General features: G+C 73.0%; 77 protein-coding genes and 1 tRNA gene (1 of these 78 cut by a window edge). 50 read left to right on the forward strand and 28 right to left on the reverse strand.

What is annotated here, in order from left to right:
- On the forward strand, positions 1-853 hold the 3' portion of the coding sequence (locus tag ACFVVA_RS05875; protein WP_387686088.1) for a DHA2 family efflux MFS transporter permease subunit. The gene continues 596 nt to the left of window position 1, outside the view; 853 of the gene's 1,449 nt are visible here — the last part of the coding sequence; the start codon falls outside the window, past its left edge; its stop codon occupies positions 851-853.
- Between the two features lie 58 nt (positions 854-911).
- Here the strand turns inward: ACFVVA_RS05875 and ACFVVA_RS05880 are convergent, their stop codons facing one another.
- Positions 912-1,394: a hypothetical protein gene (locus tag ACFVVA_RS05880; protein WP_078589103.1), complete on the reverse strand. Its 483-nt coding sequence runs from the start codon at positions 1,392-1,394 to the stop codon at positions 912-914.
- Between the two features lie 439 nt (positions 1,395-1,833).
- On the opposite strand from ACFVVA_RS05880, the gene hemL reads away from it, so the two are divergent.
- The 7 genes from hemL to ACFVVA_RS05915 all read left to right on the forward strand — a co-directional run bounded on the left by hemL (position 1,834) and on the right by ACFVVA_RS05915 (position 8,921).
- Complete coding sequence (gene hemL / locus ACFVVA_RS05885; protein ID WP_387686092.1) at positions 1,834-3,162, forward strand: glutamate-1-semialdehyde 2,1-aminomutase; 1,329 nt, start codon at positions 1,834-1,836, stop codon at positions 3,160-3,162.
- 74 nt (positions 3,163-3,236) lie between these two features.
- Complete coding sequence (locus ACFVVA_RS05890; protein ID WP_387686367.1) at positions 3,237-3,887, forward strand: histidine phosphatase family protein; 651 nt, start codon at positions 3,237-3,239, stop codon at positions 3,885-3,887.
- Positions 3,888-4,051: 164 nt separating this feature from the next.
- Complete coding sequence (locus tag ACFVVA_RS05895; protein ID WP_359902808.1) at positions 4,052-4,669, forward strand: TlpA disulfide reductase family protein; 618 nt, start codon at positions 4,052-4,054, stop codon at positions 4,667-4,669.
- Positions 4,670-4,671: 2 nt separating this feature from the next.
- Positions 4,672-5,442, forward strand: coding sequence for a cytochrome c biogenesis CcdA family protein (locus ACFVVA_RS05900; protein WP_387686369.1), 771 nt, complete (start codon positions 4,672-4,674; stop codon positions 5,440-5,442).
- Positions 5,443-5,444: 2 nt separating this feature from the next.
- Entirely contained in the window at positions 5,445-7,265 is a 1,821-nt protein-coding gene (locus tag ACFVVA_RS05905; protein ID WP_387686095.1) for a cytochrome c biogenesis protein ResB, read from the forward strand.
- A gap of 3 nt (positions 7,266-7,268) precedes the next feature.
- A complete protein-coding gene (gene ccsB, locus ACFVVA_RS05910; protein ID WP_387686097.1) occupies positions 7,269-8,396 on the forward strand; it encodes a c-type cytochrome biogenesis protein CcsB in 1,128 nt (375 codons plus the stop codon).
- Positions 8,397-8,534: 138 nt separating this feature from the next.
- A complete protein-coding gene (locus ACFVVA_RS05915) occupies positions 8,535-8,921 on the forward strand; it encodes a hypothetical protein (protein ID WP_359902817.1) in 387 nt (128 codons plus the stop codon).
- Positions 8,922-8,981: 60 nt separating this feature from the next.
- Here the strand turns inward: ACFVVA_RS05915 and ACFVVA_RS05920 are convergent, their stop codons facing one another.
- Positions 8,982-10,115 carry a ScbA/BarX family gamma-butyrolactone biosynthesis protein gene (locus tag ACFVVA_RS05920; RefSeq protein WP_387686100.1) on the reverse strand — a complete coding sequence of 378 codons (1,134 nt, stop codon included), beginning with the start codon at positions 10,113-10,115 and terminating at the stop codon, positions 8,982-8,984.
- Positions 10,116-10,464: 349 nt separating this feature from the next.
- Between ACFVVA_RS05920 and ACFVVA_RS05925 the strand changes: the two genes are divergently transcribed.
- Positions 10,465-11,109: a ScbR family autoregulator-binding transcription factor gene (locus tag ACFVVA_RS05925; RefSeq protein WP_387686103.1), complete on the forward strand. Its 645-nt coding sequence runs from the start codon at positions 10,465-10,467 to the stop codon at positions 11,107-11,109.
- Positions 11,110-11,187: 78 nt separating this feature from the next.
- Here the strand turns inward: ACFVVA_RS05925 and ACFVVA_RS05930 are convergent, their stop codons facing one another.
- The 4 genes from ACFVVA_RS05930 to ACFVVA_RS05945 all read right to left on the reverse strand — a co-directional run bounded on the left by ACFVVA_RS05930 (position 11,188) and on the right by ACFVVA_RS05945 (position 14,810).
- Positions 11,188-11,799 (reverse strand): ScbR family autoregulator-binding transcription factor, encoded by a 612-nt coding sequence (locus ACFVVA_RS05930; RefSeq protein WP_387686105.1) that lies wholly within the window; start codon positions 11,797-11,799, stop codon positions 11,188-11,190.
- A gap of 220 nt (positions 11,800-12,019) precedes the next feature.
- Positions 12,020-12,229, reverse strand: a complete 210-nt coding sequence (locus ACFVVA_RS05935) for an acyl-CoA carboxylase epsilon subunit (protein ID WP_359902827.1) — start codon at positions 12,227-12,229, stop codon at positions 12,020-12,022.
- Positions 12,230-12,333: 104 nt separating this feature from the next.
- Positions 12,334-13,935, reverse strand: coding sequence for an acyl-CoA carboxylase subunit beta (locus ACFVVA_RS05940; RefSeq protein ID WP_359902830.1), 1,602 nt, complete (start codon positions 13,933-13,935; stop codon positions 12,334-12,336).
- Between the two features lie 452 nt (positions 13,936-14,387).
- A complete protein-coding gene (locus tag ACFVVA_RS05945) occupies positions 14,388-14,810 on the reverse strand; it encodes a PLD nuclease N-terminal domain-containing protein (RefSeq protein ID WP_387686108.1) in 423 nt (140 codons plus the stop codon).
- 92 nt (positions 14,811-14,902) lie between these two features.
- On the opposite strand from ACFVVA_RS05945, the gene ACFVVA_RS05950 reads away from it, so the two are divergent.
- Both ACFVVA_RS05950 and mqnP read left to right on the forward strand, forming a co-directional pair.
- Positions 14,903-16,360, forward strand: coding sequence for a menaquinone biosynthesis decarboxylase (locus ACFVVA_RS05950; RefSeq protein WP_387686110.1), 1,458 nt, complete (start codon positions 14,903-14,905; stop codon positions 16,358-16,360).
- A complete protein-coding gene (gene mqnP, locus ACFVVA_RS05955; RefSeq protein WP_387686112.1) occupies positions 16,357-17,253 on the forward strand; it encodes a menaquinone biosynthesis prenyltransferase MqnP in 897 nt (298 codons plus the stop codon). Before ACFVVA_RS05950 ends, mqnP begins: the two co-directional genes overlap by 4 nt.
- Positions 17,254-17,315: 62 nt before the next feature.
- Here mqnP and ACFVVA_RS05960 read toward each other — a convergent pair whose 3' ends face one another.
- The 3 genes from ACFVVA_RS05960 to ACFVVA_RS05970 all read right to left on the reverse strand — a co-directional run bounded on the left by ACFVVA_RS05960 (position 17,316) and on the right by ACFVVA_RS05970 (position 20,381).
- A complete protein-coding gene (locus tag ACFVVA_RS05960) occupies positions 17,316-18,110 on the reverse strand; it encodes a hypothetical protein (protein ID WP_387686114.1) in 795 nt (264 codons plus the stop codon).
- Between the two features lie 143 nt (positions 18,111-18,253).
- A complete protein-coding gene (locus tag ACFVVA_RS05965) occupies positions 18,254-19,009 on the reverse strand; it encodes an alpha/beta fold hydrolase (protein WP_387686117.1) in 756 nt (251 codons plus the stop codon).
- Between the two features lie 145 nt (positions 19,010-19,154).
- Positions 19,155-20,381 (reverse strand): FAD-dependent oxidoreductase, encoded by a 1,227-nt coding sequence (locus tag ACFVVA_RS05970; protein WP_387686120.1) that lies wholly within the window; start codon positions 20,379-20,381, stop codon positions 19,155-19,157.
- 101 nt (positions 20,382-20,482) lie between these two features.
- Here ACFVVA_RS05970 and ACFVVA_RS05975 point away from each other — a divergent pair, with 101 nt between their 5' ends.
- Positions 20,483-21,292 carry a TetR/AcrR family transcriptional regulator gene (locus tag ACFVVA_RS05975; protein WP_387686122.1) on the forward strand — a complete coding sequence of 270 codons (810 nt, stop codon included), beginning with the start codon at positions 20,483-20,485 and terminating at the stop codon, positions 21,290-21,292.
- A 55-nt stretch (positions 21,293-21,347) separates the two neighbouring features.
- Here the strand turns inward: ACFVVA_RS05975 and ACFVVA_RS05980 are convergent, their stop codons facing one another.
- From ACFVVA_RS05980 to ACFVVA_RS06000, 5 genes are all read right to left on the reverse strand, one after another.
- A complete protein-coding gene (locus ACFVVA_RS05980; protein WP_387686125.1) occupies positions 21,348-22,340 on the reverse strand; it encodes an ABC transporter permease subunit in 993 nt (330 codons plus the stop codon).
- A complete protein-coding gene (locus ACFVVA_RS05985) occupies positions 22,337-23,221 on the reverse strand; it encodes an ABC transporter ATP-binding protein (protein ID WP_387686127.1) in 885 nt (294 codons plus the stop codon). The genes ACFVVA_RS05980 and ACFVVA_RS05985 overlap by 4 nt, the downstream gene beginning before the upstream one ends.
- Positions 23,218-23,610: a GntR family transcriptional regulator gene (locus tag ACFVVA_RS05990; RefSeq protein WP_387686130.1), complete on the reverse strand. Its 393-nt coding sequence runs from the start codon at positions 23,608-23,610 to the stop codon at positions 23,218-23,220. The genes ACFVVA_RS05985 and ACFVVA_RS05990 overlap by 4 nt, the downstream gene beginning before the upstream one ends.
- Before the next feature lie 109 nt (positions 23,611-23,719).
- Positions 23,720-24,436: an MOSC domain-containing protein gene (locus ACFVVA_RS05995; protein WP_387686132.1), complete on the reverse strand. Its 717-nt coding sequence runs from the start codon at positions 24,434-24,436 to the stop codon at positions 23,720-23,722.
- 67 nt (positions 24,437-24,503) lie between these two features.
- The gene (locus ACFVVA_RS06000) at positions 24,504-25,247 is read right to left on the reverse strand and encodes a cyclase family protein (protein WP_359902864.1); all 744 of its coding nucleotides are present in this window, start codon (positions 25,245-25,247) and stop codon (positions 24,504-24,506) included.
- A 91-nt stretch (positions 25,248-25,338) separates the two neighbouring features.
- On the opposite strand from ACFVVA_RS06000, the gene ACFVVA_RS06005 reads away from it, so the two are divergent.
- The 6 genes from ACFVVA_RS06005 (at position 25,339) to ACFVVA_RS06030 (ending at position 31,248) form a co-directional block, all read left to right on the forward strand.
- The gene (locus ACFVVA_RS06005) at positions 25,339-26,013 is read left to right on the forward strand and encodes a UbiX family flavin prenyltransferase (RefSeq protein ID WP_359902867.1); all 675 of its coding nucleotides are present in this window, start codon (positions 25,339-25,341) and stop codon (positions 26,011-26,013) included.
- A gap of 119 nt (positions 26,014-26,132) precedes the next feature.
- Positions 26,133-26,591: an Lrp/AsnC family transcriptional regulator gene (locus ACFVVA_RS06010; protein ID WP_030055719.1), complete on the forward strand. Its 459-nt coding sequence runs from the start codon at positions 26,133-26,135 to the stop codon at positions 26,589-26,591.
- Positions 26,592-26,594: 3 nt separating this feature from the next.
- Entirely contained in the window at positions 26,595-27,557 is a 963-nt protein-coding gene (locus ACFVVA_RS06015; protein WP_387686135.1) for a threonine/serine dehydratase, read from the forward strand.
- A 52-nt stretch (positions 27,558-27,609) separates the two neighbouring features.
- Positions 27,610-28,773, forward strand: a complete 1,164-nt coding sequence (gene mqnE / locus ACFVVA_RS06020) for an aminofutalosine synthase MqnE (protein WP_359902873.1) — start codon at positions 27,610-27,612, stop codon at positions 28,771-28,773.
- A gap of 127 nt (positions 28,774-28,900) precedes the next feature.
- The gene (locus ACFVVA_RS06025; protein ID WP_387686138.1) at positions 28,901-30,178 is read left to right on the forward strand and encodes a L,D-transpeptidase family protein; all 1,278 of its coding nucleotides are present in this window, start codon (positions 28,901-28,903) and stop codon (positions 30,176-30,178) included.
- Between the two features lie 122 nt (positions 30,179-30,300).
- The gene (locus ACFVVA_RS06030) at positions 30,301-31,248 is read left to right on the forward strand and encodes a beta-ketoacyl-ACP synthase III (protein ID WP_380542063.1); all 948 of its coding nucleotides are present in this window, start codon (positions 30,301-30,303) and stop codon (positions 31,246-31,248) included.
- A 282-nt stretch (positions 31,249-31,530) separates the two neighbouring features.
- On the opposite strand, the gene ACFVVA_RS06035 is transcribed toward ACFVVA_RS06030, so the two are convergent.
- Positions 31,531-32,178 carry a TetR family transcriptional regulator gene (locus ACFVVA_RS06035; RefSeq protein WP_224284690.1) on the reverse strand — a complete coding sequence of 216 codons (648 nt, stop codon included), beginning with the start codon at positions 32,176-32,178 and terminating at the stop codon, positions 31,531-31,533.
- A gap of 448 nt (positions 32,179-32,626) precedes the next feature.
- On the opposite strand from ACFVVA_RS06035, the gene ACFVVA_RS06040 reads away from it, so the two are divergent.
- Complete coding sequence (locus ACFVVA_RS06040; RefSeq protein WP_387686142.1) at positions 32,627-35,014, forward strand: PQQ-binding-like beta-propeller repeat protein; 2,388 nt, start codon at positions 32,627-32,629, stop codon at positions 35,012-35,014.
- A 58-nt stretch (positions 35,015-35,072) separates the two neighbouring features.
- Here the strand turns inward: ACFVVA_RS06040 and galE are convergent, their stop codons facing one another.
- A complete protein-coding gene (galE, locus tag ACFVVA_RS06045) occupies positions 35,073-36,059 on the reverse strand; it encodes a UDP-glucose 4-epimerase GalE (protein ID WP_359902884.1) in 987 nt (328 codons plus the stop codon).
- Positions 36,060-36,255: 196 nt separating this feature from the next.
- Here galE and ACFVVA_RS06050 point away from each other — a divergent pair, with 196 nt between their 5' ends.
- On the forward strand, positions 36,256-37,380 hold the full coding sequence (locus ACFVVA_RS06050) for a S1C family serine protease (RefSeq protein ID WP_387686371.1): 1,125 nt from the start codon (positions 36,256-36,258) through the stop codon (positions 37,378-37,380).
- 135 nt (positions 37,381-37,515) lie between these two features.
- Here ACFVVA_RS06050 and ACFVVA_RS06055 read toward each other — a convergent pair whose 3' ends face one another.
- Positions 37,516-38,736, reverse strand: coding sequence for a sensor histidine kinase (locus ACFVVA_RS06055; RefSeq protein WP_387686145.1), 1,221 nt, complete (start codon positions 38,734-38,736; stop codon positions 37,516-37,518).
- A gap of 288 nt (positions 38,737-39,024) precedes the next feature.
- On the opposite strand from ACFVVA_RS06055, the gene ACFVVA_RS06060 reads away from it, so the two are divergent.
- The 11 genes from ACFVVA_RS06060 (at position 39,025) to htpX (ending at position 50,303) form a co-directional block, all read left to right on the forward strand.
- Positions 39,025-39,441 carry an NADH-quinone oxidoreductase subunit A gene (locus ACFVVA_RS06060; RefSeq protein WP_387686147.1) on the forward strand — a complete coding sequence of 139 codons (417 nt, stop codon included), beginning with the start codon at positions 39,025-39,027 and terminating at the stop codon, positions 39,439-39,441.
- Entirely contained in the window at positions 39,432-40,142 is a 711-nt protein-coding gene (locus ACFVVA_RS06065) for an NADH-quinone oxidoreductase subunit B (RefSeq protein WP_387686149.1), read from the forward strand. The genes ACFVVA_RS06060 and ACFVVA_RS06065 overlap by 10 nt, the downstream gene beginning before the upstream one ends.
- Positions 40,139-41,308 carry an NADH-quinone oxidoreductase subunit C gene (locus tag ACFVVA_RS06070; RefSeq protein WP_387686151.1) on the forward strand — a complete coding sequence of 390 codons (1,170 nt, stop codon included), beginning with the start codon at positions 40,139-40,141 and terminating at the stop codon, positions 41,306-41,308. The genes ACFVVA_RS06065 and ACFVVA_RS06070 overlap by 4 nt, the downstream gene beginning before the upstream one ends.
- Positions 41,305-42,264, forward strand: coding sequence for an NADH-quinone oxidoreductase subunit NuoH (gene nuoH, locus ACFVVA_RS06075; protein ID WP_387686153.1), 960 nt, complete (start codon positions 41,305-41,307; stop codon positions 42,262-42,264). The genes ACFVVA_RS06070 and nuoH overlap by 4 nt, the downstream gene beginning before the upstream one ends.
- Positions 42,261-42,830, forward strand: a complete 570-nt coding sequence (locus ACFVVA_RS06080; protein ID WP_359897583.1) for an NADH-quinone oxidoreductase subunit I — start codon at positions 42,261-42,263, stop codon at positions 42,828-42,830. The genes nuoH and ACFVVA_RS06080 overlap by 4 nt, the downstream gene beginning before the upstream one ends.
- Entirely contained in the window at positions 42,827-43,540 is a 714-nt protein-coding gene (locus ACFVVA_RS06085) for an NADH-quinone oxidoreductase subunit J (RefSeq protein WP_387686155.1), read from the forward strand. Before ACFVVA_RS06080 ends, ACFVVA_RS06085 begins: the two co-directional genes overlap by 4 nt.
- Positions 43,540-43,968, forward strand: a complete 429-nt coding sequence (gene nuoK / locus ACFVVA_RS06090) for an NADH-quinone oxidoreductase subunit NuoK (protein ID WP_387686157.1) — start codon at positions 43,540-43,542, stop codon at positions 43,966-43,968. Before ACFVVA_RS06085 ends, nuoK begins: the two co-directional genes overlap by 1 nt.
- Positions 43,965-46,019 (forward strand): NADH-quinone oxidoreductase subunit L, encoded by a 2,055-nt coding sequence (locus ACFVVA_RS06095; RefSeq protein WP_387686160.1) that lies wholly within the window; start codon positions 43,965-43,967, stop codon positions 46,017-46,019. Before nuoK ends, ACFVVA_RS06095 begins: the two co-directional genes overlap by 4 nt.
- A 53-nt stretch (positions 46,020-46,072) precedes the next feature.
- Positions 46,073-47,653 (forward strand): NuoM family protein, encoded by a 1,581-nt coding sequence (locus ACFVVA_RS06100; protein ID WP_387686162.1) that lies wholly within the window; start codon positions 46,073-46,075, stop codon positions 47,651-47,653.
- A 56-nt stretch (positions 47,654-47,709) separates the two neighbouring features.
- A complete protein-coding gene (locus tag ACFVVA_RS06105; protein ID WP_387686164.1) occupies positions 47,710-49,251 on the forward strand; it encodes an NADH-quinone oxidoreductase subunit N in 1,542 nt (513 codons plus the stop codon).
- 188 nt (positions 49,252-49,439) lie between these two features.
- Positions 49,440-50,303 (forward strand): zinc metalloprotease HtpX, encoded by an 864-nt coding sequence (gene htpX, locus ACFVVA_RS06110; protein ID WP_387686166.1) that lies wholly within the window; start codon positions 49,440-49,442, stop codon positions 50,301-50,303.
- A 17-nt stretch (positions 50,304-50,320) separates the two neighbouring features.
- Here htpX and ACFVVA_RS06115 read toward each other — a convergent pair whose 3' ends face one another.
- Positions 50,321-51,775 (reverse strand): PLP-dependent aminotransferase family protein, encoded by a 1,455-nt coding sequence (locus tag ACFVVA_RS06115; protein WP_387686168.1) that lies wholly within the window; start codon positions 51,773-51,775, stop codon positions 50,321-50,323.
- Between ACFVVA_RS06115 and ACFVVA_RS06120 the strand changes: the two genes are divergently transcribed.
- From ACFVVA_RS06120 to ACFVVA_RS06130, 3 genes are all read left to right on the forward strand, one after another.
- On the forward strand, positions 51,774-52,682 hold the full coding sequence (locus ACFVVA_RS06120; protein ID WP_387686170.1) for a DMT family transporter: 909 nt from the start codon (positions 51,774-51,776) through the stop codon (positions 52,680-52,682). The genes ACFVVA_RS06115 and ACFVVA_RS06120 overlap by 2 nt on opposite strands.
- A 132-nt stretch (positions 52,683-52,814) precedes the next feature.
- Positions 52,815-53,240 carry a BlaI/MecI/CopY family transcriptional regulator gene (locus tag ACFVVA_RS06125; protein ID WP_387686173.1) on the forward strand — a complete coding sequence of 142 codons (426 nt, stop codon included), beginning with the start codon at positions 52,815-52,817 and terminating at the stop codon, positions 53,238-53,240.
- 3 nt (positions 53,241-53,243) lie between these two features.
- A complete protein-coding gene (locus ACFVVA_RS06130) occupies positions 53,244-54,200 on the forward strand; it encodes a M48 family metalloprotease (protein WP_387686175.1) in 957 nt (318 codons plus the stop codon).
- 19 nt (positions 54,201-54,219) lie between these two features.
- Here ACFVVA_RS06130 and ACFVVA_RS06135 read toward each other — a convergent pair whose 3' ends face one another.
- Positions 54,220-54,933 carry an NAD(P)H-dependent oxidoreductase gene (locus ACFVVA_RS06135; RefSeq protein WP_387686177.1) on the reverse strand — a complete coding sequence of 238 codons (714 nt, stop codon included), beginning with the start codon at positions 54,931-54,933 and terminating at the stop codon, positions 54,220-54,222.
- Positions 54,934-55,007: 74 nt separating this feature from the next.
- On the opposite strand from ACFVVA_RS06135, the gene ACFVVA_RS06140 reads away from it, so the two are divergent.
- On the forward strand, positions 55,008-56,003 hold the full coding sequence (locus ACFVVA_RS06140) for a sigma-70 family RNA polymerase sigma factor (RefSeq protein WP_387686179.1): 996 nt from the start codon (positions 55,008-55,010) through the stop codon (positions 56,001-56,003).
- A gap of 85 nt (positions 56,004-56,088) precedes the next feature.
- Here ACFVVA_RS06140 and ACFVVA_RS06145 read toward each other — a convergent pair whose 3' ends face one another.
- Positions 56,089-57,093: an NADP-dependent oxidoreductase gene (locus tag ACFVVA_RS06145; protein ID WP_387686182.1), complete on the reverse strand. Its 1,005-nt coding sequence runs from the start codon at positions 57,091-57,093 to the stop codon at positions 56,089-56,091.
- A gap of 136 nt (positions 57,094-57,229) precedes the next feature.
- Here ACFVVA_RS06145 and ACFVVA_RS06150 point away from each other — a divergent pair, with 136 nt between their 5' ends.
- Positions 57,230-58,165, forward strand: coding sequence for a LysR family transcriptional regulator (locus ACFVVA_RS06150; RefSeq protein WP_387686184.1), 936 nt, complete (start codon positions 57,230-57,232; stop codon positions 58,163-58,165).
- Positions 58,166-58,212: 47 nt separating this feature from the next.
- On the opposite strand, the gene mug is transcribed toward ACFVVA_RS06150, so the two are convergent.
- From mug to ACFVVA_RS06170, 4 genes are all read right to left on the reverse strand, one after another.
- Positions 58,213-58,800 (reverse strand): G/U mismatch-specific DNA glycosylase, encoded by a 588-nt coding sequence (gene mug, locus ACFVVA_RS06155; RefSeq protein WP_387686373.1) that lies wholly within the window; start codon positions 58,798-58,800, stop codon positions 58,213-58,215.
- Positions 58,801-58,814: 14 nt separating this feature from the next.
- Complete coding sequence (locus ACFVVA_RS06160; RefSeq protein ID WP_387686186.1) at positions 58,815-59,987, reverse strand: phosphatase PAP2 family protein; 1,173 nt, start codon at positions 59,985-59,987, stop codon at positions 58,815-58,817.
- Positions 59,988-60,134: 147 nt separating this feature from the next.
- Positions 60,135-61,298 carry a M24 family metallopeptidase gene (locus ACFVVA_RS06165; RefSeq protein WP_387686188.1) on the reverse strand — a complete coding sequence of 388 codons (1,164 nt, stop codon included), beginning with the start codon at positions 61,296-61,298 and terminating at the stop codon, positions 60,135-60,137.
- Between the two features lie 377 nt (positions 61,299-61,675).
- On the reverse strand, positions 61,676-63,001 hold the full coding sequence (locus ACFVVA_RS06170) for an MFS transporter (RefSeq protein WP_387686190.1): 1,326 nt from the start codon (positions 62,999-63,001) through the stop codon (positions 61,676-61,678).
- 254 nt (positions 63,002-63,255) lie between these two features.
- Here ACFVVA_RS06170 and ACFVVA_RS06175 point away from each other — a divergent pair, with 254 nt between their 5' ends.
- Entirely contained in the window at positions 63,256-63,912 is a 657-nt protein-coding gene (locus tag ACFVVA_RS06175; RefSeq protein ID WP_359897566.1) for a helix-turn-helix domain-containing protein, read from the forward strand.
- A gap of 42 nt (positions 63,913-63,954) precedes the next feature.
- Positions 63,955-64,449 carry a hypothetical protein gene (locus tag ACFVVA_RS06180; protein ID WP_387686192.1) on the forward strand — a complete coding sequence of 165 codons (495 nt, stop codon included), beginning with the start codon at positions 63,955-63,957 and terminating at the stop codon, positions 64,447-64,449.
- A 71-nt stretch (positions 64,450-64,520) separates the two neighbouring features.
- On the opposite strand, the gene ACFVVA_RS06185 is transcribed toward ACFVVA_RS06180, so the two are convergent.
- Positions 64,521-65,120 carry a DUF2867 domain-containing protein gene (locus ACFVVA_RS06185; protein ID WP_387686194.1) on the reverse strand — a complete coding sequence of 200 codons (600 nt, stop codon included), beginning with the start codon at positions 65,118-65,120 and terminating at the stop codon, positions 64,521-64,523.
- 125 nt (positions 65,121-65,245) lie between these two features.
- Between ACFVVA_RS06185 and ACFVVA_RS06190 the strand changes: the two genes are divergently transcribed.
- Positions 65,246-65,806 (forward strand): TetR/AcrR family transcriptional regulator, encoded by a 561-nt coding sequence (locus tag ACFVVA_RS06190; RefSeq protein ID WP_387686196.1) that lies wholly within the window; start codon positions 65,246-65,248, stop codon positions 65,804-65,806.
- A 150-nt stretch (positions 65,807-65,956) separates the two neighbouring features.
- Here the strand turns inward: ACFVVA_RS06190 and ACFVVA_RS06195 are convergent, their stop codons facing one another.
- The gene (locus tag ACFVVA_RS06195) at positions 65,957-66,445 is read right to left on the reverse strand and encodes a YajQ family cyclic di-GMP-binding protein (protein WP_359897561.1); all 489 of its coding nucleotides are present in this window, start codon (positions 66,443-66,445) and stop codon (positions 65,957-65,959) included.
- 217 nt (positions 66,446-66,662) lie between these two features.
- On the opposite strand from ACFVVA_RS06195, the gene ACFVVA_RS06200 reads away from it, so the two are divergent.
- A tRNA-Tyr gene (locus ACFVVA_RS06200) sits at positions 66,663-66,743 on the forward strand.
- A 90-nt stretch (positions 66,744-66,833) separates the two neighbouring features.
- Here the strand turns inward: ACFVVA_RS06200 and ACFVVA_RS06205 are convergent.
- On the reverse strand, positions 66,834-67,151 hold the full coding sequence (locus ACFVVA_RS06205; RefSeq protein ID WP_387686198.1) for a hypothetical protein: 318 nt from the start codon (positions 67,149-67,151) through the stop codon (positions 66,834-66,836).
- 152 nt (positions 67,152-67,303) lie between these two features.
- On the opposite strand from ACFVVA_RS06205, the gene ACFVVA_RS06210 reads away from it, so the two are divergent.
- From ACFVVA_RS06210 to ACFVVA_RS06220, 3 genes are read left to right on the forward strand one after another with little or no spacing between them, the layout of a single operon-like run.
- Entirely contained in the window at positions 67,304-67,438 is a 135-nt protein-coding gene (locus tag ACFVVA_RS06210) for a hypothetical protein (protein WP_387686375.1), read from the forward strand.
- The gene (locus tag ACFVVA_RS06215) at positions 67,435-67,977 is read left to right on the forward strand and encodes a hypothetical protein (protein WP_387686200.1); all 543 of its coding nucleotides are present in this window, start codon (positions 67,435-67,437) and stop codon (positions 67,975-67,977) included. Before ACFVVA_RS06210 ends, ACFVVA_RS06215 begins: the two co-directional genes overlap by 4 nt.
- Positions 67,974-68,672, forward strand: a complete 699-nt coding sequence (locus tag ACFVVA_RS06220; protein ID WP_387686202.1) for an HAD family hydrolase — start codon at positions 67,974-67,976, stop codon at positions 68,670-68,672. Before ACFVVA_RS06215 ends, ACFVVA_RS06220 begins: the two co-directional genes overlap by 4 nt.
- A gap of 471 nt (positions 68,673-69,143) precedes the next feature.
- Here ACFVVA_RS06220 and ACFVVA_RS06225 read toward each other — a convergent pair whose 3' ends face one another.
- The gene (locus tag ACFVVA_RS06225; protein WP_387686204.1) at positions 69,144-70,334 is read right to left on the reverse strand and encodes an HNH endonuclease; all 1,191 of its coding nucleotides are present in this window, start codon (positions 70,332-70,334) and stop codon (positions 69,144-69,146) included.
- Positions 70,335-70,966: 632 nt separating this feature from the next.
- Between ACFVVA_RS06225 and ACFVVA_RS06230 the strand changes: the two genes are divergently transcribed.
- The 7 genes from ACFVVA_RS06230 to ACFVVA_RS06260 all read left to right on the forward strand — a co-directional run bounded on the left by ACFVVA_RS06230 (position 70,967) and on the right by ACFVVA_RS06260 (position 81,178).
- Positions 70,967-72,799: an APC family permease gene (locus ACFVVA_RS06230; RefSeq protein WP_387686206.1), complete on the forward strand. Its 1,833-nt coding sequence runs from the start codon at positions 70,967-70,969 to the stop codon at positions 72,797-72,799.
- Between the two features lie 472 nt (positions 72,800-73,271).
- Complete coding sequence (gene kdpF, locus ACFVVA_RS06235; RefSeq protein WP_097237446.1) at positions 73,272-73,361, forward strand: K(+)-transporting ATPase subunit F; 90 nt, start codon at positions 73,272-73,274, stop codon at positions 73,359-73,361.
- 1 nt (position 73,362) lies between these two features.
- Entirely contained in the window at positions 73,363-75,027 is a 1,665-nt protein-coding gene (kdpA, locus tag ACFVVA_RS06240; protein WP_387686209.1) for a potassium-transporting ATPase subunit KdpA, read from the forward strand.
- Complete coding sequence (kdpB, locus tag ACFVVA_RS06245) at positions 75,027-77,141, forward strand: potassium-transporting ATPase subunit KdpB (RefSeq protein ID WP_387686212.1); 2,115 nt, start codon at positions 75,027-75,029, stop codon at positions 77,139-77,141. The genes kdpA and kdpB overlap by 1 nt, the downstream gene beginning before the upstream one ends.
- A 21-nt stretch (positions 77,142-77,162) precedes the next feature.
- Positions 77,163-77,798 (forward strand): potassium-transporting ATPase subunit KdpC, encoded by a 636-nt coding sequence (kdpC, locus tag ACFVVA_RS06250; RefSeq protein WP_380538590.1) that lies wholly within the window; start codon positions 77,163-77,165, stop codon positions 77,796-77,798.
- A gap of 121 nt (positions 77,799-77,919) precedes the next feature.
- A complete protein-coding gene (locus tag ACFVVA_RS06255; RefSeq protein ID WP_387686215.1) occupies positions 77,920-80,511 on the forward strand; it encodes an ATP-binding protein in 2,592 nt (863 codons plus the stop codon).
- Entirely contained in the window at positions 80,504-81,178 is a 675-nt protein-coding gene (locus tag ACFVVA_RS06260) for a response regulator (RefSeq protein WP_387686218.1), read from the forward strand. Before ACFVVA_RS06255 ends, ACFVVA_RS06260 begins: the two co-directional genes overlap by 8 nt.
- The last annotated feature ends 302 nt before the right edge of the window (positions 81,179-81,480 follow it).

The raw sequence follows: 81,480 nt of genomic DNA on the forward strand, positions 1-81,480 counted from the left end.
GCTGGAGTCCGACCGCGGCCCCGGCCTGCGGGCCGGCGCCGACGTGCTCGGCGCCGTGCTGATCACCGCCGCCCTGATGCTCGGCATCTACACCATCGTCGGCACCGGCGAGCACGGCTGGACGTCGGCCCGCACCCTGGGCCTCGGCGCGCTCTCGCTCGCGCTGCTGGCCGGCTTCCTGCTCCGGCAGGCCCGGGCCGCCCAACCCCTGCTCCCGCTGCGGATGTTCCGCTCGCGCGACGTCTCCGGCGCCAACGCCGTACAGGTGCTGACCATCTCCGGGATGTTCGGCTTCCAGATCATGGTCGCGCTCTACCTGCAGCAGGTCCTCGGCTACGGCGCCGCCGCCACCGGCCTGGCGATGCTCCCGGCGGCGGCCGCCATCGGCGCGGTGTCGCTGCTGCTCTCGGCCCGGCTGAGCGCCCGGTTCGGCGAGCGCGCCGTGCTGCTCGCGGGGCTCGCCATGCTGCTCGCCGCGCTCGGACTGCTGGTCCGGCTGCCCGCCGACGCCGACTACGTCGTCCACCTGCTGCCGACCATGCTGCTGATCGCGGGCGGCGGCCTGGTGCTGTCCACGCTCGCGGTCCTCGGCATGTCGGGCGCCGGACCGCAGGACGCGGGCACCGCCTCCGGCCTGTTCAACACCACCCAGCAGGTCGGCGGCGCGCTCGGGGTCGCCGTCCTCGGCACCCTCGCGAGCGGCCGCACCGCTGCCCTGACCGCGGCCGGGCACCCTGCCGCGGACGCCCTGGCCGGCGGCTTCCGCCTCGCCTTCGCGGTCGCCGCCGGACTGCTCGCGGTGGCCCTGCTGCTCGCCGCCACCGTCCTGCGGCCGACCGGACGTCAGAACTGACGGCCCGCCAACCCGCTTTGCCCCGGCCCGCGTTCGAACAGCGCGCCGGGGCCGGGCGTCACGGCCAGACCAGGCAGTACAGCTGGTGCCCCGCCTCGTGCAGCCGGTTGGCGAAGTCCTGCCACTCGTGCAGCATGCTGTAGATCACGAACGCGTCCCGCGGCCCGCGCCGGTCCGGCACGGTGGACCAGATGAAGGCGGCGGCGCCGAGCTCCGTCTCGTCGGCCTTGCGCAACGGCTCGACGACGTTGTGGGGCAACTGGACGACGGCGTAGTCGGGGTGCAGCACGACCAGTTCCAGCGGCGGCACCTGGTGCAGCGGCACGCCCTGGATGCCGGTGAGCACCATGGCGCTCATCGTCTCTGGCTTGATCTTGGTGGAGAGGTGGCCGGTGGGGGAGCCGCTGGTCTCCATCAGGTCGCCGAGCCGTCCCAGCGAGCCGAGCTCGCCGGCGTCCAGGCCGAGTCCGCCCGGGCCGAGGGCGGTGGGGACTCTGGCGGCGGTCGCGCGGTCCGGGGCCCCGAAGTACTTGTAGGTCACCCCCACGCGTCCCTCACCCCGCCTCTCACCGCCGCGACGACCACGACCCGTACCCGCTCCCGTACCCCCGCGTGCGGTTTCGGCGGGCCTGCGGGAGCCCCCCGCAGCCTCGTCGTAGCCGTCCTGCGCCTCGGACACTCGGACCATCCTCACCGGAATTCGCCGGAATCGACAGACCCCCGCACATCCGGCGCCCACCGGACGTGCTCCTTACCCGTCATGCGCCGCCGTACCCAATCGCGGTACGCGGCAGTCCTCTCCACACCCCTGCACACAAACCGGAACGCCCGTGCACTCTGTGTACACAGTCTGACTGGTCCCCGGTCCGGCGCAGTCGGCGGCCCCTGCTGTACGGACAACCGTACAGACAACGGTGCCCGGATCATCGTTCCAGATGATCGGGTCGGACATGCAGAGCGTGAGGACACGATTTGAGACCATGTCTTTTGTGAGCTACCCCTACGAAGCCCCCCAGTCCCAGTCGCTGTTCGACCGCGCCTCCGTGGTGACGCCCGGCGGCGTCAACTCCCCGGTGCGCGCCTTCCGCGCGGTCGGCGGCACGCCGCGCTTCATGGTGTCCGGCACCGGCCCCTACCTGACCGACGCCGACGGCCGCGAGTACGTCGACCTGGTGTGCTCGTGGGGTCCGATGATCCTCGGCCACGCGCACCCCGCGGTGATCGACGCCGTTCAGCGGGCCGTCTCCAAGGGCACCTCCTTCGGCACCCCCGGCCAGGGCGAGGTCGAGCTGGCCGAGGAGATCGTCGGCCGGGTCGCCCCGGTCGAGCAGGTCCGCCTGGTCTCCTCCGGCACCGAGGCCACCATGTCCGCGATCCGGCTGGCCCGCGGCTTCACCGGCCGGGCGAAGGTGGTCAAGTTCGCCGGCTGCTACCACGGTCACGTGGACGCCCTGCTGGCCGCCGCCGGTTCCGGCGTGGCCACCTTCGGCCTGCCGGACACCCCGGGCGTCACCGGCGCCCAGGCCGGCGACACCATCGTGCTGCCGTACAACGACCTGGCCGCCGTCGAGCAGGCCTTCGCCGCCCACCCGGGCGAGATCGCCTGCGTGATCACCGAGGCCTCGCCCGGCAACATGGGCGTCGTCCCGCCGCTGCCCGGCTTCAACGGCGGCCTGGCCCGGCTCTGCCGGGAGAACGGCGCGCTGTTCATCTCCGACGAGGTGATGACCGGCTTCCGCGTCTCCAAGGCCGGCTGGTACGGCCTGGAGGCGGCGAACGAGGGCTGGGCGCCGGACCTGCTGACCTTCGGCAAGGTCATGGGCGGCGGCTTCCCGGCCGCGGCCTTCGGCGGCCGCGCCGACGTGATGGCGCACCTGGCCCCGGCCGGCCCGGTCTACCAGGCGGGCACCCTGTCCGGGAACCCGATCGCCACCGCGGCCGGCCTGGCCCAGCTGCGCGGCTGCACCGACGAGGTGTACGCCACGGTGGACAAGGTCGCCGCCGAGGTCTCCGGCCTGGTCACCGACGCGCTCGCCAAGGAGGGCGTGGCCCACCGGCTGCAGACCGCCGGGAACATGTTCTCGGTGTTCTTCACCGAGGCCCCGGTCACCGACTACGACGAGGCCAGGACCCAGGAGGCGTACCGTTTCACCGCCTTCTTCCACGCGATGCTGGCCGCGGGCGTCTACCTGCCGCCGTCCGCCTTCGAGTCCTGGTTCGTCTCGGCGGCCCACGACGAGCGGGCGATCGAGCGGATCGCCGCCGCCCTGCCGGCCGCCGCGCGCGCCGCTGCCGCCGCCACGGCCTGACCCGTCGCGGCCCGAACCCGATTCCCAGGAGTAGTCGAGAAGTGAGCGCCAAAGAGATCACCGTCGTCCACGTGATGCGGCACGGCGAGGTGCACAACCCGGAGGGCGTCCTGTACGGGCGCCTGCCGGACTACCACCTGTCCGAGCTGGGCCGGAAGATGGCCGAGCGGGTCGCCGAGGACCTGGCCGACCGGGACATCACCCACGTGGTGGCCTCCCCGCTGGAGCGGGCCCAGGAGACCGCCGCGCCGATCGCCGAGGCGCACGGCCTGGACGTCGCGGCGGACGGGCGGCTGATCGAGGCGGAGAACGTCTTCGAGGGCAAGACCTTCGGGGTCGGCGACGGTTCGCTGCGGAACCCGGGCTACTGGAAGTACCTCACCAACCCGTTCAAGCCCTCGTGGGGCGAGCCGTACCTCGACCAGGCGGTGCGGATGATGGGCGCGCTCGGCGCGGCCCGGGACGCCGCGCGCGGGCACGAGGCGGTCTGCGTCAGCCACCAGCTGCCGATCTGGACCCTGCGCTCCTTCGTGGAGCGCCGCCGGCTCTGGCACGACCCGCGCAACCGGCAGTGCTCGCTGGCCTCGCTGACCAGCTTCACCTTCGAGGGCGACAGGATCGTCTCGGTCGGCTACCGCGAGCCGGCCCGCGACCTGCTGCCCGCGCACCTGGTGGGCAAGGGCCGCAAGGGCGACAAGCCGGTGGGCAAGAGCTTCGGCGCCTAGCCTCCGCACCTTCGCCGCCCCGCCTCCGTAAGCGGCGTGTAAGTATGACTTCGGGTCACCCGGCAGATGCCGGGTGACCCGATTTCGTCGCAGGTCAGAGGGGGTGCGACGCGCAAGGCAGGACCCCGGCGAACCGGCCCGGAACTCCATGCGAAACTTTTCACATGTCTGCCATGACGCGCCCCCGTCCCCGTGTCGCCGCAGCAGCCGCCGCCACCGTCGCCGCCGCTGCGCTCGCCCTCACCGGCTGCTCCTCCTCGGGCTCGTCGGGCGGCGGCGAGGGCCAGGTCGGCTTCGTCACGGTCAAGGGCACCAACCTGTCGAAGGCGGAGGCCGGCAAGCGCGGGGACGCGCCGGACATCTCCGGCGAGACGCTGGAGGGCACCGCGGCCAAGCTCTCCGACTACCGGGGCAAGGTCGTCGTGCTGAACGTCTGGGGCTCCTGGTGCGGCCCGTGCCGGGCCGAGGCCAAGAGCCTCCAGAACGTCTCGGAGAAGTACAAGGACCAGGGCGTCCAGTTCCTCGGCATCAACACCCGGGACACCGAGAAGCAGAACGCCGTCCGCTTCGAGCAGGAGCAGGGCGTCACCTACCCGAGCCTCTTCGACCCGGCCGGCACCCAGCTGCTCAAGTTCCCCAAGGGCAGCCTCAACCCGCAGTCCATCCCGACCACCCTGATCGTCGACCGGGACGGCAAGCTGGCCGCCCGCGCCGTCGGCGGCACCACCGAGGACGCGCTGGAGTCGATCCTCCAGCCGGTGGTCGCGGAGCAGAAGCAGTGAGCCTGCCGCCCCTGTACCTCGCCGACGCCACCTCGACCGTCCAGAGCGGCGCGCTGCTGGCCGCCGCCCCGGTCGCGCTGGTGGCGGGGCTGGCGTCGTTCTTCTCGCCGTGCGTGCTGCCGCTGGTCCCCGGATACCTGTCGTACGTGACCGGCTTCTCCGCCGCCGACCTCGCGGACGCCCGCGGTTCGCGGCGCGGCCGGATGCTGCTCGGCGTGGTGCTGTTCATCCTCGGCTTCACCGCGGTGTTCGTCTCCACCGGCGCCCTGTTCGGCTACTTCGGCCAGGAACTCCAGGACTACAAGCGGATCATCAGCATCGTGCTGGGCTCGCTCACCGTGGTGATGGGCCTGGCGTTCATGGGCCTGGTGCCCGGGCTGAGCATGCGCGAGGTCCGCTCGCACCGCCGCCCGGCGGTCGGCCTGCTGGGCGCCCCGATGCTCGGAGTGGTGTTCGGCGTCGGCTGGACCCCGTGCATGGGCCCGACCCTGACCGCCGTGCAGAACCTGGCCCTCAACCAGGCCGACGCCCAGCGTGGCGCGCTGCTGACCACCTTCTACTGCCTGGGCCTCGGCGTACCGTTCATCCTGGCCGCGGTGGCCTTCCGCCGGGCGCTGGGCGCCTTCGGCTGGGTCAAGCGGCACTACCCGCTCGTCATGAGGATCGGCGGCGGCATGCTCGTCGCGGTCGGTCTGCTGCTCGTCACCGGGATCTGGGACTCGATGATGAGCCAGCTGCAGTCCTGGACCGCCGACTTCCAGATCGGAATCTGACCGTGAGCAACACCACGACCGAGACCGAGCAGCCGCCGGCGCCGGACGACAGTGCCGCCGAGCGGCTCAGCACCGCCCCGGTCGAGTCCGAAGGCCCGACCGGCATAGGGCCGTTCGGCTGGGCCCGCTGGATGTGGCGCCAGCTGACCTCGATGCGGGTCGCCCTGATCCTGCTGTTCCTGCTGTCGCTGGCCGCCATCCCCGGCTCGCTGATCCCGCAGAACGGGCAGAACCAGTTCAAGGTGCAGACCTGGAAGGCGCAGCACACCACGGTCGCGCCGATCTACGAGAAGCTCCAGCTGTTCGACGTCTACAGCTCGGTCTGGTTCTCCGCGATCTACATCCTGCTGTTCGTCTCGCTGGCCGGCTGCATCGTCCCGCGCACCTGGCAGTTCGTCGGCGTGCTGCGCTCCCGGCCGCCGGCCGCGCCGCGCAACCTGACCCGGATGCCGGTGCACGCGGTCTGGCGCACCGAGGCGGACGCCGACCAGGTGAACGCCGCCGCGCACCGGCTGCTGCGCAAGCGCGGCTTCCGCGCCCACCTGTCCGGCGGCGCGGTCGCGGCCGAGAAGGGCTACCTGCGCGAGGTCGGCAACCTGCTGTTCCACCTGTCGCTGTTCGCGCTGCTCGGCGGCTTCGCCTGGTCCAGCCTGGCCGCCGGCACCGGCGGCAAGCTGATGATCGAGGGCGAGGCCTACTCCAACACCATCACCCAGCTCGACGACTTCACCGGCACCCGGTTCTACGGCAGCCAGGACCTCGACCCCTTCTACCTGAAGCTGGACGGCTTCACCTCGAAGTTCCAGGAGAAGGGCGACCAGATCGGCGCCGCCCGGCAGTTCACCGCGCACGTCCAGTACTCCGAGGGCGGCGACCCGTCCGCGCTGAAGAAGTCGACGATCGAGGTGAACCACCCGCTGGAGGTCGGCGGCAGCAAGGTCTACCTGATCGGCCACGGCTACGCCCCGATGATCACCCTCAAGAACGGCAAGGGCGACATCGTCTACCAGGGCGCCGTCCCGTTCCTGCCGCAGGACGGCAACCTGACCTCCACCGGCGTGGTGAAGGCCTCCGACTACGGCGTGGGTCCCGACGGCAACAAGACCCAGATGGGCTTCTCCGGGTTCTTCCTGCCGACCGCCCCGCTGAGCTTCGAGGGCACCGGCCCGGTCTCGCTGTTCCCCGGTGACGCCGCCCCCGAACTGGTGCTGAACGCCTTCGCGGGCGACCTGGGCACCGACTCCGGTCTGCCGCAGAACGTCTACCAGCTCAACACCCGCAAGCTCACCCAGCTGACCCAGGACGGCCAGCCGGCCAAGGCCAGGCTCAAGCCGGGTGAGGGCTGGAACCTCCCCGACGGCTACGGCTCCATCACCTTCGACGGCTACAAGCAGTGGGCCAGCTTCAACATCACGCACCGCCCGGGCAACGAGATCGCCCTGGTCGGCGGCGTGCTGGCGATCCTCGGCCTGATCGGCTCGCTGTTCATCCAGCGCCGCCGGATCTGGGTGCGGGCGGTCGCCCTGCCCGGCGGCGGCACCCAGGTCGAGCTGGCCGGCCTGGCCCGCAGCGAGTCGGCGAAGATCGCCGAGGAGCTGGCGGAGCTCGCGGTCGACCTCCAGGACGACGCCCCGGCCTCCGAGGACGACATCCCGGCCTCCGAGGACGACATCCCGGCCTCCGATGAGGACGCCTCGGCCTCCGATGAGGACGCCGAGGACGGCGCCGGGGAAGCCGACGCCGCGTCCGACGCGACACCCCACGACCCCGAGGCCGAGGCCTCAGCCCCCGCAGTCCCTGCCGACCAGAACTCCAAGGAGTAGACGGTGCAACTCGCCTCGGCGGTCGACCCACAGCTGGCCGACCTCTCCAACAAGCTGATCTATTCGGCGATGGTGGTCTACACGCTCGCCATGTTCGCCCACATGATCGAGTGGACCTTCGGCAGCAAGGGCGCCGTCGCCGTCCGCTCGAAGGTCCAGGCCGGCAGCCTCGGCGAGAGCGCCGCCACGGCCGAGAAGAAGGCCAGGAAGGTCACCGTCACCGTGGCGGGGGCCGGCGGCGGCACCACCACGCTCACCCGCACCGCGGTCGCGGGCGAGGGCGCGACGGTGGTCACCAGCGGGCGCGGCGTCGAGGAGGAGGACGGTCCGGGCGCGGCCGGCAGCAACGAGCGGGCCGACCTGGCCGGCCGGATCGCCGTCTCGCTCACCGTGCTCGGCGCGGCGCTGCACGCGGGCGGGATCGTCGCCCGCGGCCTCTCGGTCTCGCGCTGGCCGTGGGGCAACATGTACGAGTTCTCCTGCGCCTTCGCCTTCGCCATGACGGCGGCGTACCTGGTGCTGCTGGCCACGAAGAAGAACGTCCGCTGGCTCGGCCTGCCGGTCGTCCTCGCGGGGCTGCTGACCCTCGGCATCGCCACCACGGTGCTGTACACCGACTCCGAGCAGCTCGTCCCGGCGCTGCACTCGCCGTGGCTGGCGATCCACGTGTCCACCGCGATCTTCTGCGGCGGCGCCTTCTACGCGGCGTTCATCGCGACGCTGCTGTACCTCGGCAAGGACTCGTTCGACAAGCGCATGGCGGCCGGCCTGACCACCGGTCCGCTGGGCACCTCGGCCTCGATCTGGCGCCGGCTGCCCGCCGCGTCGACCTTCGACAAGCTGTCCTACCGGATCAACGCCCTGGTCTTCCCGCTGTGGACCTTCACCATCATCGCGGGCGCGATCTGGGCCGAGGCGGCCTGGGGCAAGTACTGGGAGTGGGACCCGAAGGAGACCTGGTCGTTCATCACCTGGGTCGCCTACGCCTGCTACCTGCACGCCCGCGCGACGGCCGGCTGGAAGGGCCGCAAGGCCGCCTACCTGGCGCTGGCGGCGTTCGCCTGCTGGCTCTTCAACTACTACGGCGTGAACATCTTCGTCACCGGAAAGCACTCCTACGCGGGGATCTGACCGGGGCACACGATGACCCACCGGCCCGGCTCTCTCCCACAGGTAGCCGGGCCGATGTGCAGGGGTAGTGCGTGCCGGCCGCCGGTCGGTGCGAGAGGGAATTGAGGAGGAAATCGCGCAATGGAGTGCGACGAGGTCATGCTGACCGTCCGAATCACCGCCGCCGAGCGCATGCTGCTCCGCAGGCTCGCCCAGGGACACCGGAGCGACGTGTCCGAGGTGGTGTCCGACGCGCTGCTGGACATCATCCCCACGCTCAGCGCACCGGGGGACGCCTACCGGCTGCTGGGGGCGCTGGCCATGCCCGCGCCGTGCGCCCTGACGGTCTGGCTGCCGACCGCGCTGGCCGACCTGCTGGTGCCGGGCGCGGCCCGGATCGCGCAGATCACCGACGTCCGGGTCGAGTCGGCCAGTGCCGCCCTGGGCGCGGCGCTGCGGTTGTGGCTGGCCCAGGACCCGGTCCGGCTGGCGACCAATCTCAGCGTGATGCACGCGGGCCGGCCAGCCGCACTGGTGGCCGCCTGACGGGGACGAGCCCCCGACGGGGACGAGCCGCCCGTCGCGGACCGGCCACCCGGCGGGGGATCAGCTCGCCAGCGGCAGCCGGGTGCCGCCGAGACCCGGCGCGGCGGGGCGGCCCTCGTAGGCCTCCCGCCGGGCCGGCACCCTCGGGCCCTCGGCCGGCCCGTCCAGGGGTGCGGTGAGCAGCAGGCACTCGGCCGCCGGCCGGCCGTCCTGGAGCAGCTGGACCCGTACCGCCAGCCGGCCGTCCGCCGCGGTCGGCCCGGCAGCCGGCCCGGCGGTCGGTTCGGGGACCGGTTCGGGGACCGCCCGGACGAAGCAGGGCCGGTCCAGCTCGATGTAGCGGTCGAAGGAGGTCACCAGCTCGACCGGCACCACCGGTTCGGGGTGGCGCAGCCGCTGGGCGGCCTGCCGGGCGGCCTCCAGCACCAGCATGCCGGGCACGTGGTCCAGCTCGTGGTCGAACAGCACCGGGTGGGTGGCGTCGGCCCGCAGCAGCCAGGTGTCCGGGGCCAGGGTCGGGCCGAGCACCACGTCGGCGGGCTGCGCGCGGCCGACCAGCTCGGGTGCGGCGGGTGCCGGCAGGAGCGGTGGGGCGGTGCGCCGCGCGGGCCCGCGCAGCCGGGCGTACGAGGCGGGGGAGAGCACCCGCAGCCGGCCGCTGCCGCGGCCGATCGGCCGGCCGTCCCGGGTGACGTCGACGCGGACCCGCAGGGAGACCAGTTCGCCGTGCCGCATCCGGACGTCCTCGCAGCCGACGGTCAGCATCAGCGAGGCGGGGCCGGCGGTGACGGCCAGGCCCGGCAGTCCGGGTTCGTGGAGCGCGTAGGAGAGGTCCTCCATCACGAAGTGGTGGCCGCGCGGCACCCCGAACCCGGCGTGGCCGATCAGCAGTCCGGTCTGCCGGATCGTTTCGGCGAGCAGCACCGGGTCGTGGTAGCGGTCCCCGGGCAGCCGGTAGAAGCCGTGCAGCCGGGGCCACTGGGCGCCGAGCAGGAAGTCGTACGGGCCGGTGGCCTGCCAGCCGGTGAGGAACACCTCGGACACCGAGGCGCGGTGCACCAGGTGCCGGGAGACGGTCCGGTCGTGGAAGTCGTAGCCGGTCGCGGGGCCGTCGTGGAAGTCGAAGCCGCCACCGCTGCCCGGGCCGGGGCGGGCGTACGGGCCGTGCGGGTCCGGCTCTACGATCGATGGCATGACGGGCCCCCGCTTCAGGGTGTCGGTCGGAGCGGCCGCCACGGCCGTCCGAGCAAAACATACATACCACCCGGTTTGTGTTTTGCGACTGGGGGTGCCCGGGCCGCATTCCCCGGCCCGATCACGCTACCTGCCCCGTGGGCTGGGGGAATGCCCGTTGAGGGGGTCCCGGACCATCGATGGGGGTCCGTCCCCGCTGGACGGCGGGGGCGAAGCAGGCGCTAGATTAGATACCAACCATGCGGTTTCGGAGGGTGCCGTCCGCATGCGAGCGCCGCCTCCGCAGGGGCCGCGCCGACAGCAGCCGGGTGGGGCGGGGATCGCGCCCGGCCGAGTCCGGAGGGGGCCAGTGGTCAAGCAGGAACGGGCTGGGCGGACCCGGCAGGCCGTACTGCTCGCCGCCGCGGAGACCTTCGCGCGCGTGGGCTTCGAGGCCGCCAGCCTGGTCGACATCAGCCGGCGGGCCGGGGTGAGCAAGGGGGCCCTCTACTTCCACTTCGTTTCCAAGCAGGCCCTCGCCGACGGGGTGCGCTGCGCCTCCGGACGGGAGGTCGGCTCGGCCGCGCTGCGCGCGCTGCGGGCCGACGGCCCGGCGCTCCAGGGCCTGATCGACTTCACGCACGAGCTGGCCCGGATGCTGCGCGAGGACGTGGTGGTGCGGGCCGGCGTCCGGCTCGGCCGGCCGGGGCCGCGCCGGGACGGTGCCCAGGAGGGGCCGGAGGGCCGGCCGGTTCCGGTGGCCCCCGATGTCGCCTGGCGCAGCCTCACAGCCGTCGTGCACCGGCTGCTGGACCGGGCCGCCGAGGCCGGCGAGCTGTGCCCCGGGGTGGACCGGCGGGCCGCCGCCGAACTGCTCACCGCGGTGGCGGCCGGCCAGGTGCTGCTCGCGGGCGAGGAGACCGGCCGGCCCGGTCCGGAGGCCGTGAGCAGGCTCTGGACGGCGGCGCTGCCGGCCCTGGTGGCGGCGGAGCGGCGGGAGGGCTACCGGGTCTGAGCCGGCCGCCGTGGCCGCCCCGCCCCGGCGGCCCGGCCGCGCCCGGTCGAGCCCGGCGGCCCGGCCGCACCTGGCGGCTCAGGCGCGCTCGGCGACGCTCAGCCGGGCGAGCGCGTGCGGCTGGACCAGGCCGGGCAGCAGCAGCGTCCAGAGGTCGGACAGCCGCTGGACCAGGTCCTGCCGGTCGGCCAGCACCTGGGAGCTCAGCTGGATGCCGGTGACAGCCCCGGTGATCACCCCGGCGGCCGCGGTCAGGTCGACGCCCGGATGGAGGTCGCCGGCCTCCCGGGCGTGCTCCAGCAGGTCGCGGACCGTGTCCATCCAGCCCTGGTAGGCCGCGAGCTGCGGCTGGGTGAAGCTGCCGTGCTCGATCGTCAGCCGGATGCTGCCGCGCACCAGCGGGTCGGTCTGGAGCGCGCGGGCGAAGGCGTAGCCGAGGTCGATCAGGTTCTGCACCGGGCTGTCCGAGGCCGGTGTCCAGCCGGAGATGAAGACGCCCTGTCCCTCGATGACGGCGAGCGCCAGCTCCTCCTTGGAGCGGAAGTGGAAGTACAGCGCGCCCTTGGTGACGCCGGCCCGGTCCAGGATCTCGGACATCGTGGCGGCGGCGTAGCCCCGCTCGTCGAACACCTCGGCCGCGGCGACGAGTACCGCCTGGCGGGTCGCCAGTGCGCGGGCCTGCCTGGCCATCGCAGCCTCCCTGGAGTGTTCTGGTCTCGGCAGCGGCCGATCCTATGGGGGCGGACGGGGCGGCGGACGCATACCGTCCAGTAGGCATCCTACCGAGCCCTCCGCGGGCCCTTCCGGCCCCGGGCGGCCGGGCGGGGGCCGCTCCGGTGCGGCCCCGGGCAATGCCGGACGGCCGGTCACCCGGGCGGGGTGACCGGCCGTCGGCTCGGGCCGTGGGCCGTCAGGCGGCCTGCTGCCAGCTGAACGGCGAGTAGTACGCCGGGCGGCGCTCCAGGCGCTGCCAGTTGGCGATCGGCTCGATCGGCGCGGCGGCGGCGGCCTGCTGCGCGGCGGCGGCGCGCGCGGCGAGGACGGCGGTCAGGGCGGCGAGTTCCTCGTCGGTGAGACTGCCGCGGACGATGCGGACGAGGGGTTCGGCGGAAGCGGTCATGTCCTGGTTTCTCCCCCGGTTGCTGCGGTCTGAGGTGGGTGCCCGGTGTGTACGGGCGGTTGCTGCGGGGCGCGTGCGGTGCGCACGCGCGGCGGAGCGCGCCGCTACATCGGCGGGTTGCCGTGCTTGCGGCTGGGCAGGTCGGCGTGCTTGGTGCGGAGCATGGCCAGGGCGGAAGAGATCACCTGGCGGGTCTCGGCCGGGTCGATGACGTCGTCCACGAGGCCGCGCTCGGCCGCGTAGTACGGGTGCATCAGCTCGTTCTTGTATTCCTTGATCTTCTGGGCGCGCATGGCGTCCGGGTCCTCGGCGGCGTTGATCTCGCGCCGGAAGATGACGTTGGCCGCGCCCTCGGCGCCCATGACGGCGATCTCGTTGGTGGGCCAGGCGTAGGACAGGTCGGCGCCGATGGAGCGGGAGTCCATGACGATGTAGGCACCGCCGTAGGCCTTGCGCAGGATCAGCGAGATGCGCGGCACGGTGGCGTTGCAGTACGCGTACAGCAGCTTGGCGCCGTGCCGGATGATGCCGCCGTGCTCCTGGTCGACGCCGGGCAGGAAGCCGGGGACGTCGAGCAGGGTGACCAGCGGGATGTTGAAGGCGTCGCACATCTGGACGAAGCGGGCGGCCTTCTCGCTCGCGTTGATGTCCAGCACGCCGGCCAGCGACTGCGGCTGGTTGGCGATGATGCCGACGACGTGGCCGTCGATCCGGGCGAGCACGCAGAGCACGTTGGTGGCCCAGCGCTCGTGGACCTCCAGGTACTCGCCGTGGTCGACGATCTCCTCGATGACCTTGCGCATGTCGTACGGGCGGTTGCCGTCGGCGGGCACCAGGTCCAGCAGGCTGTCGTTGCGCCGCTCGACCGGGTCCTCGCTCATCACGGACGGCGGCATCTCGCGGTTGTTCTGCGGCAGCAGCGACAGGAGGTAGCGGACCTCCTCGATGCAGGACTGCTCGTCGTCGTAGATGAAGTGGGCGACACCGGAGACGCCGGCGTGCACGTCCGCACCGCCGAGGCCGTTCTGGGTGATCTTCTCGCCGGTCACCGCCTGGACCACGTCCGGGCCGGTGATGAACATCTGCGAGGTCTCGCGGACCATGAAGACGAAGTCGGTCAGCGCGGGGGAGTACGCGGCGCCGCCGGCGCACGGGCCGAGCATCACCGAGATCTGCGGGATGACGCCGGAGGCCTTGGTGTTGCGCTGGAAGATGCCGCCGTAGCCGGCCAGGGCGGTGACGCCCTCCTGGATGCGGGCGCCGGCGCCGTCGTTCAGCGAGACCAGCGGGGCGCCGGCCGCGATGGCCATGTCCATGATCTTGTGGATCTTCTGCGCGTGGGCCTCGCCCAGCGCGCCGCCGAAGATCCGGAAGTCGTGCGCGTACGTGAAGACGGTGCGCCCGTGGACGGTGCCCCAGCCGACGATCACGCCGTCGGTGTGCGGCTTCTTGGCCTCCAGGCCGAAGCCCTGGGCGCGGTGCCGGCGCAGCGGCTCGACCTCCTGGAAGGAGCCCTCGTCCAGCAGCAGCTCGATGCGCTCGCGAGCGGTCAGCTTGCCCTTGGCGTGCTGGGCCTCGGTGGCCTTGTCGCTGGGGCCGCGGCGCACCTTCTCGCGCAGCTCGTGCAGCTCGGCGACCCGCCCGCGGGCGTCGGCCGGGACCTCGGGGACCTCGCCGTCGACCGGCGCCTCATGCACAACCGTCATCTCGAACCACTCCAAGGGTGAGGGAACTGTCCGACAGCCAACGTCTGCTGTGCCCCCGGCTGCGAATCACTTTCTTCACTTATGACTGTACGAGGGGCCGTGCGCTGGTTTCGGCGTCGATTCCGTACAAGGTCGGGTTCGTTTAGCTGTCAGGCCTGTACAGAAGCTGTCGGTTCGGTCACTGAGCGCTCGGTGTTCGGTTGGATACCGGGGGTTGTCGGACAGATGATGGTCCGATGATCTGAGCATGAAGAAAAGCGCAGGTCAGGGCCGTCTTCCAGTAATGTAGGCCGGTCCTCTTGGGCCCCGCTCAAGGTCCGCTCAAGCCCGGCGGGCAGGGGGGCGCCGTTCGGGTTAGGGGTTGCGCAGTCGTAGGGAAGCGCCAAAAATGCCGCAGCCCACCCCGCGCGGTGGGGGTGGGCTGTCCGAGCGAGCGGGCGGACCTGCGCCGATCAGCCCTTGCGGCCGTCCTCGGGCTCGTCGCCGTCGCGCAGCTCGCGCTCGCGGCGGCGCAGGTCGGCCTCCCACTGCTTGAGCATGTCCTCGTGGTCTTTGTTGCTCTTCTTCAACGAGGCGAGGAACTCGGGGTCGTCGTCCGGAGCCAGCGGGCGCCCGCCGCGCGGGGCGGGACGGCCCGGGCGGTCCTCGGTCGGGTAGCCCGGCCCGGCCCCCGCGGGCGCGGTCCGCAGGAAGCCGCGCTGCTTGCCGGCGATCAGCCAGGCGATCGGGCCCAGCGGCGGGAAGAGCAGCACGATCAGCACCCAGACCACCTTGGGCAGGTGCTTCACCTCGTCCTCGGGCGTGGTCAGGCAGTCCACGAACGCCCAGACCCAGAGCGCGAGCGGAAGGACGATGGTCAGAAGAATCCTCGGCACGGCTGGGATCTCCCCCCGGGCGACGACGGCGGCGGGCGCCTTCCAGGGGCCCTTGACCGGGCCAGGCTATCGGGTGGCGGATACTGACAGGCATGGCATACGACGATCTCCGCTCGTTTCTCCGGGCCCTCGACCGCGAGGGCGACCTCAAGCGCATCAAGGCGGAGGTGGACCCGCACCTGGAGATCGGCGAGATCGTCGACCGGGTGCAGAAGGCCAAGGGCCCGGCCCTGCTCTTCGAGAACGTCAAGGGCTCGTCGATGCCGCTGGCGATGAACGTCTTCGGCACCGAGCGGCGGCTGGCCAAGGCGCTCGGCCTCAAGGGCCCGGACGACATCTCCGAGAAGATCGCCGGCCTGCTCAAGCCCGAGCTGCCGCAGGGCTTCACCGGCTTCCGGGACGCCTTCGGCAAGCTCGCCTCGATGGCGCACGTCCCGCCCCGGCACGTGAAGTCCGGTGACGCCCCGGTGCAGGAGGTCGTGCTCACCGGCGACGACGTCGACCTGGACGCGCTGCCCGCCCTGTTCACCTGGCCGCTGGACGGCGGGTCCTTCTTCAACCTGGGCCTGACCCACACCAAGGACCCGGACAGCGGCATCCGCAACCTGGGCCTCTACCGGCTCCAGCGGCACGACCGCCGCACCATCGGCATGCACTGGCAGATCCACAAGGACAGCCGCAACCACTACGCGGTGGCGGCCAAGCGGGGCGAGCGCCTCCCGGTCGCGATCGCCTTCGGCTGCCCGCCGGCCGTCACCTACGCGGCCACCGCGCCGCTGCCCGGGGACATCGACGAGTACCTCTTCGCGGGCTTCATCGCCGGGGAGCGGGTCCGGATGGTCGACTGCAAGACGGTGCCGCTCCAGGTCCCGGCCGACGCCGAGGTGGTCGTGGAGGGCTGGCTGGAGCCCGGCGAGATGCTGCCCGAGGGCCCGTTCGGCGACCACACCGGCTTCTACACCCCGCAGGAGCCGTTCCCGGCGCTGAAGATCGACTGCGTGACGATGCGCCGCCGTCCGATCCTCCAGTCCATCGTGGTCGGCCGCCCGCCGACGGAGGACGGCCCGCTGGGCAAGTTCACCGAGCGGTTCTTCCTGCCGCTGCTGAAGATCATCATCCCGGACATCGTCGACTACGACCTGCCCGAGGCCGGCGGCTTCCACAACTGCGTGATCGTCTCGATCGACAAGAAGTACCCCAAGCACGCCCAGAAGACGATGCACGCGATCTGGGGCGCGCACATGATGTCGCTGACCAAGCTGATCATCGTGGTGGACTCCGACTGCGACGTGCACGACTACCAGGAAGTCGCCTGGCGGGCCTTCGGCAACGTCGACTACAGCCGCGACCTCACCGTGGTCGAAGGCCCGGTCGACCACCTGGACCACGCCTCGTACCAGCAGTTCTGGGGCGGCAAGGCCGGCATCGACGCGACCCGCAAGCTGCCCGAGGAGGGCTACACCCGCGACGGCGGCTGGCCGGAGATGGTCTCCTCGGACCCGGCCACGGCCGCGCTGGTGTCGCGCCGCTGGAAGGAGTACGGACTGTGAGCACGGCCGCCGCCGAGACCCCCGGGCGCACCAAGGCGTTCCTGCGCCTGGTGGCGTTCGAGCACTCGGTCTTCGCGCTCCCGTTCGCGTACATCGCCGCGCTGACGGCCATGTTCCTCGCCGACGGGCGGGTGCACTGGGGCGAACTGTTCGTCGTCACGGTCTGCATGGTCGGGCTGCGGACCTTCGCCATGGCGGCGAACCGGATCATCGACCGCGAGATCGACGCCCGGAACCCGCGCACCGCCACGCGTGAACTCGTCACCGGAGCGGTGTCGTTGAGGACCGCGTACGTCGGCTCGGCCGTCGCGCTGGTGGTCTTCCTCGGCGCGGCCGCGATGCTCAACCCGCTCTGCCTGGCGCTCGCGCCGATCGCCGTGGTGCCGATGGTGGTCTACCCGTACGGCAAGCGGTTCACGAACTTCCCGCAGGCGATCCTCGGCCTGGCCCAGGCGATGGGGCCGGTCGGCGCCTGGCTGGCGGTGACGGGCAGTTGGTCCTGGGACGCGGTCGTCCTCGGTGTGGCGGTCGGCATCTGGATCGGCGGCTTCGACCTGATCTACGCCTGCCAGGACGTCGAGTCCGACCGCGAGAACGGGGTCCGCTCGGTGCCCGCGCGCTACGGCGTCCCGGCGGCCATCCGCGGCGCGCGGGTGTGCCACCTCCTGACCACCCTCCTGCTGGGCTGGTTCGGGTTCCTGACGGACGCCGGCGTGGCCTTCTGGCTCGGCCTCGTGGTCGTCGCGGGCGCGTTCGTCTACGAGCACACCATCGTGAAGCCGAACGACCTGTCCAGGCTCAACCGGGCGTTCTTCCAGACCAACAGCTTCGTGGGGATCTCGCTGTTCTTCTTCGCCCTGGTCGACCTGGCCGTCCGCGGCCTCGGGATCTGACGCCCGGGCAACCGCCGCGAGGTGTACCGGCGTTACTGAACCGCCGGGCCGGGCGGGCCGGTTCAGCGGAACAGGGCGGCGTGGTCCGTCGCCCAGGCGTGGAAGCTGCGGGCGGGGTGGCCGGTGACGTCCCGGACCGTGGTGGTGGCCGGTTCGGGGGCGGAGAGGCGGGCGTGGACGAGGTCCAGGGCGCCGTCGACGGCGGCGGGGGCCCGGCCGGTGGCCGACAGCCGGCGGCGGGCGGTCTCGCGGGGGACCTCCTGCCAGGTGGCCGGGCGGCCCGCGGCCGCGCCGATGATCTCCACCTGCTCCGCCTGGGTGGGTGACTCCGGGCCGGTGAGGACGTACCGGGCCCCGTCGTGGCCGTCCTCGACCAGGGTGCGGACGGCGACCGCCGCGATGTCCCGCTCGTCCACCGGGTTCAGCCCGGCCGCGCCGCCGTAGCCCCGCACCACGCCCCCGGCCCTGATCTCCTCCGCCCACTGCAGCGCGGCGGCGAAGCCGTGCGCCCGCAGCACCGTGTGCCGTACCCCGCTGCCGGTGAGCAGCGCCTCGACCCCGCCCGCCGGCCGGCCGGGGCCGGCCGGCGACAGGAGCACCACCCGCCCGACCTCCCGGGCCAGCACGCCCACCGCCTCCGTGGCCCCGTCCGCCGTCGGGAACGGCCACCCCAGCAGGACGGCCCCGGCGCCCCGCACCGCCGCTTCCAGCGACGCCGGGGCGAGCAGGTCCCGCGGGGGCAGCGTCCGCACCCGTACTCCGGAGGCCGCGAGCTGCAGCCCGACGTGCCGTCCGACCGCCCCGGAGACGCCGATCACCAGCACCCGGGACGTGCCGTCAACTCGCTCATCTGTCATGCGTCGAACGTAAGCGAGAAGGATGAGACGCCCAATGCGTGCGGGTCTAGGGTCCATGCGTCAGCGTCTACCCGGCGCGTTCACCCGGCGCGCACCCGGCGCGTCCACCCGGGTGCGCGCCGGCCCGGTGCGCCGGCCCCGGCTCAGTTGTGCAGGAAGCCCTCCAGCGACACCGCCAGGGCCACCGGGGCCTCGTACATCGGGTAGTGCCCGCTGCCGCCGAGCTCCTCCAGCTCGGCGTTGGGGTAGTGGGCGAGGAAGGTTCCGCGCATCACCTCGGCGGTGAGGGCGAGGTCGTGCTCGCCGACGATCACCTTGACCGGCACCGGGTTGCCGTCGATCCGGCGCTGGAGGTCGGCCGTCGCCCAGTCGCGGACGTAGCCGCCGAAGGCCTCCGGGGTGGACAGCCGCAGGGACTGGTCGACCATGCGGTCGAGCCAGACCCGGCCGGCCCGCTGTCCGGTGACCAGGTCCAGGATGGCGAAGCGCTTCTCCCGGTCCTCGGCGGCGCCGTAGAACAGCGCCTCGCCCGCTTCGTCCAGGGGATACGCCCCGGCCGGCACCGGGGCCAGGCCGACCAGCTTGCGCACCCGCAGCGGCGCCTCGGCGAGCACCTGCTGGGCCGCCTTGCCTCCCATCGAGTGGCCCACCAGCGAGAAGCGGTCCCAGCCGAGCTGGTCGGCCAGGGCGAGCGCGTCGGAGGCGATCTCGGCGAGGGTGTACGCGCCGGGGACGTCCTTGCGCTGCCCGTAGCCGCGGTAGTCGAGGAAGGCGTAGCTGAAGGCGTCGCCGTCGAGGTAGTCGAGGAACGGGCCCCAGCCCTCGCTGGTGCCGAACCAGTCGTGCAGGACCAGGACGTGGTGGTCGCCGGTGCCGGTCGAGCGGTGAGGGATCGTCATGCCAACGGTCGTTCCCCGCGAACCGCCCGCCCGAACGGACGGTGCGCGGGGGGACGGGCGGCCGCCGCTCGCCGGGAGGTCCCGGTGCCGGGCGGTGCCCCGCGCCGTGGGGCTCACCGGTCGAGTGAACTCAGGTCGAGTGGACTCAGGCGTCGCGCCGGGCGAAGGCCGGGGCGTGCTCGGGGAGCGGGCCGAAGGCGATCAGGCGGGACAGCAGCAGCGGGAAGCCGGGGACGTACCGGGCGAGCCGCACCAGCCGGGTGGGCGGGCCGGCCTGCCGGCCGGTGAGGACCGGCTCGAACATCACGTGGTGCAGGACCTGCTGCACCCCCTGCATGATCACGGTCGGCCGCCACCGGCGGTGCTGGACCCGGGCCAGGGCCGCCACGGTCGGGCGTCCGCGCCGCAGCGGTCCGGCGAGCAGGGTGGCGGCCGCGACGGCGTCCTGGATCGCGAGGTTGATGCCCACCCCGCCGGCCGGGGACATCGCGTGGGCGGCGTCGCCGATCAGCAGCAGCCCGTCCCGGTGCCAGCGGTTCAGCCGGTTGAGCCTGACGTCGAGCAGGTGGACGTCGTCGAGGCCGGCCAGTTGGTCGACCCGGTCGGCGTACTGGGGCAGCAGTTCGGCGATCCGGGCGCGGAACCGTTCGATGCCCTCGGCGCGCAGCTGCGGGTCGGCGCCCTTGGCGCGGAAGTAGGCGATCTGGAAGTAGTCGGCCCGGGCGAAGCTCAACGCCAGGTCGCCGTGGCCGAAGCCGGGGACGAGGCTGGGCGGCAGGCTCTGCTCGTGGGTGTGCCGGGGCAGCCGGAACCACCAGGTGTCGAAGGGCACCGGGAACTCCTCGGGCACCAGGCCGGCCGCTCGGCGCAGGGTGGAGTGCCGGCCGTCGGCGGCGACGGTGAGGTCGGCGTGGAGCTCGCCCTCCTCGCCGTCCCGGGTGCGGTACCGGACGCCGGTCACCCGGCCGGCGCCGTCCCGGAGCAGGCCGGTCGCCTCGGTGTTCATCCGCAGGGTGAAGGCGGGTTCCCGCCCGGCCTCCTCGACCAGGAAGTTCAGCAGGTCCCACTGCGGGATCATGGCGATGTAGTTGTACGGGGGCCGCAGCCGCTCGTAGGCGCTCAGTGCGACGGGGCCGGCGTCGGGCGTCCGGACGACCAGGTTGCCGAGGCGGCTCTGCGGCAGGGCGGCGAACTTCGGTCCGAGGCCGAGTTCGTCCATCAGCCGCACGGTGGAGGCGTGGACGGTGTCGCCGCGGAAGTCGCGCAGGAAGTCCCGGTGCTTCTCCAGCACGGTCACCTCGACGCCGGCGCGTGCCAGCACCAGGCCCAGCATCATTCCGGCCGGCCCGCCCCCGGAGATCACGACGCTCATGGCTCTCCCCTTTCAGTGCTCGATCGATCACTGTCCGTATGGAACCTGCCTTTACAGAGTCTCTGGAACCGTTCCAGATGTCAAGCAGTACGATGCTCCACATGAAGGAGCTGGTGACGGCCGCCCTCACGGCGGCGAAGGAGCGGGGCCAGGACGTCGCCGACGTCCCGCTGACGGCGATCGCCACGACGGCCGGGATCTCCCGCAGCACGCTGCTGCGCCGGCTCGGCGGCTCCCGGGCCGCGCTGGACGAGGCGGTCCGGGAGGCGGGGGTCGACCCGGGCGGACGGCCGCCGGTGCGCGAGCGCGCGATCGAGGCGGCGGCGCTGCTGGTGGCCGAGCGGGGCCTGGCCGGGGTCACCCTGGACGCGGTGGCGGACCGGGCGGACTGCTCGCTGCCCAGCCTGCACACCGTCTTCGAGGGGCGGGACGGCCTGCTCGCCGCCGTCTTCGAGCGGCACTCCGCGCTGCCCGGCCTGGAGGCCCTCGCCGCCGACCCGCCGGAGCGCCTGGAGGACACCGTCCGGGCGCTGCACACCACCTTCGTCGCGGCCTTCGCGCACGAGCCGCGGATCGTCCCGGCGGTCTTCGCCGACCTGCTCGGCCGGCCGGACGGCCCCGCCGCCCGGGTGATGGCAGCCAACCTGCCGCGGACGCTCGACAGCCTCGACCGGCTGCTGCGGCCGCACGTGCGGGCGGGCCGGCTGAGACCGCTGCCCACCCCGGTGCTGATCCAGCTGCTGCTCGGCCCGCTGCTCAACCACGTCCTGATGCGGCCGGTGCTGGAGCCCGCCCTGGGGGCCGGGCTGCCCTCGATGGACGAGATCGTCGACATCTTCGTCGACGCCTACCTGCGGGCGGTCGCCGTCCCCGCGGCAGCATCCGGGAGCGACGGCGACACCCCCCGATGAGGACCGTGATCGGCAGGCCGCGGCGCCCGGCCCGCGGCCACCCGGCCCACCCCGCCTAGGAGATCCGCCGGATCCGCCGCACCGCGAGGAACACCAGCAGCGCGGTCAGGGCCAGGAACAGCCCCGACTCGATCCCCTGGAAGGTCCAGAACCGGTCGGCGGGCTGGTACTCCATCGCGTTGGTGTACGGCCCGGCGCCGAAGCCGTGTTCGGCCATGTTCCTGGCGCAGTCGGCGGCCCCCGGGTCCGTGGCCGGCGGGCAGCCGATCTGCCCGTCGTGCAGCACGGTCTCGCCGGCGCCGTTGCGCACCACCTGGTCGAAGACCCAGTCCCCGGCATAGCGGTTGGGGAGCAGTCCGCTCTCCGCCGCGTACGAGGCCGTCTTCGCCGGGAGGAGGTACGGGCGGACCGCCGTCTCGACCAGGACGCGCACCGCGGCGAACGCGGCGAGCGAGATCCCCATCGCGGGCAGCACCTTGCGGGCCGCCGTGCCGGTGTACACGCCGAGCGCCACCGCGAACAGGGTGTACGCGATCGGGGCGACGCCCTGGACGTCGAAGCTCAGGTAGCCCAGCCGGCCCTGGCCGGTGGCCGCGAAGGGGCCGAACCACCAGGCCACGCCCAGCGCGTACGCGACCGCGAGCAGCACCGCGGCGCCGCCCACCAGGCCGAACTTGGCGAGCACCCAGTGCCGCCGGCTGATCCCCTGGGTCCACACCAGGCGGTGGGTGCCGTTCTCCACCTCGCGGGCGACCAGCGGCGCGCCGAAGAACAGCCCGACCAGGACCGGCAGCAGGACGAACAGGACGGCGACGTAGAGGAGTCCGCCGTACTGGTTCTGGAAGCGCTGATTGAGGCCCTCGCAGCCGCCGGCCCCGGTCAGCAGGCTCTCGTGGCCGAGCTTGGCGAGGCAGGAGCCGAGGCCGCTGCGGTCGAGGGCGCCGCGCATCGCGAGGCCGGTGGGCACCATCACGGCGGCCAGCGCGGCCAGGGCGGCGAGCGTCCAGAACAGTTGCTTGCGGTGCTGGCGCCAGATCAGCCAGGTCATGCCGCCACCTCCGGGGAGAACCGGGTGTCGCCCGCGCCCAGGTAGGCGAGGACGAGGTCCTCCAGGGTCACCGGGTGGACGGTCCAGACGCTCTCGTCCACCGGCCCGTCGGTGCGCACCAGCAGGGTGGACTGGCGCTCGGTGTGGCTGGCCTGGATGACGGCGGCCACTCCCGGTACGGACTCCGTGCCGGTCCGGGGGCCGGTGATCCGGCAGTGCTCGGCGAGCAGGTCGTCCACCGCACCCGTCAGTTGGACCTGCGCGGTGTTCAGGACGACCAGGTGGTCGCAGACCCGTTCCAGGTCGGCGAGCAGGTGCGAGGAGAGCAGCACGGTGGTGCCGCTCTCGGCGACGGCGCCCATCAGTTCCTGCATGAACGCGTGCCGGGCCAGGGGGTCGAGGGCGGCCACCGGCTCGTCCAGCAACAGCAGTCGGGGCTGCTTGGCGAGCGCCAGGGCCAGTGCCACCTGGGCGCGTTGGCCGCCGGACAGCCGGCCGACCGGCTTGTCGAGGGGGATGCCGAGGCGGGTCAGCCGGTCGCGGGCGGGGGCGGCCTCCCAGTGGTGGTTGAGCTTGCCGCCCATGGTGATCAGCTCGTCCCCGGTGAAGTCCGGGTAGAGCGGGGTGTCCTGGGCGACGAATCCGATCCCGGCCAGCGCCGCGACGCCCTGCCGGGGGTCGCGGCCGAACACCCGGACCTCGCCGGCGTCCGGTTCGAGCAGTCCGACGGCCAGGTGCAGCAGGGTGGACTTGCCCGCCCCGTTCGGGCCGACCAGTGCGGCGATCCGTCCGGCCGGGAGCTGGAGCGAGCAGCCCTCCAGTGCCCAGGCCTTGCCGTACCGCTTGCCCAATTCGCGTGCTTCCAGCGCGACTTCCGTCATGTCTTCCCCCTGTTGAGTGTTGCCCGCATCGTGGTGTCGATCAGCGCGGCGATGTCCTCGTGGGTGAGCCCGGCGGTCTCGGCCTTGCGCAGCCAGGCCACCAGGTCCTCGCGCAACTCGGCCTGGTTGGCCAGCGCGGGGCCGGCCAGTGTGCCGACCAGGAAGGTCCCCACACCGGGCCGGCCCTCGGCGAGCCCCTCCAACTCCAGTTCCCGGTAGGCCTTGAGGACGGTGTTGGGGTTGATCGCCAGGGCGCGCGCCACCTCGCGGACCTTCGGCAGCTGGTCGCCGGGCCGGGCCAGTCCGACCCGCAGGGCCTGCTTCACCTGGAGCACGAGCTGCATGTAGGTGGCGACCCGCGAGCGGCTGTCGAGGACGAACTCGATCACTAGTTGTTCTCCTGTCTTATGACAGTAAGACAGGATGGGCGAGCGAAGGTCAAGTCGTCAACCGGAGAAAGGTGTTGACGATCGGTAGGTTGTGCGCGAAAGGCCGTGGTCAGCCCAGGATCAGCCGGTCGCCGACCCGTAGGCGACCCGGGGCGGCGACCTCGGCGAGCGCGTCCAGCCGCCCGCCGTGGGCGTGCACGACGGCCTTGAGGATCTCGGGCGCGTGCGGAAGCCCGGGCTGCGGGGCACCCGTCATCGCGCAGCGCTCGCTGGAGGCGACGAAGGAGAGCCGGGCACTGCCGGGGGCCTCGCCGGACGCCTGGCGGCCGAGCCAGGCGTCCTCGACGAACGGCGGGGTGCCGGGCGGGGTGCGCAGCACGATGTTGGGGCGGAACCGGCGCTCGTCGATCACGGCGAAGGGGACGGCCTCGCGGACCCAGTCCAGGGTGGCGGTGCTGAGCACGCTGACCGGCAGCCGGTCGAAGTGCGACACGGCGTCCTCGCGGGCGAGTTCGACGTCCTCGCGCTGGAGGTAGGCGCGCAGGAAGGCGTTCGGCCGGTCGACCGGGCGGCCGAGCGGATCGAACAGTTCGGGGCCGTCGATCCGGTGGCCGAGCCGGGCGGAGAGGCGGAGCAGGCCGTCCATCCGGCGGAAGCGGCGGGTGTTCTTGCCCGAGCCGAGCTTCCCGGCCGCGTCGCGGACGGCGTAGAGGCGGTCGCCGGCCAGGCCGCGTCCGTCCACCTCGACGGAGTCGAGCCGCTCGCCGCCGGTGGACTTCACGGGGTAGCGCCAGAGTCGCTCGATCACTCCGATGATCTCAGCCATGGCCGGAAAGCGTACTGGCGTTGACGGGGGATGGTCTAGACCAAGTCCCGGGACTCCGCTCGCCGGTTCAGCCCAGCCGGGCCACCGCCCGCACCGGTGCGCCGTCCGCCGCGACCAGCCGCAGCGGGAACAGCGAGACCTCCACCGGCAGGCCGGCCTCCTGGGCCGCCAGCAGCGGCCGCAGGTCGGTCAGGTTCTCGGCGATCACCCCGCCGCCGGACGCCCCCAGCAGCACCCGGTGGGCGGCCAGCGTGGGCTCCTCGGCGGTGCCGTGGTCGTGCTCGTCGGTGAGGTCGGCGAGCAGGGCGGCCACCGTGGGATCGCCCGGGCCCGGGTCGGGGGTCGGGTCGACGCTGAGCGCGTCCACCCCGACCGTCCGCACCCCGGCGGCGACGATGGCCTCGGCGGCGGCGGGGGTCAGGCTGGGGTGGGCGAGGTAGGCGTCGGTGCCCCAGTGCCGGGCCCAGCCGGTGGCCAGCAGCAGGACGGTTCCCTCGGCGGCCCGCTCCAGCGCGGGCGCCAGCAACTCGGGGGTGACGGCCGTCCGGGGCTCCAGCCCGCGCAGGTCGGCGACCACGGCCGGGCCGGTGAACCGCTCCAGCGGCAGCCCGTCCAGGGTCGGCCAGGTGACGTCCACGTGGTACGGCGCGTCCACGTGCGTCCCGGACTGCGAGCCGAGGTGCAGGGCCAGCACGTTCACCCCGGCGGTGGCGGTGGTGAGCGCGGGCTCCAGCAGGACGGCCGGGTCGCCGGGGTAGACGGGCATCGCGGTGGTCACCTGATGGGTGAGGTCGACGAGGGTCGCTGCCATGCGGCCCATCCTTCCAGGGGTCGGGGCTCCTGGACCCCCTCCCGGCCGGCCCGGGCCGAACGCGCAGGTCGAGGCGGGTCAGAATTGCCCCATGGGAACTGCGAAGCGTCAGCCGTGGGTGGTCGGGGTCTCGGGTGCGTCGGGGACGCCGTACGCGGCCTCGGTGATCCGCGCGCTGCTGGCCGCCGGCGAGGCGGTGGACCTGATCGTCAGCCGCGCCGCCCGGCTCACCATCCTGGACGAGACCGGCATCTCCTTCCGGGACGCCCACTGGCGCGCCGACCTGGCCGCCTGGCTCGGGAGCGACCGGGGCCTGGACGACGTCCGCTACTGGCCCGCCGGGGACTTCGCGGCCGGCCCGTCCAGCGGCTCCTACCCGGCCAAGGGCATGCTCGTGGTGCCCGCGACCACCGGCGCGGTGGCCGGGATCGCGCTCGGCCTGAGCAAGGACCTGCTGCAGCGCGTGGCCAGCGTCACCCTCAAGGAGCGCCGCCCGCTCGTCGTCTGCGTGCGCGAGACACCACTCAACGGGGTGACGTTGAAGCACTTGGTGGAGCTCGACGCGCAGGGGGCGGTCGTCCTGCCCGCTTCGCCCGGTTTCTACGCCGGCGGCTCCACCGTGCGCGAGCTCGTGGATTTCGTGGCCGGGCGGGTGCTGGACGCCGTCGACGTGCCGCATTCCCTGTACCTGCGCTGGGAAGGGGAGTTGGGCGCGGCCGCCCGCAGGACGGCCGGCGGCGACGGCGCTCCGGCTGAGGGGGAGTAAGGAGACCGGGGGCGGGAGAGTATCTTCTCTGCGATATCCGGGTCGGTCGGCGCAGGGCGCCTTTGAATCCGGATAATGATCTGTGGGTCTGGCGAGGTTCGGAAGGACGCGGACGGTATATGGACACGGTGGACAGACAGCTCATCCAGGCGCTCCGGGAGAACGGCCGCGCGTCCTACGCCGAGTTGGGCCGCCTGGTCGGGCTCTCCGGCCCGAGCGTCACGGACCGGATCAACCGCCTGGAGCAGGCCGGGGTCATCACCGGCTACCGGGCGACGGTCAACCCGGCCTCGCTCGGCTTCGGCGTGACGGCCCTGATCGGCCTTCAGCTCACCGACGCCGCGGACCACGAGGACGTGGCGTTCCGGCTGAAGGACCTCAACGAGGTCGAGGACTGCTGGTTCATCGCCGGTGACGACTCGTACATGCTGAAGGTCCGGGTGGCCGACGTGGCCGGCCTGGAATCGGTGGTCAAGCGGATCTCGGGCACGAAGGGCGTGGCCCGAACCCGCACCACCGTCGTACTCTCCACGAAGTGGGAAAACCGGGTGAGTGAACTTCCTCCTGTAGGAGAGTGACGCATGGCGCTGGTCGGTCTGGAGGAGCTGCGGGCGGCTCGGCAGCGGATCGCGGGGGTCGCCGTGCGCACCCCCCTGGTTCCCGCCCCCTGGGCGGCCGAGGGGGAACGGCGGCTCTGGCTGAAGCCCGAGAACCTCCAGCCGACCGGGGCGTTCAAGACCCGCGGCGCCTACAACCGGCTGGCCGCGCTCACCGAGGACGAGCGCGCCCGGGGCGTGGTCGCCCAGTCCAGCGGCAACCACGCGCAGGCGGTGGCGTACGCGGCCCGGACGCTCGGCATCAAGGCCGTGATCGTGATGCCGGACACCTCGCCCGCGGTGAAGGTGGACGCCACCCGCTCGTTCGGCGCCGAGGTGATCCTGGTCCCGCCGGAGGAGCGGGACACCCTGCCCGCCGAGCTGGCCGGGAAGCACGGCTACGTCTGGGTCCCGCCGTACGACGACCCGTTCATCATCGCGGGCCAGGGCACGGTCGGCCTGGAGATCGCCGAGGACGCCCCGGCCGAGCTGGACACCGTCCTGGTGCCGGTCAGCGGCGGCGGCCTGATCGGCGGGACGGCGGCCGCGCTCAAGCTCACCCGCCCCGGCATCCGGGTGATCGGCGTGGAACCCGAGCTGGCCGCCGACGCCCGGGCCAGCCTGCGGGCCGGCCGCCGGGTCGAGTGGCCGGTCGCCGACACCTACCGGACCATCGCGGACGGGCTGCGCACCCCGTCGCTCGGCGTGCTGCCGTTCGAGCACGTCACCGCCTACGTGGACGACATCGTCACCGTCACCGAGGACGAGATCCGCGCCACCGTGGCCGTGCTGGCCCGCCGCGGCCGGCTGGTCGCCGAGCCCTCCGGGGCGGTCGCCCCGGCCGCCTACTTCCACCGCGCCGCCGAGACCGGGGGCCAGGCGGTGGCGGCCGTGGTCAGCGGCGGCAACATCGACCCGACACTGCTCGCAGAGCTGCTCTCGGCATAGGCGTACGCTCATTCCGGCAAGGAATCGAATGTCGGAGGAGGCGGGTCACCGCATGGACGCAGGGCTCAAGCGCGAGCTGGAGGCGAAGGTCTACGCGGGTGAGCGGCTGACCCGCGAGGACGGGATCGCGCTCTACGAGAGCGACGACCTGGCCTGGCTGGGCGGGCTGGCCCACCACGTGCGGACGCGGAAGAACGGCGACGTCGTCCACTTCAACGTCAACCGCCACCTCAACATGACCAACGTGTGCAACGCGTCCTGCGCGTACTGCTCGTTCCAGCGCAAGCCGGGCGAGAAGGACGCGTACACGATGCGCATCGAGGAGGCCGTCCGCCTCGCCAAGGCGATGGAGGTCGAGTCCCTCACCGAGCTGCACATCGTGAACGGCCTGCACCCGACCCTGCCGTGGCGCTACTACCCGCGCTCGCTGCGGGAGCTGAAGGCGGCGCTGCCGAACGTCTCGCTGAAGGCCTTCACCGCCACCGAGATCCACTGGTTCGAGAAGATCAGCGGCCTGTCCGCCGACGAGATCATGGACGAGCTGATCGACGCCGGCCTGGAGTCGCTGACCGGCGGCGGCGCGGAGATCTTCGACTGGGAGGTCCGCCAGCACATCGTCGACCACGACACCCACTGGGAGGACTGGTCGCGGATCCACCGCCTCGCGCACAGCAAGGGCCTCAAGACGCCGGCCACCATGCTGTACGGCCACATCGAGGAGCCCCGCCACCGGGTGGACCACGTGCTGCGGCTGCGCGAGCTCCAGGACGAGACCGGCGGCTTCCAGGTCTTCATCCCGCTGCGCTACCAGCACGACTTCCACGACTCCAAGGACGGCGTCGTGCGCAACAAGCTGATGGCCCGCACCGAGATGGCCACCGGCGCCGAGGCGCTGAAGACCTTCGCGGTCTCCCGGCTGCTCTTCGACAACGTCCCGCACGTCAAGGTCTTCTGGGTGATGCACGGCGTCGCCACCGCCCAGCTGGCGCTCAGCCACGGCGCGGACGACATGGACGGTTCGGTGGTCGAGTACAAGATCACCCACGACGCGGACAACTTCGGCACCCCGAACAAGCTCGGCCGCGACGACCTGCTCGGGCTGATCCGCGACGCGGGCTTCCGCCCGGTGGAGCGCAACACCCGCTACGAGGTCATCCGCGAGTACGACGGCCCGGACCCGATGCGCCGTGAGTCCCCGCAGGCGATGCGCCTCTGACCGCGTTCCGGTCCTCGAAGTCCTCTGCCGCCCCGGCCGTCCGTCGGCCCGGGCGGCGGTTGTCTTCACGGCCTCCGCACGGGGCCCGGGTTTACCAACGGGTACGGCGTTTGGCAGGATCGACGGCATGTCCGGTTCTGATCGTGCCACCGCGTACCCGCCGCACCAGCCGACGCAGGAGCCGGTCGACCTGATGCCGCAGCAGCAGTACGAGAGCTTCCAGCCGTACCAGCAGCCGGTTCAGCAAGACGCCTACTACGGCCGGTACCAGCCGTACGAGCAGGCCCCTGACGGGTACTACGAGGCGTACCGGCAGCCGTTCCAGCCGTACGAGGCCGAACCCGTCCAGTACCCGGCCGAGCCCGGCTACGAGGCCGAGTCCGTCTACCGGGCCGAGCCCGTTCACGAAGCCGTGCCCGAGGCCCGCTACGAGCCTGTGCCCTACGCCCACTACGAGCCCGTCCACGAACCCGCGCCCGAGGCCCGCTACGAGGCCGCGCCCGTGGTGCTCGCCGCCGCGCCCGTGGCGGGTGGCCGGACGGCCGCGCGGGGACGGCGGCGCAAGGCCAAGCAGAAACGTCACGGCAAGGCCGTGATGGCCGGCACCGCGCTGCTGGTCGCCGCCACCGCCGGCTGGTACGCCGTCGGCCAGGACGGCGCCAAGCCCGGCATCGCCGCCGCAGACGGCCCCGGCCCGGAGGGCGTCAGCAAGCCCGACCAGCCCGGCTCGGCCCCCGCGGCCGCCCAGGCCGCCTCCGACCGGCAGGCCGCGGCCCCGGCCGCCGACCGCAGCCAGACCCGTACGGACGGCTCGGTCGCCGCGATACCCGGCCTCGGCGCGAAGTTCACCGCGCAGATACCCGCCGAGACCACCCAGGTCGTGGTCGCCTCCGGCCAGGACAAGAACACCGACAAGAACGCCGTCACCCTCTGGACCCGCACCTCCGAGGGCCGCTGGCTGGCCGGCGAGACCTGGCAGGGCCACAACGGCAAGAACGGCTGGACCACCGACCACAACGAGGGCGACCTGCGCAGCCCGATCGGTGTGTTCAACCTCACCGACGCGGGCGGCCGCAAGGCGGACCCGGGCAGCAAGCTCCCGTACGACAAGGACCCGAGCTTCGTGGTCTCCGGCACGGGCTTCTTCGGGGACCAGCTGGCCGGCTCCTTCGACTACGTGGTCGCGATCAACTACAACCGCGTCCCCGGCAACTCCCCGCTCGACACGCGCCGCCCGATGGGCTCCAAGAAGGGCGGCGGCATCTGGCTCCACGTGGACCACGACGGGCCGACCCACGGCTGCGTGTCGATCCCCGAGGACAAGATGGCCCAGCTGATCCGCACCCTGGACCCGGCGGCCCACCCGGTCATCGTGATGGGCGACACCGCCGCGCTGGCCGCCTGACCTCGGGGTACGCGGAACCCGGGCCCCCCAAGGCCCCTTGTCCACCTCCTACAGATCGAGGGGGCGGATCCTGTCGCCGGTCATACCATGCTGACCAGCGGGTAACCCGGTTCCATGGCAGTATGAGCGGTTCTCGCATTGTGGCACTCGGGCACTACCAGCCCCCCAAGGTCCTCTCCAACGCCGACCTGGCGGGGCTCGTCGACACCGACGACGAGTGGATCCGCACCCGTGTGGGCATCCGCACCCGGCACATCGCCGAGGAGGAGAGCCTGGTCGACCTCGCCACCGAGGCCGCGCAGAAGGCCCTCGCCAACAGCGGCCGGACCGCCGCGGAGATCGACCTCGTCGTGGTCGCCACCTGCACCGCGATCGAGCGCAGCCCCAACACCGCCGCCGCGGTGGCCGCCCGGCTGGGCGTGCGCTCGCCCGCCGCGTACGACATCAACACGGTCTGCTCCGGCTTCTCGTACGCCCTGGCCACCGCCGACCACGCGATCCGGGCCGGCTCGGCCCGCCGCGCCCTGGTGATCGGCGCCGAGCGGATGTCCGACACGCTCGACTGGACCGACCGCTCCACCTGCGTGATCTTCGGCGACGGCGCCGGCGCCGCGGTGATCGAGGCCCAGGAGGAGGGCGGCGAGCCCGGCATCGGGCCGGTGGTCTGGGGCTCCGAGCCGGAGCGGGGCGACGCCGTGGTGATCACCGGCTGGGACCCGGTCATCAGCCAGCAGGGCCAGGCGGTCTTCCGCTGGGCCACCACCCAGCTCGCCCCGCTGGCCCGCCAGGCCTGCGAGCGGGCCGGGATCGACCCGTCCGAGCTCAAGGGCTTCGTCCCGCACCAGGCCAACCTGCGGATCATCGACACGATCGCCCGCAAGCTGGGGCTCGGCGAGGACGCGGTGGTGGCCCGGGACGTGGTCCACTCGGGCAACACCTCGGCCGCCTCCATCCCGCTGGCCTTCTCCAAGCTGGTCGAGCGCGGCGAGCTCTCGCCCGGCGACCCGGTCCTGCTCTTCGGCTTCGGCGGGGGCCTGGCCTACGCCGGCCAGGTCGTGCGCTGCCCCTGACCCCACGGCGCCGCACGGCCGCCGCACGGCGCCGCACGGCCCCCTGAACGGCTCCGCAAGGGCCCCGGAACGGCACCACGACGCCGTCCCGGGGCCGCACCCCGTCCGAACCCCGGACATGCCGGTGGGCGGGCACCCTGTCCCGGGTGCCCGCCCACCGGCATGTCTGGCGCGCGTGCGGTACGTCGGCGGACCTCCCCCGAGGACACGGCCGCCGTCCGTCGTTCCCCGGACAGGAGGCCGGGGCTGCGCGCGGAGCGGATGATGGGTCGGAGAACGGTCCTACTTGGGCGCCTTCTTGCCGGTGACGCCCAGGTACACCAGGGGAGCGAGGTTGGGCTTGAGGTCCTTGACCTTGACGCCCCAGGAGGTGAAGGCCTTCTGGTGCTCGGCCGCCGAGGCGAGCAGCGAGACCAGGGCCCCGGCCACGGCGTTCGGATCGAGCGACTTGTCGGCCTGACCCTTCGCCTGGAGTTCCTTGACGGCCTCCGCGAGTGGCTTGGCGACCGCGTTGAGGACCGTCATGCGGATCTTGAAGAACCGCTTGTCCCCTTCGGCGGCACCGAGCGTGACCACTCGGAGAATGGCGTCGTTCTTGCGCCAGAAGGCGAGGAATCCGTCGACCAGTTCTTCCGAAGTGGTCGGTCCGGACTTCCCTGCCCAGGACTTTCCGGCCACCAGCTCTTTGAGCTGGTCGGCGTCCTTGGCCATTTCCTCGGCGATTTCGAGGACAGCGCCCTCGACATCCGGGAAGTACTGGTAGAAGGTCGCGGGGGAGGTACCCGCCATACGGGCGACGTCGATGACCTTGACGTCCCGATAGGGCGACGTGCTGAGCATCTCGCGGAGGCAATCGAGCAGCTTCTGCCGCGTCTCCTGTCCGCGTCGCCCGGCGACGCGACCGTCGACGGTGCGAACTTGTCCTGTCATGCCGTCAGCTTACCGTGGCACGATCTTGGCGCGATTCGGTGATGCGACTATTACTCCGCACGGGGGTTGGTATAGCGGCATGAACCACTTCGGACGGATATTCACCGGGCTTCGAAGCCCCTGTTGAAGCCCCCCCGTGTGCTTTTGACCTCACAGCGTGACGGCGAGTCCGCTGAGGGGTGATTGGGTGACAGAGCGTGACGACGGCCGAAGGGTGCCGTCCCGTCCGGAAGTGGATGGTCCGGGGCTCCGGGCGCAAGCCGCCCCCGGAGCGGGCGTCAGGATCCGGCCGTTCCGTCCTCGCTGGTCAGAGGGCTGTCCGGGGCGTCGTCCGGGCCCGGACGACGGGTTCCGGGGGATGGGGGAGGTTGGATATGCGTAGGACGGCATTGGAGAATCGGGTCCGGCACCACGCGGCGGGTGCGGACAACGGGGAGGTGGCAGCGGAGTGGACCAGCTGACGGCGCACGATCCGAGGCGGATCGGGCCCTTCGAGGTGCTGGGGCGGCTCGGCGCGGGTGGGATGGGGCTGGTCTACCTGGCGCGTTCCGCGTCGGGGCGGCGGGTGGCCATCAAGACCGTGCGGGGTGAGCTGGCCGAGGACGAGCTGTTCCGGGTCCGCTTCGCCCGGGAGATCGCGGCGGCCAAGACGGTCGGCGGCTTCTACACGGCGGCCGTGGTGGACGCGGACGCGGACGCCCGGGTGCCCTGGCTGGCCACCGCGTACATTCCGGCCCCCTCGCTGGAGGACCTGGTCGAGGACTGCGGCCCGCTGCCGGTGGAGGCCACCCGCTGGCTGGTCGCCGGAATCGCGGAGGCCCTCCAGTCCATCCACGCGGCAGGGCTGATCCACCGCGACCTCAAGCCCTCCAACGTCCTGGTGGTCGAGGACGGCCCGAAGGTGATCGACTTCGGCATCGCGGCCGGGGTGTCCAGCACCCGGCTCACCATGACCAACGTCGCGGTCGGCACCCCCGCCTACATGTCCCCCGAGCAGGCCCGGGACAGCCGTACCGTCCGGGGCGCCAGCGACGTCTTCTCGCTCGGCTCGCTGATGGTCTTCTGTGCCACCGGGCACCCGCCCTACCGGGGCTCCAACCCCGTCGAGACGGTGTTCCAGCTGCTGCGCGAGGAGCCGGACCTGACCGGCATGCCGCCGGAGCTGATGGACCTGGTCCGCGCCTGCATGCAGCAGGCCCCCGAGCGCAGGCCCACCCCGGCGCAGATCCAGACCGAGCTGGCCCCGCACCTCTTCTCGCGGGACGACGCCTCCGGCGAGGCCGGGGAGTGGCTGCCGGCCAACGCGCTGGAGCTGATCGAGCGCAAGCGGGGCCGCCGTGCGGCCGCCCCGCCGTCGCGCCCGCCGGCCGGCCCGGCCCAGCCGCCCCCGCATCCCCAGGGCCCGCCCGCGCACGTCCCGCCCGCCCACGTCCCGCCGCAGCACCTCGGACCGGCCGACCCGCGCACCAACCCGGGCGGGCGGCACGCCCAGTCGCCGGCCGGGCCGGTGCACAGCCTGCCGCAGCCGGGCCCGCACTCGGACGCCGAGATCCCGACCGCGAAGATCGCCTCCCCGAACCGGCACCGGGCGCCGACCGGCGGCTCCGTCGAGGTGCAGCTGTCCGGTGCCTCGGTGCGGATAGGCCCGGGGCCGCGGGCCGAGTACGAGCAGCCCGGCCCGAGCACCGCCCCGGCCACGACCGACTGGGTCCGCCGGGCCCCCACCCCGCCGCCCGCGCCGGTCGCCCGCTGGCGCCCCTGGCGGTTCCGGATGTCCAACGACGTCTGGGGCACCCCGGTGGTCGCGGACGGCACGCTCTTCGTCTCCAGCTTCGAGGTGCACGCGCTGGACATCGCCTCCGGCGAGCGCCGCTACAAGACCCGGGACGTCGCCTGGGCGCTCGCGGTGGACGCCGGCCGGGTGCACGCGGCGGACGGCCCGCACCTGTACACCGTGGACGCCGCGGACGGCACCGAGCGCTGGCGCACCTCGCTGGACGGCTGGGTCTACTCGCTCTCCGCCGCCGACGGCGTGCTCTGCTGCGGAATCAGGGGCGGCGGCGTCCAGCTCCGCTCGGCCGCCAACGGCGCCGAGCTGTGGCGCGCGGACGACGCCCAGCAGGACTACGAGAACCCGCAGTCCGGCCCGGTCCTGGTGGGCGGCGCCGCCTACTACTACGGCGGCGGGCGGCTGCGCTGCGTCGACCCGCGCGGCGCGGGCCTGCGCTGGTCCTTCCCGGTCGGCGAGGACGTGCCCTCGCACCCGGTGGAGCGCGGCGGCGTGCTGTACGTGTCGGCCGGCACCCGGGTGTACGCGCTGGACGCGGCCAGCGGGGTCGAGCGCTGGCGCTTCGAGGCCCCGGTGGTGCTGTTCACCCCGCCCGCCCTGGACGCCGACGCGGTCTACGTGGCCGACTACCTGGGCACGGTCTACGCGCTGGACGCGGCCACCGGCCTGGACCGCTGGCGCGGGGTCACCGGCCGCCGCCAGGGCGCCGACCCGGTGGTGGTCGCGGACGGCATGGTGCTGGTCGGCAACGGCGAGGTGCTGTACGCCTTCGAGGCGGCCGGCGGCCGGGAGCGCTGGCGCTACACCGCCCGCGGGGAGATCGTCGGTTCCCCGGCGGTGGCCGACGGCCTGGTGCACCTGGGCAGCCGGGACCACTCGCTGCACACCCTGGACCTGGCGAGCGGTCAGCTGCGCTGGGAGCTCGGCACCAAGGGCGAGCTCACCGGCTCGCCGGTGGCGGTCGGCGGCCGGGTCTTCGTCGGCTCCAAGGACCGCTGCGTGTACGCGCTGGACGCCTTCTACGGCACGGCGGTGCCCGCCCGCTGAACCGCGGGGCGGACACCGCCGGGTCGGCGCCGCCGGAGCGGCGGCGCCGGGTCGGGCCTCAGGCCTTGCGGGCCCCGGGGTGGCGGCTGCACCAGCCGTCCCACGCGGAGGAGACCATTTCCGTCACGTCGTGACGGGCGGTCCAGCCCAGCTCGCGGTGGATCAGGTCGGCGGAGGCCACCACGCGGGCCGGGTCGCCGGCGCGGCGCGGGGTCACCTCGGCGGCGGTGTCGTAGCCGGTGACCTTGCCGATCACCTCCAGCATCTCCTTGACGCTGACGCCCTCGCCGCGGCCGATGTTCAGCACCAGGGAGGTCGCGCCGGCCGGGTCGGCGGCCATCCGCTTGGCGGCCGCCACGTGCGCCGAGGCGATGTCGGAGACGTGGATGAAGTCGCGGACGCAGGTGCCGTCCGGGGTCCGGTAGTCGTCGCCGAAGATCCGCGGGGCCTCGCCGGCGGTGAGCCGCTCGAAGACCATCGGGATCAGGTTGAAGACCCCGGCGTCGGAGAGCTCGGGGGAGGCGGCGCCGGCCACGTTGAAGTAGCGCAGGGCCACGGTGGACATGCCGTGGGCCTTGCCGGCCGCGGCGACCAGCCACTCGCCGGCCAGCTTGGTCTCGCCGTACGGGCTCATCGGGGCGCAGGGCGTGGACTCGGTGACCAGGTCGACGTCCGGCATGCCGTAGACCGCGGCGGAGGAGGAGAAGAGGAAGCGCTTCACCCCGCCCTCGGCGGCGGCCTCCAGGACGGTCTGGAGGCCGATCATGTTCTCGCGGTAGTACAGGAAGGGCTGCTCGACGGACTCGCCGACCTGCTTCTTGGCGGCGAAGTGCAGGATGCCCTCGACGCCGTGTTCGCGGATCGCGGCGTCCAGGGCGGCGCGGTCCAGGGTGGAGCCCTCGATCAGGGGGACGCCGGCCGGCAGCCGGGAGGCGTCGCCGGTGCTGAGGTCGTCCAGGACGGCGACGCGCTCCCCGGCGTCGAGCAGCTGTCGGACGACGTGTCCGCCGATGTATCCGGCACCGCCGGTGATCAACCAAGTCATGTGCCGATCCTAGGCGTTCGGATTCGATCGCCACGTTCGGGCGAGCCGGGGCCGCAAAGCGGACAAAACGGTGAAAAGCTGAGCAGGATTTCCGTGCGTCCACACCTGCGCCCGTTCGGCGCGGTGACGAATCGGAGGCAGCCAGGTGCGCCGTCACAAGGAACACGCCAACCCGCTGCCCGCCGGGCCGCGGCCGATCGGGCCGAAGCCGCCGGGCGGGCGGCTGCCGGGGGCCGTCGCGGTGGCGCTGGCGGCCGCGCTGGCACTGGCCGGGTGCAGCAGCGGCACGTCCTCCTCGTCCACCGTCGCCGCCACCGGTCCGTCCCCGGCCGCAGGCTCCCCGCAGGCCGCCTCGTCGTCCGGCCAGACGAACGGCGGGATCCAGTTGCAGGACGCCTACCAGGCGGTGATCGCCAACGTGCTGCCCTCCGTGGTGCAGATCACCACCGGCGACAGCCTCGGGTCCGGGATCGTCTACGACGACAAGGGCGACATCGTCACCAACGCCCACGTGGTCGGCACCGCGACCACCTTCACGGTGACCCTCGCCAACAGCACCACGGCGCTGGACGCCGGCCTGGTCGCCAGCTACCCCGACTCCGACCTCGCGGTGATCCGGCTGAACAACCCGCCGAGCGGTCTCAAGCCGGCCAGCTTCGGCGATTCGGGCAAGGTCCAGATCGGCCAGATCACCCTCGCCATGGGCAGTCCGCTGGGCCTCTCCAGCAGCGTCACCCAGGGCATCGTCTCGGCCATCGGGCGGACCGTCTCCGAGCCCCAGGGCCCGGGGTCGCCGGGCGCCACGATCAGCAACATGGTGCAGACCTCGGCGGCGATCAACCCGGGCAACAGCGGCGGTGCGCTGGCCGACCTGGACAGCAAGGTGATCGGCATCAACACCCTCGCCGCGACCGAGCCGCAGACCAACGGCGCGGCCGCCCCCGGCATCGGCTTCGCCATCCCGGCGAGCACCATCACCAACATCGCCGACCAGCTGATCAAACAGGGCAAGGTCACCAACTCCGGCCGGGCCGCGCTCGGCATCACCGCCCGGACCAGCTTCGACCAGCAGTTCCAGCCCTCCGGCGCGGTCATCGTGACGGTCACCCCGGGCGGGGCGGCGGCCTCGGCGGGGCTCCAGGCCGGGGACGTCATCACCAAGATCGGCGACACCCAGGTGGACTCGCTGAACGCGCTCACCACCGCGCTCGCCTCGCTCAGCCCGGGCACCAAGGTCACCGTCACCTACACCCGCAACGGAGCCACCAAGACCGCCGACGTCACCCTCGGCGAGCTGGCAGCCGCCCAGACCTCGCCCTGAGCCCCGGTACGGGGACGCCGGGCCGCACGCCGCGCAAGGGCTCAGCGGGCCGGGTGCCGTACCGGACCGGCGCCGGGACCTCGTCTCCGCCTCGACGAGGTCCCGGCGCCCTGCCGTGTCCGGGGGAGGGGCCGCTCAGCGGCGGGCGGCGCGGGTGCGCCAGGGCAGCTCGACGGTGACGGTGGTCGGGCCGCCCTCGGGGCTCTCCACCAGGAAGACCCCGTCCACCGCGCGGATCCGCTCGGCCAGCCCGGCCAGTCCGCTGCCCGGGTAGGGGGCCGCGCCGCCCTTGCCGTCGTCCTGGACCAGCACCATCAGCTGGTGCTCCGAGCGCCAGACCTCGACCGAGGCGGAGCGGGCGCCGGCGTGCTTGGAGACGTTGGTCAGCAACTCGCTGACGGTGAAGTAGGCGATGCCCTCGACCGCCGAGTCGGGGCGCTCGGGCTGCCCGTCCGGGCCGGTCAGGTCGACGTTCACCCGGACCCCGCCGGGGACGGTGCAGCGGGCGGCGACCGAGGACAGCGCGGCGTCCAGGCCGCGGTCGGTGAGCACCGCCGGGTGGATGCCGCGGGCCAGGTCGCGCAGCTCCTGGAGGGCCAGCTTCACCTCGCCGTGGGCGTTGTCGACCATCCTGGTGGCGGCCGCCATGTCGTCCTCGGACTCCACCTCGCGCAGCCGCTCCTTGGCCATGCCGAGGTCCATCGCCAGCGCGACCAGCCGGGCCTGGGCCCCGTCGTGCAGGTCGCGCTCGATCCGGCGCAGGTCGGCGGCGGCGGTGTCGACCACGGTGCCGCGGTCGTCCTCCAGCTCGCGCACCCGCTCGGCCAGGGCGCCCGGGAAGAGCAGCGACTCGATCAGGATGCGGTCCACCGCGGCCAGCCCGCGGACCACCCAGGGCAGCACCGGCCAGAGCGCGATCACCGAGATCAGGGTCAGCGCGAAGCTGAGCACGCCCCAGGGCAGCATCAGTACGTTGTAGAGCGCCGAGCGCCAGTTCAGCAGGTCGGTGAGCTGGGCGATGGTGTAGCCGACCAGCCCCGGGCGGCGCGGCTCCACCGGCTGCGGCTCGTCGATCCCGGAGTCGTAGGCCGACCGTGCCCGCCGCCGGCCCAGCGCGCCCAGGGAGCGCGAGAGCGCCAGGCCGCCGGCCAGCAGCGGCAGGCCGATCACGGTGATCGACAGCCCCAGGCCGACCGAGAGCGTGGCCACGGCCAGTACGAAGCCGAAGATGCCGAGCGGCAGGTTGAGCAGCAGTCGTCCGACCTGGTGCCACATCCTCCTGCCGTACAGCGGCGGGCGCTCCATCCGAGCGTCCTGCTCCTTGATGGCGTCCACGGCGCGGTGCAGCGGCTTCATCGGATCTACCGTCCCTCTTCGTCGTGCGGCTGGACCAAGCTTCCCGAACGGCGGGCGGGGGATGCCATGGGGGTGATACATCTTCCCGGCCGGGGGTTAACCCCACCCCCGGGCCCGGTCGCCGGCGGTCCGCCACGGTGTCCACCGGCCGTCTTGCGGACCGAGCAGGTTTCGGGCGGAGCGGAGAGGTCCCCTTAGACTCACGCTTTGGCCATCGTTAGGCCCGTGAGAGTAAACGTCGTAGAACTGTCCTTAGGGCGGGTTCTCGGCCGAGGTGGAGGCGAAGGCATGGAGGGGAAGCACGCGGCTGCCGTCGCGGCCGACCCGGCGGTCGGCAGCGGCTACTTCGACGCGTACGCCGCGATGGGTCTGCTGGCCGTCGTCGGGGTGCTCTTCGTCGCCGTGGCGTTCACCGCCAACCGGCTGCTGCGACCCGTGGTGTACTCGCCCGAGAAGCTCCTCACCTACGAGTGCGGAGTGGACCCGGTGGGCGAGGACTGGGCGCACACCCAGATCCGCTACTACGTGTACGCCTTCCTGTACGTGATCTTCGCGGTGGACGCGATCTACCTGTTCCCCTGGGCGACCGTCTTCGCCACCGCCGGGTACGGCTCCGGAACCCTGATCGAGATGTTCCTGTTCATCGGCTTCCTCGCGGTCGGGCTGCTCTACGCCTGGAAGAAGGGCGTTCTGGAATGGACGTGACGCACTCCCACTCGCACGGCGGCGCCGAGGGCGGTCCCGTTCCGCTCGGCCTGCCGGACCCCGCGCGCCCCGGCGCCGTCGAGCGCCGCGGCATCGGCCCGCTGGCCCGGCTCGCGCCGGACCCGGTCAAGGTGGTGCTCAACTGGGGCCGCCGCTACAGCCTCTGGTGCTTCAACTTCGGCCTGGCCTGTTGTGCGATCGAGTTCATCGCCGCGTCCATGGCCAAGCACGACTTCATCCGGATGGGTGTCATCCCGTTCGCGCCCGGACCCCGGCAGGCTGATCTGATGATCGTCTCCGGGACGGTGACCGACAAGATGGCGCCCGCCGTCAAGCGCCTCTACGAGCAGATGCCCGAGCCGAAGTACGTCATCTCCTTCGGTGCCTGCTCCAACTCCGGCGGCCCGTACTGGGACTCCTACTCGGTCACCAAGGGCGTGGACCAGATCATTCCGGTGGACGTCTACGTACCCGGCTGCCCGCCGCGGCCGGAGGCGCTGCTCCAGGGCATCCTCAAGCTCCAGGAGAAGATCGCCGCCGAGTCCCTGCCGGACCGCTACGCGGCGCCCGCGTCGGCGCTGCGCCGTCCGCTGGTGACCGGGCCCTCGCACGGCACCGGGACGGGTTCCGGGGACGTTCCCGAGGCCGGATCCCCGACCGGGGCGCAGGCCGGCTCTTCGACCGAGGGAGGGGTCTCGTGACTTCCGCCGAGCAGTGCGCGGCGTCGGTCGGGGAGTGGGCGACCGGCGCCGAGGCGTACGGGCTGATCACCGTCGACGTCCCGGCCGAGAACTGGATCGAGGCGCTCACCAACGCCCGGGACGTCCTGGGGCTGGGCTTCTTCGACTGGCTGAGCGCCGTCGACGAGCTCGCCGAGGGCTTCTCCGTGGTCGCGCACCTGGCCGCCGTCGAGGCGCCGGGCGTGCGGCACCTCGCGCTGCGCACCCGGGTGCCGCGCGACAAGGCGGCGCTGCCGACCGCCGTCGCCGTCTACGCCGGCGCCGCCTGGCACGAGCGCGAGACCCACGAGATGTTCGGCATCGACTTCCCCGGGCACCCCTACCTCGCCACCCTGCTGCTGCCGGACGGCTTCGAGGGGAACCCGCTGCGCAAGGAGTTCGTGCTCGCGGCGCGGGTCGCCAAGGACTGGCCGGGCGCCAAGGAGCCGGGCGAGTCCGATCACGGCGGCGGGCCGGCCCGGCGCAAGATGCAGCCGGCCGGCGTGCCGGACCCGAACGAGTGGGGGCCGCTCAAGGGCACCCTGCCGCCGGTCGCCGAGCGGCCCGCGCGCGGTGCGCGGGCGGCGGGCGCGGCGGCGCGGACGCCCCGGGCGGGCGCGGCCGGCGGTGCCGCCGCTGCCGGTGCCGGTGCCGGTGCTGCCGCCGCTGCCGGTGCCGGTGCTGCTACCGCCGCAGAGGGCGCCCCGCCGGTGCGGGCGGACCGGCCGCGACGGACCCGGTCGGTGTCCGAGGGGTCGGCGAGCCAGGCGGGCGCCGATGCCGCCGCCACTCCCGATGCTCCTGCGGTTCCCGATGCTCCTGCCGCTGCCGCCGTTCCCGCCGTTCCCGCCGCCGAGGGCGCCCCGCCGGTGCGGACGGACAAGCCGCGGCGGACCCGGTCGGTGTCCGAGGGGTCGGCGAGCCAGGCGGCCGGCGAACCGGCGGCCGAGCCCGCGGCTCCCGTACGGCCCCGGTCCTCCGACGCGCCCCGGTCCTCCGACGCGCCCTGGCACAACCCGGTGCCCGCCCACGACGAGAAGTCCTCGGGCGAGAAGCCGGGCGAGAAGCCGGGTGAACCCGGCGAACCGGGCGAGCAGAAGGACGAGACCTCGGCCGGAGCGGCCGACCAGGACGGAGACGGCGCGTGAACCTGCTCGACACGGTGCTGCGCTGCGTCGCCACCCTCGTCGTCTTCCTGGTCTTCCCGCTGGTCATCGGCCAGACCGAGCACAAGGTCATGGCGCACATGCAGGGCCGGCTCGGCCCGATGTACGCGGGTGGCTTCCACGGCTGGGCGCAGCTCGTCGCGGACGGCGTGAAGTTCGCGCAGAAGGAGGACATCGTCCCGGCCGGGGCGGACCGCCGGATCTTCCAGCTGGCGCCCGCCGTCTCGCTGCTGCCGTACCTCTTCGTGCTGCTGGCGATCCCGGTCGGCCCGAACGGCTTTGTCGGCCAGGCGATCGACGCCGGCCTGTTCTTCGTGCTGGCCGTGATGGGCGTCGGCGTGATCGGCAAGCTGATGGCCGGCTGGGCCTCGGCGAACAAGTTCTCGCTGCTCGGAGGCCTGCGCACGGCCGCGCAGCTGATGTCGTACGAGCTGCCGATGGTGCTGGCGGCGGCTTCGGTGGCGATGGCCGCCGGCACGCTGTCGCTGCCCGGGATCGTGGACGCCTGGGAGTGGTACTGGCTGCCCTGGCAGCTCATCGGCGCGTTCGTCTTCTTCACGGCCGGTCTGGCCGAGCTCCAGCGCCCGCCGTTCGACATGCCGATCGCCGACTCGGAGATCATCTTCGGCGCGTACACCGAGTACACCGGTCTGCGGTTCGCCCTGTTCCTGCTGTCCGAGTACGTGGGCATCCTGGTGGTGTCCGCGCTGACCGCGGTGCTCTTCCTGGGCGGCTGGCACGGACCGCTGCCGGACCAGCTCGGCTGGCTCTGGATGATCCTCAAGACCTTCGCGCTGGCCTTCGTGGTCATCTGGCTGCGGGTCACCTACCCGCGTCTGCGCGAGGACCAGCTGATGCGCTTCGCGTGGACGGTGCTGATCCCGCTCGCGCTGGTCCAGCTGGCCCTCACCGGCATCATCAAGGTGGCGATCTCATGAGCTTTCCCGGTATCGGCCTCGCCAAGGGCCTGGCCGTGACGCTGCGGACGATGACGAGGAAGAGCGTCACCGCGCAGTACCCCGACGTGCAGCCGGTGCTGCCGCCGCGCTCGCGCGGCGTCATCGCGCTGCTGGAGGAGAACTGCACGGTGTGCATGCTCTGCGCGCGCGAGTGCCCGGACTGGTGCATCTACATCGACTCCCACAAGGAGACGCTGCCGGCCGCCGAGCCGAACGCCCGGGCCCGCACCCGCAACGTGCTGGACCGCTTCGCCATCGACTTCTCGCTCTGCATGTACTGCGGGATCTGCATCGAGGTCTGTCCCTTCGACGCGCTGTTCTGGTCGCCGGAGTTCGAGTACGCGGAGACCGACATCCACGAGCTGACCCACGAGCGGGACAAGCTCCGCGAGTGGATGTGGACCGTCCCCGCGCCGCCGGCGCTGGACCCGGCGGCCGAGGAGCCCAAGGAGATCGCCACCGCGCGCAAGGCGGCGGACAAGCTGGCCGCGGCCGCCGCGGCGGCCGCGCAATCGGCCACCGACGAGAAGGGTGACGACGCGTGACCGGTGCCACCACGCTTCTCGCGGCGACCGGCTCCCTGGAGCCGGCCGCCCGTTCGTTCCTGTCCCCGACCGGCCAGGAGATCGTCTTCCTGCTGGTCGGCATCGCCGTGCTCGGCTCGGCCGTGGTCTCGGTGACCACCAGGCAGCTGGTGCACGCCGCGCTCTGGCTGGTGGTCGCGCTCGGCGGGCTGGCGGTGGAGTTCCTGCTGCTCACGGCCGAGTTCATCGCCTGGGTGCAGGTGCTGATCTACCTCGGCTCGGTGGTCGTCCTGGTGCTGTTCGGGCTGATGCTCACCAAGGCGCCGATCGGGCGCTCGCCGGACGCCGACTCCAAGAACCGCTGGGTGGCCCTGGTCGTGGCGCTGGCCGCGGCCGGGACCCTGGTCACGCTGGTCGTCGACGCCTTCCGGACCTCCTGGATCGACCTCGGCCAGGGCGGCGGCTCGGCCGCCGTCACCGGGGCCAGCCTGTTCCGGCACTGGGTGCTGCCCTTCGAGGCGCTGTCCGTGCTGCTGCTGGCGGCGCTGGTCGGCGCGATCGTGCTGTCGCGCGGCTCCAAGCGGCGGGTGCCGGCGCCCCGGGCGGGCCGGCTGCGCGCCGGGCGGCCGGTCGGGTCCAACGGGACGGTCGCCGCGACCGCGCCGAAGCCGGCTCCGGCGACCTCCGAGCAGGCGACCTCCGAGCAGTCGACCTCTGAGCAGGAGGGCTGATGCACCTCGCCTACCCCGCCGTCCTCGCCGCGCTGCTGTTCAGCGTCGGCGTGTACGGCGTGCTCGCCCGGCGCAACGCCGTCCTGGTGCTGATGTCCGTCGAGCTGATGCTCAACGCCGTCAACCTCAACCTGGTCGCCTTCGACGCCTGGCTGCGCGACTCGCTGCACGCCGGGCAGGCGCTCACCCTGTTCACCATCACCGTCGCCGCCGCCGAGATCGGACTGGGGCTCGCCATCGTCCTGCTGCTGTTCCGGGCCCGGGGCACCGCGGACATCGACCGGGCCACCGCGCTCGGCGACCCGGCCGAGGCGCTCGCCGTCGAGGAGACGCCGGTCGACGCCGAGACGCCGGTCGACGCCGAGACGCCGGTCGGCACCGGGGCGCCGGCCGACGCCGAGGCACTGAAGGGCCGGGCCGCCGCATGAACCTCGCCCTTCCCGTACTCGTCCCGGCGCTGCCCGCGCTCGGCGCCGCCGCGACGCTGGCCGTCGGCCGGAAGGCGCCCGGGCTGGCCCGGCCGCTGGCCGTCGTCCCGGTCGCCGTCTCGGCGGTGCTCGCCCTGGTGGTCGCCCTCCAGCTGGGCACCGGCCAGACCCTGGACGCCGCCACCCGGCTCACCCCGACCGGCGGCCCGGACATCGCCCTCGCCCTCCACCTGGACGGCTACAGCTCGCTGATCTCGGTGCTGGTCGGACTGGTCGCCACCTGCGTCCAGGTCTACTCGACCGCGTACCTCAAGGAGGACCCGCGCTACCCGTCCTACGCGGCGCTGGTCTCGCTGTTCACCGCGGCGATGTTCCTGGTGGTCTACTCGGGCGACCTGATCGTGCTGCTGGTCGGCTGGGAGGTCATGGGCCTGTGCTCGTACTTCCTGATCGGCCACCACTGGGAGACGGCGGACGCCCGCTCGGCCTCGCTGAAGGCCTTCCTGGTCACCAAGCTCGGTGACGTGCCGTTCCTGTTCGGGATCTTCCTGCTCGGCGCGGACGCCGGCAGCTTCCGCATCCCGGACGTGCTGGCGGCCGCGTCGGAGGGCCGGCTCGGGCACCCGACGCTGACCGCCCTGCTGCTGCTCGCCGGCGTGGCGGGCAAGAGCGCGCAGTTCCCGCTGCACACCTGGCTCCCGGACGCGATGGCCGGCCCGACCCCGGTCTCCGCGCTGATCCACGCCGCCACCATGGTCGCGGCCGGCATCTACCTGGTCGCCCGGCTGCTGCCGGTCTTCCTGCTGTCGGGCGCGGCGCTGGTCGTGCTCGCGGTGATGGCCGCCGTGACGATGATCGGCTCGGCGCTCTGCGCGCTCGCCCAGGACGACCTCAAACGGGTGCTCGCCTATTCCACCGTCGGCCAGCTCGGCTACATGGCCGGCGCGCTGGCCTCCGGTGACCGCGAGGCCTCGGTCTTCCACCTGGTCAGCCACGGCGCGTTCAAGGCACTGCTGTTCCTGGCCGCCGGTGTGGTGATCCACGCCGCGCACACCAACTCGATCTCCGCGATGTCCCGCATCCCCGGGCTGCGCAATCGCGTCCCCGACGCCTACTGGACGATGGGCATCGCGCTCGTCGCCCTGATCGGGCTGCCGCCGTTCTCCGGCTTCTTCAGCAAGGAGGCGGTGCTCACCGCCGCCGAGCACGCCGCCAACGGCGAGGCGCTGACCAACGGCCTCGGCCCGGCCTCGGCGGTGCCGCAGGCGGCCGGGTGGATCGTGCTGATCTCCGCCGGACTCACCGCGCTGCTCACCGCCGCGTACGCGGCCCGGCTGTTCCTGGTCGCGTTCCACAGCCCGGCCGGGGCCGCCGCGGCCGCACCGCAGGTGCTGCCCGCCGCCGACCGGGGCACCGTCGTGGCCGACCACGAGGCCGGTGCGCCGTACTCGCCCGAGCTCGACGAGGCCGACCCGGCCACGGCCGAGCCGCCCGCGATGCGCTGGCCGCTGTGGGTGCTGGCCGTGCCGACCATGGGCTTCGGCATCGCCGGCCTGCGCTCGGACTGGCTGCCCGCGCTCCTGGACGGCGGCTCGCTGCGGCCCTCCGCCGTCACCGCCGTCACCGGCACCGGGCTCGCCGTGGTCGGCGCGCTCGCCGCGTACGGCGCCTGGCGCTCGGCGGCCGCCCGGCTGGGCACCGGCCGCCCGGCACCGGCCGGCCGGGTGCCCGGGCAGGGCGGGGCCCCGGCCACCGAGGTGATCGTCGCCGACCCCGGGCGCACCCTGCTCGGCCCGCTGTTCGGCCCGGCCCGGCACGGCTTCGGCGTCGACCGGCTGTACCGGTCGCTGTTCGTCCGCCCGGTGGTCGCCGCCGCCAAGCTGGTCCGATTCCTCGACCGCGAGGTCGTCGAGGGCTACGTGCAGGGCAGCGGCATCGGCGCCAACCTGCTCGGCCGGGCCGTCCGGCTCGCGCAGACCGGGAACGCGCAGACCTACCTCAGCGCCCTGCTGGCCGCCGTCGTCCTGCTGGCCGTCCTGGTGGCGGTGTAGCCGGTGCTGCTGTTCTCCACCTCCGTCCCCTCGACCGCTGCTGGGAGCCCCCGATGAACGCAGTCCTCATCGCCCTCCTGGTGCTGCCGCTGCTCGGCGCCGCACTCACCCTGGCGCCGGTGTTCGGGCCGGACCGGGCCGTGGCCGGCCGGCGGGCACTGCGGCTGAACACCGTCGTCACCGGCGCGGTGTTCCTGCTCGCCGTCGCCCTCGCGGCCGGCTTCGACCAGGACGAGCCCGCCCGGATGCAGGCCACCACCGACGTGTCCTGGATCCCGGCCCTGCACGTGCGCCTCCACCTCGGGGTGGACGGCGTCTCGCTGCCGCTGATCGTGCTGACCGCACTGCTCACCTTTCTCTGCGCGCTCTACTCGGAGAAGCGGCTGCCGGGCGGGGACACCCGGGGCGGAGCCCCCGATGAGCCACGTCCGTCGGCGCAGGCCTTCGTCGGGCTGTTCCTCCTGCTCGAAGTCGGCATGCTCGCCACCTTCGCGGTGCTGGACCTCCTGCTCTTCTTCCTGGCCTTCGAGATCGTGCTGATCCCGATGTACTTCCTGATCGCCCGCTGGGGGAGCGGCGCGAAGGTGCCGGCCGCCAACCGGTTCATCCTCTACACCCTGCTCGGCTCGGCCGTGATGCTGCTCGGCTTCCTGCTGATCGGCAGCAAGGCCGGCACCTTCGACATGCAGGCCCTGGCCGCCGCGCACGGCAGCGGCCTGAGCCACACCACCCAGGTGGTCGCCGCGCTGGCGATCCTGGTCGGGCTCGCGGTCAAGGCCCCGGCCTGGCCGCTGCACAGCTGGCTCCCGGACGCCCACACCGCCGCCCCGACGGTGGGCTCGGTGCTGCTCGCCGGCGTGCTGCTGAAGATGGGCACCTACGGTCTGGTCCGCGTCCTCCTCCCGGTCGTGCCGGACGGCGCCAGCACGCTGGCCCCCTACCTGGGTGCCTTCGCGGCCGTCGGCATCGTCTACGGCTCCCTGGCCTGCCTGGCGCTCTCCCGCCCCGGCGCCAAGGGCGACCTCAAGCGCCTGATCGCGTACTCCTCCGTCGGCCACATGGGCTTCGTGCTGCTCGGCATCGCCTCCCTCACCCCGGTGGGCGTCAACGGCGCGCTGTTCGCCAACATCGCCCACGGCCTGATCACCGGCCTGCTGTTCTTCGTCGTCGGCGCGCTCAAGGACCGCTACGGCACGGCCGACCTCGACACCCTCGCCGGGGCCACCGGCGCCGCCCTGTACGGCCGGGCCCCGCGACTGGGCGTGCTGCTCGCCTTCGCCGCCGTCGCCAGCCTCGGCCTGCCCGGCCTGGCCGGCTTCTGGGGCGAGCTGCTCGCCATGTTCGGCGCGTTCGACCCGGCCGACGGCCTGTCGCGCCCCGCGTTCGTCACCTACATGGTCCTGGCCGGCCTCGGCACCCTCCTCACCGCCGCGTACCTCCTGATCGTGGTCAAGCGCGTCTGCATGGGAGACCCCGAGCAGCCCGCACCGGTGGCCGAGGTCGCCGACGTGCGCCCGTACGAGGCCGTCAGCTGGACGCCGCTGGCCGCGCTGACGCTGCTCGCCGGCCTCTGGCCCGCGCTGCTGCTCGGCCTCTCCGATCCCGCCGTCAAGCACCTCCTCGGGGGTGGCTGACCGTGTTCGCAGCCCAGACCGCCGCACTCGGACCTCACTCCACGGGGCAGCACACTGTGACCTCCCTCGCCGTAGCCAACCCGGGCAGCCTGATCCAGTCCGTGGACTGGGTGGCGATCGCACCGCCGCTGATCGCCGCCGTGGCCGCCCTCGCCGTGCTGCTCGCGGACCTGTTCCTGCCCGAGCGGCACAAGAAGTGGCTCGGCCGTCTCACCGCGGCCGGACTCGCCCTCGCCCTCATCGCACTCCTCCCCCTCACCGGTGGATCACCCCGAGCGACCTTCTGTGTGCAGAACGTAGCAGGGGGGTCCGACAACGGCGGCTGCTCGTACGTCGCCGACCACTTCGCGCTGGTGTTCCAGCTGCTCGCCCTCGGCGGCGCGCTGATCGCGGCGCTGCTGTCGGCGCACACGGTGGAGGACGAGCGGCTGCCGCGCGGCGAGTACTGGTTCCTGCTGCTCTCCAGCGCCACCGGCGCCGCGCTGCTGCCCGCCTCCCGCGACCTCGCCACCATGGTGATCGCCCTGGAGGTCGCCTCGCTGCCCGCCTTCGCCCTGGTCGCGCTGCGCCGGGACGGCCGGGGCGCCGAGGCCGCCTTCAAGTTCTTCGTCTCCTCGGTGACCGCGACCGCCGTGATGCTGCTCGGCGTCGGCTTCGTCTACGCGGCGAGCGGCAGCCTGCACCTCGGCGCCGTCGCCCAGGGCCTGGAGCACGCGCCCGGCCAGCTCAGGCCGCTGGCCGAGGCGGGCGCGGTGCTGACCCTGGTCGGCTTCGCCTTCAAGGTCGCCGCCGTCCCGTTCCACTTCTGGGTGCCCGACACCTACACCGGCGCGCCGCTGCCGGTGGCCGGCTACCTCTCGGTGGTCGGCAAGGCGGCCGGCCTGTCCGGGCTGGCGCTGGCCACCACCGTCGCCTTCCGCCCGTACGCCCACACCTGGGGCCTGGTGCTCGCGGTGCTGGCCGCCGTCACCATGACCGCCGGCAACGTCGGCGCGCTGCGCCAGCGCTTCGACACCCGGTACAGCGCGGTGCGGCTGCTCGCCTGGTCCTCGGTCGGCCAGGCCGGGTACCTGCTGGTTCCGCTCGCCGCGGCCGGCTACGCGCCGACCGGCGTCGACCCGCTCGGTGCCACCGCCGCGTACGCGCTGATCTACGGCGTGGTGAACCTCGGCGCCTTCGGGGTGGTCGCCGCCGTCGGCCGCCGGCCCGGGACCAGCGTGGACGACTTCCGCGGCCTGTTCGCCCGCAACCGCTGGACGGCGCTGGCGCTCGCCTTCTTCCTGCTCTGCCTGGCCGGGCTGCCGCCGGGCGTGATCGGCCTGTTCGGCAAGGTCGTGGTGTTCCGCGCGGCGGTCGACGCCGGGCTGGGCTGGCTCGCCGTGGTGATGGCCGTCAACGTGGTCATCGCCCTGTACTACTACCTGCTGTGGACGGCCCGGCTGTTCGCCCCGGGGGACGAGCCCCTCGGGGAGGCCGCCGCCGGGAGCCGTCTGCCGGTGGGCCTCGCCGCGACGCTGGGGCTCACCGCCTCGGCCGCCGTGGTCCTCTCGGTGGCGCCGCAGCTGGTCCTCCAGGTGGCGGGCGGCTCGCTGTTCTGAGCGGGCGCCGGACCGCCCCGGTGGTGCGGTCCGGGGCTGTCACGGCGGTGCCGGTGGTGCGGCGCTGCGGTGTCGCGTCGGTCACCGTGTCGGGTCACAAGGGAACAAGGCCCTCGGCCCCACCCGTTGACCGGGCACGAGGGACGAGGCAGAAAGGGCTTCCCCACCGCACCACTGGAGGGCCTGACGTGCACAGTCGGCACAACGGACTGAGGACCGCCGTCCTGCTCGGCGGCCTCTCGGCGCTGATCCTGGTGATCGGAAGCCTCTTCGGCCGCACCGGCTTCGTGATCGCCCTGCTGGTCGCCCTGGGGACCAACGCCTACGCGTACTGGAACAGCGACAAGCTCGCGCTGCGGGCCATGCGGGCCCGGCCGGTCAGCGAGTTCGAGGCGCCCCAGCTGTACCGGATCGTCCGCGAGCTCTCCACTGCCGCCCGCCAGCCGATGCCCCGCCTCTACATCTCCCCGACCCCCGCGCCCAACGCCTTCGCCACCGGCCGCAACCCGCGCAACGCGGCGGTCTGCTGCACCGAGGGCATCCTGCGGATCCTGGACGAACGCGAGCTGCGGGGCGTGCTCGGGCACGAGCTGAGCCACGTCTACAACCGGGACATCCTGATCTCCTCGGTGGCCGGGGCGCTCGCCTCGGTGGTGATGTTCCTGGTGAACTTCGCCTGGCTGATCCCGTTCGGGCGCAGCGAGGACGACGACGGCCCGGGGCTGTTCGGGATGCTCGCCATCATGATCCTCGGCCCGCTCGCGGCCGGACTGATCCAGATGGCGGTCAGCCGCTCCCGCGAGTACCAGGCCGACGCCGACGGCGCCCGGATCACCGGCGACCCGCTCGCCCTCGCGAGCGCCCTGCGGAAGCTGGACGCCGGCACCCGCCGGCTGCCGCTCCCGCCCGAGCCGCAGCTCCAGACCGCGAGCCACATGATGATCGCCAGCCCCTTCCGTCCCGGCGAGGCCGGCGCGAAGCTCTTCTCCACCCACCCGCCGATGGCCGAGCGGGTCGCCCGCCTGGAGCGGATGGCGGGACACGGGCGGTAGCGCACCGCCGTCCGGGGTCAGCCCGTCTCCTCCTCGTACGCGAGCCGCAGGCGGTGGACGCCCTCGGCGACCTGGGCGGGGCTCTCCGCCGCGGCGTAGCTGAGGCGCAGGTGGGGGGCCGGGGGTTCGGCGGGGTGGTAGGGGCGGCCGGGGGAGACCTGGACGCCGGCGCGCAGCGCGGCCGCGGCGAGGGCGGTGTCGTCGACGCCGTCCGGGAAGCGCAGCCACAGGTGGTAGCCGCCGGGGCGGTGGGTGCCGAGGACGCCGGGCAGCTCGCGGTGCAGGGCGGCGACGGCGGCGGTGCGGCGGTCGCGCAGTTCGGCGCCGAGAGTGCGCAGGTGACGGGCCCAGGCGGGGTCGGCGACCAGTTCCAGGGTGGCCTCCTGCAGCGGCCGGGGCACGAAGAAGCTGTCCACCACCTGGGTGGCCCGCAGCCGGGCCAGCGCCGGTCCGCGCGCGGTGAGGGCGCCGACCCGCAGGTTGGGGGAGGCCGCCTTGGTCAGCGAGCGCAGGTGCACCACGACCCCGTCCCGGTCGTCGGCGGCGAGCGGGCGCGGCAGCGCGGGGGCGTCCGCGTGGACCAGCAGCCGGGCGAAGTCGTCCTCGACCACGAAGGCCCCGGCGGCCCGGGCGATCCGCAGCACCTCCTCCCGCCGTTCGGGCGACAGCACCGCCCCGGTGGGGTTCTGGAACAGCGGCTGGCAGACGAGGACCCGTGCCCGGGTGGCCGCGAAGGCGTCCGCCAGCAGGTCGGTGCGCAGGCCGTCGGCGTCGACCGGGACCGGTACGGGCCGCAGCCCGGCCGCCCGGACGACCGCCAGGATGCCCGCGTACGTCGGCGACTCCACCAGCACCGGCGAGCCGGGCGCGGCGAGCGCCCGCATGGCGACGGTCAGCCCGCTCTGCCCGCCGGAGGTGATCAGGACGTCCCCGACGCCGATCGGCCCGCCGTGGCCGCCGATGTCCCGGGCGAACCAGCCGCGCAGTTCGGTGAGGCCGTCGGTGGGCGGGCGGTCCCAGGCGCCCGGTCGCCGGCCGGCCCGGGCGAGCGCGGCGGCGAGCAGCCGCTCGGGTAGCAGCGAGGCGTGCGGGTAGCCGCTGTTGAGGTCGACGACGTCGGGCGGCGGCACCCGGAGGGTGGCGAACACGGGGGCGGCGAGCAGGTCGCGCGGGCCGGAGTCGGCGCTGAGCGCGATCTGCTGCCAGGAGAGGTCGCCGGTGCGGCCGGACGGTGCGGCGGGGACGGCCGGGGCCGCGGCGAAGGCCGCCGCCCGGAACACCCCGGCGCCGGGCCGGGAGACCACCAGCCCCTCGGCCACCAGGACCGCGATGGCCCGGGAGACCGTCACCGGGCTGACCTGGTGACGGTCCACCAGCGCCCGGCTGGAGGGCAGCTTCCGTCCCTCCGGGTAGCGCTCGACCTCCCGCCGCAGGATGTCGGCGAGTTCGGTCACACTGCTACGCTCGTTCATGACGGCACAAGATAGCGCTACCCGGCCTCGGGCGGTAGCACCTCGCCAGGCCCCCACGTCCGGCACCGCCCTCGCGGCCCTCGCCGTGGCCTCCTTCTCGCTCTCCTTCCCGGCCACCGCGTGGTCCCTGACCGGCTTCGGCCCCTGGTCCGCGACCGGCCTGCGCGGCGCCCTCGCCGGTCTGCTGGCCGTCCTCCACCTGGCGGCCGTCCGCGCCCCGCTGCCGCAGCGGCGGCACTGGCCCGGACTGCTGGTGGTCTCCGGCGGCTGCGTCCTCGGCTTCCCGCTGCTGACCACGCTCGCCCTGCGCACCTCCTCGACCGCCCACTCGGCGGTGGTCATCGGCGTGCTGCCGCTGGCCACGGCGACGGTCGCGGCGCTGCGCACCGGCCGCCGGCCGTCCGGGGCGTTCTGGGCGGCGGCGCTCGCCGGGGCCGCCGCCGTACTCGCCTTCACCCTGGTGCAGAGCCACGGCCGGCCGACCGTCGCCGACCTCTACCTGTTCGCGGCGGTACTGCTCTGCGCCGCCGGGTACGCCGAGGGCGGGCGGCTCTCCCGGGACCTGCCGGGCGCCCAGGTGATCGCCTGGGCGGTGGTCGCCGCCCTGCCCGCGACGCTGCTGACCGCGGCGCTCGGGCTGGGCGCCGAGCCGGTGCGGTTCGGGGCGCAGGCCCTGGTCGGGCTGGCCTACACGGCGGCGGTCTCGCAGCTCGGCGGGTTCGTGCTCTGGTACCGGGGGATGGCCGCGATCGGGGTGCCGAGGGCCAGCCAGCTCCAGCTCGCGCAGCCGCTGCTGACACTGGTCTGGTCGGTGCTGCTGCTCGGCGAGCGGCTGCCGGCCGCGGCGCCCGTCACCGCGGTGGTGGTGCTGGTCTGCATCGCGGTGACCCAGCGGGCCCGGACCTGACCCGCGGGCGCCGCAGGGCCGCGCCGTACGTCCCCGAACCCCCGCTCCGACCGGTTCGGCGCGGCCCCTTGCTCGTTAGGATGAACCCGTGCCCGTCGGTCCGGGCGAGGCATCCGGAGGGAGTGGGCCGTCATGGCAGACGAGAGGCACGCCCCGGCGGCCGGGGACGCGCCGACCCGGCGCCGCGGTCAGGGGGAGCTGGAGGCGCAGGTGCTCGCGGTGCTCCAGCAGGCGCCCGGCCCGGCCGCCGCGGGATGGGTCCAGGAACGCCTGGAGGGCGACCTGGCCTACACCACGGTGATGACCATCCTGTCCCGGCTGCACGCCAAGAGCGCCGTGACCAGGACCCGCTCCGGGCGTTCCTACCTGTGGCAGGCCTCCTCGGACGCCGCCGGGCTGGCCGCGCTGCGGATGCGCCGGATGCTCGACGGGGAGGCGGACCGGGACGCCGTCCTGGCCAGTTTCGTCAGCGCGCTGCTGCCGCACGACGAGGAACTGCTCCGGGCGCTGCTGGACGCCGCGTCCGCCGATCCGGCAGTGCCCGACCGTGAGAGCTGACCCGTGGGCCTCTTCGTCTTCCTCCCGCTCGTCCTGCCGCTCACCGCGGTCCCGATCGCGCGCCTGACCGAACAGCACCTGCACCCGCGCGGCGCGGCCCGGCTGATGACCGTGATCAGCGCGGTGATGGCGGTGTGCAGCGCGCTCTGCCTCGGGCTGATCGGCGTGGTGGGCACCGCGCAGATCCCCGGCAACCCGCTGCCGGACAGCTGGTCCGACCCGGAGGTGCGGGCCGCGCTGCCGTACCACGAGACGGTCGGCACGGCCGCGATGTGGCTGCTGGCCCTGGTGGTCCTCGCCTGCGCCCGGACGCTCGTGCGGCACCTGCGGGTGCGGGCCCGGGCCCGCCGGGCGCTGAGCGGGCTGCCCGTCGGGACGGGACCGGCCGGCGACCTCGCGGTGCTGCCGGACCGGAGCCCGTACGCCTACGCGCTGCCCGGCTCGCCCGGCCGGGTCGTGGTCTCCACCGGGATGCTGGCCGGCCTGGCCGCCGACGAGCGCGAGGCGCTGCTCGCCCACGAGCGGGCGCACCTGCGCCACCGCCACCACCGGTACCTGCTGACCACCCAGCTCGCCGCCTGCGTCAACCCGTTCCTGCGGCCGCTGCAGGACGCGGTGGCGTACAGCGCGGAGCGGTGGGCGGACGAGGACTCGGCGCAGGCCGTGGGGGACCGCCGGATCACCGCGCGGGCGGTGGCCCGGGCGGCCCTGGTCTCGCACGCCGCCCCGGCCCCCGGCTTCGCGGCCTTCGCCGCCCCGGCCGCGGCGGCCGGCCCGGTGCCGCGCCGGGTCGCCGCGCTGCTCGGCCCGGTGCCGACCTCCCGCAACTGGCCGCCGGCGAAGACCCCGGCGGGCCTGGCGGCGATGGTCGCGGCGATCGGTACGGCGGCGTCGGCGCTGTGCGCGCTCAACGCCGCCGTGGCCCTGCTGGTGGTGCTCAAGGCCGTCACCCCGCTGTAGCCGGCGGGGCTCCGGAGCGTCACGCCGCTGCGGCCGGTGGGCTCTGGAGCGTCGCGGCCAGCTCGTCGACGGCGGCCTCGGCCGCCGCCAGGGATTCGGCAGCGAGCGGCTGGAAGGCGTTCAGCGCCGGGATGTCCGCGGCCCGGGTGAGCTCGGCGGTGACCACGTGCAGGTGCTCCGCCGCCACCCCGATCCGGTCGAAGTACGCCCGCAGGTACGGGACCTGGAAGTCGCAGTGGGCACGCGGCGTGCCCGGCCCGTAGCCGCCGCCGCGGACCGCGACGACCACCACGCGGGTGTCGCGCAGCAACGGCTCGCCGGTCTCCGGATCGTGGTGGACGCCGGGGAAGGTGACCCGGTCGATCCACGACTTGAGGCCGGCCGAGACGGTGTAGTTGTACATCGGGCTGCCGACCAGCAGGACGTCGGCGGCCCGCAGCTCCTCGATCAGCGGACGGCTGAGCGCCCACTCCCGCGCCTCGTCCGGCCCCTCGGCGAGACGGCCGATGTCGTCCAGCGGGAGCACCCCCTTGCGCTCGGTGCGGCGGCCGAGGGCGTCGTAGGCGGCGCGCACCGGGGGCACCGGGTCGGCGGCGAGGTCGCGGTACCGGTGCTGGGCGCGGGCGCCGTGGCGGGCGCGCCAGGCGTCGGCGAAGCGGGCGGTCAGGGCGTGGCTCACCGAACCGGACGGGCTGATGCTGGAATCCAGGTGGAGCAGCGTGGTGGAGGTCATGGCGGTCTCCTGGTCACCTCGGAGGGGGACGGATCGTCATAGCGGTGACGAGCCGCGCCGAGGAAAGGTGACCGATGGACCGGAACGCGATGCCGGGGGCGGCGGACGGGCGGGAGCGGAGCGGGGGAGCGGCCTCGGGGGCGGGACGCCCGGAGGCCGAACGCTCGGACACCGTGCGGGTGAACGCCGAGCGCTCGGACGCCGAGCGCGTGAACGCCGAGCGTTTCGAGGCCGAGCGCGGCCGGCTGCGGGCGATCGCCCAGCGGATGCTCGGCTCGACCGGCGAGGCCGAGGACGCCGTGCAGGAAGCCTGGCTGCGGCTGGTCCGCACCGATCCGGCGGAGATCGGCAACCTGCCCGGCTGGCTGACCACGGTGGTCTCCCGGATCTGCCTGGACCTGCTGCGGGCCCGTGCCGCGCGCCGCGAGGAGCCGACCGACGAGGCGCTGCCGGACGGCTCGGGCGGCGGCCCCGAGCCGGAGCGGGAGGCGCTGCTGGTCGAGTCGGTGGGCCGGGCGCTGCTCGTGGTGCTGGACCGGCTGGGCCCGGCCGAGCGGGTCGCCTTCGTGCTGCACGACGGCTTCGCGGTGCCCTTCGACCGGATCGGGCCGATCCTCGGACGGACCCCGGTGGCCGCCAAGAAGCTGGCCAGCCGGGCCCGGCAGCGGGTCCGCGGGACGGCCGCGCTGCCTCCGGAGCCGCTGGCCGGGCACCGGCGGGTGGTGGAGGCCTTCCTGGCCGCCGCCCGGGGCGGGGACCTGGCCGAACTGCTGTCCGTGCTGGCTCCCGACGTGGTGCGCCGGGCCGATCCGGCGGCGCTGGGGCCCGGCCGCGACCCGGTGGCCCGGGGCGCGCGGGCCGTCGCCCGGGAGACCACGGTCTTCGGCCGCCGGGCCCGCTACGGCGCGGTGGCCCTGGTGGACGGGGCGCCCGGCATCCTGATCGCCCCGGACGGGCGGCTGCGGCTGGTGCTGCGGGTGGCGGTCGCGGACGGCCGGGTGGCCGGCTACGAGGTGGTGGCGGACCCGGCCCGGCTGGCCGCGCTCGACCTGGCCGTCCTGCCGGAGTGAGCCCTCGCCCGGGCGGGGGTTGCCGGGCCGTGTCCCGCCCGGGCGAGTCCTGCCCGGTGGGCGCGCCGGGCAGGCCGGCGCCGGGTCAGTGGGCGATCCGGACCAGCATCTTGCCGGTGTTGGCGCCGCGCAGCATGCCGAGGAAGGCGTCCACCACCCGGTCGAAGCCGTCCACGACGGTCTCGTCCGGGACGACGGCGCCCGAGCGCAGGTGCGGGACCAGGAAGTCGTACAGCTCCGGCCGGGCGTCGAGGTGGTCGCGGACCAGGAAGCCCTCCAGCCGCAGGCTCTTCCCGACCACGTCGAACAGGTTGCGCGGGGCGGCCGGCGGGTTCCCGAGCCGGTTGTACTGGGCGACCGCGCCGCACCAGGCGATCCGGCCGTGCTCGCGCAGGGCGCCGATGGCGGCCTCCAGGTGGTCGCCGCCGACGTTGTCCAGGTAGGCGTGCAGCCCCTCGGGGGCGGCCTCGCGCAGGCGGTCCGCGATCGGGCCGTCGTGGTAGTCGAAGGCGGCGTCGAAGCCGAGCCGCTCGGTGAGGCGGGCGGCCTTGGCGGCGGAGCCGGTGCTGCCGACGATCCGTCCGGCGCCGAGCAGCCGGGCGAGCCGCCCGGCGGCGGTGCCGACGCCGCCGGCGGCCGCCGAGACGAAGAGCGTCTCGCCGGGCTGGAGCCGGGCGATCCTGGTCAGCGCGACCCAGGCGGACAGGCCGGTGCCGCCGAGCACCGACAGGTGGGAGCTGAGCGGGACGCCGGCGAGATCGGGCAGCAGGCTCGCCCGCTCGGCGGTGACCACCGCGTGGGCGCGCCAGGCCTGGCGGTGCTGGACCAGTGCCCCGACCGGCAGGGCGTCGGCCCGGGACTCCACCACCCGGCCGAGGGCGCGGCCCTCCAGCGGGGCGTGCAGCTCCCAGCCGCCCTCCTCCATCTCCTCGCGCATGTACGGGTCGACGGACTGGTAGAGGTTCTCGACCAGGGCCTCACCCGCCGCGAGGGCCGGGACGGTCTCCTCGACGAAGGCGAAGTTCGCGGCGGTCGGCGCCCCGTCGGGGCGGGAGACCAGGTGGACGGCGCGGGTGGTGGGGCGGGACATCGGGGGCTCCGGACGGGTGAGGACGGGCGGACGTGATCACCGTAGGAAGCGCGGGAGCCGCCGGGTAGGGGCGCCGGTCGATGGAACGGCAGCATCCATGAGCAGGATCGATGGATCGCGGGATAGGTTCGGCCGCATGACCGATCTCGCCCCGCACGAGCTGCGGACCCTGGTCGCCGTCGAGGAGGAGCGGAGCTTCACGGCGGCCGCCGCACGCCTGGGCAGTACCCAGTCCGCCGTCTCGCACGCCGTCCGCGCCTGCGAGCGGAAGCTCGGCACGGTGCTCTTCGACCGGGGGCGCCACGGCGCGCGCCCCACCGAGGGCGGCGCGCGAGCGGTGGCGTACGCCCGCCGGATCCTGCGGCTGCTGGACGCGATGGGCCCCGAGGTGCGCGGCGCGGGAGCGGACGGGCCGCTGACCGGCACCCTGCGGATCGCCGCCTTCCGCAGTGCCGCCGCCCACCTGCTGCCGCCCGTCCTGGCCCGGCTGGCCGAGCGCCACCCCGGCCTCGGCACCCACGTCCGGATCGTCCGGGAACTCGGCCGCGGCACCGCCGGGGAGGTCGCCGACGGTCGCGCCGACCTCGGGCTGGCGACGCTCGACGCGGGCGGCCCGCCACCCGCCCCGGGCCTGGTCGCGGTGCGGCTGTACGAGGAGTCGTACGCGCTCGCACACCCGCACGGCCATCCGGCGCCGCGCGAGCTCCCGCTGGTCGACTGGGACGAGAACTGCGGCTCGTACACCCGGGACTGGTGGCAGCGGCAGGACTGGATCCCGCCCGCGACCGTGGACGTGGAGGACGACACGGTGGCCCTCTCGCTGGTCGCCCAGGGCCTCGGCATGGCGATCATGCCCCGGACGGCCCTGCTCGGCGCCCCGGCCGGCCTCGCCGTCACCGACCTCGGGCCGCGGCCGCCCAGCCGCTCGGTCGGGTACGTCACCACGTCCGAGCTGGCCGGGACGGCCGCCGTCCGGGCGCTGATCCGCGAGCTGCGCGAACTGCCGCTGCCGGCCGGGCTGTCGGCGGCCCGGTCCCCGGCCGGCCGGTCCGCGACGGTTCAGGCCCCGTAGGGCCGGGTCCCGCGGGCCCGGTCCATGGAGGCCCCAGCCCCGCGGGCTCAGGCCTCCATGGACCGGTTTCCGGCGGCTGGGCCCTCGACGGGCCGGTCCTCGACGGCCTCCCGGAGCCTGCGGAACTCCTCGGCCAGCCCGTCCAGGGTGTAGTGGGCGTTGAGGCCGCTGGGGTTCGGCAGCACCCACACCTCGGTGCCGCCGATGCCCTCCGGTTGCCGCCCCGGCACGGCCCGGCGCTGCCCGAAGGCCGTCCGGTAGGCGCCGATGCCGAGCACGGCCAGGACGCGCGGGCGCAGCCGCAGCACCCGTGCGCGCAGCGCGGCGCCGCCCTCGCGCAGCTCCTCGGCGGTCAGCTCGTCCGCCTTGGCGGTGGTGCGCGGGACGACGTTGGTGATGCCCAGGCCGAGTGCGAGCAACTCCCGCTGCTCGTCCGGGCGGTACTGGCGCCCGGTGAAACCGGAGCGGTGCAGGGCCGGCCAGAAGCGGTTGCCCGGGCGGGCGAAGTGATGACCGGTGGCGCCGGACCACAGGCCCGGGTTGATGCCGCAGAACAGCACCCGCAGCCCGGGACCGGAGATGTCCGGGATGGTGGTGTCCTTGGCGGCCAGCAGCTGCTCGGCGGTGGGCTTCATCGGTGCGCTCGGATTCACCCGGCCAAGTCTGCCGTGCCCTTGGCCACGGCCTTCGCCGTGCCCTTGGCCACGGCCTTCGCCTCCTTCGCCGTGCGCTCGGCGGTGTCCCTGGCGATCTCCTCGGCCGCGTCCCCGGCGGTGGGCTCGACCGCGCGCTCGGCCGTGTCCTCCGCCGGGCCCGGGGCCGGGGTCTGGGCCTGGGTCGGCCCCGAAGTCGCGGCGGCCGCCCGGCGGTTGCGCAGCCGGCGCAGGCCGAACACCACCACGGCCGCGTAGGCCCAGCCGACGAAGACGTCGATGATGAAGTGCTCCGCGCCGTAGACCAGGGTGAAGGTCATCGCGAGCGGGTAGGCGACCAGCACGGCCCGCAGCCAGCGGTTGGCGGTGGGCCAGAAGAAGAACAGCAGCATCGCCGGGTAGGCGGAGTGCAGCGAGGGCATCGCGGCGACGTCGTTGGCGAACTGACTGCCGTTCTCCAGCAGGGAGTCGGCCTGCGGCAGCCCGCTCACCGAGATCACTTCCCAGACCACCCGGGACAGGTGCGGCAGGTTGCCCTCCTGGGACACCAGCCACGGCGGGTCGGCCGGGTAGAGGAGATAGGTGGCGAAGCCGGCGAAGGTGAGCGTCAGGTAGGCGGCGAGCAGCTGCCGGAAGCGGTGGTGCGCGCGCCGCCAGAGCACCGCGAGCAGCAGGAAGACCACGAAGAAGTGCGAGAGGTAGACGGCCACCGCGGCGTAGTCGTACCAATGCGGTGAGCCGGCGGTGTAGAGCGCGTGCTGGAGCCGGACGGTCCAGGTCTCGCCGAGGCCGAGCACCTCGTCGAAGCGCAGCTGGGGCAGCCAGTGCGGGGCCCACGGGGTGTGGGCGCCGTAGCCGCGCAGCAGTGAGTACGCCCACACCACGGCCATCACCGGGACCCAGTCGCGCAGGACCAGGAGGAAGCCGCGGGGGCCGTGCCCGCTGTGCACGGCGGCGGTCAGCAGGGCGGCGATGAGCCAGAGGAACAGCACGTCGTTGGCCGCGGGGATGCCCTCGGTGCTCAGGAACCAGAGGAGGCACGTCAGGTAGAGCGGCCAGGCCAGCCACCGGAGTCTCGACCAGCCCGTCACGCGTGGGCGGGGCGGAGGCACCGGGCGTGGCTGCCCGGCCCGCGCGTCGTGCGGGGCCGGGGGGAGGGTCTTGGTCATGCGCACCGAAACTAGCAACCCAAACTTGGAGGACTCTGGGTGAAATATGACTGGATCGTAAGAACGTCCGATCCGGTCGACACCCGGTTCGACAGGTGAATTCGACTGTTGGTTCGACAGGTGGTTCGACGCACGGTCAGGCGCGGGTCAGGCCACGATGCCCAGCTCGTGCGGGGTGTTGTTGAAGCGTCGGCCGCCGGCCGGGGTGACGGTCACGATGTCCTCGATCCGCACCCCGAACCGGCCGGGCAGGTAGATCCCCGGCTCGATCGAGAAGCACATGCCCGGCACCAGCGGCCGTTCCTCGCCCTCGACCAGGTACGGAGGTTCGTGCGTGGTGGTGCCGATGCCGTGGCCGGTGCGGTGGATGAAGTACTCGCCGTACCCGCCCTCGGTGATCGCCCGGCGGGCGATCCGGTCGATCTCCTGGCAGGCTACCCCGGGGCGCACCGCCTCGAAGGCGGTCTGCTGGGCCAGTCGGACCAGCTCGTGCACCTTGCGCACCTCGTCCGGGACGTCCGCCCCGACATGCACCGTCCGGGTGGTGTCGGAACCGTAGCCGTCCTTGAGACCACCGAAGTCCAGCACCACGGTGTCACCCGTACGGATGACCCGGTCACCGGCCTCGTGATGCGGGTTGGCGCCGTTCGGCCCCGAGCCGACCACGGTGAAGTCGACCTGGCTGTGCCCGTACTGGATGAGCAGCGCGCCGAGGTCGGCGGCCACGTCGGTCTCCCGGCGGCCGGCGAACTCGACCTCCAGGATGCCCCGGTAGGCGGCGTCCGCCGCGCCGCCGGCGGCGGCCAGGCGGTCCAGCTCCTCGGTGTCCTTGACGGCGCGCAGCATCGGCAGGCAGTCGGTGAGCGAGGTGAAGGAGACGCCGGGCAGCGCGGCCTGGAAGCCGAGCAGGTGCAGTGCCCAGGTGTTGTCGGAGACGCCGTACCGTCCGGCCGGGTCGAGCAGCGGGCCGACGGTGGCGAACGGGTCCTCGCCGTCGGACCAGTCGAGCAGCCCGACGGCCGGGGCACCGACCGCCTTCTCGGCATCCGGGCGCTCCAACTTCGGCACCACCAGAGCGGGTTCGCTTCCGGCGGTGAGGACGAGGGCGGTCAGCCGCTCGGTGATCGCGGTGGGCGAGTAGCCGCACAGGTAGGCCAGATCGGGACCGGGGGCGACGACCAGGCCGGCCAGACCGGCGGCGGTCGCCTCGGCGGTGGCGCGGGACATCCGGGCGGTGTGGTCCTCGACGGTGAAGGGGCGGGGCACGGCGGTTCCTCCTCGGGGGCCGGACGGGCGCTGCTGGGACTCCATCGCGTCAACTCCATCACTTCCTCGTCGAGTTGGCGAAGCTCTCGGGGAGGAACCGGCGCGATCTGGACGGCGCTGCGGAACGCTCTCCGGGCGGCGAGGCGCGGGCGGGCGGGGCGTGTCCGTGGAACGCATCCGGTCCTCCTCCAGTCCTCCTCCGGTACGGCGCCGTAGTGGCTCAGGACGTGGGCCGCGTGAGCCGCGTGGGCCGCGCGCTGGTCGCGCTGGTCGCGCGGGCGGCGCGGGGTCCGGCGCGGTGGGTCCGCGGCCCGCCCCGGGAAGCCCTCGGGGGAGGGCCGTACCCGGCCAGTTCACCCGGTTGCCGGGCCCGCCGCATGCGGCGGACGGCCGTGCGGGTGAGCGGCGGCCGACCCGGGGCGTCAGTCCTGCCGGTCGGCCGACTCGGCAGACTCGGTGGACTTGGTGGATTCAGCGGATGCGGCGGATCCGGCGGACTCGGCAGCGGGCCACACGGCGCGCCGCAGCGTGCGGCTCGCGGTCGCGGCCAGCAGGGCGGCGGCGAGCAGGGCGCTGATCCCGACCAGCACGGTGGCGGGGGAGGACCGGTCCAGCAGCAGGCCGGTGACGAAGCTCCCGGCGGGCATGCCGGCGGCGAGCAGCGTCATGGTCGCCGCGATCACCCGGCCGCGCAGCGCGTCCGGCACCTGGCGGAAGACCAGCAGGTCGAGCATCACCCGCAGGGTCGGCACGCCCACGCCGAACACGAACAGCGCGGCGAAGACGGTCGGCGCCCCGCCGGGCAGCAGCGGCGCCAGCGGGACCGGCACGGCGCTCCAGGCCACCGCCAGCAGCAGCACGCCGGGGCCCGCCAGCCGGTGCAGCCGGGCGACCAGGGCGGTGCCGGCCAGCGCCCCGACCGCCTCGCCGGCCAGGGCCAGGCCGATCCCGGTGCCGCCGGTGCCGTGCTCGCGCAGCAGCACCATGACGGGCAGCAGCAGGGCGGTCCCGGCGAGATTGATCACCAGCAGGACGGCCAGAGCGGGCCGCAGCAGCGGGGACGCGGCGAGGACGCGGAAGCCCGCCAGGGCGCTGTTCCCGGTGGACGGGTCGGCATCCCCGGACTCGTGCGGGCTGGGGAAGCGCACCGCGACGGCGGCGGTCACCGCGAGCAGGGAGGCGAGCGCGGCGCCGAGGAAGGGGACCGCATGGCCGAGCCCGAACAGGAACCCGGCCAGTGGCGGTCCCGCCAGCGAGGCCCCGCTCATTCGGGCCTCGTCCTGGGCCAGGGCCTGGGAGAGCTGCTCCGGCGGGACCACCGAGCGCAGCGCGAGCAGCCGGACCGGGCCGCCGTAGGCGATCGTCGCGCCGATCACGGCGGCGACCAGCAGCAGGTGGACCAGGTTCGGCGGGCCGAACGCCAGGGCCACCGGGACGCTGGCGAGGGCGAGCAGCCGGGCGCTGTCGGCGGCGATCAGCACCCGGCGGCGGTTCACCCGGTCGGCCACCACGCCGCCGTGGACGCCCAGCAGCAGGGTGGCGGCCATCTGCACGGCGCCGAAGGCTCCGGCGGAGGTGGAGGAGCCGGTGAGTGCGAGGACCAGCAGGGGGAAGGCGGTGTCGCCGATCACCATGCCGAGGGTCGCGGAGGCCTGACCGGCCCAGAGGGCCTGGAACCGCAGGTTGCGCCGCAGCGGTACGAGCGGCGGCGGTGGTACGGGCGACGAAGGAACGGGCGACGAAGGCACGGACGGGGAAGGCGCGGGCGGCGAGGGCGCGGCCGGCGGGGCGCCGGCAGGTCCGGGGTGCTCCATCGCCGCTGTCGTCGTCGGTTGGTCCGTCATGTCCCGCCCCCATCGTTCGCGATTGCCGCAACCATTCACGTCTGCATGAATGATGTCGTAGGCGTCATTGGTTTCGCAAGGGTGATTGATGGCTCAGTGGTGAGCGCTCACCGGGGCGTGATTGCGAACGGAGCGGCCGATCTGGAAGGGTGGCCCCCGTGGTCGAGCACACACCGGAGGCCGCCGACAGCGGCGAGCAGCAGCCCGTCACCTGGGTCAAGGAACGCCAGGTGTCCGACGTCGCGGTGCTCAAGGCCCTGGCCGACCCGCTGCGCCTGGCCATCCTCGGCGCGCTGCAGTCCTCCGAGGACCGTCCGCTGACGGCCAAGGAGCTCGCCGCCACGCTCGACGAGCCGCAGACCAAGCTCTACCGGCACATCAAGCAGTTGGAGAAGGCCGGGCTGGTCCTGGTGGCCGGCACCCGGCTGGTCTCGGGCATCGTGGAGAGCCGCTACCGGGTCGCCCAGGGGGCGATCCGGCTGGCCCCGGAGATGTTCACCGCCGACTCCCCGGCCCGCTCCGAGGCGTACGAGGCCGTCGTGGCCGCGATGGACCGGGTGCGGTCCGACTTCCGCGCCAGGATCGCCGAAGGCCGGCTGGACTTCGGCCGGCCGCCCGGTGGTTCAGGCCCGCCGTCCGGACTGTTCGCGGACTTCGCGCTGCGGCTCAGCCCGGACCGGCTGGACCGGCTGCGATCCCAACTGGCCGAAATCTTCGACGAACTGAACGAAGAAGGGCCGAGTGCGGCCGAGGATGCGCTGGATGTGACCGTCTTTACCCTGCTCTACGGTCTCCGACCGGGCACGGAATCATAAATTCCGGGTCGTCTGTCGGTGCGGTGGGACACCATGTCCGCCATGTCCTACGAACTCCAGGCGCTGATAGGAACACGGGAGCTGCTGACGGTGGCGGCGGCGGAGGTTCCGGCGGCCCGGGTGGTGCCGTTGGCGCAGGGGCTGGCCCTGATCCCGGTCACCTCCGCCGTCCTCACCGCGCTCCAGGGGGACGGCGTCCTGCGCAGGCCCGGCGGCGGGGCCGGGCCCGGCCGGTACGCGGACGGCTTCGAACTCCGGCTGGCCGCCTGGTCGAAGGCCGGGCCGATCGCCCGCGTCGAGGCGCGGTACTTCGGTGGCGGCGGCACCCAGCGCGCGGCCGTCTGGGTGGACGGCGCGGTCACCCTCGGCCCGCTCACCATCGGCGAGTTCGAGCCCGCCCCGGCCGAGGGCACCCCGATCTCCCGTGCCCTGCGGCAGATCGGCGCCCGTACCGAGGAGGGCCGGACGGACGAGTTCGAGTCGGTCGGCCTGGGCCGGCACCGCAGCACCGGCGGCTGGGCGGAGCCGGCCGACTGACCCCGCCGCCGCAGTTCGTGATCGTGCCCGTGTCCGCGCTTGTGCCTGGGGCGGTGCCCGTCCCCGTGCCGTCAGTGCGGGGTGGGTGAGTCGGCCTGCCAGCGCCGGCCGATGGAGCGCAGCAGGGCCGGATAGACGCCGAGGTACCGGAAGGGCTTGATGGCGGCCATGTAGAGGTGGCCGAGGAGCCCGTTGGGCTTGACCAGGACGGCCATCTGGGCGCGGTACGCGCCGCTGCCGGGAGCGGTCTCGACCCAGCCGAGGTGGAGGATGCCGTGGACGGTGCGGTTGGCCGTCTCGGCGGTCCACTCGTCGTGGAGCAGGTAGACGGAGCGAAACGGCGCGGAGCGGGTGTCGGGGCCGCGCGGGGCGTCCCGGAGATCGGCGGGGAGGCGGTCGCGGAGGGTGGGGACGCGGGTGCCGAGGCCGGCGTCGGGCTTGTCCCAGCCGAGCAGGGCGCCGAGCTTCCAGCGGGCCGCGAAGAGGAGACGGACGACGGGGGAGGCGGACATCGGGGCGCCGGTGCCGCTGGCGAACTGCTCGACCAGGCGGGCGAGGTCGTCGGGGCCGCCGGGGGTCGGCAGGGCCCACACGTCCTCCAGGCGGAAGTCGGGGGCGATCTCGTGGATCCGCCACGGGCGGGAGGTGTGTGCCGTGCGGGGGAGTCTCATCTGCGTGCCCCTGTCTGTACGGTGCCGTATAGATCCAGGCTAGACCCGTGTGTACGGTGGCGTATACGCAAGGGCGTGAGCGTGAGGAGCGACACAGTGGAACGAGACGCGGCGAGGGGCCCGGCATGGGCGTGACGCGGACGCCGCGCGCCCGGTGGATCGAGGAGGGGCTGCGGGCGCTCGCGGCCGGCGGCCCGGAGGCGGTGCGCGTCGAGCCGCTCGCCCAGGCGCTCGGCGTCACCAAGGGCGGCTTCTACGGATACTTCCGCAACCGGGGCGCGCTGCTCGACGAGATGCTCGACACCTGGGAGCGGGAAGTCGCCGAGGGAGTGATCGCCCAGGTCGAGGACGAGGGCGGCGACGCCCGGACCCGGCTCGGGCGACTCTTCGCGATCGCCGCCACCAGCGGCGACGGGCCCGTGACCGGCACCACCGTCGACCTGGCGATCCGCGACTGGGCGCGGCGCGACGAAGCGGTCGCCGAACGCCTGCGCCGCGTGGACAACCGCCGGATGGCCTACCTGCGTTCGCTCTACGCGTCGTTCTGCCCCGACCCGGACGACGTCGAGGTCCGCAGCCTGATCAGCTTCTCGCTCCGGATCGGCCACCACCTCCTCGCCGTCGACCACGAGGGCCGCAGCCGCGCCGAGGTGATGGAACTGACCCGCGATTGGCTCCTGCGCTAGAGCCTGTCTCCGGCCGGCCGGGCGGCCGGCCGGGCACATGGAAAGCGGGCACGGAAAACGGGGGCGCGGCACCGAAGAAGGTCCGGTGCCGCGCCCCCGTTGTGTCCCGCAGCCGCTCGGAGCCTGCGTCGCCGCAGGCCGGGGCCGGTGCTAGCGGTAGTTCACGTACTGGAGCGCGAAGTCCAGGTCCTTGCCCTTGAGCAGGGCCTGCACGGCCTGGAGGTCGTCGCGGCTCTTCGAGCTGACGCGCAGCTCGTCGCCCTGGACCTGCGCCTTGACGCCCTTCGGGCCCTCGTCACGGATGATCTTCGCGACCTTCTTCGCGTCCTCCGTGGTGATGCCCTCCTTGACGTTGGCGAAGATCTTGTACTCCTTGCCGGACAGCTGCGGCTCGCCGGCGTCCAGAGCCTTCAGCGACAGGCCGCGCTTGATGAACTTGGTCTGCAGGACGTCGAGGATGGCGCGCACGCGCTCCTCGCCGTTCGCCTTCATCTCGATCTTCTCGGCGGTGCGGCTGATCTCGCCGCCGACGCCCTTGAAGTCGAAGCGCGTCGCGATCTCACGGGAGGTCTGGTTGATCGCGTTGTCGACCTCCTGCCACTCGACCTTCGAGACGATGTCGAAACTGGAGTCGGCCATGGGTGTTGGTCTCCTTGATGCTCTGGCTTCACTGGCACGGCCCGCCCTCGCGGGCGTCCGGAGTCCCAGCCTATCCAGCGCCACACCGGCCCCGCCCGTACCGCCCGCCCGCGGTTCCTTGATCATTGCGTGATCTATCGAGTGGCGGAGCACCCCCCGGCATCGGGTATGGTTTACCAAGTCGAACGGGGTGAACACCCCGGGAAACAAAGATCCTGGCTGGTTGCCCGAGCGGCCAAAGGGAGCAGACTGTAAATCTGTCGCGCAAGCTACGCAGGTTCGAACCCTGCACCAGCCACAGGATAGAAAAGCGGTCCCTGACCTGCGGAAACGTAGGTGAGGGGCCGCTTCTTCGTTTATTTGCAACTAGGTGGTTGCAGTGCCCCGTTCAGGTGGCTTGTCGCACTTTGCGCCACTCGAATCCCACCGCTGACCACCTCATACGGACCAGCGGCGGACCAGGATCCGGAGCCGACGGCGTCGGACGGTTCAGGATGAGCCGCTTCGAGATCAGCTCGTTCGCGTACTCGACGCTGCCGTGCAGGCACTTCGCGTAGACCCGCAGCAGGACGGCCACGCTGCGCCCCGCCCGCCGGGCGACCTCCGTCGGGTCGACCCCGGAGTTCAGCCCAAGCGAGATCCCGGCATGCCGCAGGTCGTACGGCCGCTTGCCGAGCTTCGTGGCGCAGTCGGCCGGCGACAGCACCTCGGTGCGGGCCCGCTGCCAGACAGCCGCCCGTCGGGCACTGTGCCGTACAGCTCGATGTGCTCCCGCAGCAGCTTCACCAGCTCGGGCAGCCAGGGTTCGAGCCCGGCGACAAGCTGCTTTCCGGCCCCGAGCTGGCTAAGCACTTCGGCGTGGCGCGTGGCACGGTGGACAAGGCACTCGACCTGCTCCGCACCGAGGGGCTGATCGTGACCCGGACAGGGAGCGCACCTCTCGGCCGCTCGGGCTGCAGTCGCACCCGGAGGCGGCCTTCGAGCAGCAGGTGAGCCCGTTCTCCAGCGAGACGCTGCACAACGCGCTCCAGGAGCCGCTCGACAAGGTCCGCTCCGGGCGGCTGGCACCGGAGTCCATCACGGTCCGCCTGCTGCTGCCGGACACCACGGCGCCCATGGCGGTGCCGGTCCTGGTCGACGGGCTCCAGGACGAGGCCGCCCTCCGGCAGCGCGCCCGCAACATCGCCCTGACGAACGCCGGCGGGATCGCGCACTCGGTGGAGATGCTGGCCGAGCTGGGCCTGGTCCAGAAGGCGAGCGTCCAGGTCAAGGTGCACCGGGCGTCCAGCCGGTTCGAGCTGTACATCCTGAACCGGTCGGAGGCGTTCTTCGGCTTCTACCCGCTCCGCGAGCGCACCGTGGCGATCGACGACACGGCCCACACCTTCTACGACGTGACCGACAAGGACACCAGCTTGTTCCACCACGCCGCCGGCCCGGACGACGCCTCGCTGGGATCGCAGTACGTCCAGCAGGCCCAGATGTGGTTCGACAGCGTGCGGTCCACGATCGCCTACGAGCGCCAGCCGTGACCGCCACCCCGCATCAACTCGCCGACGTCCTGTGGCCGGTGAAGCACATCCTCCTCGACTTCGACGGCCCGGTGTGCTCGGTCTTCGCCGGCCTCCCCGCCCCTGAGGTCGCGCGCCGACTCCGTGAGGACCGGCTCGCCACCGGCGAGCCGGTCCTGGCCGGGGCGGAGGAGGAGAGCGACCCGCTCGCCCTGCTCCGGCTGATCTCGGAAGCTCGCCCCGATCTTACGGAGAGCACGGATGCGGAGCTGGCCGCGCTGGAGACCGAAGCCGTTCGGGTCGCTCGCGCGACTCCGGGCGGAGAATCGGTTCTCCAGGCATGTGCCCGCTCCGGCCGTCTAGTCTCCGTGGTCAGCAATAACGCGGGCGTGGCCATCGAGGCATATCTCGCCGAACGCGGCCTCAGTCGCTACGTGGCTGGTGTCTTCGGACGCACCCCGGGCGATCCCTCCTCCATGAAGCCGAACCCGCGCCTCCTGCTCGAAGCGATGGAAGCCGCGGGCACTGCACCGGGGCACTGCATCTTCATCGGCGACGCGGCCCGCGACGTCGAGGCCGGGGAGGCTGCTGGCGTCCCGATGATCGGATACGCCAACAAGCCGGGGAAGGACGTCAATCTGGCGGCCGCTGGTGCCGTGGTGATCGCGGACTCGATGGAGCATCGCGGACGCCCTGACCTAATGTCCAAGTTCTGATCAAGCAACAGGCTGGTCAGCGGCGGGGCGTACCCCTGACCTGCTGACCAGCTCGTTTGCCTGCGGCCTCACGGCTCCGGCCGTTGTGGAGGGGGCCAGCTATGTTCGAGCCGGGCCAGGGTGGGGTGTCACCGGTCGTCGTGTGAGCCTTCGCCATCTGCGTTAGGGGCAGGCAGGATGGCCTCTAGATTGCGAGGGAGTTCAAGCTTGTAGCGAGCAGCGATCATGCCAAGCTGAATCCCGAAGACTGCCCGAAGCTCACCGGTAGATTCCCCGTCTGATGACCAGATCGAGAAGAGGTCACAGTTCCTGGCGGATGACGCGTTGAATCGGGTTTGGAGCCTATAGTCACTGGGTTCTCTAGGTCGGCATTATCGCTGCCTTTGGGTCAGTGATCACGCTACCTGCCGAGTGCAGCAACGCAGAAGCCCCGCACCGAACGATGCGGGGCTTCTGGCGTGCCCAGTCTGTCTACCGGTCTACCGGTACTTCCGCCTCGCGGCCGGTGCAGCGCAGCCACTCGTTGAAGCGCCATAGAAGAGCCTCTGGGTGCGGTTGGCGGTCCAGGTCAAGCTTTGGGTGCACGATACCCATGGCTTCCAGGCTTGGCCCGCCAGGGCGCGCCTCTGCGGTCAGGGTGTCGGGGTTGATGGCGAAGAGGTGGGCGTCAAAGGCCCTGTGAAGCGCCGCGTTCATCGGCAGGCCGTTGCGGGCGTCGGAGGTGCCGCCGTCGGCGTCGCCTCGGAGATGGGCTGCTTCGACCATCTGGGGAATCGCGATCCCCGAGAGCGAGCAGCGTGGACCATACCGCTGGAACACTTCGAGTTTGAATCGCGCCTGGTCCGGTCGTGTGACCACGGTCCCGTTCCGTCGGCGGCGCCTGTTGCCTTCGAGCTGGAACGGCTGCTCCTCTGAGCGGTCGTGGTCCAGGACTTGCACGGGCGGGGTCTCACCGAAGTTGACCAGGAACAGGCTGCTCTCGTCCTCCCAGCCCTCTACCCATGCAAGGTGTACGCCTCGGAGGTCGCCACGCTCGGTGACTACAAACAGGGGAAGTCGGAGCGTGGCGGCCGCCTTCGTGGCGTTGACTTCACCGAGGTCACGGCCCGGTTGCCGTGTGACTGGGTAGTGGTACAGGGCTCCGTTCTCGTTCAGGTCGTCAGGGTAGTGCTGGCCGGTGTGCTTGAGGCCGATCGTCACGCCGTCGGGGTGGATCTTCTGGGTGCGGGACTTGTCCGTCCAGATGCCCCGGTAGTTGCCGTATGCACCTACTGAGCGGACGATGTCTGCGGTGACTAGCCCTGAGCTGTCCCGCCGTGCGAGCAGATTCCGCCACACAGCCAGGCGCCACTCCCGCTCTGCGACTACGGTCTCCGTGTGGCTGTTCAGGACCGTAAACCCCATGGCGCGCAGTACGGGGTTCGCGGCCGCCTCGCCACCATCGAATTGGTCGTTCGACAACGCGCCGCTTGTCCGATGCTGGTAGCCGTAAGCGACGCCAGCGATCGCCTTGGCGTCGTACAGCAGGTCAGCGTGGCTGAGGTAGTACTGCGTTGAGGGACCGAACCCGTACCTGCCGCGGAAAGCCTGCCCGCCCAAGTCGTTGTACTCAGCGAGTGCCCTCTCCACCGCGGTGGCACTCGTCAGGTCCCTGATTCCCATGGCCCACCCTTAGGTCTCGACTGGCGACGTGAGCCTACTAACTTCAACCTTCGGAGATCAGTTCCCTCGTCGAGTGTGAGGCAGGACTCAGCATCACTGGCGTCCAAGATCCGGGCCAGTCATGGACCAGAGGCCCCCGTGTATGGGACGCAAGATGACTCCATGCAGGTCAGGGCACTCGACCCACCGGTTCGCGCAGCAGACTGTAAGTCTGTCGCGCAAGCTGTGCAGGTTCGAACCCTGCACCAGCCACAGGGTGGAGAAGCAGCCCCCGATCTGCGGAGACGCGGATCGGGGGCTGCTTCGTTGTGTTCCGGCGGTTCCGTGGGGGCGGGGCCGGCCGGGCTACTTATTGCACATTGCTTGCAATTACGGGTAGCAGGCAGCAGAGTGGGGGCCGGGGGTGGGAGTCCTTCGACAGAGCTGATCGTCTTCCCAGCCGGCGACCGCCGGGACAACGGCTCGCCCCACCCCCGCCAACAGCCACCGGATGGGGCCGGCGCGGCGCGGCCGCCGCGTCAAGGGCGCGTCAAGGGCGCTCGTGGCGGCGTCAGGAACGCGTAGGGCCCGCCGGGGCGGCGGGTGCGCGGACCGCAGGATCGGACCAACTACCGACTGCGGAGGTCCGTCCGATGTCCAGCGCCACCACCACCCCGGCCGTCACGGCCGAACCCGAGCCGCCGGACACCGGTACGGGCGACGAGCGGCACCGGCTCAGCGCGCTCGGCGGGCTGGCCGCGCTCTCGCTGGACGCCATGGCCTCGGTCGCGTACGGGCCGGAGTCGATCGTGCTGGTGCTCGCCGCCGCCGGGGCGTACGGGCTGGGCTTCACGCTGCCGGTCACCGCGGCGATCGCCCTGCTGCTGGCGGTGCTGGTCGCCTCCTACCGGCAGGTGATCGCGGCTTTCCCGGATGGTGGCGGCTCCTACGCGGTGGCCAAGGCGCACCTGGGCCGCCGGACCGCGCTGACCGCGGCTGCCTCGTTGGTCGTCGACTACGTCCTGAACGTCGCGGTCTCGGTCACCGCCGGCGTCGCCGCGCTCACCTCGGCCGTCCCTGGCCTGTACGACGACCGGGTCTGGCTCTGCCTGGGCGTGCTCGCGCTGGTCACCGCGGTGAACCTGCGCGGGATCGCCGAGTCGGCGCGCTGGTTCATGGCGCCGACCGCCGTCTTCGTGCTCTCCATCCTGGCGATCGTCGTGGTCGGGCTGTTCCGGGACGGCCCGGCCAGCACCGCGGCCGCCGCGGGCCACGCCTCGGCGCTCGCCGAGAACGCCACCGCCGTCGGCGCGCTGCTGCTGCTCAAGGCCTTCGCGGCCGGCTGTTCCGCGCTGACCGGCGTGGAGGCGGTGGCCAACGCCGTCCCCTCCTTCCGCACCCCGCGGGTCAGGCGCGCCCAGCACACCGAGGTCGCGCTCGGTGCCCTGCTCGGCGTGATGCTGATCGGGCTGGCCGTGCTGATCGGCCGCTTCCACCTCCAGCCGGTCGAGGGCGTCACGGTGCTCGCCCAGCTCGCCGACGCCTCGCTCGGCCACGGGTTCGGCTTCTACGTCGTCCAGTTCGCCACCGTGGTGCTGCTCGGGCTCGCCGCCAACACCTCCTTCGGCGGGCTGCCGGTGCTGCTCGACCTGCTCGCCCGGGACAACCACCTCCCGCACGTGTTCGCGCTGCGCGCCGACCGCCAGGTGTACCGGTACGGCGTGCTGTTCCTGGCCGCGGTGTCGGCGGCGCTGCTGGTCGGCTCCGGCGGGGACGTCAACAGCCTGGTGCCGCTGTTCTCCATCGGCGTGTTCGTCGGCTTCACCGTCTGCCAGGTCGGCATGGTTCGGCACTGGCTGCTGCACCGGCCGTCCGGCTGGCGGTGGAAGGCCGCGCTGAACGGTTTCGGCGCGCTGCTCACCGGCGTCGCGGCGCTGGTCGTCACCGGCACCAAGTTCACCGAGGGCGCCTGGGGCATCGTGGTGGCGCTGCCGCTGCTGGTGGTGCTGTTCGAGGCGGTCCACCGCAGCTACGCGCGGATCGGCGAGCGGCTGGAGCTGGGCCGGGTGCCCGGCCCGGTGACCAGGCAGCGCAGCCTGGTCGTCGTCCCGGTGACCGCGATCACCCGGCTGACCCGGGACGGCCTGTCGGCGGCGCTCTCGCTCGGTGACGAGGTGATGGCGGTGACGGTGGTGCACGAGCCGGCCGCCGCGGAGGCGCTGCGCCGGGACTGGGAGCTGTGGCGTCCGGGCGTGCCGCTGGTGGAGATCCCGGACGTCCACCGCCGGCTGGGCCGGCCGATCGCCGACTTCGTCAACGAGCTGGGGGCGGAGCACGCCTACGACCGGCTGACCGTGCTGATCCCCGAGGTGGAGCCGGCCCGCTGGTGGCAGCGGGCGCTGCAGAACCGGCGCGGCGCCGTGATCGACCGTGCCCTGCGGCGGCACACCGACGCGGTGGTCTGCCGGCTGCGCATGCGGATGTGATGAGGCGCGGGAACGGAGCGGCCCCGGACGGCAGACCGCCGTCCGGGGCCGCTCCGTTCCCGGCACGTTCCCCGCACGGCGACGCCCGACGAGTGCCGACGAGTGCCGCCGAGTACCGACGAGTGCCGACGAGTGCCGCCGAGTACCGATGAGTACCGACGAGCACCGCCGCCCGTCCCCCGCCGGATCTCGGCCCGATCACGACGGTCTCGGTCCGGTGAAGCGCCCGTCAAGGCCGCGTCAACGTCACGCCGTCACCCGTATGGAGGGCGTCAGGGCCCCATAACGCGCCCCTGACGGCTGGTTTGCTGCATCTGCCGGTCGTCCGCCGGCGCCGCGCGAGCCCTTCCGGCCCAGGTCGCGGCATCTCCCGAACCACTCTGGTGGAGCCCATGTCCGATCTCATCTACGTCGGTGTCACGGTCGCCGTGTTCGCCGTCATCGCCCTGATCGCGCGGGGGGTGGAGAAGCTGTGAGCGCCGAGAACATCGCTGGTCTGATCGTGGCCGTCGCCCTCGTCGGCTATCTCGTCGTCGCGCTGATCTACCCGGAGAAGTTCTGACATGAGCTCCACTCTCGCGGGCTGGCTCCAGGTCATCGCCCTCGTCGGCGCGCTGGCCCTGTGCTACCGCCCCCTCGGCGACTACATCGCCAAGCTCCTCACCTCCGCCAAGCACCTCCGGGTCGAGCGCGGCATCTACAAGGTGATCGGCGTCGACGGCGACGCCGATCAGCGCTGGCCGGCCTACCTCCGCTCGGTGCTGGCCTTCTCCGCCGTCTCCGTCCTCTTCCTCTACGGCCTGATCCGCCTCCAGGGCTACCTGCTGCTGAACCTGGGTGTTCCGCAGATGGAGGGCCACCAGGCCTGGAACACCGCGATCTCGTTCGTCGCCAACACCAACTGGCAGTCCTACGGCGGCGAGTCCGCGATGGGCCACCTGGCGCAGATGGCGGGCCTGGCGGTGCAGAACTTCGTCTCCGCGGCCGTCGGCATCGCCGTCGTCGCCGCGCTGATCCGGGGGTTCACCCGCAACAGGACGGACCGGGTCGGCAACTTCTGGGTGGACCTCACCCGGATCAGCCTGCGCCTGCTGCTGCCGATCTCGATCGTCTTCGCCCTGGTCCTGGCCGCCAACGGCGTGATCCAGAACTTCCACGGCTTCCACGAGGTCACCAACCTCGCGGGTGACGTCCAGAAGATCCCGGGCGGCCCGGTGGCCTCCCAGGAGGTCATCAAGCTGCTGGGCACCAACGGCGGCGGCTTCTTCAACGCCAACTCGGCGCACCCGTTCGAGAACCCGACCGGCTTCACCAATCTGGTGGAGATCTTCCTGATCCTGCTGATCCCGTTCGCGCTGCCGCGGACCTTCGGCCGGATGGTGGGGGACAACCGCCAGGGCTACGCGATCGTCGCCGTGATGGGCCTGTTCTGGGTCGCCTCGGTGGCCCTGCTGACCCTCGCCGAGTCGCAGCACCAGGGCAGCGCCCTGCAGGCCGCGGGCGCCGCGATGGAGGGCAAGGAGCAGCGCTTCGGCATCGCCGCCAGCTCGCTGTTCGCCGCCTCGACCACGCTGACCTCGACCGGTGCGGTGAACTCCTTCCACGACTCGTACACGCCGTTCGGCGGCGGGCTGACGGTCTTCAACATGATGCTGGGCGAGATCGCGCCCGGCGGTGTGGGCTCCGGTCTGTACGGGATGCTGGTGCTCGCGGTCGTCGCGGTGTTCGTCGCCGGCCTGATGGTCGGCCGCACCCCCGAGTACCTGGGCAAGAAGCTCGGCGGCCGGGAGATGAAGTTCGCCTCGCTGTACATCCTCACCACGCCGACGATCGTGCTGGTCGGCACGGGCGTGGCGATGGCCCTGCCGGGCGAGCGCGCCGGGATGCTCAACTCGGGCGCCCACGGCTTCTCCGAGGTGCTGTACGCCTTCACCTCGGCCGCCAACAACAACGGTTCGGCCTTCGGCGGCATCACCGTCAACACCGACTGGTACGACACCGCGCTCGGTCTGGCGATGATCTTCGGCCGTCTCCTGCCGATCGTCTTCGTCCTGGCGCTGGCCGGCTCGCTCGCCCAGCAGCAGCCGGTCCCGGCCACCCCGGGCACCCTGCCCACCCACAAGCCGCTGTTCGTGGGCCTGCTGTCGGGCGTGATCCTGATCGTCGTCGGCCTCACCTACTTCCCGGCCCTGGCTCTCGGGCCGATCGCGGAAGGTCTGTCCTCCTGATGTCCACCTCTACGCTCAACCCCGCACCGGCCGACAAGCCGGAGCCCGCCGCGCCGCACAGAGTGGCGAGCGGCCTGCTCGACCCGAAGCTGATCCTCGCGTCCCTGCCGGACGCGGTGAAGAAGCTCGACCCCCGGGTGATGATCAAGAACCCGGTGATGTTCGTCGTCGAGGTCGGCTCGGTGGTCACCACGGTCTCCGCGATCGCCGACCCGTCCGTGTTCGCCTGGGCCATCACCGTCTGGCTCTGGCTCACCACGGTGTTCGCGAACCTGGCCGAGGCCGTGGCCGAGGGCCGCGGCAAGGCCCAGGCCGACACCCTGCGCAAGACCAAGACCGAGAGCGTCGCCCGCCGGCTCACCGACTGGCCCGCCACCCGGGCCGAGGAGGAGGTGCCCGGCACCGCGCTGAGGCTCGGCGACCACGTGGTGGTCGAGGCCGGCCAGATCATCCCCGGCGACGGTGACGTGGTCGAGGGCGTCGCCAGCGTCGACGAGTCGGCGATCACCGGCGAGTCCGCGCCCGTCATCCGCGAGTCCGGCGGCGACCGCAGTGCCGTCACCGGCGGCACCAAGGTGCTGTCCGACCGGATCGTGGTGAAGATCGCCTCGGAGCCCGGCAAGTCGTTCATCGACCGCATGATCGCCCTGGTCGAGGGTGCCGCCCGGCAGAAGACGCCGAACGAGATCGCGCTCAATATCCTGCTGGCCTCGCTGACCATCGTCTTCCTGGTCGCGGTCGTGACCCTCCAGCCGATGGCCACCTACGCGGGCGCCCCGCAGTCGATGATCGTCCTGGTCGCCCTGATCGTGGCACTCATCCCGACCACCATCGGCGCGCTGCTCTCCGCGATCGGCATCGCCGGCATGGACCGGCTGGTGCAGCGCAACGTGCTGGCGATGTCGGGCCGCGCCGTCGAGGCCGCCGGCGATGTCAACACCCTGCTGCTCGACAAGACCGGCACCATCACCCTGGGCAACCGCCAGGCCGCCGAGTTCCTGGCCGCCCCGGGCGTGTCCACCGACGAACTGGCCAGCGCCGCGCAGCTCTCCTCGCTCGCGGACGAGACCCCGGAGGGCCGCTCGATCGTGGTCCTCGCGAAGACCGAGTACGGTCTGCGGGCCCGCGCCCAGGGCGAGCTGACCCACGCCACCTGGGTGCCGTTCACCGCCCAGACCCGGATGTCGGGCGTGGACCTGGACGAGGCCGAGGGCGTCCACCAGGTCCGCAAGGGCGCGGCCGGCTCGGTCTCCAACTGGGTGACCGAGAACGGCGGTTCGGTCGGCGACGAGGTCGCCGCCCTGGTCGACGGCATCTCCGCCGCCGGTGGCACCCCGCTGGTCGTCGCCACCAAGGTCGGCAGCGGGCCCGCCCGCGTCCTCGGGGTCATCCACCTCAAGGACGTGGTCAAGGAGGGCATGCGGGAGCGCTTCGACGAGCTCCGCCGGATGGGCATCAAGACCATCATGATCACGGGCGACAACCCGCTGACCGCCAAGGCGATCGCGGAGGAGGCCGGCGTGGACGACTTCCTCGCCGAGGCCACGCCCGAGGACAAGATGGCCCTGATCAAGAAGGAGCAGGAGGGCGGCAAGCTGGTCGCGATGACCGGCGACGGCACCAACGACGCCCCCGCGCTCGCCCAGGCCGACGTCGGCGTCGCGATGAACACCGGGACCATGGCGGCCAAGGAGGCCGGCAACATGGTCGACCTGGACTCCAACCCGACCAAGCTGATCGAGATCGTGGAGATCGGCAAGCAGCTGCTGATCACCCGCGGCGCGCTGACCACCTTCTCGATCGCCAACGACGTGGCCAAGTACTTCGCGATCATCCCCGCGATGTTCGCCGGGGTCTACCCGGGCCTGAGCCACCTCAACATCATGGGCCTGCACAGCCCGCAGTCCGCGATCACCTCGGCGATCATCTTCAACGCCCTGGTCATCATCGGCCTGATCCCGCTCGCCCTGCGCGGCGTGCGCTACCGCCCGTCCGACGCCAGCTCGCTGCTGCGCCGCAACATCGGGGTCTACGGCTTCGGCGGCCTGGTGGTGCCGTTCGTCGGCATCAAGCTGATCGACCTGATCGTCCAGTTCATCCCCGGCCTCAGCTGACGCAGGGAAGGAGAGAAAACCATGTCCAAGCCCCTGCCGACCATCCTCCGCACCCACTTCACCGCCCTGCGGGCACTCCTGGTGCTCACCGTGATCCTCGGGATCGCCTACCCCCTGCTGATCACCGGCATCTCCCAGGCCGCCTTCACCGACAAGGCGAACGGCTCGCCCGTGACGTCCGACGGCAAGGAGGTCGGTTCCAGCCTGATCGGCCAGAACTTCAACCTCCCGAAGAAGAACCCGGACGACCCGAAGGAGGAGGCCCGGCCGGACCCGAAGTGGTTCCAGCCCCGCCCCTCCGCGGCCGGGACCGGCTACGACGCCTCCTCCTCCAGCGCCAGCAACCTCGGCCCGAACAGCGAGGACCTGCTGAAGGCCGTCGAGGACCGCCGCGCCGCCGTCGCCGCGTTCGACGGCGTCGACCCGGCGAGCGTCCCGGCCGACGCGCTGACCGCCTCCGGCTCCGGCCTCGACCCGCACATCTCCGTCGCGTACGCCAAGGAGCAGGTCGACCGGGTGGCCGGGAACCGCGGCCTGCCGGTGGAGGCCGTGACCAAGCTGGTCGACGAGTACACCGAGAGCCGCTCGCTCGGCTTCCTCGGCAACGAGGGCGTCAACGTCGTGCTGCTCAACAAGGCGCTCAGCGAGCAGAAGTGACATCACCTCGCACAGACGGGTGACCGGGCCGGCCCGGGCGCGGGAGGAGACCTCCCGGGCCCGGGCCGGCCGACCCGCGTCCGCAGACGTGCACCACTTTTCGATGGAAAGAGCAGTGCCCATGGCCCGCGACCTCACCCCCGGCACCGGCAACCGCGGCGGCCGCCTGAGGGTGTACCTCGGCTCCGCGCCGGGGGTCGGCAAGACCTATCGGATGCTGGACGAGGCCCGGCGCAGACAGCAGCGCGGGGCCGACGTCGCGGTCGGGTACATCGAGTGCCACGGCAGACGCCACACCGAGGCCATGCTGGCCGGCCTGGAGGTCCTGCCACGGGTCCGGCGCGCCTACCGGGACGCCGAGTTCGACGAGATGGACCTCGACGGCGTGCTCGCCCGCCGCCCGTCCGTCGTGCTGGTGGACGAGCTGGCGCACACCAACGTCCCCGGCGGCCGGCACGCCAAGCGCTGGCAGGACGTCGAGGAGATCCTGGCCGCCGGGATCGACGTCATCACCACCGTCAACATCCAGCACCTGGAATCGCTGAACGACGTCGTCCGGAAGATCACCGGCATCCCGCAGCGCGAGACCGTCCCGGACGAGGTGGTCCGCCGGGCCGACCAGATCGAGCTCGTCGACATGGCCCCGCAGGCGCTGCGCCGCCGGATGGCCCACGGCAACGTCTACCGGGCGGAGAAGGTGGACGCCGCGCTCTCGAACTACTTCCGGGTCGGCAACCTCACCGCCCTGCGCGAACTCGCCCTGCTCTGGGTGGCCGGGCGGGTGGACGAGGGCCTGCGCGACTACCGGGCCAGCCACAACATCGACCGGGTCTGGGAGACCCGCGAGCGGGTCGTGGTCGCCCTCACCGGCGGCCCCGAGGGCGAGACCCTGATCCGCCGCGCCGCCCGGATCGCCGACCGCACGGCCGGCGGCGAGCTGCTGGCCGTCCACGTCTCCCGCAGCGACGGCCTGGCCGGCGCCTCCTCCGGCGCGCTCGCCCAGCAGCGGCAGCTGGCGGAGGCCCTCGGCGGCAGCTACCACGTGGTGGTCGGCGACGACGTCCCCACCGCGCTGCTCACCTTCGCCCGCGCCCACCACGCCACCCAGCTGGTGCTCGGCACCAGCCGCCGCGGCCGGATCAACCGCTTCCTCACCGGCCCCGGCACCGGGCAGACCACCGTGGACGCCTCCGAGGACATCGACGTCCACATGGTCACCCACGAGTTCACCGGCCGCGGCCGGTTGCCCTCGCTCGGCCGGCGCCACTCCCGACGCCGCACCTTCGCCGGCTACCTGGCCGGCCTGGCGGTGCCCTGGCTGCTCACCGCCCTGCTCTCCCAGGCGCACCACAGCATCAACCTGACCACCGACGCGCTGATCTTCCAGCTCGGCGTGGTCATCGTCGCCCTGCTCGGCGGAGCCGTGTCGGCCCTGCTGGCCTCGGTCGTCGCCTCGGTGCTGCTGAACTACTACTTCATCCCGCCGATCCACAGCCTGACCATCGGCGAGACCAACAACATCGTCGCCCTGGTGGTCTTCGCCGCCATCGCGCTCACCGTCTCCACCGTGGTCGACCATGCCGGCCGGCTCACCAGCCGGGCCGCCCGCGCCACGGCCGAGGCCGAGACCCTCTCCACCCTGGCGGGCAGCGTGCTGCGCGGCGCCGACGCACTGCCCGCCCTGCTGGAGAAGTCCCGGACGGCCTTCGGCATGCGGGCCGTCGCCCTGCTCTCGCGGGTCGACGGCGAGGCGCTCGCGCACTGCGCGGGGGACCACCGGGACGACGGCGACGGGCCGCACGAGACCACCGAGGTCCCGGTCGGCCCGGACGCCGTCCTGGTGCTCACCGGCCGCCGGCTGCCCGCCGCCGACCAGCGGGTGCTGACCGCCTTCGCCGCCCACGTCGCCGCCGCGCTGGAGCGCGACCGGCTGGCCGTGGTCGCCGCCGAGGTCGAGCCGATCAAGGCCGCCGACCGGATGCGCACCGCCCTGCTCGCCGCCGTCAGCCACGACCTGCGCACCCCACTGGCCGCCGCCCGCGCCTCGGTCGGCTCGCTGCGCAGCCCCGACGTCGAGTTCTCGCCCGAGGACCAGTCGGAGCTGCTCGCCACCGCCGACGAGTCGCTGGTCAAGCTCACCCGGCTGGTCGACAACCTGCTCGACATGAGCCGCCTCCAGGCCGGCGCGCTCACCCTGCACCTCACCGAGACCCACCTGGACGAGATCCTGCCCCGGGCGCTGGACAGCCTCCCCGACCCGTACGCGCCGGTCCAGCCGCTCGACCTGGAGACCACGCCACCGGTGCTCGCCGACCCGCCGCTGCTGGAGCGGGTGCTCGCCAACGTGATCACCAACGCGCTGCGGTACAACGCCCCCGGCGCGCCCGTCCTGGTCACCGCCAGCCACCACGCCGACCAGGTCGAGATCCGGGTGATCGACCGCGGCCCCGGCATCGCACCCGAGGACCGCGACCGGGTCTTCCTGCCCTTCCAGCGCCTCGGCGACACCGACAACACCACCGGCGTCGGCCTCGGCCTCGCCCTCTCCCGGGGCCTCGCCGAGGCGATGGGCGGCAGCCTGGAGGTCGAGGACACCCCGGGCGGAGGCACCACCATGCTGCTCACCCTGCCCGCCGCCACCACCGGGCCCGCCACCTCAGCCCCCGCCGCCACCGAGCCCGGACACCCCGGGGAGGAATCGCGACATGAGTGAGATCCTGGTCGTCGACGACGAGCCGGCCCTCCTGCGCACCCTGCGGATCAACCTCAGCGCCCGGCAGTACGCCGTCCGCACCGCCGCCAGCGGCGGCGAGGCGCTCGACCGCGCCGCGCACAGCGCCCCGGACGCCGTCCTGCTCGACCTCGGCCTGCCCGACCTCGACGGGATGGACGTGCTGCGCGGCCTGCGCACCCGCAGCGCGATGCCGATCATCGTGCTCTCCGGCCGGACGGACGCCGCCGACAAGGTGGGCGCCCTGGACGCGGGCGCCGACGACTACCTCACCAAGCCGTTCCTGATGGAGGAACTGCTGGCCCGGCTGCGCGCCGTGCTGCGCCGGCCGCCGGGCGGCGTGCCGTTGGGCCGGCCGGTGATCGGCGACCACACCGTGGACCTCGCGGCCACCGCGGTGAACGGCCCGAACGGTCCGGTCCGGCTCACCCCGACCGAGTGGCGCATCCTCGCCCTGCTGCTCGCCAACCCCGGGCGGCTGGTGCCCGGGCGGCAGATCCTGCGCGAGGTGTGGGGCCCGGCCCAGGAGGGGCGCGGCAACTACCTGCGGGTCTACTTCGCCGGCCTGCGCCGCAAGCTGGAGCGCGATCCGGCCCGGCCGCGGCATCTGATCACCGAGCCGGGGATCGGGTACCGGTACGTGCCGTGACGGACCGGCGGGCGAGCGCCGGCGCCGCCCTCGTCAACGAGCCGTCAAGAGCGCTCCGGTGGACGACAGGAGGGCGTCAAGACCGCCCGGGGGCGGCGTTCCGCGGGCGTAGTGTCGGTGTCGAACGAGCGGCCCGGCTCCGTGTGGGGGAGGCCCGGGTCCGCTCCGGCAGCCGTCCGAGGACGGCCAGCAGGTGGGGGAGGGGCGGGGGGGGGAAGGGCGCGCCCCCCCCGCCGCGCGGGCGGCCGCGGGGGCGCCCCCGCGAGGCCCCCCGCGGGCCCGCGCCCGCGCGGGGCCCGCCC

The sequence above is a fragment of the Kitasatospora sp. NPDC058048 genome (genome assembly GCF_042885555.1).
Taxonomy (GTDB): Bacteria; Actinomycetota; Actinomycetes; order Streptomycetales; family Streptomycetaceae; genus Kitasatospora; species Kitasatospora lactacystinica.

What these genes read in the sequence shown, in the direction of transcription:
- hemL (WP_387686092.1), top strand. Translation starts at nt 1,834, where the DNA reads ATGTCTTTTGTGAGCTACCCCTACGAAGCCCCCCAGTCCCAGTCGCTG.
- ACFVVA_RS05890 (WP_387686367.1), top strand. Translation starts at nt 3,237, where the DNA reads ATGCGGCACGGCGAGGTGCACAACCCGGAGGGCGTCCTGTACGGGCGC.
- ACFVVA_RS05895 (WP_359902808.1), top strand. Translation starts at nt 4,052, where the DNA reads ATGTCTGCCATGACGCGCCCCCGTCCCCGTGTCGCCGCAGCAGCCGCC.
- ACFVVA_RS05915 (WP_359902817.1), top strand. Translation starts at nt 8,535, where the DNA reads ATGCTGACCGTCCGAATCACCGCCGCCGAGCGCATGCTGCTCCGCAGG.
- ACFVVA_RS05920 (WP_387686100.1), bottom strand. Translation starts at nt 10,115, where the DNA reads ATGCCATCGATCGTAGAGCCGGACCCGCACGGCCCGTACGCCCGCCCC.
- ACFVVA_RS05930 (WP_387686105.1), bottom strand. Translation starts at nt 11,799, where the DNA reads ATGGCCAGGCAGGCCCGCGCACTGGCGACCCGCCAGGCGGTACTCGTC.
- ACFVVA_RS05935 (WP_359902827.1), bottom strand. Translation starts at nt 12,229, where the DNA reads ATGACCGCTTCCGCCGAACCCCTCGTCCGCATCGTCCGCGGCAGTCTC.
- ACFVVA_RS05940 (WP_359902830.1), bottom strand. Translation starts at nt 13,935, where the DNA reads ATGACGGTTGTGCATGAGGCGCCGGTCGACGGCGAGGTCCCCGAGGTC.
- ACFVVA_RS05950 (WP_387686110.1), top strand. Translation starts at nt 14,903, where the DNA reads ATGGCATACGACGATCTCCGCTCGTTTCTCCGGGCCCTCGACCGCGAG.
- ACFVVA_RS05960 (WP_387686114.1), bottom strand. Translation starts at nt 18,110, where the DNA reads ATGACAGATGAGCGAGTTGACGGCACGTCCCGGGTGCTGGTGATCGGC.
- ACFVVA_RS05965 (WP_387686117.1), bottom strand. Translation starts at nt 19,009, where the DNA reads ATGACGATCCCTCACCGCTCGACCGGCACCGGCGACCACCACGTCCTG.
- ACFVVA_RS05970 (WP_387686120.1), bottom strand. Translation starts at nt 20,381, where the DNA reads ATGAGCGTCGTGATCTCCGGGGGCGGGCCGGCCGGAATGATGCTGGGC.
- ACFVVA_RS05975 (WP_387686122.1), top strand. Translation starts at nt 20,483, where the DNA reads ATGAAGGAGCTGGTGACGGCCGCCCTCACGGCGGCGAAGGAGCGGGGC.
- ACFVVA_RS05980 (WP_387686125.1), bottom strand. Translation starts at nt 22,340, where the DNA reads ATGACCTGGCTGATCTGGCGCCAGCACCGCAAGCAACTGTTCTGGACG.
- ACFVVA_RS05985 (WP_387686127.1), bottom strand. Translation starts at nt 23,221, where the DNA reads ATGACGGAAGTCGCGCTGGAAGCACGCGAATTGGGCAAGCGGTACGGC.
- ACFVVA_RS05995 (WP_387686132.1), bottom strand. Translation starts at nt 24,436, where the DNA reads ATGGCTGAGATCATCGGAGTGATCGAGCGACTCTGGCGCTACCCCGTG.
- ACFVVA_RS06000 (WP_359902864.1), bottom strand. Translation starts at nt 25,247, where the DNA reads ATGGCAGCGACCCTCGTCGACCTCACCCATCAGGTGACCACCGCGATG.
- ACFVVA_RS06005 (WP_359902867.1), top strand. Translation starts at nt 25,339, where the DNA reads ATGGGAACTGCGAAGCGTCAGCCGTGGGTGGTCGGGGTCTCGGGTGCG.
- ACFVVA_RS06010 (WP_030055719.1), top strand. Translation starts at nt 26,133, where the DNA reads ATGGACACGGTGGACAGACAGCTCATCCAGGCGCTCCGGGAGAACGGC.
- ACFVVA_RS06015 (WP_387686135.1), top strand. Translation starts at nt 26,595, where the DNA reads ATGGCGCTGGTCGGTCTGGAGGAGCTGCGGGCGGCTCGGCAGCGGATC.
- mqnE (WP_359902873.1), top strand. Translation starts at nt 27,610, where the DNA reads ATGGACGCAGGGCTCAAGCGCGAGCTGGAGGCGAAGGTCTACGCGGGT.
- ACFVVA_RS06025 (WP_387686138.1), top strand. Translation starts at nt 28,901, where the DNA reads ATGTCCGGTTCTGATCGTGCCACCGCGTACCCGCCGCACCAGCCGACG.
- ACFVVA_RS06030 (WP_380542063.1), top strand. Translation starts at nt 30,301, where the DNA reads ATGAGCGGTTCTCGCATTGTGGCACTCGGGCACTACCAGCCCCCCAAG.
- ACFVVA_RS06035 (WP_224284690.1), bottom strand. Translation starts at nt 32,178, where the DNA reads ATGACAGGACAAGTTCGCACCGTCGACGGTCGCGTCGCCGGGCGACGC.
- galE (WP_359902884.1), bottom strand. Translation starts at nt 36,059, where the DNA reads ATGACTTGGTTGATCACCGGCGGTGCCGGATACATCGGCGGACACGTC.
- ACFVVA_RS06055 (WP_387686145.1), bottom strand. Translation starts at nt 38,736, where the DNA reads ATGAAGCCGCTGCACCGCGCCGTGGACGCCATCAAGGAGCAGGACGCT.
- ACFVVA_RS06060 (WP_387686147.1), top strand. Translation starts at nt 39,025, where the DNA reads ATGGAGGGGAAGCACGCGGCTGCCGTCGCGGCCGACCCGGCGGTCGGC.
- ACFVVA_RS06065 (WP_387686149.1), top strand. Translation starts at nt 39,432, where the DNA reads ATGGACGTGACGCACTCCCACTCGCACGGCGGCGCCGAGGGCGGTCCC.
- ACFVVA_RS06080 (WP_359897583.1), top strand. Translation starts at nt 42,261, where the DNA reads ATGAGCTTTCCCGGTATCGGCCTCGCCAAGGGCCTGGCCGTGACGCTG.
- nuoK (WP_387686157.1), top strand. Translation starts at nt 43,540, where the DNA reads ATGCACCTCGCCTACCCCGCCGTCCTCGCCGCGCTGCTGTTCAGCGTC.
- ACFVVA_RS06095 (WP_387686160.1), top strand. Translation starts at nt 43,965, where the DNA reads ATGAACCTCGCCCTTCCCGTACTCGTCCCGGCGCTGCCCGCGCTCGGC.
- ACFVVA_RS06100 (WP_387686162.1), top strand. Translation starts at nt 46,073, where the DNA reads ATGAACGCAGTCCTCATCGCCCTCCTGGTGCTGCCGCTGCTCGGCGCC.
- ACFVVA_RS06120 (WP_387686170.1), top strand. Translation starts at nt 51,774, where the DNA reads ATGACGGCACAAGATAGCGCTACCCGGCCTCGGGCGGTAGCACCTCGC.
- ACFVVA_RS06115 (WP_387686168.1), bottom strand. Translation starts at nt 51,775, where the DNA reads ATGAACGAGCGTAGCAGTGTGACCGAACTCGCCGACATCCTGCGGCGG.
- ACFVVA_RS06125 (WP_387686173.1), top strand. Translation starts at nt 52,815, where the DNA reads ATGGCAGACGAGAGGCACGCCCCGGCGGCCGGGGACGCGCCGACCCGG.
- ACFVVA_RS06135 (WP_387686177.1), bottom strand. Translation starts at nt 54,933, where the DNA reads ATGACCTCCACCACGCTGCTCCACCTGGATTCCAGCATCAGCCCGTCC.
- ACFVVA_RS06140 (WP_387686179.1), top strand. Translation starts at nt 55,008, where the DNA reads ATGGACCGGAACGCGATGCCGGGGGCGGCGGACGGGCGGGAGCGGAGC.
- ACFVVA_RS06145 (WP_387686182.1), bottom strand. Translation starts at nt 57,093, where the DNA reads ATGTCCCGCCCCACCACCCGCGCCGTCCACCTGGTCTCCCGCCCCGAC.
- ACFVVA_RS06150 (WP_387686184.1), top strand. Translation starts at nt 57,230, where the DNA reads ATGACCGATCTCGCCCCGCACGAGCTGCGGACCCTGGTCGCCGTCGAG.
- mug (WP_387686373.1), bottom strand. Translation starts at nt 58,800, where the DNA reads ATGAAGCCCACCGCCGAGCAGCTGCTGGCCGCCAAGGACACCACCATC.
- ACFVVA_RS06160 (WP_387686186.1), bottom strand. Translation starts at nt 59,987, where the DNA reads ATGACCAAGACCCTCCCCCCGGCCCCGCACGACGCGCGGGCCGGGCAG.
- ACFVVA_RS06165 (WP_387686188.1), bottom strand. Translation starts at nt 61,298, where the DNA reads ATGGAGTCCCAGCAGCGCCCGTCCGGCCCCCGAGGAGGAACCGCCGTG.
- ACFVVA_RS06180 (WP_387686192.1), top strand. Translation starts at nt 63,955, where the DNA reads ATGTCCTACGAACTCCAGGCGCTGATAGGAACACGGGAGCTGCTGACG.
- ACFVVA_RS06185 (WP_387686194.1), bottom strand. Translation starts at nt 65,120, where the DNA reads ATGAGACTCCCCCGCACGGCACACACCTCCCGCCCGTGGCGGATCCAC.
- ACFVVA_RS06190 (WP_387686196.1), top strand. Translation starts at nt 65,246, where the DNA reads ATGGGCGTGACGCGGACGCCGCGCGCCCGGTGGATCGAGGAGGGGCTG.
- ACFVVA_RS06195 (WP_359897561.1), bottom strand. Translation starts at nt 66,445, where the DNA reads ATGGCCGACTCCAGTTTCGACATCGTCTCGAAGGTCGAGTGGCAGGAG.
- ACFVVA_RS06225 (WP_387686204.1), bottom strand. Translation starts at nt 70,334, where the DNA reads ATGGGAATCAGGGACCTGACGAGTGCCACCGCGGTGGAGAGGGCACTC.
- ACFVVA_RS06230 (WP_387686206.1), top strand. Translation starts at nt 70,967, where the DNA reads ATGTCCAGCGCCACCACCACCCCGGCCGTCACGGCCGAACCCGAGCCG.
- kdpA (WP_387686209.1), top strand. Translation starts at nt 73,363, where the DNA reads ATGAGCTCCACTCTCGCGGGCTGGCTCCAGGTCATCGCCCTCGTCGGC.
- kdpB (WP_387686212.1), top strand. Translation starts at nt 75,027, where the DNA reads ATGTCCACCTCTACGCTCAACCCCGCACCGGCCGACAAGCCGGAGCCC.
- kdpC (WP_380538590.1), top strand. Translation starts at nt 77,163, where the DNA reads ATGTCCAAGCCCCTGCCGACCATCCTCCGCACCCACTTCACCGCCCTG.
- ACFVVA_RS06255 (WP_387686215.1), top strand. Translation starts at nt 77,920, where the DNA reads ATGGCCCGCGACCTCACCCCCGGCACCGGCAACCGCGGCGGCCGCCTG.
- ACFVVA_RS06260 (WP_387686218.1), top strand. Translation starts at nt 80,504, where the DNA reads ATGAGTGAGATCCTGGTCGTCGACGACGAGCCGGCCCTCCTGCGCACC.